We start from the raw sequence: 113501 nt of genomic DNA, 5'->3' as shown, positions 1-113501 counted from the left end.
ATGGAGGGTGACACCGCGGGACGGGGCTTCGCGCGGCACCGTCCAGGAAGAAGCGAATCTGGGCGACGTGGCGGACAGGGGCTGGGTCTTGATTGACAGCCTGTCTTACGTTTTAATAATCGAGTAAAAGCGGTAAATGTCGAAATGTTCGGGGCCGGGGAATGACGTCATGAAGCTGGCAACGGGAAAGCTGTTCTGCGCCATCGCTTCCAACGGGACCCAGACGTTGCTGTACCGGAACGACACGACCTTCACCGCGAGCTGAGTGAAGGCTGGCACGGCCCTTTTTCACGTGGGAAGGGCAGCGCCGGGGTGCCGTGACTTGCGGGCTGCCTCATCGCGGGGATGAGGCAGCCCGTGTTTTTTCGCGGCTCAGGCCCGTTCCACGCGGATGCGCGCGGGCAGGCCGTTGATGCTGGCTTCTTCTTCCTTGCCGGTGAGGCCCTCGGGGCCCACGAGGATGCTGGAGGCCAGCGTCTCCCGCGCGATCAGCTCCCGCGCTTCGTCCGTCACGCGCTTCACGCGCGCGTCGCCGTCCACCCAGAGCTGGATGCGGTCGGTGTAGCCCAGCTCCATGTCCTTGCGCGCGCCCTGCACGCGGGCGAGCAGCTCGCGCACCAGGCCCTCATCCACCAGGGACTCGGTCAGCTCGGTGTGGAGCACCACCACGCCCACGCCCATGCCCGCGGCGGCGTAGCCGGGGTTGGCCTCCACCAGCGTCTCCAACTCCTCGGCGGTGAAGACCAGGTCCTCGCCGGCCACCGTCATGGCCACGCGGCCCGTCTGGAGCAACTCGCGGTGCAGCGCGGCGCCGTCACCCGTGTCGAAGGCCTTGCGCACCGGGGCCAGCTTGGGGCCCAGCCGTCCGCCCACCGCGCGCAGGTTGGGCCGGACGCGGAAGCGCACCACGTCCGCCTCCGGGCTGCCCGGCTCCACGAAGCGCACCTCGTGGACGTTCAGCTCGTCCGCGATGAGGTCGCGGTACGCCGCCACGCGGTCCGTCAGCTCCTTGCGCGCCAGGATGACGTCCGCGCGCGACAGCGGCTGGCGCACCTTGAGGCGGTTGTCCGTGCGCACCTTGAGGCCCAGAGAGACCAAATCCCGCACAGCGCCCATCTCCGCCGCGAGCCCCTCGTCGATGAGGGACGCATCCACGGAGGGGAAGCGCGCCAGGTGGACGCTCTCCGGCTGCGTGGTGGGCCAGGGCTTGCGCACCAGGTTGCCCCACATCTCATCGGCGAAGAAGGGGATGAAGGGCGCGGACAGCGAGGCAATGGTGGTGAGCGCCTCGTAGAGCGTGAAGTACGCGTCCTGCTTGTCCTGTTCGAAGCCCGGCGCCCAGAAGCGCGACCGGCTGCGGCGCAGGTACCAGTTGGACAGCGCGTCCACCAGCGCCACCATTCGCTGGGCAGCGTCGTAGACCTGGTAGGTGTCCAGCGCGCGGGTGACGTCGCGCAGGGTGAGGTGGACCTCGGACAGAATCCAGCGGTCCAGCACCGGCCGCGCCTTCACCTCGCGCCAGCCCTGGCTGCGGCGGATGGCTTCCCACGGCGAGTCGGTCGCGTCCGTGTTGCCGGCCGCGGGGTTGAAGCCGTCGATGTTCGCGTAGATGGTGAAGAACGAGTAGACGTTGCGCAGCTTGACCTGGAAGTCCTTCTGCAACAGCCGCACGTTGCTCAGCGAGTGCCGCGTGTTCGACCAGGTGGGGCTCGCCGCGTAGAAGAACCAGCGGAACGCGTCCGCGCCCGGCGCCTTGGCGGCGGGGTCCTTCAGCACCACGCGCTCGGAAGGCGCCAACCGGGGCACCTCCACCGGCATGACACTGGCGCCCCGCGCGGAGGGCGCCACGTCCAGCGTCTGCAGGTCAGCGGGCGCCAGCAGCAGCACGCGGCGCTTGAGCTTCTTGTGCGCCTTCACCGTCGCCGTGATGACCACGTCCGGACGGTCTGGCCGGAAGAGCTGCACCTTGGCGCCCTCCTGGATGTCCAGGCCCTCCAGGTCCTCGCGAGCGATGAGCGCCACGCCCGGCTCACCCGGAACGCCGGCCTCCGCGGCCGTGAGGACGGCGAAGTCCATGCGCACTTCGTCCAGGATGATTTCCGGCGGCGTGTAGTTGCCCTTGGACTTGGACTCCTTGCGGCCCTCCTTGTCGGAGACGTGGCCCAGCACGATGCAGCTCTTGTACGGCTGCGGCCAGCCGCGCTGGGGGGACAGGCCCATGCGCGCCTGCGTCTCCTCGTCGAAGAGGAGCGTGCTCACCATCAGCAGCGAATAGAACCAGCCACGCGTCTGGTCGATGGCCTCGGAGATGAAGTCCGCGGGGAAGGCGCGGTTGAAGATCTCCCGCGAGCCCGGCGCGTGCGGGAAGCCCCACTGCGCGAAGGGCATGCAACCGGAGTCGAACCACACGTCGACGACCTCGGGCACGCGCTGGAAGCGCCCCGGGGTGCCGGGCTTCTCGAACGTCACCTTGTCGATCCACGGCTTGTGGACGATGAGGTGCCTGGCGTTGGCCTCGTGGGGCTTGCCCGCGAGGAAGGCATTCAGCTCCGCCTCCACCGCGGCCACGTTGTTGCCCGGCTTCTCGCGCAGCGCCTGGAGCGAGGGGATGGCCTCCACCTCACCCGTCTCCGAGTGTACCCAGAGCGGCAGCGGCGTGCCCCAGTAGCGCTCGCGCGACAGGGCCCAGTCCACGTTGTTGGCCAGGAAGTCGCCGAAGCGGCCTTCCTTGATGTGCTCGGGCACCCAGTTGACGGCGCGGTTGTTGGCAATCGCCTCGTCCTTCACGGACGTGGTCCGGATGTACCAGGCGGGCCGGGCGAACTGGATGAGCGGGTCGTCGTCCGCGCGCCAGCAGAAGGGGTACTCGTGCTTGTACTGCTCCGTGAAGAGGACCAGCCCGCGCTCCTTCAGGTGGCGCTGGATGTCCTTGTCCGCCTCCTTCACGAAGCGCCCCGCGACGAGCGTCACGTCGTCGGAGAAGGTGCCGTCCGGCTTCACCGCGCAGAACAGCTCCAGCGCTTCCGGCTGGGCGAAGCGGGCCTTGTCCTTGCGGAAGGCCTCGTAGTCGTCCTCGCCAAAAGCGGGGGCGATGTGGACGATGCCCGTGCCGCTGTCGAGCGTCACGAAGTCCGCGCCCAGCACGCGCCAGGCCTGCGCGTCCTCACCGCCGTCCTTCAGCGGCAGCCGCGTGTCGCCCGCGCGCTGGTGGTAGAGGTCGAAGGGCGGCTGGTAGCGCTGGCCCACCAGGTCGCTGCCCTTCTGCGTGGCGAGCACCGGCAAGTCCATCTTGAGCTTCTTCGCCAGCGCCTCGCGCAGCGCCGCGGCGACGATGAGCTTGCGCTCGCCCGCGTCCACGGTGACGTAGTCCACGCCCGGGTTGACGGCCGCGTACATGTTGGACGGCAGTGTCCAGGGCGTGGTCGTCCACACCACCAGCGCGGTGTCCGGCGTGTCGCGCAGCGGGAAGGTGACGTAGACGCTCGGGTCGTCCACCGTCTTGTAGCCCAGGCCCACCTCCGCGGCGCTCAGCGCGGTGCCGCCCTGCGGCCACCACCACACCACCTTGTGGCCCTGGTACAGCAGGCCCTTGCGGTGCAGCTCCGCCAGCGCCCACCACACGCTCTCCACGAACGGACGGTGGTAGGTGACGTAGGCCTGATTCAGGTCCACCCAGAAGCCGATGCGCTCGGTGAGCCGTTCCCACTCGGAGGTGTAGCGGAAGACGGATTCGATGCAGCGCTCGGTGAAGGGCTCCACGCCGTAGCGTTCAATCTCCGCCTTGCCGTGGATGCGCAGTTCCTTCTCGACCTCCACCTCCACGGGCAGGCCATGGGTGTCCCAGCCGGCCTTGCGGGGGACGTAGTGGCCCGTCATCGTCTTGTAGCGGGGGAACAGGTCCTTGATGACGCGCGTGAGGACGTGGCCGTTGTGCGGCAGGCCGTTGGCGGTCGGCGGGCCCTCGTAGAAGACGAAGCTGGGGGCATCCTCACGCGTTTCGAGCGAGCGCTCGAAGATGCGGCGGTCCTTCCAGAAGGCCTGGATGCGGCGCTCGTCGGAAGGAAAGTCCATCTCCGCGGGCACCGCATCGAACAGGGAAGGGGGCGTTTCAGGCATGGTGCGGTGCTTGATAGCACCGCCCGCGCCGGGGATGGATGCCCGTCCTGTGAATCAGTACAGCGGACAGATGAGCGGCCCGTTGCGGCCACAGACGTCGCGGTTGATGTAGTAGCCCCAGTCCGGGCTGTAGTAGGCGTACATCGTCGGACCGCTGCCGCAGGACACGTACTGGGACGAGACCAGGCAGTGGATGTCCGGGTCATACTCCGGGTAGAGCGCCTGGGACGCGGACTCCGTCGTGGAAGGCTCCGCCGTGGCTTCGTCCATGGCTCCGCCACAGCCAGCCATCAGCAGGGCGGCAATGCACATCAGGGTTGCGCGATTCTGGGGCATGGGACTCTCCTGAGACCGGCGTCCGTCGCCGGGGTGCCGAGCCTAAGCCGGGATGGTATTGATTTCAGGGTAAGCACGTTGACGACCATGTGCGCATGTTTCTAGATTCTCGGGTGCTGAGAATTTTCACGCCCTTGGAATCGAGAGAGACATGAAAAGGCTGCTGCTCTGTGCCGTGTCGCTGGCGGTCGTGGTGGGCTGTTCCGGCGCGCCGCCTGAACAGCCCATCGAGCAGGAGGGCTTCAAGGTCCTCCAGCACGACGCGACGACGCTGGAGGCCACGTACGGCTCCGGGGGCGCCGTGGTGCGGATGCTCGCGGTGGAGACGCAGGCCAACGTCGTCGAGGTGACGTACGACTTTGGCGACCCCGTCATCGGGTTCCACATCGACTTCAATCAGGGCGTAGGCCAGTTCATGCCGTCGGGCAGCCCGCTCGACGCGGCCCATTCGCACCTGCTTGCGTCGCTGATGGAGGGGCTTGCCCGCGAGCTCCCCGAAGAGGGCCGCACCCGCGTCGAGGACGCCGCCGAGCGCCAGACGAGCTTCATGCAGATTGTCCCGGTGGGAGAGGTCCTCACGGCGTACGAGTACGTGTCCGAGCGCGGCTGGACGCACATCTCCTGCTCCTGCGGCCGGCAGTACATCGGCTCCGGCTACTACCGCACGGCGGGCATGGGCTGCGGCTGCACCGGCGGCTCGGGCAACGGCTGCAAGGGCCGCTGCGGGCAGGGCTGCGGCGTCACCAGCCTGCCGCGTTGCGTGGGCAGCACGGCCTACACGCAGGACTGCGCCAAGCACGACTACGGCCTGGGCAGCTTCGCGGCGGCGTCGGATGACTATTCGTTCGCGCGCAACAACTGCAGTTGCAGCGGCGTGGGTTCGTGCAGTTGAAGGAGCGCGTGCTGACAGGTGCGGTGCTGGTGCTCGTCGCGGGGATGGCCCTGGGCTGCAACCGGGCTTCCTCGCCTTGTCCCGATGGCGCGCGGCTCCAGGGGCGCGCGCCGCCCGACGGCGTCCTCCAGTGGTGTGCCCGGCCCGAAGGGAAGAAGCACGGCCGTTGGGCGGAGTGGCACGCCACCGGGAAGCTGAAGACGGAGGGCACCTACGTCGACGGGAAGATGGAGGGCCGCTGGGTCAGCTACTTCGAGGACGGTGTGAAGCAGTACGAGGGGGAATACCGTGGCGGGCTCAAGCAGGGCCTGTGGACCCTCTATTACGAGGAGGGCCAGAAGAACCGCGAGGAGCTCCATTCACCCGGCTCCGGCCCGGTGAAGTGGACCGCCTGGCGCTCGGACGGCTCGAAGTGGGCGGAAGGGACGCTGGCGGGGCATCGCTCGCAGGGCGCTTATTCGGAGTGGCACCCCAGTGGCGCGCTGGCCGTGCAGGGCCAGTACGAGAAGGGGGAGAAGACGGGTGAGTGGAAGTACTGGGACGCCGCGGGCGCCGCCACGGACGTTCCGCAGGGCGACTTCGACAGCGAGTGACGTCACGTCCGCCGCCGTGGGACTCCTGCTGGCGGCGGGAGCGTGCGGTCCCTCTGTCGTCCCTGTCTCCCCGGAGGCGCTCACCCCGGCGCGGCGGGCCGTGGTGGGCGGAGCGCCCGAGCCGGGCTTCCCCGCGGTGGCCGCCATCGTCCCCGTCTCGCCCTTCTGTGGGGAGCCTGACGAGGCGGCTCGCGTGCTCTGCACGGGCACGCTGGTGGCGCCGCGGGTGGTGCTGACGGCGGCGCACTGCGTGGAGAACGCGGATGCTCCGCGGGTGTTCTCGGTGGTGTTCGCCGCGGAGACAGCCCGTGCCTCCGCCGCGCAGCGCATCCTCGTGGTGGAGGGCCGGCTCCATCCCGCGTGGCGTCCGGGCGTGAGTGACCTGGGCGTGTTGATTCTCGCCAGCGATGCGCCGGTCGCTCCGCTGGCCTGGGCGGCGAGGGCGTTTCCCGCTGACGGCGTGGGGCGGTTGGCGCGGGTGGTGGGCTTTGGCGTGGACGGGGAGGGCGGCTCGGGCCTGCGCCGTGGCGGCCTGTCCCGAATCACGTCGGTGGAAGCGGACGCGTTCTCCATCGAAGCGGCGCCAGCGATGTCGTGCGGCGGGGACAGCGGTGGCCCGGTGTTCATCGAACAGGACGGCCTCGAGCGCCTGGTCGGTGTGACTTCGTTTGGTGACCTCACCTGCACCACGGGGACGAACAGCCGCGTCGACGTGCACGCGGACTTCATCCAGAACGCCATCGAGGACGCCTCACGAGGCGCGCCCGTCCGGACGCCGGTGGACCCGGACGTGGACGCCTGCGCGCAGGGGTGCCGTGCGCATGCGGACTGCCCGGTGGGCATGGCGTGTGTCGCGCGGGCGGACGGCACTCGGAGTTGCGCGGTGGCGGGGCTCGAGGCGGGCCACTTCGGGCCTGCCTGCACCGGCGCGCAGGGGGCGCATCCGTGTGTGAAGGCGGGCTCGGCGTGCCGGCTGTGGCTGCCCTGCTCCGAGCCGCGGGATGCAGCAGCGCAGGGTGGGTGCGCGGCGGCAGGGGGCGGAAACCCCGGCCTGGTTCCGCTGGTGCTTCTGGCCTGGTCCTGGGGCCGCGGCTGTCGCGCGAAGGGCGGGTCGTCCGCGAGCGCCTTCTGCTGTCCGCCTGCCCACCCCTCTGGCATGTTGTTTAACTGGGTGGTTTAATTTGGGGCGGAGGTCGTTATGGTCACCCCCATGGTTCAGCAACGTTCCGAGCAGCTCGACGCGGTCTTCCACGCGCTTTCCGACCCGACGCGGCGGGAGATGCTGCGCAGCCTGTCCTCGGGACCGAGGAGCATTGGCGAACTGGCGGCGCCGTTCAGCATGTCCTTCGCGGGCGCTTCCAAGCACGTCAAGACGCTGGAGCGTGCGGGGTTGGTGAACAGGTCGGTGGAGGGGCGCACGCATCGGTGCAGTCTCGCGCCGGCGCCGCTGGCCGGAGCGGCCGACTGGCTGCGTTTCTACGAGCGCTTCTGGAATGACCGGCTGGATGCCCTGGAGCGGGAGCTTCGCAAGCCAGAGCGCGGCGGCGCCAGGAAGGGCGCTCGACATGAGTGAGGTCCGGATGCGTCCGGCCGTCCTGTCGCATGCGACGTCCACCCGCGAGGAGGTGGACGTCAGCGAGCAGCCATGGGGAGACTTCGGCTACTTCAAGGGCCTGGAGGGGCACCTCTGGGAGGTGCCGTGCCATCCGGAGCTCGCCGCCACCGATACATAGGTCCCCAGGGCTGCGGTTCCGCTCATTCGTAGGGCCAGAAGCGTGCCGCGAAGGGCGCCGAGGTGGACGTGCCTTGGTCGGCGCGGAGGCCCGCCACGCACATCGAGCCATCGGAATGGAGCGCGGCGGTGAGCGCGGCCTCGGTCCCCGGCAGGTTGGTGCGATGGGCGCGCAGGGCGGTCTTCCCGTCCGCGGACAGGTGGATGAGCCCAATGCCATCCGTGACACCGTCGATGGTGCTCGCCGCCGCCAGGACCAGCTCGCCCCCCGGAAGGATGCCGGCGCCGACCAGTCTCTCCACCGGGTTGTCCGGCGCCGACCACCGGCCGGTGCTGGTGCCCTCGATGCCGAACGCCACGTCACGCTTCCCGTCCGAATGGAGCCGGGTCACCGAGGCGGAGGTGTAGGCGGTGGTGCCCGAGGAGAACTGCGCGGTGCCACCGACCAGCAACGCGTCTTCGGCCAGCAGGTGCAAGGTCCGGGGCTTGATGGTGCGGATCCCCGGCGCCTGGCCGTCGTAGCTGAAGGTCCGGTCGACCGTCCCGTTGACGTTGTAGCGACGCAGGGTCATGCCACTGGTGCTGGCGAGCGTGGTTCCCACCACCACGATGCGGTCATCCGCCTGGGTGACGACGCCCAGCCCGTCCTCGTCCTCGCCCAGGTCTTCCCAGGCCAGACCATCCGAGCTGAAGCTCGTGTCCGCGGCGCCGGTGGGCGTCAAGCGCATGATGACAAAGTCCAGGTCATCGTGCTGCGCCGTGCCCGCCCCGACGATACGCCCCTGGGAGTCCACCGTGACGGCATGCAGCGTTGCATTGCCCTCGGAAAGCTGGAAGGTGCGCACGCCCGTGCCGCCTAACGTGGTGTCCAGGGTGCCCGCGGGGGTGTACCTGGCGAAGAGCAGGCTCTGATGCTGCCTCCCCGAGCAGTCCCCGGGGCCCGAGATGGCGCCTCCCGCGACCAGGATGCGCCCGTCGGACAGCACGGTGACGGCGTCCACGTAGTCATCGCCTCCGCAGACATCCAGCGTCACCGTGCCCTGGGTGCCGAAGTCAGGGTCCAGCGTCCCGTTCGCAAGCAGGCGCGCTACCAGGACGTCGCGCAGGCCCGTGGAGCCCGTGGCGCCCGCGAGAATCCACTTGCCGTCGGGCTGCGGTGCCACGGCATGGATGCGCACCGCCGGGTGGCCGAAGGCGGGCGCCGCCACGCCCCTGTTGCCGAAGGAGGTGTCCAGTGCCGCTGGGCCGGGCTGGATGTTGAGGAGCTGCGTCTGCTCGACGCGGACCTCGCCGGCGCGTGCGACCAACGTCACGGGCACGATGCCGTAGGAGGCGAACTCCGTGACGCTGAACTCGAGCGTGCCATAGATTTCTCCCTCGGCCACGACGGTGCCGGACGCGCTCACGTGCTCGGGGAGCCCTTCCACGGAGATGGAGACGGCGTCAGTGAACGTCGGCTCGCGGAGGACGACCACCGGCCAACTCTCGGTGGCGCGGTCCAGACGGAATCGGAGTGAGAGTTCGGGTGGTTGCTTGAGCGTGAAGGCCGGAGGCGGCTCTCCCGCGTCGGGGTCCTCCGTCCCGGCGTCGGTGCCCGCGTCGTTCGTCGATGCCCCCGCGTCCGGCCGCTGGGTGCCCGCATCGGGTCTGGGGGAGGGCGACGGCTCCGAACCACCACAGCCCCAGGTGACGGGGGCCAGGCACAGGAGCATCAACGCCAGGAGCGATTTCACGCGCGGCGATGGGAAGCCCATGACATTGGAGGAACCTCGACGGCGGAAATGCACACTGTCTGTGGAAATCATGTGAGCCGGCCTCTTAAGCGAGGACTCGGCGATTCGTAAAGACAGACGCCTCAGTGTTCGCCGTGTCCTCGCGGCGCGTCATCCGCCCCGGGTTGCGTGCCCCGGAGCCGCCTGAGCAGGTGGCGCGGCCAGAAGAACAGCGCCATTCCGGCCATGACGAGGAAGAGGATGACGAAGGGCAGCACGAGCACGCCGCCGACGAAGCCGGCTGCCATGCCGCCCAGTCCCCACAGCAGGCCATGGGGAAATCCCAGGACGGCGCCGGTGAGGGTGCCCACCACCGCGCCCGCCAGCACACAGGGCTCGATGAGGTTCACTATGCGCTCCCACGTTGATGCTCGTCACGAGCCTGGGCAGGAACACGCATGAGCAAGTCGCGACGCAAGGTGGTCCTCATCACTGGCGCATCCTCTGGCATCGGTCAGGCCTGCGCGGAGCTCCTGGGGGCACATGGCCACGCCGTCCATGGTACCAGCCGCCATCCCCGCGCGGATGGTGCCCACCACCGGATGGCCGTGTTGGACGTCACGGATGAGGATTCCGTTCAGCGCGCGGTGGCGTCGGTGCTCGCGGCCGAGGGCCGGCTCGACGTGGTGGTGAACTGCGCGGGCTTCGTGATGGCCGGCGCCGTGGAGGACGTGTCCGTCGAAGAAGCCCAGCGGCAGATGGACACCAACTTCTTCGGCGTGCTGCGCGTCTGCCGGGCGGTGCTCCCCACGATGCGCGCGCAGCGGTCGGGCCTCATCGTCAACATGAGCTCCATGGGCGGCGCCGCCGGGCTTCCCTTCCAGGGGCTCTACAGCGCCAGCAAGTTCGCCCTGGAGGGAATGACGGAGAGCCTCCGGCAGGAAGTCGCCGCCTTCGGCATCGAGGCCACGCTGCTGCAGCCCGGGGATGTCCTCACGCGCGTGCGCGAGTACCGGCAGCGCGCCCGGCAGTCTGGTCCTGGGTCCGCCTACCAGGAGGCCTTCGAGCGCGTCATGAACCTGGTGGAGTCAGGAGAAGGCGCGGGCGTTCCTCCCGAGCAGGTCGCCCGGAAGCTCCTGGCCCTGGTGGAGCGGCAGCGCGTGGACGTGCGCTACTCCGTGGGTCACTTGTCGCAGCGCGTCGGCCTGGTGTCGAAGCGCCTGCTGCCCGGGCGCACCTTCGAGCACCTCGTGATGGCGCTCCACGGCCTGTCGCGGCGCTGAGCCGGGCCCGGTGGGTTGTACATTCCTGACATAGGACTGTCAGGGGCGGGTCGCAGGATGGCGTCTACGAAGCCCCTTGGGTTCTCCCGACCCAGGGGCGTTCGCATCCCACCCCAGGTGCCACCCGACATGATTCCCTTCTTGATGATGTTGCCGATGCTCGTCCCCGCGGGTGTCAAACGTGGACGCTCCAGCAAGGCACGGAGGGGAGGGGGGCTGAGTCCAGTGCCTTCACCCACGAAGGAATCAGGAAGCGCGCCGCCTGTCCGTGCCTCCTCGCGGCGGCGGCTGCCGGCCCAGGTCCTGGGGCAGCGGGCCCTCAACCGGGCCCTGCTCCAGCGGCAGTGGCTGTTGCAGCGCTCCCGGGCGGGCGTGATGGAGGCGCTGGAGCATCTGGTGGGGCTTCAAGCCCAGGCCACCCATCCTCCCTACGGCGCATTGTGGACGCGGCTGAACGGCTTTCAGCAAGAGGCGCTGACCCGGCTCGTGATTGAGCGCCAGGTGGTGCGCGCCGGGATGATGCGCGGGACGTTGCACCTGGTGACCGCGCGCGACTGCCTCGCGCTGCGTCCCGTGCTGCAACCCGCGCTGGACAGGGGCTGAAGCACGCCTCCCATGGCAAGCAGCTGGCGGGTGTGGAGGCCCAGGCGCTGGTGGCGGAGGGACGGGCGCTGCTGGAGGCACGTCCCAGTCCCCGGGGCGAGCTGGGCCGGCGGCTCCAGGAGAAGTGGCCCGGCCATGATGCGAGCGCCCTGAGCCTGGGTTTTTCGAGCCTGGAACCGCTCGTTGTGGTGCCCCCTGTGGAACGTGGGGCCATGGCGAGCGGATGGTGTACGCCACCGCCGAGTCCTGGCTCGGCCAGCGCTTCGAGCCCGCCGCGCCGCCAGACGCGCTGGTGATGCGCTACCTCGCCGCGTTTGGCCCCGCGAGCGCCAGGGACCTGCAGGCCTGGTCGGGCCTGTCACGCATGGGCGCTGTCCTGGAGCGGTTGCGGCCTGAGCTGCGCGCCTATCGTGACGAGCACGGCGTCGAGCTGTTCGACATCCCGAATGCCCGGAGGCCCGACCCGGACACGCCCGCGCCCGTCCGCTTCCTGTCCGAATTCGACAGCGTGCTGCTGGCCCACGCGGACCGCACGCGCATCATCTCCGATGCCGCCCGCAAGCGAGTCTTCACCCTCAACGGCATCGTGCGCGCCACCATCCTCGTCGATGGCTTCGTTCGGGGAACCTGGCGCATCGAACGTGCGCGCGGCACCGCGACCTTGTGCATCACGCCCTTCGCGCGGCTGTCGCGTGAGGACCGCGCCGCGCTGAGCGACGAGGGAGGGCGGCTGCTCGCCTTCGCCGCCGCGGATGTCCAGCACGCCGACATCCGCTTCGAGCGGGTGGGGTGAGCCCGCGCCATGTCGAGCGGGGGCGGGGAGGCGGCGCTCCAACCGGGCCGGGCTGGAGCGCCGTCGTCTTCCCCAGGAAGGCGTGAGGCTCAGGCGTTGAGCGTGCTCTCGTCGACGCCGGCCTCGGCCATCAGCGTGGCCAGCGCGAGCTTGAGCTTGTCCTTCGCCCGAATCTCCAGCTGACGGGCGCGCTCGCGGGAGAAGCCGAAGTGCTCGCCCAGCTCGCTGAGCGTCATCTCCGCGTCACCCATGACGCGCTGCTCGATGATGAAGCGCTCGCGCGGGTCCAGGCGGCGCAGGGCGCGCTGCACGAGCTCGCGGGTGAGGTTGGCCTGCTGCCGGTCGGCGACCTCGTCCACCGCGGAGACGGACTCGGACTCCACGAAGTCCAGGTGCGTGGCGTCGCCGTCCTCGCCCATGGGCGCGTCCAGGGACAAATCACGGCCACCCATGCGCTGCTCCATCTCGCGCACCTCGGAGGCCTTCACGTTCAGCTTGCGCGCAATCTCCTCGGCGTTGACGACGTTCGCGTCGCCGGCGCCCATCTTCTCCAGCTCGCGGCGCGTGCGGGCCAGGCTGAAAAAGAGGCGGCGCTGCGCCTGCGTGGTGCCCAGCTTCACCAGGCTCCAGTTCTTCAGGATGCAGTTCTGGATGTACGCGCGAATCCACCAGACGGCGTAGGAGATGAGGCGGATGCCCTTGTCCGGATCGAACTTCTGCACGGCCTTCATCAGGCCGATGTTCGCCTCCTGGATGAGGTCCGACATCTTCAGGCCGTAGGAGCGGTACTCGTAGGCCACCTTCACCACGAAGCGGAGGTTCGCCGTCACCAACTGGTGGCCCGCGGAAAGGTCCCCCGCGCGGAAGCGCTTCGACAGCTCCTGCTCCTGCGGCTGGGTGAGCAGCGGGTACTGGTTGATCTCCGACAGGTAGGTGGAGAGCGAATCAGGGGAGGAGAAGGAGTTGGAAGCCTGCATGGTGTCTCTCGGGGAAAAAGAGATCTGGTTGGGGGATCGCGATGACGCTACGGGGGGTTGCCCATTGCGACCCACGTGCCAAGGGGTGGCACCATCGTTTCCAAGTGAATCCAGGGGTTTGCATCCAAGCCGGCCCATGCATAAGGGCGGTAATCGGTCGTTTTTACAGCCAGCCCCACGGAAGTCTCTTCCGAACGTCGACTGGCCAACGGCGCCGCTCGCGCCGGGGGCAGGCACGGCGAGCAGGCGGGCGGGGCCCTTCATGGAGGCCCGCTGTTTCTTGCCCGATGCGTCATCGCCACCTTGACGACATGGGGGACCTCTTTCAGCTCTTCGCCGTCTCCGCCGTGGTGATGGGCGTGTCGCAGACGCTGTCCCGGGAGCGCATCTTCGCGCCGCTGCGCGCGCGGCTGGGCGGCAAGGACACCTGGTGGGGTTACCTGGTGTCGTGCCCCTATTGCGTGTCGCACTACGTGGCCTTCGTCCTGGTGCCGCTCACGGGGACGAACGTCATTCGGGTGACCGTGGGAGGCTGGCCCGGCTACGTGCTCAGCTGGGTGCTGTCCACGCTGCTCATCACGGTCATCGCGGCTTTCTTCCGGGTGGTGTTCTGGTTCGTGGATGAGACGCAGGGCCTGGTGAAGCGGCGCCAGCGGACGGAAGAGGAGGAGACGGCCACGCGGCGCCTCCACCGCGAGCAGGCGGAGCAGACGCTGAACCACCACGACCCCGAAACGCGTGAGCCCTCACCGCCCGTGCCGCATTGACGCGGTATGTCGCGTGCCCTCCGTATGGATTGACACGCGCGAGGTGGGAGGACGCAACTTCCAGAACCCGTCGAAGACGATTCTCGACGTCAACGGCATCACGGTGGCCTGGCTTCAGCGAGCCCGCTTGCCCCGTGGCGCTCCCGGCACGGACGTGGCGACGACGAGCTGCCGGTACTGCCGCGGGCTCAACCCCGTCACCTGCTTGAACTGGCGAGACAGCGCGCTCTGGTCACAGAAACCCACCGCCAGGGCGATGGCGGAGATGGGCTGCGCATCCTTCACCAGCCGCTCCGCCGCCGCGTCGATGCGAGTCTTCATGATGAACTGCCCGGCAGACAGCTGGAAGATGCGCTGCATCCGCCGCTCGAACTGCGCCGCGGACATCCCCGCCCGTCGCGCCAGCGATTCGATGCGCAGCCGCTCCCCATAGTTCGCCTGGATGTAGTCGATGGTCCCCGCGAAGCGCTCGTCCACCAGCCCCGCGCGCCCCGGCTCGTGCACGTCCTTGGACAGACACGCCAGCCCCATCACCTCGCCCGTGGCATCGAACAGCGGCACCTTGCTCGTCAGACACCAGCCCGGCTTGCGGTTGTTGAACAACGTCAGGTCCAGGTTGTCCACGAGCGCGCGCCCCGTCCGGAACACCTGCTCGTCCTGTCGCACGTACCGGTCCGCCATGTGCTGGGGGAACAGCTCGTGCGCCGTGTGCCCCACCGCCGCCGCCTTGCTCTTCAGGCCACAGCGCTCCGCGCACGCCTCGCTGATGCACACGTAGCGCCCCCGGATGTCCTTCACCGAGAAGACGATGTCCGGCACCCGGTCGAACAGCTCCTCCGCGAACAGCGGATTCGCCACCCGCCCCATGAAGCCCATCCGCCAGTGCTCCAAGGTTTCACGCGTTTTGGTGGTTTCCATTCGTCCCCACATGGGAAAGACACAAGAATGTCACACGTTCTCACGAATACCTTGAACACCGCGTGAAACCCACGTCGGTGTCACTCGGAACGGACGACACCGTGCGGCAAGCCCCCCCATTCGAGGAGCACGAAGCCATGCGCAGTCCAATCCCGGATTGGTGTCGCTGTCACATCGTCCTCGCCATCTGTTGTCTCGCCCTGTTCGCACCCGGAGCGGACGCCCGCCCCGGAGGTCCTCTCCCGGCCGACCCTGCTCAGCGCGTCCATGGACTGGAGCACGCGCACCAGCGCATCCAGCCCGACGAACGGCAGCCGGATGTTTCCCCGGAGCAGCTGCGCCAGGCCCTCACCCCACCGGCACCGAAGCGCTTTCTGCTGGCGTGTGACACGGCGGCCTTCGGGTCCGCCACCGGCACGGCGCTCGTCACGCTGGTGAAGGGCTCCTCGACGGAGTGCATCAACACGCTGTTCAGCGTCACGGGCACGCTCGCCCGGCAGGTGTTCATCGAGAGCAAGATGGTCACCATCGCCAACGCGCTCACCACCAGCGCGCAAGGCTATGGGGGCAACAACAACGGCCAGACGCTCCAGCTCATTATGTTCCTGCGCGCGGGGTACTACGTGCAGTACTACGCCCCGGACGTCGTGGGCAGCTACGGCACGGCGCTGGCCAACGCCATCCGCCCGGCCCTGGCCGCCTTCGTGGCCAACAGCCACTTCCGGGACGTCAACGACGACCACGGCGCGGTGCTGCGGGAGTTCGTCACGCTCATCGACAGCGCGGGGGAGAACGCGCGGCACCTGGGCACCTTCAAGGGCCTGCTGGACCGCTTCAACAATACCGCCCTGGCCTCCTGGTACATGCGCAGCGCCACCAACAACGTCTTCGTCGGACTGTTCCGCGGCCACTACAACGACGCCTTCGTGGCGGCCGTGCAGCAGGACCCGTCCATCATCGACTCTCTGGACTCCTTCGGCCTGCGCACCGAGCACCTGCTGGGCACCGACAACCAGTACCTCTCCGTCAACGCGGCCCGCGAGCTGTCGCGCTTCCTCCAGTACCCGGGGACGTTGCAGACGAAGACGCGCCCCAAGGTGAAGGCGCTCATCACCAGCCACTCGATGACGGGCCCCACCGCGGGCGTCTGGGTGGGCGCCGCGGAGATGGCCGACTTCTACGACGGCGCCAACTGCGCGTACTACGGCATCTGCGACTTCCGGCGGGCGCTGGAGCAGGCGGTGCTCCGCGTGACGCACAACTGCGGCGCCACGCTGCGCATGCGCGCCCAGGAGATGACGGCCACGCAGCTCACGCAGAGCTGCGGCCAGCTCGCCACGCAGGAGTCCTACTTCCACGACAAGCTGAAGACGGGCCGCCTGCCCGTCGCCAGTGACAACAACACGTCGCTGGAGATGGTCATCTTCGACAGCAGCCTGGACTACCAGACGTATGCCGGCGCGCTGTTCGGCATCGACACGAACAACGGCGGCATGTACCTGGAGGGAGACCCGGCGGCGTCCGGCAATCAGGCCCGCTTCATCGCCTACGAGGCGGAGTGGGTTCGGCCCGCGTTCGAAATCTGGAACCTGCGCCACGAGTACGTCCACTACCTGGATGGCCGCTTCAACATGAAGGGCGACTTCGGCGACAGCATCAGCCAGCCCACCATCTGGTGGATTGAAGGGCTGGGTGAGTACATCTCCAAGCAGGACGACAACGCGTCCGCCGTGGAGCTGGGCACCAGCAAGAGCTTCCAGCTCAGCCAGATTCTGCGCAACGACTACAACAGTGGCACCGAGCGCGTGTACTACTGGGGCTACCTCGCGGTGCGCTTCATGTTCGAGCGTCACCCGGCGCAGGTGGACACCTTCGTCGGCCAGTTCCGCGCGGGGAACTACACCGGGTATCGCGCGTCGCTGGACAGCCTGGACTCGGCGAACGACGCGGAGTTCCACCAGTGGATTGACTGCGTCTCCACCGCGACCGACCCGAGCACCTGCGCGAATCCGGACCCCGAACCGGGGCCTGGCACCGGCACGCCGTGCACGGGCGCGGACACCCGGATGCTGGACAACGGCTGCTACCGGGGCCCGCTGGCTGGCGACAACATCCAGTACTTCTACCTCTGGGTGCCCGCCGGCGCGCGCAACCTGCGCTTCCAGATGAGCGGCGGCACGGGCAACGCGGACCTCTACGTCCGCGCCAACCAGTGGCCGTCGACGACGGCGTATGACTACCGGCCGTATCTGGCCGGCAACGACGAGGTGGTGGACATCCCCTCGCCGCTGACCGGCGTCTACTACTACGCCATGGTGAAGTCCCGCGCGGCGTTCGCGGGCGTGAAGCTGGAGGCCCGCTTCGACACGACGCCGTGAAGCCCGGGAGTGACTCCCGGGTGAACACGGGGCACCCGGGAGTCACTCCTGCTTCAGTACCCCCTCCACCGTTCGCCACAGGTTCAGGGGATTGGCCTCGCGCAGCTCCGGCGGGAGCAGCGCGTCCGGCACATCCTGGAAGCACACCGGCCGCACGAAGCGGCGGATGGCGCCCGTGCCCACGGCGGTGAAGCGGCCATCCGAGCTGGCCGGAAAGGGACCGCCATGCACCATGGCCGGGCAGACCTCCACGCCCGTGGGGACACCATTCATCAGCACGCGGCCTACGCGGTCCGACAGTGTGGGGAGCAGCTCGGCGGCCAGCGCCGTGTCTCCCGCATCCATCATCACCGTCGCGGTGAGCTGGCCTTCCAGCCTGGAGGCCACGCGCACCAGCTCCGCCGCGTCACGCGCCACCGTCAGCACCGCGCAGCTTCCGAACACCTCTTCCGTGAGCGCGCGCTCGGCGAGCACCACGCGGGCCTCCGCCTCGAACAGCGCGGCAGCACCCAGCGCGGCCTGCGACTCACCCCGCGCACAGGTCCGCGTGTCCGTGCGAGCGGCGAGACGGCTCACGCCCTCGCGAAAGCGCTCGGCGATGGCGGGCGTCAACATGGGGGCGGCCGAGGCGGCCCCCAGCTTCTCCGCGAGCCGCGCGCGGAAGACCTCGTACCCCGGGCCCTCCACGGCCACGAGCAGGCCAGGCGAGGTGCAGAACTGGCCCGCGCCCTGGAGGATGGACGTGGCCAGCGCGTCCGCCATCGCCTGGGGACGGGCGGCCAGCGCCTCCGGCAGGAGGAAGATGGGGTTGATGGAGCCCATCTCCGCGAAGACGGGAATGGGGACAGGCCGCGCGGCGGCCAGCGCCATCAGCGCGCGTCCTCCGCCACGCGAGCCCGTGAAGCCGACGGCGCGAATGGCGGGGTGACTCACGAGCGAGGCGCCCACCTCCGTGCCCGCGTCGAACAGGAGCGAGAACACGCCTTCGTGCAGCCCACACGCCACCACGGCCGCGCGGATGGCCAGGCCCGCGCGCTCCGACGTCGCGGGGTGCGCGGGATGGGCCTTGGCGACGACGGGACAGCCCGCGGCCAGCGCGGACGCGGTGTCACCTCCGGCGACGGAGAACGCGAGCGGGAAGTTGCTCGCGCCGAACACGGCCACCGGCCCCACGGGGCGCAGCACGGAGCGCAGGTCCGGACGCGGCAAGGGACGGCGCTCGGGGAGGGCCCGGTCGATGCGCGCATCCACCCAGCTGCCTTCCTCCAGCAGCCGAGCGAACTGACGGAACTGCCCGGCCGCGCGGCCCAGCTCTCCCTGGATGCGCGCGGGAGGAAGTCCGGTCTCCTTGGGCGTCACGGCGAGGAAGTCCGCCTCCGCCGCGAGGAGCGCCTCGGCGATGTGCTCCAGGAACACGGCGCGCTGACGCGAGGGCAGCGCCGCGAGCGTGGGGGCGGCCTGCTCCGCGAGCACGCAGGCCCGCTCCACCTCCTGGGGCCGCGCGCCGTGGAAGCGAGGCTCGAGCGCCACGCCCTCCGCGGGATTCCAGCCGGTGAACGTCGGCCCACCGGGCTCGCCGCGTTCGGCGCCAATCAATGACAGTCCCATCCAGCTCATGCGGCGACCTCACTCCGGGAGGGGCCCATCGCCCCTCCAGCTTCGATACAGGACACTTCGCGACGGGGCACTACAACGCGGGCCGGTTCGCCAGGGCCTCGCGCAGCACGCGCAGGCACTCCTCGCGCTCGGCACCCGTCAGCTCCAGCCGAGGCCCGCGCACCCGCTCGTGGCCCCAGCCGACTTCCTGCTGGACCAGCTTGATGAGCTGGATGAACTTGGTGACGGTGTCCAGGCGCAAGAGCGGCAGGAACCAGCGGTACAGCTCGAAAGCGGCCTGCTTCTTTCCGGCGAGGGCCAGCTCGAACAGTCGCACGGACTCGGCGGGGAACGCATTGACCAGCCCCGCCACCCAGAAGCGCGCGCCCGCGTCGACACCTTCGACGAGGCAGTCGTCCACGCCCACGCCCACGGCCAGCCGGTCTCCCAGGAGGGCGCGAATGGCGGTGACGCGACGGGCGTCGGTGGAGGACTCCTTCACGGCGACCGCGTTGTCATGCTCGGCGGCCAGCTCCGCGAGGTGGGCGGGGGTGAAGTCCGTCTTGTAGGCGACGGGGTTGTTGTAGAGCAGGCACGGCAGCTTCGTGGCGCGCAGGACGGCGGAGATGTGGGCCTTCATCTCGCGCCAGTCGCTGGAATAGACATAGGGGGGCAACACCATCAGTCCGGCGCAGCCCGCCTCCTCCGCGGCGCGGGCCAGCCGCACGGCCTCCTCCGTGGACAGGGCGGCGATGCCCGGGATGACGGGCACCTTCACCGCGTCCACGCACGTGCGCATCACCGCGGCCTTCTCCTCCAGGCTCAGCGTCGCGCCTTCGCCCAGTGAGCCGCAGGGGATGATGCCGGTGCAGCCCTGCGACACCAGCCAGCGCACGTGTGAGCGCACCGTGCCGTGGTCGACGGACAGGTCCGTGTTGAAGGGGGTGGTGATGGCGGGGAGGACACCAGTCCAGAGGTTCATGACTCTCTCGTGTGGGTAGAGGAAACGTCCGGGGGAAGGCGCAGGCTGCCGATGCGCGCGGGAAGACAGGGTGGGCGCACGTCCTCTCCCGGCCAGCCGAAGAGGGTTTGCGCCGCCGTGCCGCAGGTGCGGCCCTGACAGGCGCCCATGCCCAGCCGGGCGTACAGCCGGGCCTCGCGCAGGTTCTGACAGCCCTCCATCGCGGACAGGGGCACGTCCTCGCAGCGGCACAGCAGCGTGTCGGGCGTGGCCAGCCGTCGCAGCTCCGCGCGTGGCGCGTCATGCAGCGCGAGCTGGACGGAGAACGCGCGGACGCGATGCCGTGCGCTCCAGCTCGACAGGGATGGGTTGTTCCGCGGCGACGAGTCCGGCCAGCTCTCCGGTGACGAGCGCCTGGTCCACGCCGCCGATGCCGAGCAGCTCGCCCACGGCGTGGACCTTGGAGACTCGCGTCTCCAGGCGCTCGTTCACGACCACCGCGCCGGCAGAGGTCTCACAGCCCAGCAGCCGGGCCACTTCCAGATTGGGCACGAGCCCGTAGGCCGCGCCCAGGTAGTCGCACCGCAGGCGTTCCTCGCGACCGCGCACGGACAGGCGGACCGACTCCACCCGGCCCTCGCCTTCGGCGGCGATGACCCAGGCGTCCGTGGACGTAGGCACGCGGATGAGCGCCGCGGACATCAAGGCGCCTTGGAGCAGCTTGGCGGGGTGTCGCCAGAGCTGGAGGGCGAAGCCCCAGTGGCTCGCGGCGGCGGCCTGCTCGGCGATGTAGCGGACCTCGCCACCGTGGGCGTGAATCGTCGCGGCGGCGGCGAGCAACAGCGGGCCCGTGCCGGCGAGCACCACGCGCTTGCCGCGAATGGGGAGGCCATCCTTGACGAGCACCTGGAGGCCGCTGACGCCCAGCACGCCCGGCAGTGTCCAACCAGGGAACGGGAGGAAGCGCTCGCGTGCGCCGGTGGCGAGCACCGCGCGGCCGTAGCGCACCGCGAACGAGGAGGCGCCCTCTTCGATCAGGAGCACTCCCGGCTCGGGCGCGGCGACGACGCGAGCGCCTGGACGGAAGCGAGCGCCCGACGCGGCGAAGCGGGTGAGCCACCGGCGCGCGAGGCGATTCGCGCCCTTTCGGGCCTCGCCTCTCCAGACCTGCCCACCGGGCTCGGGCTGGGCGTCGAGGACGAGCACATCCAGCCCCGCCTCGGCCGCACGGCAAGCGGCGGCGAGTCCGCCAGGTCCGGCGCCGACGACCACGAGGTCACAGGCCTCACGCATCGGTCACCACCTCCTGGTCCTCACGGCACGGCGTCAGACACATGAGGACCTCGGGAACACCATTGATGGTGGCTCGGCACTCGAAGCAGACACCCATTCCGCAGAGGGGCCCGCGGGGGCGCCCGCTCAAGTCGGCGCGACTGACGAAGCGGTCCGTCATCGCCAGCGCAGCCGCGACCGACGTTCCCACTGGCACCGTGACCGCACGTCCGTTGATGCGCAGGGTGACGCGCGGGGTGGCCTTCGACGCGGGCTCATGCATGAGCAACCTCCTGAGCGGACACCGTCAGGAAGCGCGCGGGTGAATACGGACGCGCATCGATGGCGCTGGTGCGCCCGAGCAGTTGGTCCGCTACCAGACGCGCGCTGCCCGTGGCGGTGGTGATGCCGAGCCCCTCATGGCCACAAGCCAGCCAGAGCCACGGCTTCTCCGGATGAGGCCCCAGCAAGGGCAGACCATCGGGTGTCGCCGGACGCAGGCCCGTCCAGACGCGCAGTGCCTGCAAGCCATCGAGCCCCGGAAGGAACAGGGCCGCGCGCTTCAGCATGCGGTCCAGGAGCGCCGCGTCCACCTCGCGCGTCGCATCGCCCGGCTGGCGCGACGAGCCCAGCAGGAGCTGCCCCGTGACACGCGGCTGGGCATTGAACGCCACGGAAGCGCCGTCCGTTCCGTGCGCGCTCTTGAGGTAGCCCAGCTCCACCAGTTGGTGATGCACCACGGGCGCCCCGCGCCGGGTGATGAGCAGGTGTCCCTTGCGCGGAGAGATGGGCAGCCCAGGGCAGAGCGCGGGACTGGCCACGCCCGCCGCGAGCACGATGTGCCGTGCCGTCAGCACCTCCCCATGGGAGAGCACGGCGCTTCCCGGGCGCAGCTCCCGAACCGGACTCCCCGTCATCAGCCGCGCACCCCGAGCCTGGGCACGCAGCGCGAAGGTCCGCGCGGCGAGCGGCGGATACAGCACGGCATCATCCACGACACGCAGCGCTCCCACGAGTCCCGGAGCAAGCGCGGGCTCGGCCTCATGGAGCGCCGCGCTGTCGAGCACCTCGGCACGGATGCCCGCGGCGCGGTAGTTGGCCACCTTCGCGGAGACAGCGGCCATCTCCTCTTCATCGGCGGCGAGCCAGAGGGTGCCACACGCGTCGTACTCCACCGCGCGAGGCAGTCCATCCGCGAGCTCGCGCCACAGCGACACGGACCACGACGTCAGCGCGAGCTCCGCCGCGTTGTCATCCATGGCCACCAGGTGGCCCATGCCGCACGCCGTCGTCCCCGCACCGATGGACCGCGCCTCGACGAGCGCCACCGACACGCCGTCAGCACTGAGCACATCCGCGAGCGCCGCGCCGACGATGCCACCGCCGACGATGACGCAGTCGAAGGCGCTCATCCGATGCCCCAGGCAAAGGGGTCCGTCGGGTCCACCAGCAGCGTGGCCTCCGCGTTGACGGACGCGGTGCCGGTGATGGTGGGCAGGATGCGCGCACCGTCACGGACGTAGCGCGCCTCGAAGCGACTGCCGAGGATGCTCTCCTGCACCCACGTCGCGCCTTCCGCGAGCACACCCTCGGCGGCCAGACACGCGACCTTCGCGCTCGTCCCGGTGCCACACGGCGAGCGGTCATAGGCCAGCCCCGGGCAGAGCACGAAGTTGCGAGCATCCACCCCTGGTGTCGGAGAGGGAGCGTACAGCTCGACGTGGTCGATCTCCGCGCCGCCCTCCCCGGTGATGCCCTGGTCCGAGAGCGCCTGCTTGATGGCGGAGGTGTACGCCAGGAGCGCGGGAGTCCGCGACAACTCCAGCGGCAGGTGCGTGGCGCGGGAGAGGAAGAACCAGTTGCCACCCCAGGCGATGTCGCCGCGCACCTCGCCATGTCCCGGCACGGACACCGCCACGTCATGCGCCCACCGGTAGCTCGGCACATTGGCGATGCTGACGCGCCCATCCGGATGCAGCGTGGCCTTCACCACGCCAACGGGAGTCTCCAGTGAGTGGACGCCAGGGCCGATGCGTCCCAGGTACTCCAGCGTCTTCACCACGCCGATGGTCCCGTGGCCGCACATCCCGAGATAACCGACGTTGTTGAAGAAGATGATGCCGGCGACGCTCGACGCGCTGACAGGCGGACACAGCAGCGCGCCCACCATGACGTCGGACCCACGGGGCTCGCAGACGATGGCCTTGCGAAAGGCGTCGAACTCCTCGCGGAAGCGCTCGCGCAGGCTCGCCAGGTCGCCCGCTCCCAGCTCCGGGCCTCCGTCCGTCACCACGCGCGTGGGCTCTCCCCCGGTATGACTGTCGATGACACGAATGCGCCGCATGCGAGCCGCTCCCGCTACCCGGGCCTCCCATGCGCCACCCTAGGAGTCCCGAGGCGCTGTTTCTTGGGAGATTCGACCGCGCTCGCGAGGCAATCACGCAAATGCGCCAGCGAGCAGCCCCCTCAGGGACACCCGCCGGGGACACGCGCGCCCGTGGGGAGGTGCCGACGGTCGGGGCTCACCACAGGCCCTGCTGGCGCAGCAGCTCCGCCAGCGGGTGTGCGCCCAGCCCGTGCGCGTCGAAGAGCCGGCCCGCGATTTCGTGTGTGGGATTCTTCCACGCGATGCGCTCCGGCCCATCCTCTCGCGTGTTGCCACACAGCAGGAGCGACGCCCTCAGCGCCTCGGCGGACGGAAACAGCGTGTGCTCGAAGAGGAGCGGATTCTGGCTGGTGAGAAATACCTGCCGTGCCCCCAGCTCCCGCATGCTCGCTTCCACCCAGCGCGGATGCAGCCCATTGCCCAGCTCGTCCGCGATGGCGAAGTCCTCGTTCACGTCCAAGTAATAGAGCAGTGACAGCAGCCGCTTCTGCCCGAAGCCCAACGCCTCGTGCGTCAGCACCCGGCCATCGCGCCGCGTGAACTCGAAGCCAAAGCCCCCAAAGCCCACGCGCCCGCCGTTCTCGAACGACCGCTTCTCCAGCACCTCCACGCGGAAGCGGCCCGTCTCAAAGCCCCCCAGCCCCACGAACTTCGCCAGGAAGCTGCCTTCGCGCGCGTCGTGCGTCAGCTCCAGCACGTCCTTGACGGATGGCTGCTCCATCTGCTCACGCAGCCACCCCGGCATCCACGTGGGTAGCGCCATCAACCCCAGCGGGAACACTTCGCCGTCCCGCACCTCCATGGCATAGCGGATGGCGCCGATGCGTTCGAACATCCCCAGCGCTTCATCGAAGCGCTGCGGCGCCAGCAGGAACGTACGGCGCAGCAGCTCCTTGAGCCGCTCCTTCATCCCCGCGTCGATGTACTGCGCCGTCATGAACAGCAGGGTCCACACTGACCGGTCCAGCAGCGACCAGTGCATGCTCCGCGACCACACGGCCTCGCCGTCCACCTTGCAGTCCATGCCCGCCGCGTCCGCACGCATCACCAACCTGGCCGACGGCGAATGGAACTGCACGTCCACTTCGATGCGCGGATGCAGCGAGGAGTCCAGTGCGGGCGTGCGCAGCGGCATCAGCGCGGAGCCCTTTCTCGGCGGTGCTTCCGTGTCTGGCGCCGGCGCGTTCTCCTCGTTCCGGACGAAGACGTGCAGCTTCATGCCCGGAAACGCCAGGTCGTACTCCAGCGCGAACGGCTCGTGGATGAGGCCGGAGAAGTCCGAGCCGAGCACCGTGGAGATGAGCTCCAGTAGCGTCGTCCTGCCGGTGCCGTTCTCCCCCAGCACCAGATTGGACGACGGACTGAACACCAGCGAGGTGCCAGGGAGGACGTTCCGGTAGTGATGGACCTCGAGCCGCGTGAGCTTCATGGGTCTCCTCGGCGCGCAGCATGGCCAGTGTGGGCGCGCGGGGGAACCGCGCAATGTCACGGAATGTCCACCTCCTTTCGTGTGTAGAGGGCGCCCGAGCCCCTCCCTGGACGCTCGCCGCATGACGCGGTGCAGGCCAAGGTGGAACGTGAGGTGGAGCGAGACCTCGTCTATACACTCCGCCGGCTCTGCGACCCCTCCGGGTCGGAAAGGACGAAGTGAGGACGATGAAGAACCAGCTTCTCAGCGGTATGGCCTCCGCGCTCATGACCCTGTCGGCGATGCCCGCGCTGGCTCAACTCAAGCTGCCGGCCGCCAGCCCCGCGGCGAAGGTGACGCAGGAGGTGGGCGTCTCCGAGATTTCCGTCGAATATTCCAGCCCGGCGGTGAAGGGCCGGAAGGTCTGGGGCGACCTGGTCCCCAATGACAAGGCGTGGCGCAGCGGCGCCAACTCGGCGACGAAGATTACCTTCAGCCACCCCGTCACCTTCGGCGGCAAGGCCGTTCCGGCGGGCTCCTACGCCATCGTCAGCCTGCCCTCGCAGAAGGGTTGGAAGGTGATGCTGAACACGGACCTGGGCCTGTGGCGGGGCGGCGCGCCCTACGACACCTCCAAGGATGTGGCCTCGGTGAGCGCCACCACCACGGAGATTCCGTCGCGTGAGCGCCTGACGTACCTCTTCACCGACACCACGGACAACAGCACGCGGCTGGACCTGGAGTGGGAGAAGCTGCGCGTCTCCGTCCCCATCACGGTGGACACGGCGGCCATCGCGAAGGCCAACATCGCGGAGGCGCAGAAGGGCATTGCCGGCATGCACGTGAGCGCCGCCTCCTACGTGGCGGAGACCACCAAGGACTACGCCGCGGCGCTGAAGCACGCCGACGCGGCCGTGGCCGCCAACGGCACCTGGTACAACCACTGGGTTCGCGCGGGCGTCCTGTCGCAGATGGGCAAGTACAGCGAGGCCCGCAAGGCCGCGCAGACCGCGTGGGACCTGGGGCAGAAGGACAAGAACTTCTTCTACCGTGACCAGGTCTCCAAGGCGCTGGCGGAGTGGAAGAACAAGAAGTAGCCAGCCACTCCCGGGGCTCCTCAGCGACGGAGGGGCCCCGTCAGGAGCCGGCGGTAGAGCGCCTCGTAGCGGTCGATGGCGGGTTCCTTCTGGAAGCGTTCCAGGACCTGCGCCCGCGCGCGGTGTGAGAAGCCCTGCCAACGCTCCGCGTCCTCGACCAATGTGAGCACGTGCCGGGCCATGGCCGGGACGTCACCCAGCGGCGCCAGGAAGCCCGTCTCCCCGTGCGTGACGAGCTCCGGGATTCCGCCCAGGTCGCTGGCCACCACGGGAACGCCGCAGCTGAGCGCTTCCAGCGCGGCGAGCCCGAAGCTCTCCTGCTCGCTGGGGAGCAGGAAGACGTCGGAGGCGGCGACCAGCTCCTCGAAGCGGTCCTGCTTGCCGAGGAACGCGACGCGGCCCTCCAGGCCCATCTCCCGAAGCATCCGCTCCGCGGGCGAGCGCTCTGGACCGTCTCCCACCATCACCAGGCGGCAGGGACGGTGGCGGTGGACCTCGGTGAAGATGGCGACCACGTCGGTGATGCGCTTCACCGGCCGGAAGTTGGAGACGTGGATGAGCACCGGCTCGTGGTCACGCAGGGCGGGGAAGAGCGCGCGCAGGCAGGCGCGGTCTCGCACCGGGGCATAGCGGGCGGTGTCCACGAAGTTGGTGATGACGTCGATGGGGACGCTCTCGGGAATGTCGAAGCCCCGCCACGTCGCGCGGCGCAGGTAGGCCGACGGCACCGTCACCGCGTCGCTTCGCGTGATGGAGAAGCGCGTAATCGGCAGGTAGCTGGGGTCGATTCCCACCAGCGTGGTGTCCGTCCCGTGCAGCGTGGTGACGACTCGCGGCGCCTTGTGGCCCAGCACCTCGCGCGCCATCCACGCGGCGGTGGCGTGGGGCACCGCGTAGTGGACGTGCAGGATGTCCAGGCGCTCGTAGCTGGCGACCTCGATCATCTTGGAGGCCAGCGCGATGGGATAGGTGCCAGACTGCTGAAGCGCCGGGTAGTCGCTCTCCGTCACCTCGTGGAAGACGACCTTCCGATTCGCGCCATGGAGGCGGACCGGCAGGTCCCGAGCGATGAAGTGGACGCGGTGGCCCCGGTCCGCCATCGCGAGGCCAATCTCCGTGGCGACCATGCCGCTGCCACCGAAGGTTGGAAAGCAGGTGATGGCCACGTTGAGCGGGGCGTTCATGTGCGTGACGGGAAGAACAGGGGCTTGGCGAAGCTATTCCTGCGAAAATGGTCGAGCGGGTCGGCCAGCCCCAACGCCTCGCGGAGGATGTAGGGCTCGCCGTGGGTGACGCCAATCTGCGCGCCATGGAAGCGATCCCGGGCTTCCAGCGAGGACACTGACAGCGGTGAGCCCACCAGCGTGGGCGGGGCGTCCGGACGGGGCAGCACCTGGCTGGCATAGCAGTGCACCGCCGCCAGCTTGCGCTCGTAGACGGCGGAGACGTCGACGATGACGCTGGGCTCGGCCAGGTGCCGCATCGGGTAGTAGAGGACCTGCCGCGGCGTGAAGGGCTCCGCGGCGGGCTCCGCGTCGAACTTGCGCACGCCTGCGAAGAAGAGGGCGCGCGTCACCAGCGCACTGGCGGCCTCGTGGTCCGGGTGGCGCTCCTGCTCCCAGGGCACGACGACCAGCTCCGGGCGCAGGCGGCGCAGCGCTTCCACCACGCGGGCCACGGCGGCGGTGCGGGCGCGCTCGGGCTCGGGCGTGTCGAAGCCCGCCCACGGATTGAGCCAGCCGTCGGGCAGCTCCAGGTTCTCCCGGTGGGCCAGCCCCAGCGCGCGGGTGGCGGCTTCCGTCTCCTCCGCGCGGGACTGGAGCGTGCCGCGCGAACTCTTCTCGCCGCGCGTCAGGTCGACGATGCCGGTGCGGTAGCCACGGGCGGCCATGCTCGCCAGCAGCCCGCCGCAGAACAGCTCCACGTCATCCGGGTGTGGGCCAAAGGCGAGGACGTCGATGCCGTAGGCGGTGCCGGTCGCGCTCATGGCGTCAGGTCCTTCGAGTCACCGGAGAAGGGGACACACGCGTCCAGCACCGTCTTCGTGAAGGCGCGCGTCCCGATGCGGCAGGCGAAGTAGGGCAGCCCGAGGATCCGCTCCTGGGGCGCGTCCTCCGGGAAGAGGAAGGTGCGCAGGCGGTCCACCTGTTCGGCCGCGGTGGCATCACGCCGGGCGAGCGCGCGGCGGTAGCGGCCCGTCAGCCGGGACACCGCGACACGCACCGTGCCCTGGGTGCGGCGCAGCGCGTCCTGGAGGTTCGCGTCCACCGCGGACACCTGCCCGGCGACGCGCTCCAGCTCGGAGGAGAATGCGCCGAAGAGGCGGGCCTCCAGGGCCTCGGGTGTCTCCAGCGACTCCGGGGCATCACGCGTGGCCAGCCGCGTGAGCAGCGCGTCGCGCGGCACGTTCACCTCATCCGGCTGGAGCCCCACCTTGCCCAGCCACCGTCGCGTGCGGTCATCGAGCACGCGGAAGCGGGCCCGGGGAATGGCGAGCGGCATCGGACGGCCCGCGTGGGCGTAGAGCGGTGCCAGTTGCGCGAAGTAGGCCAGCTCGCCCGGGCCGCCGACATACGCGGCCGTGGGGAGCCACGTGTCCTGGAGGAGGGCGCAGCAGCGCGGACGTGGTGAAGCGCAGCGGCTCTCGCTCCAGGGCGGCATGCAGCGCGTCCTGGGGGATGGCGCTGCCTTCCGGGTGACCCACCAGGCTCCAGGCGCCCGCTTCCGCCGGGTCCAGCCGGTAGCGCGGGCCATCGAGCGCATCGGGTGAGAAGAAGCTGAGCGGCGAGCCCGGACGGACATGGACCTGCACCGTGTAGCCCGCGCGGGTGAGCGCCTCCGCTCGGGCCGCGAGCACCGAGGAGAGTGCCCCCGCTTCCTGGAGGGCGAAGCGGTGCACGGGAGCGGCGAGTGGCGCCAGTCGTGCGTCTCTCGGGTCGAGGAAGACGAGTCCCTCGTCGGCGAAGAGGGAGGACAGGACGTCGGTGAAGGCTCCCGCGAGCGTGGCTTCAGGGCGGTAGGCCCGCTCCAGCAGGGAGAGGAATTCCTCCGCATGGGGTTCTGCTTCCAGCTCGGCGCGGAGGGTGGCCAGGGCGGGGAGGACGCTCGGTCCAAGGTGGCGGTGGGCGATGGGCGCTCGAGACGTTGCTGCATCCGGAAGCTCGAGCGCCAGGCGACAGGGCCCTCCGCCCGGACGTGGGATGACACAGTGGTCAATCTCCGGGAGGTCGTGGTCCTCCGTCTGGAGCCAGAAGACGGGAACACAGGGCCGGCCGGTTTCTTCCTGAAGCGCGCGCGCCGTGACGATGGCGGACGCGGCTTTGTAGAGCGTGTACAGCGGCCCCAGGAAGAGGCCCATCTGCTGCCCCGTCACCACCGCGACGGTGCCAGGCTTCGCGAGCAGCGCGAGGTTGCGCTCCCGCGCGGGACTGGGCGCGAGGCGCGCGTTCTGCGCACCGAGGACGTCCAGCAGCGCGGGCGACACCGCGCGCGATGCGGCGGCGGCCACGGCCCGGGCGCGCGCTTCACGGTGTCGATAGTCGTCGGGAAGGAAGGAGAGCGCGGACGCATCTCCGCGAAGCCACGCGGTCGAGAACGGGGACGTCACGGCATGCCGTGATAACAGGTCGCGACGGGCGCGCCACCGGAAGTGCACGCTTGCACGTCATGTGCGGCCGTGACGGCGTGTGTCATCCCTGGGCGAACGCGAGCCGCGCGCAGGGGAGAGGCTTGTTATAGGGTCCGCCCGAATGCGGAACCTGCTCCTCGGAATGACGCTGGCCATGAGCCTTGGAATCGGGTCGAAGGCGGTGGCGCAGCCTCCTCGGCAGCTCCATGCGGGTGAAATCGCGGCGGGCCTGAAGCGGCTCGGTGTGACGGGCAGTGTCCTCTATGTCGCGGCCCACCCGGACGACGAGAACACGCGCTTGCTCGCCTGGCTGGTGGGAGAGCGCGGCCTGCGCGCGGGTTACTTGTCCGTGACGCGCGGCGATGGTGGGCAGAACCTCATCGGCACCGAGCAGGACGCCTTGTTGGGGCTCATCCGCACGCACGAGCTGCTCGCCGCGCGGCGCGTGGACGGCGCGGAGCAGTTCTTCACGCGGGCGCGGGACTTCGGTTACTCGAAGAGCGCGGAAGAGGCGCTGCGCATCTGGGGACATGAAGAGGTGCTGGCGGACGTGGTGCTCGCCATCCGCCGCTTCCAGCCAGACGTCATCATCACCCGCTTCACCACGGAGCCGCCGAACCACGGCCACCACACGGCCTCCGCGCTGCTCGCGGCGGAGGCCTTCATCGCCGCCGCCGACCCGAAGCGCTTCCCCGAGCAGCTCTCCGAGGTGAAGCCGTGGAAGGCGGACCGCCTGCTGCAGAACGCCTCCCAATGGTGGTTCAAGCCCGATGAGGACCTGTCCCGCTACGTGAAGCTGGAGGTGGGCGGCTACGACGCGTTGCTCGGGCGTTCGTGGGGCGAGGTGGCCGCGGAGAGCCGCAGCCAGCACAAGAGCCAGGGCTTCGGCCAGGCCGTGGACCGAGGCCCCAGCACGGAGTACTTCACCCCGCTGGCGGGGACGCTGCCGAAGCGCGACGTGTTCGAGGGGCTCGACTTCTCCTGGAGGCGTTGGAAGGGCTCCGAGGCCGTGTCCCGCGCGGTGGCCGCCGCGACGAAGGCGTTCGATGCGCGCGCCCCCACCGCTCCCTTCCCTCGCTCGTCCGTGTCCACGAGGCGCTGACCGCGCTGCCGGACACCCATCCGTGGAAGGCGCCCAAGCTGCGGGAGACGGAGGCGCTCATCGCCGCCTGCGCGGGTCTGTTCCTGGAGGTGCGTGCCGCCGCGCCCACGGGCATCCCGGGGCTGCCGGTGGCGTTGGACGTGGTGGCGCTGAACCGCTCGCCCGCCGCCGTCGAGTGGGTGGGGCTGACGCTGCCGGGCGAGAAGCCCGAGGCCGTGGGGAAGGCGCTGGGGGCGAACGTGCCCTTGAAGCTGTCGCGCACGGTGACGCTGCCGACGACGGCGCCCATCTCCACGCCCTACTGGCTCCGCGAGCCTGTCACGGGAGGGCTCTACACGCTCGAGGGCGAGGACCGCGCGCTCACCGGCCAGCCAGAGGGCGTTCCCGCGCTGTCGGTGGCGTTCGAATACAAGGTCGCGGGCCGGCGCTTCCGCGCGGTGCGTCCGGTGGTCTACGTCTGGACGGACCCGGTGCGCGGCGAGCTCTACCGTGACTTCGAGGTCGTCCCGCCCGTCACCGCCACGCTGGCGCAGGACGTGCTCATGTTCCCCAACGGGGCGTCCCGTGCCGTGCCGGTGGTGCTGGCCGCGGGGATGGACCAGGTGCCGGGCACGGTGCGGATGGTGGCGCCGCCCGGGTGGCGCGTGGAGCCCGCATCGGTGGAGTTCAAGCTCGCGGCGCGCGGAGACGAGCGCACCGTCACCTTCCAGGTGACGCCGCCCCAGGCTCGGCGCGGAAGGGTGACCTCTTCGTGGATGTCGACGTGGGGGACCGCGCCTGGTCCTGGCGTGCCCGCTCCGTGTCCTATCCCCACATCCCGCCGCTGACGGTGCGCCAGCCCTCCACGGCCACGGTGGTGCCGCTCTCGCTGGCCACGAAGGGCAAGCGCATCGGCTACATCCCGGGGCCGGGCGACCGCGTCGCGGAGAGCCTGAGCGCGGTGGGCTACGAGGTGACGCTGCTCCCCGAGGAGCGGCTGGCCCAGGAGAAGCTGGAGCGCTTCGACGCCATCCTCGTGGGCGTGCGCGCCTTCAACGCCAACACGCACCTGACCGTCCACCGGGAGCGGCTGCTCCAGTACGTGGAAGGCGGCGGCCGGCTGGTGGTGCAGTACAACACCAACAGCCGCGTGGGGCCGCTCACGTCCTTCGTCGGGCCCTATCCACTGGAGATTGGCCGCGACCGGGTGACGGATGAGACGGCGGTGATGACGCCGCTCCGCGCCGATGAGCCGCTGCTGCGCGCGCCCAATGCGCTGACGGCCGCGGACTTCGAGGGCTGGGTGCAGGAGCGCGGCCTCTACTTCGCGTCGTCGTGGGACGCTCGCTACCAGCCCGTGTTCGCCATGCACGATGCCGGCGAGGCGCCGCTCCAGGGCGCGCTGCTGGTCGCCCGCCATGGCAAGGGCACGTTCGTCTACACGGGCCTCGCTTTCTTCCGTCAGCTTCCCGCCGGCGTTCCCGGCGCCTACCGCCTGTTGGCCAACATCCTTTCTCAATGAGCACTGCCCCCCATCTGAATCCGAGTGAGCCTTCCGCCGAGGTCCCCGCGCCCCGGCCCGAGCTCGATGACGCGCCGCCGCTGCTGGGCTCGTGGCGGAACATCTACATCCTGGTGCTGGGCACCTTCGTCCTGTTCCTCGCCCTGGGTTGGGTGCTCACGGAGGTGTATTCGTGACGGGGCTCGACTGGTTGGTGCTCGGTGGCACCATCGCGTTCATCGTGGCGTGGGGCCTCTGGAAGTCCCGAGGGACGGCCACCAGCGACGAGTACCTGCGCGGTGGCCGTGAGCTGAAGTGGCCCACCATCGGCCTGGCGGTGATGGCCACGCAGGCCAGCGCCATCACGTTCCTCTCCGTCCCCGGGCAGGCCTACGAGGACGGGATGCGCTTCGTGCAGTTCTACTTCGGACTGCCGATCGCGATGATCATCATCAGCGCCGTCTTCGTGCCCATCTACTACCGGCTGAATGTCATCACGGCCTATGAGTACCTGGAGTCACGCTTCGACCTGAAGACGCGGCTCTTGGGCGCCTTTCTCTTCCTCATCCAGCGGGGACTCGCGGCCGGCATCACCATCTACGCGCCCGCCATCATCCTCTCCGCCATCCTCGGCTGGCCGCTGGAGCCCACCGTCATCGTCATGGGGGCGGTGGTCATCCTCTACACGGTGACGGGTGGGGCCAAGGCGGTGAGCCAGACGCAGAAGCAGCAGATGGTGGTGATGATGGGCGGCATGGTGGTGGCCGCCATCGTCATCATCTGGCGGCTGCCGGAGCACGTGTCGTTCGGCAAGGCGGTGGACGTCGCGGGTGCCTTCGGCCGGATGAACGTGGTCAGCTTCGACTTCGACATGCAGGACCGCTACAACTTCTGGTCCGGCATCACCGGAGGACTGTTCCTGTCCCTGTCGTACTTCGGCACGGACCAGTCGCAGGTGGGGCGCTATCTCTCCGGCCGCTCCATCTCCGAGAGCCGGCTGGGGCTGCTCTTCAACGGCGTGCTGAAAATCCCGATGCAGTTCCTCATCCTCTTCGTCGGGATTCTCGTCTTCGCCTTCTACCAGTTCAACACGCCGCCGCTGCTCTTCAACGAGGCGCTGCGCACCCGCGTGCAGGGCACGGCGCAGGCGGCCGAGTACGCCGCGCTGGAGTCGAAGTGGGAGCAGGTCCAGTCCGGCAAGCGCGCGGAAGTGGAGCGCTACCTGTCGGCCGTCGATTCAGGCGACGTGGCGGCCGGGGATGCGTCGCGGGCGCTGCTGCAGGGCCGCGCGCAGGAGGCGAGCGCCGTCCGCAAGGAGGCCAAGGACCTGGTGGCCCGCGCGCTGCCGGGCGCGGAGACGAAGGACTCCGACTACATCTTCATCTCCTTCGTGAAGCGCTGGCTGCCCAGCGGCCTGTTCGGCCTGCTCATCGCCGTCATCCTGTCCGCGGCCATGAGCTCCATCGCCAGCGAGCTGACGGCCCTGGGCACGACGACGACGGTGGACTTCTACCGGCGGGTCTTCCAGCGCAACGCTTCCGACCGGCACGTGCTGGTGGCGTCGAAGCTGTTCACCGTGTTCTGGGGCATCGTCGCGGTGGGCTTCGCGACCTTCGCGTCGCTCTTGGACAACCTCATCCAGGCGGTGAACATCCTGGGCTCCATCTTCTACGGCACGGTGCTGGGCATCTTCCTGGTGGCCTTCTTCGTGAAGCGCGTGCGCGGCCATGCCGTGTTCGCGGCGGCCGTCATCTCCCAGGCGGCGGTGATTGCCCTCTTCTTCCTCTCCGACGTGGGCTACCTCTGGTTCAACGTCATCGGCTGTGCGCTGGTGGTGGCGCTGAGCCTGGTGATGCAGGCCGTCCTGCCGAGCGGCGAGACGCCAGCCCCGGCGCCGGGGGCCTGAGTCCGCGGCGTCCAGGGCGGTGAAGGCCGGGAGGCGTCCGTGAAGGGGCGCCGGCCCGGCCTTGAAGTATGCTCGCCCGGGAGAGGGACGGACATGTCTGACGGGAAGAGGCGGCCCGGTCGCCCGGGGCGTTCCGAGGAGCCACGCATCGCCCCGGAAGAGGACGAGGACGCGACGCGGGACATTCCGCTCTTCACGCGCCCCGAGGAGACGCGCATGGGGCCCGTGGAGCCCCGCTTCGAGGAAACGCGCATGGGCCCCGTGGAGTCCTTCTCCCACGAGGAGGACCTGCTCCCCTTGGAGCCTCCCGCGCTGGAGACGCGGATGGGGCCCGTCCCGGACGCGAGGCCCGTCCGGGCGGGGCGCTCACGCAGCGCACCCAGAAGCGCGCGGACCGAGCCTCCAGCGCCGCCTGCCGAGGTCCACACGGAGGTCATGCCTCCGACACCTCCCAGGCCGCGCGGAGGCCCGGAGAAGCGCGCCAGCCCGCCCAAGGCCAGTGCGTCCCCCGCCAGCGTGGGCGTGGTGCGGCTGAGTCCGTTGGAGCCCCTGGGCGCGAAGGTGGTGGCCGCGGAAGAGGCTCCCGCGCTGCGGACGATGTTCGCGAACCACTCGGCGCTGCTGGCCGAGCAGCTCCGCGACGCGCTGTCGACGAAGATGTATGGCCGCGGTCCTCACCGGGTGCTGCGCATCGACGAGCCGGAAGGGCCCAGCACCGCGGGCGGGAAGCTGGCGCGGCAGGCCATCTCCCTGGTGCCTCGCAAGGGCGCGGGGACCTCGCTGACGTGTGGCTGGGTGGACGTGTCCAAGCGCGAGGCCCAGCTCCGCAACTTCGAAGCGGTGGCGAAGCGGTACGAGCTTCACCACGGCGAGCCGCTGGAGATGCAGGCCGAGGAGTACGAGCGCTTCCTCACCGACGTCGAGGCCGTGCTCACCCAGGCCGTCATCAAGGTCCGCGTCATCGTCCCCGAGGAAGCGGGCGCGGTGCGCGTCGCGAGCCCTTCCGCCTCCGCGAAGGGCGTCCCGCCCGTCTGGGCGGGACTGCTGGCCGTGCTGGCCTTCGTGCTGGGCCTGCTCGCGGGGCGGATGGGCTCAGGCGGCTGAGCTACGCGGGGGCGGGGCCTCACGCTCCCAGTGGCGGCGGGCGATGGACTCGGCGAAGAGCTGGCCGAGGCCCTTCGTCTCCACCTTCGCGCTGCGGACGATGCCTCGGGTGGCGTCCAGGCCCTTGCTCGGCGGTGCCTCCAGGTCGCGCACGCCCGCGGCGTCCAGCAGGGTGTTGGCGTCCGCGGAGAGCGCCAGCGCCTTGCAGTGCACGTAGGCCTCGCGCACGAAGTCCACCGCCAGCGGCGCGCGCCGCAGGGCCGCGACGCTCTTCTCTCCACCGGGCACGTAGACGGCGTCGTACATGACGGAGGACGCCGTGGAGAAGGTCCGCAGGGGCCGCTCCTCCCGGCCTTCCTGGCTCGTCACCGGGCTCAGCGTGGGGCCCACCAGCTCCAGCGTCGCGCCGCGCTCCTCCAGCACCTTGCGCACGCCGTCCAGCTCCTTGCCGGCGAACCCGTCCGATACCAGGGCCGCGATCTTCCGCGTCCGGATGGAGTCATGCGGCGAGTTCTCCATGCTCAGCGCCGGGGACGTCTCCACCGAGGGCGCCGCCTTCTTGCCCGCGGCCTTGGACGGCTTGGGGGCCTGGTCGCCTTCGGTGGCGTGACGCCCACGGCGCGCGCCACGCGCACGGCCAGCTCCGGGTCCACGTTCACCAGAATCTGGTTCACCACGCGCTCGCGAATCTCCACGCGCTCCACCTTGCCGACCTCGAACTCGAGCGCGGCCACGAGGTGCTCCTGCTCCGGCTTCGACAGGCTCTTGTAGAAGAGGGTTGCCTGGCTGAAGTGGTCGCTGAAGCTGCCGCTGCGCGCGCGAATCGTGTGGCCCTCCACGCGCTCCTGGGTGTGGCGGAAGGCGCTCGCGGGGTTCGCCAGCACCGGGCAGCCGCCGCCCAGGGAGTTGGGGTGGTAGTTGGCGCGCGACGTGGGAATGGTCTGTCGCCCGAAGCCGTCCTGCTGGTGGTTGGTGACGGGGCACACCGGCTTGTTGATGGACAGCTCCGCGAAGTTGGGCCCGCCCAGCCGCGTGAGCTGCGTGTCCAGGTACGAGAAGAGTCGCGCCTGCATCAGCGGGTCATTGGTGAAGTCGATGCCGGGGACGATGTTGGCCACGCAGAAGGCCACTTGCTCCGTCTCCGCGAAGAAGTTGTCCGGGTTGCGGTTGAGCGTCAGCTTGCCCACGCGCTGCACCGGCACCAGCTCCTCGGGGAGCAGCTTGGTGGCGTCCAGCAGGTCGAAGCCGTATTTGAGCTCGTCGCCTTCGGGGATGATTTGCAGCCCCAGCTCGTACTCGGGGAAGTCACCGCGCTCGATGGACTCCCAGAGGTCGCGGCGGTGGAAGTCCGGGTCCTTGCCGGACAGCTTCTGGGCCTCGTCCCACACGAGCGCGTGGTTGCCCAGCAGCGGCTTCCAGTGGAACTTGACCAGGTTCGCCTTGCCGGCCGCGTTGACCAGCCGGAAGGTGTGGACGCCGAAGCCCTCCATCATCCGGAAGCTGCGCGGAATGGCGCGGTCCGACATCAGCCACATGATCATGTGCGTCGTCTCGGGGACGAGCGAGACGAAGTCCCAGAGCGAGTCATGCGCCGAGGACGCCTGGGGGATTTCGTTGTGCGGCTCGGGTTTGACCGCGTGGACGAAGTCCGGGAACTTGATGCCGTCCTGGATGAAGAAGACGGGCATGTTGTTGCCCACCAGGTCGAAGTTGCCTTCCTCCGTATAGAACTTGGTGGCGAAGCCGCGCACGTCACGCACGGTGTCCGCCGAGCCACGTGAGCCGCCCACGGTGGAGAAGCGCACGAACACCGGTGTGCGCAGGGACGGGTCGGTGAGGAAGCGGGCCTGGGTGTACTTCTCCAGCGACTTGTAGACCTGGAAGTAACCGTGGGCGCCCGCGCCCCGCGCGTGGACGGCGCGCTCCGGGATGCGCTCGTGGTCGAAGCGCATCATCTTCTCCCGGAAGTGGAAGTCCTCCAGGAGCGTGGGGCCGCGGATGCCGGCCTTCAGCGAGTTGTCCGTGTCCGAGATGGGAATGCCCTGGTCCGTGGTGAGGACCTTCCCCACCGCATGCATCCGGTGGGGTTCGAGGCTTTCGCTCTTGAGCGTGGTGGGCCGGGTCTTCGCCGAGGGCTTGCGCAATTTCATGGGAGCCTGTCGCCAACGAGAGAGGTGAAGGCGCCGTCTACGCTGGCCGCGTCCACCCTGAGGCCATGAGGCTTGGGGGGACGTCGGCGAGTCGGCACTCGCGCGCGTGGCAGTGTCCACCACCGCGCGCTCGGACCTCGTGGCGTCAGGCGTGCATCACGGCACGGCGGGCGCGGCCTCCGCGCGCTTCTTCGCGTCGGCCACGGCGACGTCCTTCATGGTCGCCAGGCCCTTCTCGAAGTCCTTCCCAATCATGGCCTCCATGTCCATGAGCAGGCTCATCGCCTTGCTCACGAAGTTGTTCTCGCCGGACATGGCCCAGACGACCTGGGTGCCGCCCTCGGCGGCGCTGAAGGTGAAGGTGGTGGTGTTGGTGGCGGCGAAGGGCTTGATGAACTCGAGCTTGATGGTGACCTGCTCGTTGGCCTTGCTGTCGGTGATGGTCATCCGGCCCTCACCGACCTGGTCGTTACCCACCCAGGCGTAGCCCGCGCCCGTGCCTGACTCCGGGCCGGAGTAGGTGCGCTGCTGCTGCGGGTCCAGACCGTCCCAGGGGGACCAATCCGTCCAGCGGCGGAAGTCATTCACCAGCGCGAAGGCGATGTCCGCGGACACGGGGAGCACCGCGGTGCGCTGATAGGTGAACGTGTCGGGACGGGTGACGACGAAGCCGACGAACAGCAGGATGACGGCGGCGAGGCCGACGAGAATCTTCTTGAGCATGGGGAGTGGGTCCTCAGGAGGCGGCCTGGGATGGCCGCGCTCCTGGCGCGCGTCTTAAAGCGTGTCCGGCGCCCCACGCAACCCACGCACAGCACAACGACTACGACGGAGATTGGTTGCGGCTCAGCATTCCGGAAGGCCCACGCTCAGGTTGGCCACCTCCAGCACGTTGGCGGCCAGCCCCCCTCGCGCCGTCTCCTTGTACTTGTCCTTCATGTCGCGGCCGGTGTCGCGCATCGTCCGGATGACCTTGTCCAGGCTGACGAAGTGGCGCCCGTCGCCGTGGAGGGCCATGCGCGTGGCGTTGATGGCCTTCACGGAGGCCATGGCGTTGCGCTCGATGCACGGCACCTGCACCAGTCCGCCAATGGGGTCGCAGGTGAGGCCCAGGTTGTGCTCCATGGCGATCTCCGCCGCGTTCTCCACCTGGAGCGGCGTGCCCCCCATGACCTCCGTGAGCGCCCCCGCGGCCATGGAGCAGGCGCTGCCGACTTCACCCTGGCAGCCCACCTCCGCGCCGCTGATGGAGGCGTTCTCCTTGTAGAGCACGCCAATGGCGCCGGCGGTGAGCAGGAAGCGCACCACGCCGTCTTCGTTCGCGCCGGGCACGAAGCGCCAGTAGTAGTGCAGGACGGCGGGGATGATGCCCGCGGCGCCGTTGGTGGGCGCGGTGACGACGCGGCCTCCCGCCGCGTTCTCCTCGTTGACGGCCAGGGCGTAGAGGTTCACCCAGTCCAGCACGGTGAGCGGGTTGGTGAGGCCGGCCTCGGGACGGCTGATGAGCTTCTGGTACATGCCCGCGGCGCGGCGCTCCACCTTGAGGCCACCGGGGAGGATGCCGCCGCTGGTGCAGCCGCGGCGCACGCAGGCCTGCATCACATCCCAGACGCGCAGCAGCCCGGCGCGAATCTCCGCCTCGTCGCGCCAGGTCTTCTCGTTGGCGAGCATGAGCGAGCTGAAGCTCATGCGCTCGCGCTCGCAGTGGGCCAGCAGCTCGGCGGCGGACTGGAAGGGGAAGGGCAGCGGCGTGGTGTCCTTGCTCAGCGGGTCCTTGCCCGCCGCGGCGGCGGACTCGTCGACGATGAAGCCGCCACCCACGGAGTAGTAGGCGGCCGACGCCAGCTCCGCGCCGTCCGCGCCGGAGGCGGTGAAGCGCATGCCGTTGGGATGGAAGGGCAGCGAGCGGCGGCGGTGCATGACCAGGTGCTCGCCGTCTCGGAACGTCACCTCGCGCTGACCGAGCAGCGCCACGCGGCCTTCCGCGCGCCAGCGGGAAATGATGGCGGGCACGGCCTCCACGTCCACGGCCTCCGGTGTCTCGCCCATCAGGCCCAGCACCACGGCCTTGTCGCTGCCGTGGCCCTTGCCCGTCGCGCCCAGCGAGCCGAACAGCTCCACCTTGAGCCGGGTGAGCCGCTCCAGCACGCCCGTGTCCGCCAGCTTCCGGGCGAACATGCGCGCCGCTCGCATGGGCCCGACGGTGTGCGAGCTGGAGGGTCCGATTCCAATCTTGAAGAGGTCGAAGACGCTGACGGCCATGGCGAGCGCAACATGCCACGTTTCCAGTTCCGTCCCAGTGTCCCTCCGCCGAAGCGCATGTCACCGCGTGGACGGATGAACGTCATTGGAAGTCCAACGAGCGCGGGTGGGTCGCACTCCAGGCGAGCGTCCTCCGTGCCGTGCGCGTGTGATGCGCTAGACGCGGTGCGTTGTCTGGCCGGTCTCTGGCCCGCTGCGTCGCAGTGGCGGGCTCGAGCGACGGCGCGCCGCGGGAGCCGCTGACGCCAAAGACACGAAGGGCCGGGAAGACGTCCGTGGGACGCCGGCTCCCGGCCCTCGTGCTGACGGACGGCTACTGGTCGTCGCAGGGCGTGCCCAGGCGCGCACCTTCGTACACACCGAGCTCGTTGTAGATGAGCGGCAGGTTCTCCTCCACGGGCACCTGGCGCAGCTCCAGGCGGCGCTTGGTGTTTTCAATCCACAGGGCGGGCTTCGCCTTGTCGAGCAGCAGGCGGAGGTCACCGCGCTTGGTGGAGAAGATCTCGCCTTCGGAGTCGGAGATGACGTTGGTCATCTTCTGGGCCTTCAGGTTGCCGCGCGGCCCGATGAAGACGCGGTAGTTCTTCTTCTCCGCCTCGTGGAAGCCACGGTCCACGAAGTAGTAGGCGCCCTTGGTGTCACGCAGCAGCGCGTAGGGCACGAACTTCTGCGGGTTGGGCTGGAAGGTGGCCTTGCGCAGCAGCTCCGCGGCCGGCTCACCGTCCAGCATGGTGAGGGGAATCTTCTTCTCACCGCAGGTCAGGGAGCAGGTGCGCTCCTTGCGGTCAATCTCCACGCTCGACATCACCCGCCAGTCGATGCCGCGGAAGTTGGGGTTCGCGCCCTTGTTGAAGAAGCGCGGGTCCAGGAAGGACGTGGCCGACGTGTAGGGGCCGGGGCGGGGCACCTGGACGAACTGCTTCTCATCGCCGTAGTAGAGGACGGCGTTGGTGTCCTCGTCGTCGGGCGTGAGTGCCACGAAGTGGCCCTTGCCGTCGGTGCACACCGACGTGGCCTCCAACATCATCTTCTCGCCGAGGTTGGACTCCTTGCCCCAGGGGGGCTGGATGGGCTCGGCCGCCATGGCGGCGGTACACGCGAAAGACATCGCCGCGAAGGCGAAACGCTGGAATCGCATCGTGAAGGCTCCGACTACAGGTTCTGCTTGAAGTACTTGGTGGCGAACTTGTCCTGATTGGGGGCATCGCGGGAGGTCGTCCAGATGACGCGGTCCGCCTCAATCTTGGGCTCCAGCGCGGAGCCGAAGCGGCAGCTGACCTGCTTCACCTTCTCCTGGATGGTCTGCTTCGCGATGGCGGACGCCGTACACAGCTCCTTGAGGCTGGTCAGCGGGGTGCCACAGAAGCTGGAGATGCTCAGTTCCTTGAGGTGGTCCTCGTTGATGCTGCTCCAGTCGATGCGGGCGGCCACGGACGTGCCACACGCGTTGTTCATCTCCTGGAGGGTGGCGGCAAGTTCCTTGTTGTGGCCGGACTCCTCTCCCTTGCGGTCGAAGGCCATCAGCTTCGCCAGGGTGCCGTCCTTCATCTGCTTCTGGTGCTGCGCGTAGACCTCCTCCGGCTTCAGCGCGGCGGTCTTCTTCTCGTCATAGGCCAGGCGGATGGGGCGCTGGCGGCCGGGCACGTAGAGCTCGTACTTCGTGTCGCGTACGTGCAGGGCCGTGTACTTCCGGCCGTGCCACTGGGTGCTGTAGTTGAACTGCTCGGTGCTGCGGGTGCTCCAGTCGTTCTGCTCGTAGGGGAACACCAGGCCGTCGAACTCCGAGCCCGTGCCCTTCACGCGCAGGATGAACTTCTTGTCGGAACGGGGCGTGAGCGGCACCACGGCCACCTCTTCGCCCTCCGTACCGGAGTACACCTTGCCAGCTTCCACCGGCGCGGCGGCCAGGGCCTGCGACGCCCCCAGCGCGACTGCCGTGACAATCACTGCGACCATGTTTCTCAAGCGAATCACCTCGTGTTGCATGAGGGCCCCCCAACCCGGATGGCCCGCTGTTTCAGAGCTCGATGTCGTGCTTCTGGCAGAACTTCTTGACCTTGGCACGCTCCGCTGACGCGACCTTGGGCCACTCGCTGACCGCACCGCCCAGGTCCTTTTGCTGGCAGTAGGCGCGGGTGAGCAGCGAATACGCCGCCATGGAGCGCTTCGTGCGCTGGCTGCTGCGTGCCAGCGCGATGGCGCGGCTGGCGTCACCCGAGGCCAACGCGCTTTCTCCTTCCTTCAACAGCTTGCGGACCTGCTCGGGAAGTTCTTCCTTGGGCTCGGGACGCGTCACCGGGCGAGAGGTCGGCTTGTCGGGCGGGGTGACAGTGGCCACCACCACCTGCTGCGCGTTCTCTGTGTCCGGCGGAGTCTGCGTGCCGTTTGCCTGCTGCGTGCCGTTTGCCTGCTGCGTGCCGTTTGCCTGCTGCGTGCCGTTTGTCTGCTGCGTGCCGTTTGCCTGCTGGCCGTTGGGCTGCTGCGCATCGTTGGGCTGCTGCGCATCGTTGGGCTGCTGCGCATCGTTGGGCTGCTGCGTGCCGTTGGCCTGCTGCGCACCGTTGGCATGCTGCGCGTCCTGGGGCGCGCGGGCGTCCGCCACGGGCGTCGTGGGCGAGCCCGTGCCGGAGGCGCCACCCTTCATCCACCAGACGAGTCCCACGCTGGAGGCCAGGAGGACCGCCGCGGTGGCGCCGATGAATGCACCGCGCCCCTTTGCCGCGGGGGCGGTGAGACGGGCATGGGCGGGGCGGACAACTGCGCCGCGGCGGCATGGGCCTCGGCGGCGCCCGGGATGGGCACGGGAACGCTCACGGCCGTGTGGTGCTGAGCGGGGCGTTCCGGCACGGGAATGGCCGGAAGCTGCTTCGAGATGAGCGTGGGCTCCAGGCCAGGCGGGTCGATGAGCGATGCGGCGGACAACTGCGCCACGCCCATCTGCCCCGTCGCGGATGGACTGAAGCCCTGCGCCTGCACCACGCCCATCTGCCCCGTGGCGGATGCACTGAAGCCCTGCGAGCCGGTGCCGGGCGCCATCGTGGAATCGAAGCCCTCGCGGCCCGTGTCCGGTGCCACCTTCAGGCTTCCGGGTGGGGCGGTGGCGGAGAGTGAGGCCGGGCCCGTGGAGGGCAGCGCGATTCCGGACACCGGGGCCTGGGGACGTGGGGCGGGCTGGTTGCCCGCCGTGGTGGACAGCGAGTGTAGCGGCGTGCCCGTCAGGTCCTCGATGAAGGAGGAGACGTCCGGGTAGCGCTCGTCCACGCTCTTGGCGAGCGCGCGCATCACCGCGGAGATGGCCTCCGGCGTGGCCTCGGGACAGAGCGGGGCCAGGGGCTCGGGCGGCTCATAGACGACGCGGAAGATCATCTGGGCGAGGCTGCCTGAGCCGAACACGGGCTTGCCGGCCATCATCTCGTAGACGATGCACCCCAGCGCGAAGACGTCCGTGCGCGCGTCGATGTCCCGGTTCTTCCCCTGGGCCTGCTCCGGTGACATGTACTGAGGCGTCCCGATGATGGTCGCCTCCTGCGTCTGCACAGTCGTGGAGCTGAGGACCTTGGAGATGCCGAAGTCGAGCAGCTTCACGCGCTCGCCCACCACGCCACCGGAGTCGGTGGGCACCAGGAACACGTTGGCTGGCTTCAGGTCGCGGTGGATGACGCCCGCGCCGTGCGCCGCCTGGAGGGCCGAGCCCATCTGCCGGGTGAAGGAGACCACGTCCTCCATGGGCAGGCGCCCGCGCGCCAGACGCTCCTGGAGGCTCTCACCGCGCAGGTACTCCAGCACCAGGAAGGGGTTGCCGTTCTCCAGGGTGTCGTAGTCGAGCACCTCGACGATGTTGGGGTGGCCCAGCCGCGAGGCAATCTCCGCCTCCCGGCGGAAGCGCGCGAAGATTTCGGGCGTCAGGTGGTCGCCGCCACGCAGCACCTTGACCGCCACCTGCTTGCCGGGAAGCCGCAGGTGTTGGGCCAGGTACACCGAGCCCATTCCTCCCCGTCCCAGCAGGGAGACAATCCTGTACGTATTCCGCAGGACCTCATCAATTCGGAGGTCACCGTCAGCGGGTAGGGTCATGGGGCTGGGACTCTCAGGCAGGGCATTCCGGGGAAACTTCGCCCATTCCATCCTCCCACCCCCCCATGAGGCAACCCTCCTGATGTCGCAGTACACCCAGCCGGGTCGTGGCACGCGACGAGACTGTGCGTCCCACCGGCAGCCTGCTAAGGAGGCGGGCGTATGCCGAAGGCCAAGACTCCCAAACCCCCGGACTCACTCGAAGTCCGAGTGCGCCGCATCCACAGGCGGGACCTGAACCGGACCTGGGAGTTCCTCAAGCTCGTCTTCCGGGACGTGAACCGGGAGACGGTGGAGTACCAGCGGCCTCGCTCCAAGCGGCGATTCCTGGAGGTCTACACCTCGGAGTGGATCGAACAGCTCCTCTATGAGGTGGACGGTAGCATCGTCGGTTACTCGGAGTGCGCCTTCGAGGCCACCGGGGACGACAACTGGGTGAACCCCCGCTGGTTCGAGAAGCGGGGCATGCGGCCGCTCTTCGTGGAGGAGCTGGCGGTGCACCCGGACTACCAGGGGCGGGGCGTGGGCAGCTTCATGTTGGATCAGCTCCAGCACCTGGCCCGGACGCGGGGCTGCACGCACCTGGTCCTGGAGGTGGCGGAGAACAACGAGTCCGCCCTGACGTGGTACCGGACGCGGAGCTTCTACAAGCTGGATGCCGCCATCTTCATGGCGCAGAAGGTGCCCGGCGAACCGGACCTGCTGCCGCCGCGCCGGTTGAAGCGCCGGCAGAAGCCCACCGCGGAGACGGGGACTCCCTCGACGGGCCCCATGCCGGAAACCGCGCCCACCCGGGCGGCGGCACGCAAGGGCGCGCGCCCGCGGCGAGGAAGAAGAGCAGCTGAGGCTGCTCAGGCTTCGCACGAGGCCGCCGCCCGGGATTCCGAGCGGCGGCGCCCGACACAGCACTTCGGTGTCGTTCAGGCGGGCTGAGGCAGGCGGGAGGCGTCCGGCGCCGGCTCGGTGGCGACCGCCGTCGTCGCGGTGAGCGTAGGCTGCGGCGCGGGCGCGATGATGGACTCGCCCACCGTCTCGCCGTGCTGGCTCAGGTCCAGGCCTTCTTCCTCATGCTCGCGGGTGACGCGCAGCGGGACGATGCGGTCCACCAACTTGTAGAGCAGGAACGCGCCGGCGAAGGAGAACACCGACACCAGCACCAGCGCCAGCATGTGCATCATGAAGGTGCGCGTCTCGCCGTGGATGAGGCCCACGTCCTTGGCCAGCACGCCCGTCAGCACCATGCCCACCACGCCGCCCAGCCCGTGGCAGGGGAAGACGTCCAGCGTGTCGTCAACGGAGGTGCGGTTCTTGAAGTGCACCGCCGCGTTGCTCACGAAGCTGGCGACCAGACCCACGAAGATGCTCTGCCCCACGGTGATGAAGCCGGCCGCGGGCGTCACCGCCACCAGGCCCACCACCGCGCCGATGCACGCGCCCATGGCGCTGGGCTTGCGGCCGCGCAGCCAGTCGAAGGCAATCCACCCCAGCATCGCCGCCGCGGACGCCGTGTTGGTGGTGGCGAAGGCCAGCGTGGCCAGCGACGAGGCCGACATCGCCGAGCCCGCGTTGAAGCCGAACCAGCCGAACCACAGCATGCCCGTGCCCAGCATCACGAAGGGGATGTTGGCGGGCGCGTGCGTCGTGTTCTCCACGTGCACCTTGCGGCGGCCCAGCACCAGCGCTCCAGCCAGCGCCGCGAAGCCCGCGGACATGTGCACCACCGTGCCGCCCGCGAAGTCGAGCACGCCCCACTGACGGAGGAAGCCCTCCGGGTGCCACGTCCAGTGCGCCAGCGGCGCGTAGATGACGAGCGTGAAGAGCACCATGAAGAGCACGTATGCCTTGAAGCGCACGCGCTCCGCGAACGCGCCGGTGATGAGCGCCGGGGTGATGATGGCGAACTTGAGCTGGAACAGCGCGAACAGCATCAAGGGGATGGTGGGCGCCAGGTCCGGGTGCGTCTCACCGCCCACGCCGCTGAACATGAAGAAGGTTCGCGGGTCGCCGATGAGCCCATGGAAGCTGTCGCCGAAGCACAGGCTGAAGCCCACCACCACCCAGATCAGGCTGATGACCGCCATGGCGATGAAGCTCTGCAGCAGCGTGGACACCACGTTCTTCAGCCGCACCATGCCGCCGTAGAAGAAGGACAGGCCCGGCGTCATCAGCAGCACCAACGCAGTGGCTGTGAGGATCCACGCCGTGTCCGCGGTGTCGATGGGCCCCCCTTGCTTCAACTGCGCCGCCGGTTCGACCAGCAACCCCGCCACACCCACACCCACGAGAAGGGCCATCGCCATCCACTTCTTCATTGCGCCTCCACCCGGAAGACTGACGCAATGCAGGATGTGGCGAGTTCGCGCTAGATTCAATCCGACCTGGGCTTATTTAGCGCCCAGGTAGGTTAAAACGGTCCATATTTATTCTAAGTTGAGGCTACTTGGCGGGCGGGGGCTCACTTCATCTGGATGCGCCCGTCCTTGATTTCCAGGTCTTCACCGCCCTTGAGGACCACGGTTCCCGCGTCCGTCTTCACGGCGCAGGGCCCGGAGCCCTGGATGGTGACGGAGGCCGTCTGGCTCTTGCCGAACGTCACCGACGTCTTCACGCCGCTACACACCACGGACCACGAGTGGTCGCGCGAATCGCGGTTGTAGTAGCGCACCGTCACCGCGGCCCACGCGGCGGACGACGCGAGCAGGGATGCAACCAGTGTCACCGCGGCGAGCTTCGTCTTCATGCCTTCTTCCCTGAGTCAGGAGCGTTGGTGCCGCGCACACTGGAGCACGGAGTTGGTGCTTGTCCATGCCTCGCGCGTGACGGCAGGCGACGTCATACGACGCATCCCTGACAGTCGCGCGGACAGACAGGTGCTTTGCCTACGTACAAACCACCACGCCTCAGTGGGTGGGCGTGGGCAGGTCGGAAACGTCAGTGGAGTCCACGTCGGGCGCGCCGCGCTTCAACTCCCCGGAAGAGCGCCATCCGCCAACGATGGTGCGGCGCATGAAGGCAGCACCGCAGGACTCTCGTCATGCGTGGTCCGAAGAACGGGGGCAGGTCAATGGCGCAAGGCGTCCCGTCACCCAGGCGGCCTCCTGGCAGAGGGCCGGACCTTCCCTCCCTGGGCAGCTCGGTCGATTTCCTGCAACGGTGTCGCCCGGCCTGTCTCTCCCTGTCAGGCGGGGGTGTTCCTTGCCCCACCGCGACTGTTCGGGAGGACGACATGAAGGCGATGACGCGGTACCTGGTGCTTTTCTCCATGCTGGTGGTGGGTTGTGGTGACTCGAGCGAAGGTGATGGGGACTCCGCGCTCAAGTGCGACGCGATAGGGTGGTGTACCTCGTGGGAGTCGGACCAGGCGGCGGTGACGGACGCCCCCGCGCTGAAGGGAGGCTCGGTGCCTGATGGGCTGTACCGCCTGGAGCGCGGCTCGGAGGACGCGCGTGCCCTGCTCTTCAAGGGCAAGTCCGTCCTCAAGGTGGGCGGTAGCTGGGGGAACATCCTGGGGACCTGGAAGGTGGATGGGAACCACCTGGTCATCACCACGACGAGTTCCTGCTACGGGACCAGGGAGGATTCCTTCAACGAGACCTTCCGTTATGCGTTCGCCGTCAAGGGGGACACGCTGTACCTGCACGAGGATGAGTTCGAGGACATGCCCATCCTGGCCTGGCGCAAGGTGGACTCGCTCTGTCAGGAGAACGCCTCGTTCAACTGCAAGGTGAGCAACTGCACCTGCAAGTACGTGGCGAACTCGTCCTTCGATACCTCGGAAAGGTGCTTCTGAGCCAGGACGTCACGGGCCTCGGGCAAAGCCGGGGCCCGCGGGTCAGACGGATGCCCCTGGCCGCTCGCCCAACTCTTCCGGACGCCGCTCCGGGGGCGCCATGAACTCGGGGCCTACGGGCTCGGGCACGGACTCGGTCACCACCGAGTCCGTGTACGTCAGGGCCTCGTCGTCGAGTCTCCAGCCCATCACGTCCCGCAGCGGCTCCAGCTCGCCGGGGTGGCGGGCTCCCCACAGCGCCACTGTGACGCCGGGCTGGTCCAGCACCCAGCGGACCGCGAACGGGAGCACGCCCTTGTCGTAGCGCTCGCGCGCGAACTGCGCGAGCCGCTGGACGGCCTGCAGGTACTGTGCGTAGCGCGGAGGCAGGAACTTGGGGTCGGTCTTTCGCAGGTCGTCTCCTTCGAACCGGGTGTTCTCGTTCATCGTCCCGGTCAGGAGTCCCCGACAGAGTGCGCCGTAGGTGAGGGTGGCCACGCCATTTGTGCGGCACCAGGGGATGATGTCCTCCAGGGCCTCCCGCTCGAAGAGGTTGAGCGGGGGCTGCGCCGAGGCGAGCGGCGCCACACGCCGGAACCGCTCCATCGCCTCGATGGAGTAGTTGGAGACGCCGATCGCGCGGATTTTTCCGGCGCGCTGGAGGTCGAGCAGCGCCTGGGCGGTCTCCTCATATGGCGTGGAGAAATCCGGCCAATGGACCTGGTAGAGGTCGACGTAGTCGGTGCGCAGACGCCTCAGCGAGACCTCGAGCTCCTGGATGACCTGTTGTCGCGACGAGTTGCGGATGACGCCGTCCCCGCGCCGCTCCAGGCCCACCTTGGTTGCCACGACGACCTGCTCACGCCCGCCTCGTTCGGCGAGCGCCCTGCCCACGACTTCCTCTGAGTGCCCGAAGCCGTATGCCGGCGCGGTGTCGATGAGCGTGATGCCCAGGTCGAGCGCTGCGTGGATGGTCCGCACCGACTCGTCGTCGTCGGTGCCACCCCACTGCGACCCGCCCATGGCCCAGGTGCCCAGGCCCACGCGGCTGGCAGGGGCCGAAATGCCGAGAATCGATGCGTACTCCATGGCGCTCCTCCGTGTGCGTGTTGCTGCCCTCGGGCGGGGTCTCATCCGGGGGCGGCGCGGCTTCGGGGCTGGCGTTCAGGATGGATGGTGCATCGGCGGTGTCGCTCCGCCGCCCGTCGGATGAGCGCCCGGCCGGTAGGCGGGGGCCTCATCGGGCTTGCATCGTTGTTCCACCAAGCCTGGCTGCGAAACGCCCCCTTCGTGTCATTCGTCGCCCTGGCACATCGGTGTGCACCGCTCACCTGCGAATCAAGCTGTCGCCTGGCGGGGGCAGGGAGCCGACTCGCACTGCCCGGCTCACGAGGGCGTGGAACTGCCGCACGGTGCGGCTGTCCGGCCCAGGCTTTCCGTCGCGAGGGCGTGCCTATTTGAAAGACAGACCCGTCATTGAGCGAGGTGCGGCATGCATGCGGTGGCAGTGTTTCCAGGGACGCGCGAGGTTCGCCTCGTCGACTCGCCGGAGCCTCGGCCCGTGACGGGCTCTCAGGGGCTCCTGAAGGTCCTCGAAGTGGGCATCTGCGGCACGGACCGGGAGATCGGTGCCTTTGAATACGGGACGCCTCCTCCGGACTCCGACCACCTCATTCTCGGGCACGAGGCGCTCGCGAAAGTGGTGGCGACGGGCCCGGACGTCACCCTGGTCCGCGAGGGAGACCTCGTGGTCCCCACCGTTCGCCGGCCCTGTCCTCATGCGCGCTGTCATCCCTGTCGCGCGGAGCGTCAGGACTTCTGTGTCACAGGGGATTTCCGGGAGCGGGGCATCAAGGCGGCGCACGGCTTCCTCCAGGAGTGGGTGGTGGAAGAGGAGGGGCACCTGGTCGTGGTGCCCCGCAAGCTCTCCGACGTGGCGGTGCTGGTCGAGCCGCTCTCCGTGGCCGCCAAGGCCGCGGAGCAAGTACAGGCCATTCAGCGGAGGCTGCCCTGGGAGCGCGCACGCGTGCGAGCGCTGGCTCTCGGCGCCGGGCCGGTGGGGCTCCTGGGCGCCATGAGCATGGTGGTGAACCACTTTGACACCTTCGTCTACTCCCTGGAGCCCGCGGCCAGCGAGCGCGCGAACCTCATCCGCTCCTTCGGTGCCACCTACGTCTCCGGACAGGACGTGCCCCTCGGGGAGCTCGGAAAGAAGGTCGGGACGTTCGACATCATCTACGAGGCTGTGGGCGTGTCGAAGGTCGCGTTCGCGGCCATCGATGCGCTGGGGCCCAATGGGCTCTTCATCTTCACAGGCATCCCCGCGCACGGCGGCCCGAACCCCGTGGATACGGACACCCTGATGCGCAACATCGTGCTGAGGAACCAACTGCTCCTCGGGACCGTGAACGCGAGCCGGAGCGCTTACGAGCTGGCGCTCCGCGAGCTGGAGCAAGCGATGTTCTTGTTCCCGCAGAGCGTGCGCGCCCTCATGACCCATCGGGTTCCCATCCAGGAGACGCCCGCGCTTCTCAATGGGGCAGGTGGCATCAAGCAGGTGGTTCAGCTGGCTTCATGAGTGAGGCGTCCTGAGGCTCCGGCCTGGGGGCCTGCTTCGCCACCGGCCCGGAGCCATGTGATGGCGGGCCGACGTAGCTGAGGCTCACTCCGCTGCCCGGGTGCGCCGGAGCGGCGCGTTGCGCGAGCCCGTCTCACATCCCAATGTCCAGACATGTCATCCCCCCTCGAGCACTACGGCCTTATCGGCGACCTGACGACCGTTGCCCTGGTATCACGGAGCGGCTCCATCGACTGGATGTGCCTGCCGCGCATCGACTCCGATGCCTGCTTCGCCAAGTTGCTCGGCACAAACGAACATGGCTACTGGAGCCTCCGGCCCGCGGCGGAGGTCCGGGCCGTCCAGCAGCGCTACCGGCCGGAGACGTTGGTGTTGGAGACGGAGGTTACCTGTAACGGCGGCCGGGCGCGCATCATCGACTTCATGCCTCCGGGGGAGACTGAGCACGACATCATCCGCATCGTCGAGGGGCTCGAAGGTGAGGTCCCGATGCATTCCGACCTCAGGGTGCGCTTTGCCTATGGCAAGTTGACCCCCTGGATTCAGTGCAGCAGTCACCGCGCCACCCTGACCTCGGGGCCGGACGCGCTCGCATTCAGCAGCCCGGTTCCGCTCGTACCGGACTGGGATGAGGCCCGCCTGGAAGCGGACTTTGTCGTCCGCGCAGGGGAGCGGCTCCCCTGCTCGCTGACGTTCTATGCGTCGCACATGGCTGCGCCGGAGCACCCTGTCGATGCGGAGCGGGACCTGGTGCGGACTGAGCAGTACTGGCGTGAATGGGCGAGCCGGTGCCGATACGAGGGCTCTTTTCGTGACGCCGTGGTGCGCTCGCTCATCACCTTGAAGGCGCTCACCTATGCGCCGACCGGAGGCATCGTCGCGGCACCGACCACGTCGCTCCCCGAAGAACTCGGCGGAGTCCGAAACTGGGACTACCGCTACTGCTGGCTTCGAGACGCATCCCTCACGCTTGAGGCGTTGATGCGAGGAGGCTACCTCGATGAGGCGCGGGCCTGGCGCGACTGGCTGCTGCGTGCTGTCGCTGGCGCTCCGGCTGAGGCGCAGATCATGTACGGCGTCGCCGGCGAGCACCGTCTCCCCGAGGTCGAACTGCCATGGCTTCCCGGCTACGAGGAGTCCCGGCCGGTGCGCATCGGAAATGGCGCGTACGGCCAGTTCCAGCTGGACGTCTACGGTGAAACGCTGAACGCGATGTACGAGGCGCGCGTGTACGGGGTGCCGGAGGCCGGATCGCTCCCCTGGGACACGCTGAAGGTGCTCGTCGACTTCGTGGAGAAGAGCTGGCAGCGTCCGGACGAAGGCATCTGGGAGATCCGCAGCAAGCGCCAGCTCCACTTCACGCACTCGAAGCTCATGGCGTGGGTCGCGGTGGATCGAGGCGTCCGCTTCGTCGAGCAGTTCGGTGCCAACGCGTCGGAGAAGCTGAAGAAGCGCCTGCCCCGCTGGCGCGCGTTGCGCGAGGAGATTCGCGCTGACATCCTGGCGCGTGCCTACAACTCGCGCGTGGGGGCCTTCACGCAGTCCTATGGCTCGGACGCCCTCGACGCGAGCGTGCTCCTGATTCCGCACATGGGCTTCCTGCCTGCGGATGACCCGCGCATGTTGGGCACTGTCGCCGCCATCGAGAAGGGCCTCACCAAGGCTGGGTTTGTGGAGCGCTACTTGACCGAGACGGGCGTGGACGGACTGGCGGGCCATGAGGCCACGTTCCTCATCTGCAGCTTCTGGCTCGTCGACAACTACACCATGGTTGGCCGCCTCGACGAGGCAGGGGCGCTGTTCCAGCGCCTCGTCTCCATCCGGAACGACCTCGGGCTGCTGGCCGAGGAGTACCACCCTGGGCTGCACCGCCAGCTTGGCAACTTCCCACAGGCGTTCTCCCATGTCGGGCTCATCAACAGCGCCGTGTTGCTGGAGGCCAAGCGGGCAGGGCGGGACGTGTCGTTCACCGCCATGGCCGCCGCGAGCATGCACTAGGAGCGTGTCGCTGAAATCCTCACCAATGCCTCTTGCCAGAAGGCAGTCACGTCAGGAGGCGCATGGCCGGCCGTGTCTGTGCGCTGGAGCATCTCTTCCTGGAGACGCGTCGCTATTGGCCCGGCCTCTTCCATTGCTACGCCGTCCCCGGCGGGCCTCTCTTCGAAGACGGCAACACGCGCGAGTCTTGGGCCGTCGATGCCGGGCCAACCCGAACGCCTTTCTCAGACTCGCATTCTAGCCGAACGAGCCTGTCCGACGCTTCAGGAGGCTACACACCTCGAGTCGAGGTGCTGCCGGTCGCCAACTTGTGCCCCACGTGACATGCGGAGCTTGTCGATGCTGCGATCTGCATGGAGGCATCCGGGGTGTCCGGTGGTGGGTTCGGCTCATCGCCACACTCGCAACCCGGTATGACCCACAGGGCCATCAGCCTTCCACGAAGTGCTCATCGTATCACAGGGCTTGTTCGTGTCAGGGATTGTCGTGGTGGGCCTACCGGCCGAGCTTGACTTCCTTGGCGTGGATTTCGTCCGCCTCCAGCCAGTCCGCGTGGATTTCCTTGGCGTAGATGACATCCGCGGAGACGGTGCTGCTCTTGAGCTCGGAGCTGCCCCAGTGCTCACGCCGGGGGCCGCCGCGGATGACGCGGCCCACCCGCCCGTCCCGGGCCTTGACCTCCTTGGCGTAGATGACACGCGCCGATACCCGGCTGGCATGAATCTCCTTCACTTCGATGACGTCGCGCCGAGGCGGAGGTGGGCGTGGGGGACGTGGCCGTCCAGGTGGCGGGGAGCGCGGAGCCTCGCGGGGGTAGGTGGGGACGTCACGCGTATGGAAGTGACATCCTGTCAGTGTCCAGGCCAATCCCAGGAAGAGCCCAAGCCTCCGCATCAGGGAATCCCAGTGTTGTCCACCAGCACGGCGCTGGAGCTGGGCACGGTGGCCTGGCCCGTGGTGAAGCGGTTGCGCAGGAGCGTCACGCCGTTCCCGGTGATGGTGGCGCTGGTGACGTCGGAGAACGCGAGGGAGAAGCCGTTGGCATTGCTGGTGACGCGACCGTTGACCTTGACGCCCCGCATCCGGTTGGTGCCACCGAGCACCGTCACGTTGCCCTCGATGACCGACAGAGGCCCCTTGGTCGGGGACCATGCGCCGAAGATGAGCACGCCTTCCGCGCGAAGCTCGATGTTGCCTGGGTAGGTGCCTTCCTTCAGCAGGATGATGGTGTCGTCGGCCGCAGCGGCCTGGGCGATGCTTCCGCCCGGCTCCACCACCACCACCTCGCCCCCGATGGGGTAGCGCACCGGCGGAAAGAGCGGCTGCACCACGCCGTCACGGTATGACAGCACCACGTCATACAGCTCCTTCTCCTGCACCACCTGGAAGGAGAACGTGCCTGGGTCGAAGTCCAGCGTCACCGTGCCCGTGGGGAGCTTCTCCACCAGTGCCAGCCCGGTGGAGTCCGTCTTGGATGTGGGCAGGTCCTCGGCTTGAAACGCTACGCCAGAGCGGTCCCCGCCAGGGGACACCGAGGTGGTGGAGCCCTCGTTGATGACGGGGTTGACCAGTACCACCGCGCTCGTCACCCCGCCGAAGTGCCCCGGTGACCTGGGCGTATCTTCTCCACACCCCACCATTGCCAGACCCATCACCACTACGGCTGCCCACTGTCGAATCATGAATGGCATCTCCTCAGAGGGACTCTGATTGTGGGTAAACGGCCACGGCATTGGTTGAACGATCGCGCCGCTGGCTTAGGCGTTGTCGTGGGGTGGGAAAACTCCGCTTGGCGGCAGTTTGGCGACGGAGTGGCACATGCCGTGGGGCGGTGCTCACACCTGCCTGCGCGCCACGGACCAGATGAAGCCGTCGTACCAGAAGTGCATCAGGGAGACGACGAGGGTGAGCGCCCAGAGGCTCTCCACGCTGGAATCGAGAAGTTCGGCCCACACGCCATAGGTGAGCACGGTGCCGAGGAACAGCGCGAGCGCGAGCCCGCGCCACCTCAGCAGCAGCCGCTCACGGAGGCGTTCGCCCTCCATGGCCCACACCAGTGCCAGGTACTGGACGGCATGGAGCAGGTTCATGATGAAGAAGGCTTCTCCCCACGAGTTGAAGCCCCACGTGTAGATGGAGCAAGCACCCGTGGTGACCAGCAGGAACACCTTGTGGAAGGAGGGGCGGTGGCCTTGGCGCACCAGGCGCACGGCGGCCCCTACGTAGAAGAGAAGGAACATGCCGCCCACCGCCACGATGCCCAGCGTCCAGGCGCGGTGGGTGGCCGTCATGCGCGCGGGCACGGAGGCGAGCCACGGCATTCCCACCGCGTCGAAGGACTCGAAGCTGCTGAAGTGGTCCAGCATGGTGGCGCCCGCGAGGATGGGGCCCGCGTACAGCAGGTGGTTCAGCCAGAAGTCGAGCTGGCGCCCCGCCTCGGGCGGGTTGCCTTGGTTGCGGTCGTAGATGCGGGCCAGCCCGAACGTCTGCAGTCCCGAGTGCCACACGTCCCAGAACGTCGCGAGCACCGTGGCGCCAGCGGCCACCACCGCCGAGCCGCGAATAGCGGCCCACGCGAGCACGGGCACCAGGATGAAGCGCAGCGGGTAGAGCCGGAAGATGGCGGGGTTGCCGTGGCTGCGGAAGAACACCGCCACCAGATGGGCATGGATGAGGCTGCCCACCATCAACCCGGCCCACGTCTTCTCCTGACCGAGGAGCTGGACGGGGGTGTCACTGAAGGGCGTGCCCGAGATGGCGATGCCCAGCCCGAGCGCCAGTAGTGGAGGAAGCAGGAAGAAGGCCCAGTCGAAGAGGGGCCCGGCGATGTAGGGCGCGCGCGAGGAGGAGGGGGGCGACTCATGCACCGACTCTGCCGGGCGCTGCGTCTCAGCGGGGAGCGGCTGGGCCAGGCCCATGGGGCTCCTCCTTTCGTGCCGTGAGCACCACCCGCTCGCCCAGCTCCTCTGCCAGCGCCGCAAGGAACAGGCTGGCACCAATCAGCTCCAGGGCCTCTTCCACGTGGTCGATGAGTGCGTACAGGAGGTTGTCGTTGCCGTGTTGCTCCGTCCACCACCCCAGCGGAAGCTCCATCACCAGCGCCCCACCCACATAAAGCACCCCAGCGAGGATGAACTGTCGGCGTCGGCGCGGAGGGAGCCGGGCGAGGAAGGGGAGGAAGGCAAGCCCGCCGAGCAGCACGAGGAGCGCCCCGGGCACTACCCAGGTGAAAAAGAGCACGCCACCCAGGGAGAGCCGCCCCCCGAGGTGTTCGTGGAGGCCCACGCTCTCGTCGAGAGAGATGTACGCGAACGCGCCCGCCAGCGCCCGCCAATGACGCCATCCCTGCTCCCGGCCCTGTCCCGCCACATGGCTGATACCCGCGAGCACGAGCGCGCAGCTCAGCAGCAAGGCCGACGCGTACCAGGTCGGCAGGTTCCGCTCGTAGCTCAAGGAGAGGAACGCGACGAATGGCTCCAGCCCGCGGGCGTCGAGCGCGTAGTACGCGACCTCGACTCCCGCGCCCAGGAGCGTGAGGAGGCTCGCCACGACGAGGAGCCAGCGGCGGAGGGTGTGGGGAGCCGGGAGCATCGGAGGCTGGCGCTGAAGGTTACTCGGGAGCTCGCGTCCCGGTGCGAAATGTCATGCCGCGGAAATGTTTCGTGCTGGCTGTTTTCATGCTGCGCGCGGAGCACATGTGAAGACACCGCGAGTATGGCCGACCGTGAGCGTGCTCGACCTCGAGGGAGCGGGGTCCGGTATAACGTGCCGCTCCGAGGGAGAACCCCACTATGTCACGGATGAATCTGGCCGGCCTGGTTGCGATACTCATGCTCGCTTCCTCCGGTGTGGTCGAGGCGAAGCAGTGGCGGTACGCGGGCATGCACCCGCGCACCGGGCGGCCGGCGGATGGGCTGTGTCACATCGAGATGATGCATGTGCACACCGCCGCGCCGATGCACGCCGACACGCTCTACCGCACGCGCGACAACGTCTATGTCTTCATTGGAGACCCGACGCCCTTTGGCTACGAGGGGCCGCAGCATGCGTACTACGGGCACCACCCCGTGGTGCTCAACGTGCTCGTGCGCATCGACGTCGACGTGGACGTGGTGGAGTACTGCTACCACGACGGGCCGCACTACCACGCCTACCCGCCTCCGCCGCGCCAGGAGTTCGTGGACAAGGAGGACGTCCACTACTACGCGGGCGAGTACCCCCAGGAGTACCGGCGGGAAAGTCCGACGTTGGTGCGAGTCAACACGGTGTACCGCTCCTGGAGTGCCCCACGCCCCGTGGTGACGTTGGCCCCGCCGCCGGAGTACCACGGCCCCGTCATCCAGGTGGGCCTGAACATCCCATTGCCCTCTGTCGAGGTGCGGGTCGGGACACCGCGGCCGCCGCCTCCTCCCCCGCAGCCCGAGTGGGGGGGGCGGGTCGTCCGGGAGGAGCATGTGCACGTGCACCATGACCACTGCGAGCACCACGTCCACAAGAAGCACAAGAAGCACAAACACAAGAAGCACAAACACAAGAAGTTCAAGGGACGGGACTGAGCGTGCGGAGCGTGGCACTTGGAATGGTGACGCTGCTGGTGGCGGGCTGCTCCAGCGGCGTGGACGACGTGGTGGATGCGTGGAAGGCGGCGGGAGAGTCGCCCGCCGCGTTCACGGATGCTGGAGAGAAGCTCCCGGGCGGAAAATGTCAGGCGGGCAAGGTGAGTGGCCTGGACGCAACCGTGTGTGTGTTTGAGAGCACGGAGAAGGCGCGGCAGGCCGAGGAGGCTGGTTGGAAGCTCGTCGGCAATTCCGTTGGCGTTGCGGCGGCCTCAGGCAAGCTGGTGCTCGTCATCGCCGACCCGCGGAAGGAGGACCCCAGCGGGCGGCGCCTCAACGCGCTGGTGAAAGCCTACCAGGAGGAGACACGTTGAGGGGCGAGTCGGCGGAGTCCCGACTGCTGAGGCCTGCATAGGAAATAAGCCGTATGCCTCGTTTGGTCGTATCGCCCTCATCGAAAAATTGTGTCAGCGAGTACTCTGGCTGGTCGTGCCAGAGGGCCTCTGTGACCTCCTGTGGGGGCCCGCTCATGTGTTGGCGGTCGTGCGCAGCGCCGCGAGGAATTGCTGCACGACCGGCGAGTCCGCTTGGCCGTCGTACACGAATTCGACGTCGAAGCGGCCGTCGAGCTCGTCAATCGGGACCAGCCGCACCGTGCGCGGGCACGTCGGTGAAATGGTCTCCGGCACGAATGCGTAGCCCATTCCGGCTGCGACGAGTCCGATGAGCGTCGGGATGTCGCTGCCGACCTGCGCGATGCGCGGCGTGAAACCGGCCTGCCGGCACTGCTCGAGTAGGAACCGGTGATGCGCTGCGGACCGGAGTGGGTCGAACCAGACGAACGGTGCGCCTGCGAGTTCGGCCAGTTGACGAGGCGCGGAATCGCTGGCCCGGCGTGGATGGCATCGCGAGCACGAATCGGTCGCGTAGCAGCCGCATGCCTGACAGATGCGATGCCTCGCTCTGTCGCCACGCCATGATGCCGCCATCGAGATCGCCGCGTGATATCGCGGTTGCCTGCTCGGCTGATAGCATTGGCGAGATCGATAGCTTGACGTCCGGGCATGCGCTCCGGAAGGCCTTGAGGACGTTCGACACCATCGGCAACGGGTAGTAATTCGGTAGCACGCCGAGACGCAGTTCGCCGAGCTGACCGCCACAAAGTAGCGCAGATGGCGCAGTTCGACCTGTCGCATGAGATGCCTGTTCGTTCCGTCGATATACTCAATAGGCATGACGGGCTGCACTGAAGAGTATTGGAATGCATGAGTGGCGCGGCTTAGGTTGTCCAGGGTCACGACAACTGTCCGCATGTTGCGGACGTTTGTCGCACTTCGTCATATGCCACTCCATATCCAGACGCCCTACATCCGTTCGCAAGCTGCATCCCGCCGGCTCGGCAAAGACGTCCTGTTCAAGCTCGAGGCGATGCAGCCGTCCGGCTCGTTCAAGCTGCGCGGCGTCGGTGCGGTATGTGACGCGCGGCGCGCGGCAGGCTCCCGTCGCTTCGTGTCGTCTTCGGGTGGCAATGCGGGCATTGCGGTTGCCTATGCGGGTCGCGAACTCGGCGTGCCGGTGCTCGTCGTCGTTCCGGAGAGCACGTCCGCGCGCGCACGCGACCTGATCCGTCTCGAAGGCGCGGAGTTGATCGTCCACGGCGCGTCTTGGGCAGAGGCGAACATGTTTGCGCAATCCGTGCTCAACCCTCCTGACGCGTTCGTGCATCCATTCGACGAGCCAGAGTTGTGGCAGGGCCATTCAACGATGATCGACGAGATGGCGGAAGCCGGACCGAAGCCCGGCGCCGTCGTGCTGGCAGTTGGCGGCGGCGGGTTGCTGTGCGGTGTTCTCGAAGGGCTGGCTCGCAACGGCTGGGGCGATGTGCCGGTTGTCGCGGCCGAGACCCAAGGCGCAGACTGCTATGCGCGCTCGATTGCGCAGGGGCGGCCAGTCGAATTGCCTGCGATTACGAGTGTCGCCACGTCGCTCGGCGCGAAGCGGCCTTGCGATGCGGCGGTGGAGTGGGCGACACGCCATGTGGTCGAGAACATCGTTGTGTCCGATGCGGCAGCCGTGGCCGCCTCACTGCGGTTTCTCGACGAACACCGGATTCTGGTGGAGCCCGCGTGCGGGGCCGCGCTGGCCGCGCTCGACGCGGCATCGTCGGTGCTTGCCGCCGCGTCACGCATCGCGGTGATCGTCTGCGGTGGCGTCACGGTGACGGTTGAGCATCTGCAGGCATTGAGCAGCCGGGATCGATGAAAGCGGGTAGAGCGGAACTCATGGCTCTCCCTGAGCCTTCGAGGGCGATTCCGCCTCCGCTTCGCCAGCACGGGCCTTCGTTAGACCCGTGCGCGCTGTGACGGAGCAACCGGATTCAGGGGCGGAATCGCCACTCCGGCCATTCCTTCACTCAACGAGCCTCACATAGCCTTGCCGAGACAGGGACCACGTCCCTCCCTGTTGGACGGGGGACTCGTACTGATTGAAGAGATCCGCGTAGGCGCGGTCTGCACCGTTGTTCTTGGCCCACATCGAGAGCGATGCCAGTCCCGGAGGGAGTCGGGTCACAGGCGTCAGTTCCGCGGGTAGCTCGAACGGCGTGAACGATGTCACGTGGCTGGGAGCCGTCAATCTCCAGACGAGTTGGTGGTCTCTGCTCTGAGCGTTGAGATACGCATGCACCACCTGCGCGGTGGGGGCCACGTTCCACGTCAAGGTGAAGCCCTCGGTCCGAGCGACGGCCGGCGCCTCCATGGTGCCGAGTGGAATCGAGGTGAGTTGAAGGGGAGGGGGGATTGTCACGACAGGGGACGAGCCGCCCTCCGTGAGGACCGTTACGCTCGCGGAGGTGACTCCGGCCGCTCCATCTGAACCCACGGTCACCGTCGTGACCATCTGGAGGAGGTCGAAGGGCGGGGTGAGCGACATCGAGGGAAGCTGGAGCGGCGGAGCGCCGGTCGCCATGCTCCTGAAGAGGTACATGGTGCCGAGTTTGTAATCCATCGTGACGAAGGCCTCCGTGCCGTAGGGTTCGAAGTTCTCCACGCTGACCTGCTGAAACTGGTCCTCGGCGCGAACCAGGGCGATCTCCACGTCGTCAAGTGTCTGCCCGGCCTGGAGCGTGATGTTGCTCTTGAGTCCGAAGCGACGTGTCGAATGCACGTACTCCATGGCAAAGAGATGCACAGGCATGACTCCGCTCCCCGAAATGTCAATTTCGAATGAGCCATCTGTTGCTGCCCTCGTGGAGTTGCCATGGCCCTGCTGGTCGGCGCTCGCGACGAAGACATCCTGGACGACGCTGGTCCTCCCGGTGATGCGCCCCTTCAGGGTGGCTTGCCCCGTCTCTCCTCCGGTGTCCTCTTTCGTGTATTGCTGGAGCCAGACTTCTGGCTGCTCCAGGGCGAGGTAGGTGTCGGCGAAGGTCTTCTCCGTGGAGACCGCCAGCAGGGTGACATCCTGTGGACCCTGGATGTCGGGGTCCACGAAGCGCGCGACACCATCCTGGCCGAGCGGCTGCCGGAACCGGCTCCCATCTCCAAGCAGGACATAGATGCCGACGAGCTGGCTCGGGTCGCCGACGTCCTCCCAGAGCCGCGAGTGGACTGTCAGCGAGCCCTGGATGGGAGCGTTCGATGGCCCTGGCTCGGCAGGTGGCGGCTTGCCGGGTTTGTCGCCGCAGGCCACGAGGAACAGCACGATGAGCGGAAGTAGTCGGTGCATGTGTCGGCTCCGGGAGCGGGATGGTCTGGGTCGGACGAGGAGGACGTTGGAGTCGCCCCCGCCAAATCGGACACGGTCAAGCCTCGCGCGGTCATCGCCACCATTCAGGGCGAATGGGACATGAGTCACCTCCGCTCGCGAGTCTGGTCCTGAGGGTGTGACCCAACTGTGACGGTGCGAGAGCCGTGCGCCCATCGACGTGCTGAGATGGAGGGCGTGGTGCGATGGCCGTTCACTCTAGGGCATATTGCCGAAGGCGAGGTTGATGCGTGCATGAGTACGATTTGATCGCGGACTGGTATGCCTCCCAACGCGCAGGCCACATGGGCGTCCCGGAAGTGACTGCGCTCGCGGCCTCACTTCCAGCCGGTGCCTGGGTGCTGGACGTCGGCTGCGGCACTGGACTGCCGCTGACGCGGGTTCTGCTGGAGCACGGCTGCCACGTGATGGGCGTGGATAGTTCCCGCGAGCTGCTGGCGCGATTTCAAGTGAACTTCCCCCACGTGCCGGTGAGCTGTGCGCCCATCCAGTCGTGTGAGCTTCAGGAGCGGGCGTTCGACGCCGCGATCGCGTGGGGTGTCCTGTTCCACCTGCGCCACGAAGCGCAGGAACAGGCGATCGCCAATATCGCGAGGGCATTGAAACCTGGCGCCGCGTTCCTCTTCACCTCGGGCGACGCCCACGGCTCCATCGACGGCGAGCCGATGAATGGCGTGTCGTTCCGCTATCACTCGTACAGCGTCGACGGGTATCGCGACCTGCTGCGCGCGCACGGGCTCACGCTGGAGTCGACGCACACGGACCCAGGCGAGAACGTCTACTACCTGTCGCGCAAGGCGGGTCCGTAAATCGGAGAGCAGACCCTCACAGGCTCACAGCTCGACCATGACCCCGGCCGCGATGACAGCCAGGACGAACACCGAAATCGCGGTGTAGATGTAGTCGCGCTCGCGCAGGGACATGACCAGCATCAGCGCCACACGCGCGATGGGCAAAATGATGAACAAGGCCACACCGATTTTCATCACGTCGTGGCCGCTGAGGCTGGGGGCGAGAACACTCCAGAAGTCATGTGTCGCGCCCAAGGCCATCCCGGCGGCAACGAGCGCTGAAGCAAGCCAAGTGCCGTTCCAAAGCAGTCCGGCGATGCGCTGCTCGTTTCGATCAATGCGATGGGTCGTAGACTTCATGCCGACCCTCCGAGGAACTGAACACCCAGGGCGCTCAGGAGCATTTGAACCGCAAGCAGGGTGAGGAACACCACGAAGGAGATGCGAATTTTCTCAGCGGGCAGCCTCATCAGCAAACGCGCCCCGACGAGCGCCCCGACAACTGAGCCAAGTGCGACAGGCCCCGCAATGCCGATGTCGATATCGCCTCGCACGAAGTAGGCGCCAGCGCTCGCGGCGGCCGTCACGCCGATCATGAAGTTCGATGTGGCAGACGAGACCTTGATGGGCAGCCGCAAGGCGGTATCCATGGCAGGGATCTTGAGCACGCCGGAGCCGATACCGAGCAGCGCCGAGATCACGCCAGCCCCGTACATCAGAGCCAGGCTGACCGGCACGTGACCCACCTGATAAGGCACGTCGCGGCCTGATGCATGGTCGGGAAAGCTCGAATGCAGGCGTAGCACCGTGGCCAGACTCTTCACGTTTGGCCCGCTGGCATCGACCCCTTGCACTTCGCGCCGCCGCGCTAGCATCTGCTTTGCGGAGAGCGCCAAGATAAAGGCAAACAGGCCGTACAGAAACGAATTCGAGACGATGCCGATCAGGAACACGCCTGTCAGCGCGCCGAGTGTGGTGGCTGTCTCAAGGACGATCGCAAGCCGAATATTGGTCAGGCGCCTCTTCAGGAGCGGCGCAGCGCTGCCGCACGAACAGGCAATCACCGAGATGATGCTCGCGCCGATCGCCACGTGAATGTCGATGCGGAAGAACAGCGTGAGGATTGGCACGATGAAGATGCCGCTGGCCATGCCAAGCACACCGCCGAGGGCACTCGCGCCAAAGGCGGACGCGAACAGCCAGAAGACCATCGTGGGGTTCATTGATGTGTCTCCGGCTCATGACCGCACGCGTGGGCGCCGGGACAAGCGAGTGATGAACCTGATGAGGTCGCCGCGGTAGTGGAGCCTTTCGTAGTCGATGGGGTGAGACCCTTCGGTATAGGACGTGCGCTCGATCAGGAAGATCGGGTTGCCGGGCTCCACGGCGAGGGCCTGTGCAACGGTCGGCGTGGCTGTGATGGCTTCTAGCCGGTATTCGGCCTCAATCAATGGCAGGTGGTATCGCTCTTCGAGCAGTGCGAAGATTGGCTCGGTTTCTAGGTCGTGGGTGACGATCTTCTCCCCTAGCTCGCGCGGCAGGTAGGTTTCATCGAAGGACATGGCCAAGCCGTCGGCGAGCCGCACGCGTTGGATACGCATGACGAGGCTGCCGGGCGACACGGCGAGTTGCCGGGCAACGTCAGCATCGGCTGGGACGATCTGACTATCCAGGAGCCGAGCGGTCGGGGTGCGGCCGAGTGCCTGCATGTCCTCGACGAAGCCTGTCAGCTCGGTCAGTTCTTGGATGATCTTGGGCTGCGCGACGAAGGTGCCTACGCCGCGCCGGATCTCCACCAAGCCCCGGGCCACGAGGTTCTCGATCGCTTTTCGGACTGTCGTTCGGCTAACGCCGAACCGCTCAATCAAGCGGTCTTCCGTGGGAAGTTGGCTGCGAGGAGGGAGGACCCCGGCTGCGATTTCAGAAGCAAGCGTCAATTCGACTTTCGCATAGAGGGGGTTGGATTCACGCGTGGCACCCATTATGACATCACGACATCATGATGTCGTGATGTCAATGTCCCTCTCGAGCGAGAAGACGCCCTGCTGTGCATGGTCGCTTCCTGATTCAGGACTCGACGAGTCCTTCTCGGATTCACCCTGCGTGCGTTGGTTGGAGCTGAGCGGGGAGCAGAAAGACGAGCTCAGGGCGGCCCATGGCACTGGCACCCGGGGCCCCCGTGGCAGGCCGTTCACCGCGAGCTTGTCGTCATGGGGGCAGAGCGCCTGGCGTGCCGTCTGTCAGGATGCCAGCGAGCGCGGCGATGTGCCGCTCGTCGGTGCCACAACACCCGCCGAGCACGCGTGTGCCGAGTTCCACATGGACGCGAGCCATCTCCCGAGCAAAAGAGTCCGGGGGCGCGCAGTCGAGCTCCGTGCGCCCGTCGAGCTCCTCGGGCGAGAGCCGAGAGGTGTTGGCCTGCAGGCCCACCACCCGCGCGCCGAGGGAGGGCGAGGCGGCCAGTTGGTGCGACAGGCCCTCGCGGAAGACGGAGGGGTGGACGCAATTCACCATGTACGCGGTTGGGCGCGCGTCGGGCAGGGCGTCGATACGCGCGACGGCCTCGGCCAGCGGCGTCCCGTCGAGCAGCGTCCCGGTGGGGCGGAGGACGAAGCTCAGCAGGAACGGCGCCCCGGTGCGCGCCATCGCCAGGGCGAGGCCCTCTGCCTCCGAGAGGGCCGGCAGCGCCTGGGCCACGAGGAAGTCCACTCCAGCACGCGAGAGCGCCTCCACGTGCGGCGCATGGAAGGCTGCCGCCTCCCGGCGGGGCAGTGCTTCCGCGGGCTGGTAGGCATCCCCGCGGCACCCGACGAGCCCGCCGATGAAGATGCGCGTCTCCCGCTCGCCGAGCTCATCGCGCAGGCCCGCCAGCAGCCTCACCGCCTCGGTGAAGACGTCCCGGCCAGCGAGGCCCGCGCGCGCGAGTCGTTCCGCGTTCGCGCGCCAGGTGGGCGTGAGGAGGAGGGTGGGCAGGCCATGACGCAGGCCGATGTTGCGGTAGTCACGGTAGATGGCTGCGAGCGCCTCACGTCCCTCCGGGTCAACGAGGAGGCTCGCGTTGGCCACATGCGGGTCCAGCAGTCCCGCGGGGTGGCGGCGCAGGCGCTCGACCACGGAGCCCTCGGTGAGTATCCGCGGTGCGTTGTGCAGGGCATGAAGGAACGCCGCGTGGTTCGCCAGGCCACCCATCAGCGGGCCCCCTTCATCGTCAGCACCATCCGAAACCTCGCTTCGCCAGACCTCATTCGGGAATATGCCTCGCCTGCCTTCTCAGTGGCATCGTTTCGATGAGCGGCCGGACGTCGGCGAGGACGCTGACGTCCAGCGCCTTCTCGGCCTCGCGCGGCGAGCCGGTCAGGGTTCCTCGTACTCGACCTGGACGAAGGGCGACCCAACCCGGGGACGCTCCGGAGCCCGGTTCGCGCCGGACTGATTTCGAATCATTCCGATGCCTAGGAAGCCTTCAAGGGGGCAGCTGTACTTGTTGCGCCCTGCCATGACGCCGCCGTCGACATCCCAGATTGCGCCGGTGACCCAAGAAGTCTCGTTCGACAACAGATGGACGATGGTCTGCGCAACATCCTCTGCGCGGCCCACGCGGCCGAGTGGATGGAACCCGTTGAACCCCAGGAGCGCACCGTGAACCTGCTCCTTTGGGATGAAGCCTTCGTAGATGGGGGTCTCGACGACAGCGGGCGAGACAGCGTTGACGCGGATGCCATGTCCGGCCAGCTCCATCGCCAGGTGCTGCGTCAGCGAGTGGAGTCCTGCCTTGGCCATCGAATAGGCCGAGGAGGGAGTGGCCTGGATGGCCTGCCTGGCCCACATCGAGCCAATGTTGACAATCGCGCCCCCCTTGCGCAGCGCGACCATGGAGCGGGCGACGGCCTGCGTGATGAAGAAGATCGCCTTGTTGATGTCGAGGTACAGGTCGTAATCGCGCTCCTCGTGCTCCAAGAATGCCTTCGGCAGGAAGACCCCCGCTGCGTTGACCAGCAACGTTGCGTCGGCGTGGTCCTTCTGCAGTTGGGCCACCAGGGCCTGTCTCTCCGTGCCGGATGTGATGTCCGCGCGCAGGCCCTCCACAGGGCCGGACGAAGCCAGCTCCGCGATGGCGGCCTGGAGCTTGTCGTCTCGATGCCCGATGACGACGGCGCGACCGCCCTCCTCAAGGAGGATACGAGCCACGGCCTTCCCCATCCCGCTGGTACCGCCCACAACGATGAGCTTCTGATTGGCGAATCGCGCGCTCATTGGAAATGTGCTCCTTTGCTGGTCCTGGGTGAATGTCGGGCCGCCGCGGTCGGCGGCGGCCCGACACGGAAGGCATCAGGCGGCTTGGTAGATGCGGACTTCAGGGGCGGCGTCGAGGAGTGGCTTCAACGCGCTCACAACGTCGGCGGTGAACAAGTCGCTTTGGAGATAGGCGTTGGCCTGCTGCGCCGTGTCGAACCCATGGAGCACCTGCACGTCTTCGTCACGCACGAGCAACTCCTTCGACTTTGCGCCGACGACCTTCTCGAGGAATGGCGCCTTGTAGCGCTTGTACACGTCGGCGGCAGCGGGCCGGTTGGCGGGAGAAATTTGCAGGGTGATCTGCAGGTAGACCATCGGTTTCCTCCGTCTTGATGTCTGTGTTACGTGAAAGAACAACTATCCATTGTGGGGGTGCCTCGACGTCGGCACAGTGGGGCGACGAAGGATTCATTCTCCCGGGGCATCGTCGCGGCAACCGAGATGTTCTTGGCATCTAGCAAAGGAAACCTTTACCGCCCATGAATGCGCCCGAACACCTCAACGCCCTGCGCGCCTTCGAGGCGAGTGCCAGGCACGAGAGCTTCTCTGCCGCGGCCGCCGAGCTTCATGTGACTCCGGCGGCGGTCGGACAACTCGTGCGAAGCCTCGAGGAGGCGCTCGGCACGCCGCTCTTCCATCGGGGCACGAGTGGGCGCAAGCGGCTGGTCCTCACCGAAGCGGCCCAGCGGGCGCTGCCGGATATCCGCGCGGGGTTCGAGCGGCTGAGCATCGGAGTCGCGAGGCTGAAAGAAGGCTCACCGGTCGGGGTGCTGACGGTGACGGTGAGCCCCGCCTTCGCGGCCAAGTGGCTGCTACCGCGCCTGGAGCGTTTCCAATCCGCATGGCCAGAACTGGACGTTCGGCTCGATGCGTCCATCGACCTGCTCGACTTCGCCGCGCGCGGTGTGGATATCGGCGTGCGCTACGGAGCGGGGGACTGGCCCGGGTTGGTTTCGGAGAAGCTTTTCGACGAAGAGGTCTATCCCGTCTGTTCCCCTGCGCTCCTTCGGCAGGGCCGCCGTCTGCGTCGGCCTTCGGACCTGGGCGGCGTACGACTCATCCACGACCGCTCCGTGGATTCCCGCGCGGGATTCGCCACGTGGGATGCCTGGCTTGAGAAGGCGGGGGTCAAGGACGTCGAGACGAAGCGAGGCCTTCGTATCAACAACTCCGCTGCGGTCCTTCAGGCAGCAATCGATGGGCAGGGTGTGGCGCTGGCCCGCAGCATCATGGCGCATGACGACCTCGCGGCCGGACGGCTGGTGCACCTGTTCCCGGAGGTCGAGTTCCCCTCCAGACTCGCCTACTACGTCGTCTACCGACCCGAGTGCGCCACTCTTCCGAAGTTGGTGGAGTTTCGTGAATGGCTCGTTCGCGAAGCGTCCTAGCGCCAGGCGCTCTCGTGCAGATGCAGGTTGCGCGGGGAGGTGAGGCGGACAGCCACTTGACCCATGTCGAGGTCCTTGTGCGCGTGCCTGTCGTAGCGAGCGCCGACGGCCCGGCGTGATGTCCTGCTGGGGCCGATACTCGTCGACGCCCTGACCCGCCTGGCTCCTTGAAGGTGCGAGGCCGGGAACTTCCGAGGTTCGAGGCCGTGTCCTCGAGGACATGAGTCTTGGCCTCCCCGGCATCTTCCTCGCGGGCCTGCTGACATTCCTGTCGCCCTGCGTCCTTCCACTCGTCCCGCTCTATCTGTCCTTCCTCGCGGGTGTGTCCCTGTCGCAACTTCGGGAGGCGGGCAGTGACGTGCGGCGGCCATGGGGTGTGGCGCTGGCGTTCTCGCTGGGGCTCGGCTCCGTGTTCGTCGCGCTCGGCATGGCGGCCACCGCCATGGGCGGGCTGCTCGCGGAGCATCGGAGCGGGCTCCTCCAGTTCGGAGGGCTCGCGCTCTTCCTGTTGGGGCTCAAGCAGCTTGGGGTCATCCAGATTCCCTGGATGGACGGTGAGGCGCGGCCCCTGCTCGGGCGGGTGCGGCGGGGCGGCAGCCTGCTGGGCGCCTTCCTCTTCGGGGCCGCCTTCGCCCTGGGGTGGACGCCGTGCATCGGGCCGGTGCTCGGTGGGGTGCTCACCTATACCGCCTCCTCCACGTCGGAGCCCCTCATGGGGGCGCTCTACCTCGGCACCTATGCCGCGGGGCTCTCCGTTCCGCTGCTCCTTGTGGCCGCCGCCGCTCCGGTGGCGCTGCGGTGGATGGAGCGCGCGAAGCGGCACTTGCGCAAGTTCGAGGTCGCCACAGGGGTGCTGCTCGCCGGGTTGGGGGCGCTGCTCTTCACCGACTCGTTGGCGTTGCTCGTGCCCTCGGCGGAGGGAGGAGCGGCTTCCGCCCCCGTGATGGAGCGTCGCGCCTCGTCCTCGCCGGCCGCCTCGGAGACGGCGTGCACTTCCGAGGAAGGCGGCGATGGCACGTGCGCGCTCCCGGAGGAGGGGGGCGTCCCATCCTTCATCGGTCCGTCCGCGCTGGCCCGGGTTGACGGCCCGACGATGGTGGAGTTCGTGAGCCAGAGCTGCCCCGTCTGCCAGCGGATGGAGCCCACGGTGGCCCTGGCCGAGCAACACTGCTCGGGAAAGGGCGTTGAGGTCCTCCGCCTCGATGTGGGGACCGCGGAGGGCCGGCGGGCCGCGGTCCAATATGGCGTTCGCGGCGTTCCCACGTTCCTCTTCCTGGACGCCGCGGGCCAGGAGGTGGCGCGCCGCGTGGGTGAGCAATCCCTGACCTCCCTCTGGCAGGGACTGGAGGTCATCGCGGGCGGCCGCTGTGCTGGGCTCTTCCCGTAGACGCCAGTCGCTACGGCGCAGCGAGTAGCGCCTCCAGGCGCCGCGCGTAGAACGCACGCGAGCGCTCGCCGTTGACGGCTGCCACCACCACGCCCTCTCGGTTGATGAAGACGGTGGCGGGTACGGTGGAGATGCGCAGCGGGCCCAACACCTCCCCCTTCGCCGTGGCCACGGTCATGTGCACTCCCAGCGCGGCCGCCGTCTGGCGGTTTCGCGCCTCACTGGGATTGAGCGAGAGCGCGAGGAAGCCGACGCCGCGCGCCTCGTACTCACTCCTCAGGGCTTCGAGCTCGGGCAACTCCCGAGCACAGGCGTGTCAGCCTGGGGCCCACACGTTGATGACCCAGGGACGGCCCAGCAGCGCCGCCCGGTCGATGCGCTCTCCCGCCAGCGTCTCGGCCCGCAGGGTCTCCGGCACCGGCGTGCCGGGGCGGTCATAGCGGTCATTGCGGTCACACGCTCCCTGCATCAGGGCGAGCGCAATCAGGAGCGGGAAGCAAAGGAGACGGCGCATGGGTTTCCATATGCCCACGGAAGCACGCCCGCGCATCTTCTTTCCGAGCGGGCGTTCCGGCGGTCGGGGTGTTCCGGAAGGACACCGCGACTGCCCACAAAAGTTCCACGCGGGGACAGTGGTGTCCTTCCACGGACTCGGCTTCAACGCCGCGCGCGACTGGCCGCGCTACCTCCAGGAGCGCCGCGAGGGTGCCCTGCTGGCCGCCGAGTTTGGTGGCTCAACAACCTGGTTCGGTACACGCAGGTCTTCCGTTCCATCAGGAGCGCTGTTGGTGGAACGGGAGCCCTTCGGCTCACCGCTCGTGTATATGCCTCCGCTCCTCCTTCCTCTGGAGCCGATATGAGCGCCCTGCCCGCGTGCCCGAAGTGCAACTCCGCCTACACGTACGAAGACGGCAGCCTCTACGTCTGCCCGGAGTGCGCGCATGAGTGGTCGACCGTTGCTGCCGCAGCGCCAGGGGAAGAGAAGCGCGAGGTGCGCGACGCCTACGGCAACCTGCTTCAGGACGGCGATAGCGTCACCGTCATCAAGGATTTGAAGGTCAAGGGCTCGTCGACGGTGGTCAAGGTCGGCACCAAGGTCCGGAGCATCCGCCTCGTCGACGGCGACCACGACATCGACTGCAAGATCGACGGCATCGGTGCGATGGGGCTCAAGTCGGAGTTCGTGAAGAAGGCGTAAGTGGGCTCGAGCCGCTTCGCGAACCGCCCCGGGCTGCACTAGAAGAGGCTGCCAGGTTCACCACCCCCCGTCCCTGGAGCCGCCCCACGTGCAGCCCTCAGCCCCCCAACGTCATCGAGAGCCGCCCCGCTCCTGGTGGACGCGCTTCCTGGACTTCATGGAGCTGTCCTCTCCCGAAGGGCGCTGGGGGCTCGGGCTCGTGCTCGGCCTGCTCGTCATCGGCTTCTGGCCGCTGTTGCTGCTGGCGGTCCTCGACGTGAGCGGGACGCCGCGCAAGGTGCTGGTCGCGCTGGGGCCCGCGTCGATCTGCCTGGGGTTCGCCCTGCTCATCCTGGTGTGCGGCTACCGGTACGGTGAGTCGCTCCGGTGGTCGCGCGCCCAGACGTGGGGGCTCGCCGCGTTGTTCCTGGGCATGGGCCTCGCGGGTGGCGCGGGTCTGTGGTTCAGCGAGGGCTGAGCTCGCGCTCCCGGCGAGCGCGCCCTCAGCCCTCCTGCTCAGCGCCCTCGAAGGTGACCTTCGCCTTGTTCATGACGTGCTCCACCGCGAGCAGGTACCAGCCCATCTCGGCGAGTTGTTTCGTCGTCTCGGGCGACTCGCGCAGGGCGGCGTGCGCATCCGCGGCGGTGAGCCCGAAGGGCTCCAACTGGTCGCGCACCAACTGCTCGAGCTTCTCCGGGGTGAGCTGAAGCTTCTGCTCCTCGGTGATGGCCTTCAGCACGATGCCGATGTGCAGCCGACGCTCGACGTCCGCGCGCGTGGTGGGGTCCGTGAGCCAGCCCTCAAGCGCTTCCCGCTGCTCGTCGACGTCGAACTGGTGCTCGAGCATGCCCTGGCCCTCGGCCTGGACCCAGCGGCGGCGCAGCTCTTCGTCCACCAGCGCGCGAGGCAGCTCCACCGGAGCACGCCGGACCAGCTCGTCCAGCACCATGTCCCGCGCCTGGACCCAGAGCTGTGCCGCCGCCGCGTCCTCCAGCTCGTCGCGCAGGTGGGCCATCACCTCGCCCAGCGTGCTGCCCAGTCCGAGCTTCTCGAGGAACTCGGGGGCGCTCTCCGGGGGCAGCGTCACCTCGTGGGCGGCCAGGACGTCCACCAGGAAGCGCGCGGGCTTCCCCTGGAGCGCCTCCACGGGGTACGCCTCCGGCAGCTCCAGGGCAATCTGCAGGGACTCGCCCACCTTGGCACCCTCGGCCACGGCCTCGCTGAAGCCGGGGAGGGCCTCGATGGGGGCCAACTCCGTCGTCATGCCAAAGCGCGCGGAGAAGGGGATGAGCTTCCCGTCGCAGTAGCCCACGATGTTGAGCCGCACCTCGTCGCCCAGCTCCAGCGACTCGCCGGGTTGACGCTCGCGCGAGGTCGCCAGGGCGCGGCGCTTCTCGTGGAAGGCGCGCAGCAGGTCCTCCTCGGTCAGGTCGTCCGGGGTGGGGACCCGCACCGAGACTCCCTCCAGGGAGGGCGCCTGCACAGTGGGAAGCTCGAGGGCCTTGGCGGAGCCGAGGCTCACCACCGGGCTCATCTTCAGGAGGCGCTCGACTCCATGACCTGGTCCTTGCATCCCTTGCTTGCGGCTCACGAATGCTCCCGGGAGATAGGCTTGCCAGCGCCCGCGCCAATGGGGGGAAAAGCGACGGCTCGGCATGGACCAGGGCATAGTCCAGCCGAGCCGTTCTGACAAACCCCGAAGGGTGGGGCGCTGCTCTAGAAGAAGGCGCCCACGATGCTGGACACCGTGGAGACCGCGGCGCCCACCTGGCTGACAATCGGGATGTTGGTGGCCGCGGCGACCGAGCCCACCGCGGTGATGACGGACGTCACCTTCTTGCCCGTGCTCGCGTTCTTGTCCATCAGCGTCGCGCCAGCGTTAGCCACGTCGACCGCGGCGATGGCCACGTTGACGCCCGGGGCGAACCGGCCCAGCGCCTTGGCGGCGGTGCCGGCGGCGGCCTTCGCGCCCTGCTTGAGGGCCGCCTCACCGGCCTCCTTGCCCGCCGTCTTCAGCGCGGCCTTGGCGGCCTGGCGCGTGCCGCTGCCCGTCAGGCCCTGGGCCAGGGTGCTGGTCGCCTTCGCCGTCTCGGCCGCGGCGGACTTGACGGCCCGGCTCACGCCCCTGGCGGTGCCACCCTCGAAGATGCCCTTGGTGGCGGTGTCCTTGACGGCCTTGAGCACGTCGTCGCTGGCGTTGGGGAGCGCCTTCTTGAAGGCGTCGACGGCCTTCTTGCCGGCCTCCAGCTTCTCCTTGAAGACGGTACCGCCGAGCACGCCGCCCATCACCTTGCCGCCGACGATGCCGCCCGTCGCGGCGGACAGGCCCGCCTTGGTCGCGTCGAGCGTCGAGCGCGTGGCGGTGATGATGTCGTCCTTGCTACCGGTGCGGATGGCCTGGCGGATGTCCTTGACGGCCGTGGCGCCCGACATCACCGCGCCAGGGATGCCCGCGTAGCGCGCGGCGGCCTTCATGCCAGCGCCCAACTTGGTCAGGCCCTTGAACTCGCCCGCGGCGTAGGTGGGGTTGCTGACGAACGCCCGGTTGGCGCCGGTCAGCAGGCCCTCGGCGCCGTTCTTGATGTTCTTGATCTGCTGGAAGGCATCCTTGCCGTACCCGAAGGCCTTCGCGCTCTGGGTGGCAACCGCCGTGGCGCCCTTGATGAGCCCCTTGTTGTCCTCGACGGTCTTCTGGACGTCCTTGGCTACCTTCTGGACGTTGGCGCGGGCAGAGTTGAAGGTCTTGCGGATATCGAAACCCATGGTGGGCCTCTCGGAATTGGATGGGACGAACTTGCGGGGATTATCGCGTGCACCCCGCCGGAGTTGCGTCAGGATCGACAATCCCGCGATGCCTCAGGGGCAGCGCCCATGGCGGCGTTCAGAATCCCCGATACCTCCCTGTAAAAAAGGGGGTGGGCGTACTCCCGGCCGTCGAGACATGATGCGGTGCGTTACGTTTGGGGGGAGACGGTTTCCTGCCTGTCAGCAGGAGCCGCCGGTCTGTGGCTACCGAAAAGTAGGGTCCGGTGCCACATGTGCGTTGGCGAACGCGTCATCGCGTGCACGGTACTGCGAGTGGGGCCCCGAAGAACGGGGGCAGAGCAGGGCCATCGGCCCATGTTCTTACGGGGCGATCACTGCACCGTCAGCCCTCCGTCGACGGTGAGCGCCTCGCCGAGGACATAGCTCGCTGCGGAACTGCAAAGCCACAACACGGCCGCGGCGATTTCCTCGGGCCGGCCCGCGCGGCCGATGGGCGCGCCTTTTTCCAGTTCGGCAAAGGCTTGCTCGCTCCCGCCGACGACGTCCCGAGCAATCTGCGTGTCGATCGTGCCGGGGTTCACCGCGTTCACGCGGATGCCCCGCTTGGCATACTCCAGGCCGGCGGTCCGGGTCAGGCCGACGACGCCATGCTTGGAAGCGATGTAGGCGCCGATACCGGGATTGCCGGTCAATGCGCCGACCGAGGCGTTGTTGACGATGGCTCCGCTGCCCTGACGCTGCATCTGCTGCAGTTCGTACTTCATGCAGTTCCACACGCCGCGCAGGTTGATCCCGATCACGCGGTCAAACTCCTCGCTGGTGGCGTCGGCGGTCGGGGCGAGCCTGGCCATGACGCCTGCGTTGTTGAACGCCATGTCGAGCCGGCCGTACTCGGCGACCGTCCGCTCGATCAGGGCGGCGACCTGCGCCTCGTTGCTGACGTCGCAGGGCACGCCGATGGCGACGCCGCCTTCCTCGACAATCTTGGCGGCTTCCTTGGCGACGCGGTCGCCGTCGCGGTCGGCCAGGACCACGGACGCACCGCTCTGTGCGAAGGCACGAGCCGTGGCGAGGCCCATTCCCATTGCAGCGCCGGTCACCAGGGCCACCTGTCCCTTGAAGTCATACGTCGGATTCATGTCTCATCCTCCAGGTTGGTGATGAAATACAAACAATGACGACTCTCGCCGGCCGGGCGCCGCGCGGCTACCAAGCGTAGGCATTGGGCGCCTCGCCGCCCGGACCCGGCCAGAGCTCATCCAACTTCGCCAGCGTCTCGTTCGAGAGCGTCAGGGAGAGCGCCTTGAGGTTCTGGCGCAGTTGCTCGACGGTGCGCGGTCCGCTGATGGCGGCGGTAACGACCGGATTGTGGAGCAGCCACGCAAGCGCAACGTTGGAGGGCGTCTCGCCATCGGCTGGTACACCTTGGTTGCCAGCACGATCCGATCGCGCCGGCTGCCCTGCGAAAGCCAGCCCTCCTGGGAATCACGCGATGAGGCATTGCAAGGCAATGCACAGGGAGTCTGGAGCCCGACTGGCTGTTGAGCAGTCATTGACAACGGCCTGGGACGACAGGGGGTCGAGATTTTCGGACGCATCTCGAACGGGTGACGTTCAGCCGTTGATTTCGATGACGTAGCGATAGCGAGCCTTCTTGGCGACGACCTTGGACCACGCGTCGTCGATGCCCGTCATCGGGATTTTATGGATGTCTGGCTTGATGTTGTTGCGCGCGCAGAAGTCGACCATCTCCTGCGTCTCGCGAATGCCGCCCGTGTTCGAGCCGGCGATGGCGTTGCGGAGCAAGACCAGGTTCATCTGACCGACGTCGAGGGTGTCCACCGTCTTACCCACGCCGACCCGGCAGTATGTCGCGTCGCGCTTGAGGAGAGGGACGAAGCGATTGAGATCGTGCCGCTGGGGAACCGTGTCGAGCGCGAAGTCGAAGGAGTGCCTGAGCGCGGAGAAGTCTGCGCCGTCGCGATTGACGACCACGTTGGTGGCGCCGAAGCGCTTCGCATCGTCGATTTTTTCAGGCGACGTGGTGAACACGGTAATCTCCGCTCCCAGCGCCTTGGCGAGCTTCACTGCCAGGTGCCCGAGGCCGCCCAGGCCGATGATCGCGACCTTCTTGCCCGTCGAGACGCCCCATCGACGGAGGGGCGAGTACACGGTGATTCCGGCACACAACAGAGGTCCTGCCTCCGCGAGGTCGATGGCGTCCGGGATGTTGATGACAAAGTCCTCGTCCACCACGACGAACGTGGAATAGCCGCCTTGGGTCGTCGAGCCATCCCTGTCCTTCGAGCCGTAGGCCTGTGTGTTCCCGTTCAGACAATAGTTCTCGTGGCCGGCGTCGCATTCGACGCAGCGCCGGCACGAGTTGACCATGGTGCCGACGCCGACCCGTGCGCCGACGCGGAACTTGCTGACGCTCGAGCCCACGGCGACGACCTCGCCAGCGAGTTCGTGGCCTACGATGAGAGGGTATTGAATCGGTCCCCAATCGCCGCGGACCGTGTGGATGTCGGAGTGGCACACGCCGCAGTAGTGGAGCTTGATGGCGACGTCCTTGGGGCCGAGCGCGCGACGCTGGAACTGCATCGGCCTGAGCGGGCCAGTCGGCGCGTAGGCCGCCATGCCTTCGGTGGGGAAGGGCCCCAGCCCCACGGTGTCAGAGGTCGCCCTCGCGGGAGCCGACGCGCCCGCCGTCGTCTCCGCTCGCAGGTTGGCTCCCGTTCCAGTTGCGGCGCACGCCGCCACCGGTGCAGCGGCGAGCCCGAGGAGGAGTCGCCTTCGCTCAGGTGAATGCTGCTTGCTGCGGTCAGATGAGGTGGTCATGTCTTTCTCCTTGCCGTATGCGTTCCAGCCGGACTCGCGCCGACCCGCGTCATGAGCCGGCACCCGGGGTTGCGTCAGATTCCGACCGTCTGGCCGCCGTCGATGACCATCGCGTGTCCCACGACGAATGCTGCCTCGTCCGAGCACAACCAAAGGGCCGCAGCGGCGATCTCCTCAGGCTTGCCCATGCGCCCGATGGGCTCCTGAGCGATCACGCGCGCTCTCCCTTCCGCGGTGCCGCCACTGAAGCGCTCCATCATCGGTGTGTCGATGATGCCGGGGCAGAGCGCGTTGATGCGGATGTTCGACGGGGCGTAGTCCAGCGCCGCCGCCTTCGTCAGGCCGATGACGCCATGCTTCGCGGCGGTGTACGCGGCTTGCCCTCGAACCGCTGTGATGCCAGCCCCAGAGGACGTGTTGACGATGGTGCCGCCGCCCTGCCGGAGCATCAGGGCGATTTCGTACTTCATGCACAGGAACACACTGCGAAGGTTGACGTGAAGGATTCGGTCCCACGCGTCTTCGGTGAGGTCGGCCGCCTTGGCGAGCGCCTGCTCGGCGCCGGCGTTGTTGAACGCGGCGTCGATACGTCCGAACGCATCGACTGTCGTCTCCAGGGCGCGCTTCACGTCCTCCGCGCGTGTGACGTCGCACTTGACGGTCAGCGCTTCCGCGCCGAGGTCGCGGAGCAGCTGGGCCGTCTCCTCGTTCCCGCGCTCAGAGATGTCGGCGAGCGCCACCCTGGCTCCCTCTCGGGCGAAGGCCAGCGCCGTCGCTCGCCCGATTCCGTTCGCTGCTCCTGTCACGAATGCGACCCTGCCCGCGAACCGCTGTTGCCTCTCTGTCACCATCACGCTCTCCTTTCCTTTCCTTTCTGCTGCGCTGCCGCCAGTGCCTCGGCCAGCATCCTGGGTTCTTGAGCCGGTACCGCAGCCAGACGGCGCCTCCCTTGAGGCCCTGGACGGGGGCATGCAGCCCCTCCTCCTCGCGTGCCGCGTCGAAGAGGCTCGGCGCGCCGTCGACGAACGGGCAGACAAAGCGGCTCACCTCTTTGGGCATGCACTGCCGGGCGGCTTGGGGACTACATTGCAGCCGACGTTGACTGCGGACTAGGCACCCATGGATGGACGTGCCGTTAAGCAGCGCTGGACAGTGGCCGGGCTCGACACCAGGGGGCATCGTCGCCCCGCCTCATGGGCGCGCTATGCCTTCTCGGAGCTCGCCAAGGACAACTGCTCTGCTGCGAACTCGCGGATCGCTTCGACAAACAGTTTGAGCGCAGGAGAGCGCTGAGACCGACTCGGGTAGTACAGGTAGAAGCCGGGCACGCTCGCGGCATACGGTTCGAGCACGTGGATGAGCCGCCCCTCGCGCAGATGCGTCCTCACGAGAGGCTCGAACGCGTAGGCCAGCCCCAGTCCCTGGAGCGCCCACTCCACGCAGAGATGGCCATTGTTGGTGACCACGCCGCCACGGACCGGCACGCGCCAGGTCTTGCGACCTCGTTCGAACTCCCAGGCATAGAGCGCGCCTGTCGTCTCTGAGCGAAACGTCAGGCACTCATGGTGGAGGAGGTCCTCGGGCCGCGCTGGAGTCCCGTGCTTCTCGAAGTAGTTCGGGGCGCCGACGACGATGAAGCGGACGGAGCTCGTCAGCCGCAGACTGACCATGTCGCGCTCGACGTATTCGCTCAACCGGATGCCGGCGTCGAACCCCTCCCTGACGATGTCGACACGCCGGTCTTCGAACACGAGCTCGAGTTCGATGCTGGGATGGCGCTCACGGAACCTGGGGAGGAATGGCTTGAACACGAACTCAAACCCGGCACGCGGCGTGGTCAGTCGGAGGCGTCCGGCGACCTCCCCCGGTTTCGCGGTAGCCTCCGTGAGCGCCGCCCGTACTTGCGCCACGGCCGGGCCGGCGGACTCGACGAGGCGCTTTCCCGCTTCGGTGAGCGCCACACTCCGCGTCGTGCGGGCAACGAGCGTCACATGGAGCTCCTCCTCGAGTTGGCGCACGCTCTGACTCACCGCCGAGCGTGAGACCCCAAGTTCTCGGGCGGCACCGCTGAAGCTTCGTGCTCGGGCGACGGCAAGGAACGCCTGGAGTTGCGGAAACAGAGTCGTACTCATGGGTTGCTCCCGCAGCAAACTACATCGGCCGCAGGGGGCGCATTGTCAACGGCTGCTTAACGGCCTGTTCGCGAGGAGCGCCTTCTCTCGACGGTTATCGGTGGGCATCTTTTCAATAGGCACCGCGAGAAAGGACCTGCCATGCGAGCCACCGTCCTCCACAAGCCCGGCGACATCCGCTTCGAGGAGCGCGCCGACCCGAAGATTCTCACGCCGACCGACGCCGTCATCCGCCTGTCGGCCACGTGCGTCTGCGGTTCGGACCTCTGGCCTTACCGGGGCGTGCAGGCGGTGACCGAGCCGACGCCGATGGGGCACGAGTACTGCGGCATCGTCGAGGAGGTCGGCAGCGCCGTCACCTCGGTCAAGCCGGGGCAGTTCGTCATTGGCTCGTTCTTCGCCTCCGACAACACGTGCCCTCACTGCAAGGCGGGCTACCAGACGTCCTGCCAGCACCGTGAACTGGTGGGGGGCGCCCAGGCCCCTCGGCTCCGCGTGCCCCTGGCCGACGGGACGCTCGTCGCGACTCCCGAGGTGCCGCCTGCCGACCTCGTACCGAGCTTGCTCGCGGCGTCCGACGTGTTCGGGACCGGGTGGTTCGCGGCCGATGCCGCCAACGTGAAGCCCGGTATGACGGTCGCTGTCGTGGGCGATGGCGCTGTGGGCCTCCTGGCTGTCCTCTCCGCGAAGCAGATGGGCGCCGAGCGCATCATCGCGATGAGCCGGCACGCCTCGCGGCAGAAGCTCGCGCTCGAGTACGGTGCGACGGACATCGTGACCGAGCGCGGGGACGAGGGCGTCGCGCGCATCAAGGACCTCACCCGGGGCGTGGGCGCCGACGCGGTGCTCGAATGCGTGGGCACGCAGGAGTCGATGCTGCAGGCGATTGGCGCCACGCGGCCCGGGGGCTTCGTGAGCTACGTGGGCGTGCCGCACGGCGTGACACTCGAGGGCCAGAGCTTGTTCTTCTCGCATGTCCATCTGCATGGCGGTCCTGCTCCAGTACGCCGCTTCCTTCCGAAGCTGATTGAGCTCGTTTGGAGCCGGAAGGTCGACCCCGGCAAGGTCTTCGACCTCACGCTGCCTCTTGAGCAGGTCGCTGAGGGGTACCGTGCGATGGATGAAAGGCGCGCCATCAAGGCGCTCCTGCGGCCGTGAGCTTGGAGGCCCCATGTATCGGCAATTGCCCCGAGCGTTCCCGGTAGCAGTTCTCCTGCTGGCGAGTTGTGAGCGTGCTGGGACAGCCCACGCGGCGGCTGGCGAGACCACACAGTCGCCTTCCGCCGTCACTGGCGGCTCATCCCGAAGGATTGGCACCGTGAAGATTCGATTGGTTGCAGAAGGCACGGTCTTGACCGCCACCTTGGACGACAACGCGGCGACCCGGGACTTTGTCTCGCTGTTGCCGCTCAACCTTACGCTCAAGGACTATGCTGGCACGGAGAAGGTGAGCGACCTGCCGAAGCGGCTCTCCACCAGCGGCACACCGGCCGGTGTGGATCCAGATGTGGGCGACCTTGCCTACTATGCGCCGTGGGGGAACCTGGCGATCTTCTATCGCGACTTCGGGTACTCGAGCGGGCTCGTCCGGTTGGGCCGCATCGACTCGGGAATCGAGAAGTTGGCAGGCAAGAGCGGAAGCTTCGCGGTCCGCTTCGAGCTGGCCGAGGAGGGGCGTTGAGGCTCCGTGCGACTGGCTGCCCAATATGATTGCCAGCAGGTGCCGGTGCCCATCCTTGCCCTCACCAAAGGCCACCAGGGCCGAGCCGTTCTGCGTTGCGCGCCTCTCTCACTCGCTGTGACGCTCTATCCGAAGGGGGCTTGACGCGCCCAGGAGGCAGCGACCGAATTGTGGGGGCACAGGCCCGGAATCCCATGTGGTAGCGTTTGGCCATGGTGGGACTCATCGTCGTGGGCGTGCTCGCCGGTCTGCTCGTTGCCGTCGGAATCGTGGCCCTGCTGCGGTGGACAGTGGGAGCCGACGTTCGGCGTGCGAAGGTGCTCGCGCAGGGCGAGGCAGGGACGGCGCGTATCCTCGGCTGGGAGCAGACTGGGTTCAGCCACGGGGGCAACGATATCCTCCGCTTCGCGCTCACCATTCGTCTCCAATCCGAGGGGCCTGAGTTCCAGGCCACGGCGGACCGCCTCGTGCGGCCCATGGAGGCGCCGCTCTTCCAGGCCGGGATGCAGCGACCGGTGCGCGTCCTCCGGGACGGGGAGCGCCAACTGGTGGAGCTTGAGTAGCGCAGGGCTCACTGCAAGCGATGCCCTTGGTGGTCCAGCCCGAGCGCCCTCGATGGGCGCTCGGGAGGCCGACCGTCACGAATCGGAACTGCCGACCTGCACCAGTCCCGGCGCGATGTAGGACGTGTCCTCCGGGCCGTAGATGCGAAGCACGATGTAGAACGAGCCACTCGCGGGCGAGGGCAACCAATTCGGCATCTCAGCGGCCGATGGGGCGTTGGCCTGGATGTAGATCGTCACGGAGCCGTCGGCGGCGACGCTCAGGTCCGACTGAGTCCCGAGCGAGTAACGATTAATGCTGTTGGGGACCAGGAACTGATTCTCCCCGTACAGGGTCAACGACCAGAAGCATGCAGCAGGGGGAAGCTGGCCGGCGGGGAACGTCACCGTGTACTGGTTGGTGCCGGCGAGGGGCTTCGAGCTCACGTCCTGGTAGGCGCGGCAGTAGATCGCCTCCGAGGGCGAGACCGGGTAGATCCCCGCCTGTGCGGTCATCGACCGGAACTCGTAGTCGGCACTCCACTCCGTGCCGAAGTAGGGACGGTTCACCTCCGGGAGGTTCCAGCCGTTCTTGACCCTGCCATGGTGGGTCATCTCCTTGATGGCATTGCTGGCCTCGAGGATCCCGCGCTGGAGTGCACCGGCCAGTTCCGGCTCGAGTGTGGACGGATTGAAGGGCAGGCCGGGCCCCACGCCGATCTGTGCGAAGCTCTCGAGGAGCGGCGCCTCCCCGGCCGGCGGGGTCTGGAAGGTCAGCGCCAGGTTGAGGTACTGGAAGAACGCCAGCGTCGTGATGAGCGAGGGGGCAATCGGCAGGAAGGGAGTCGCGGGCGGGGGCTGGCCGAGGAACTGGGACAGCGGGACCAGCGCGTATTGGTCCATCAGCGCCTGGGTCGCTGGGATGTCGTTGGTACCCAGGAGCTGGGTGCGTCCGAGCAGGAAGATGTAGCGACTCGGGACGGGGATCACCGTCGCGTTCGGGACGCTGCCTGGCACCATACCGGGGGGCGCAAGCACCTAGTTGCCCGCAGCCGTGCCGGTTGTCAACGAGCCAACGAAGCCAACGTTGTTGGTGCACGCATCGATGATCGTGAAACTATAGTACCGCGGTGGATTTTGGGGCACCGCCGGCACTTGCAGGACGATCGGCTCGGCGCCCAGGTCGAGCCATCCTTGCGAGTACGCCGTGTCGTTGTTGGGAGTGATGACGGTGGTATCGTTAGGATTGGTGAGCTGCGCCTTGCCATAGAATGTATTGAATTGCTGTTGGATGGCGCGAGTGCTCTGCCACAGGATGGAGTAGTTCTCGACCAGCGGGTAACCGTACATGAAGGCGTCGTACGCGATCTTCTGTGCTTCGTCGGGAGGCAGAGGCGTCATCGTATCTTGGACTTGCAGTGGTGGGGTGGGGTGCTGTTAGGGATGCGTCGAGAGGACAATCGAGAATGGATACCGGTCCTCGTCTCGGAGGTCCGGGTCATAGGGGCCCGTGGGCAGGACGGTGACGATGAGCGTCCGCGTCGAGTCCGCAGTGAAGTGCAGGGGCTTCGGACCCGACGAGAGGTCCAGCGTCTCGCCATCAGAGTCGGGCGTCAATCCAGGCACTGCTTGAACGACAAAGCGACGGCGCGCGTCGGCTGGGGCCTCCAGGGACACGTAGAGGGCATTCGGAGTGCTGGCTCCGGTCCGCAGCGACACGTAGCTGGTGCCCAGCATCATCGGCGCATCCTCCGTGACATGAAGGGTGCCAGGGGATGCCTCCTGGTCCGCAGCCAGCGCGAGCTTCGCGGACTTCAGATTGTCCAAGCCCCCCTCGAAGTGGTGGAAGTGGCGATCATCGACGTGGTCTCCCGTGTACCAGCGCCAGCGTGAGAATTCGGGGACGGTCTCGACATAGCTGAAGCCCTTGTCGGCAAGCATTGCGTCGAGCGCATCGGCGAAATCTGGCTCGTTGAGCGTTGGATCGTTCTCTGCCCCTGGTGGATTGCGGGACGCGAGCCACATGCGCGACAAGAACCCGGGGTTGCCGTCGAAGAAGCGGTCCTTCAAGTAGAGCAGATACAGGGAGGCCCCGTACATGTACCAGGTCTCATACTTGTCATCGCGGTCAAGGGCCCAATCCGGATGGGCCTGGAAGTCATCGAAATAGGACTTGATGTAGCGGTTCGCATACACCTGGTCCGTGAACACGGCGGACATTTCGAAGGTGATGGGGGATTCGTACCAGTCATCCGCGGCCTGCGATGCATGCGCCATTTCATGGACGACGGTCTCTTCGAGCTCAGGGCCGCCGTAGGGGCCCCACGGGTCGACGACCATGAAGCCGCGCCGGTCGTCCCATGGGGTGGAGGTGTCACCCGAGAGGACGTTGACCAGACAGCTTCGGTGGCCCTTCCACACGAAGACGTCGAATGCTTCATCAGGGCCGCACTCGCCATGATCCGTGATGGCGGGACGCATGCCGAGTCGATTGACATGATAGTCCCAACCCTTCTCGACGTACGTCAGGACCTGCTGTGCCGTCTCGCGCTCCACCTCCCTGTAGTAGTGGACAAGGACTGGCAGCGTCTCCGAGCGGATGGAATAGGGGAACATCTCGTCGAAGTCCGCCCGCCCGCAGATGGGCGTGTCCTCGGCCAACGGATGGACGTAGTCCGTTGGTTTGTCAGGCGGGTTGGTCGAGCCGCAGCCGGCGATGGCGAGCGCCAGCGCGACGCAATTCAGCCAGAGCAGGGGCTGTCGAACAGGAGGCATCAGAAGGAGCGGGCCAGATGAGTAGGCGGTGGACGCGACGTGAGCGAGTGACATGGCCTGGTCCTCGAGAGGTGACGCGTCTGATGAGGCGTCGGCGGTGACGACCTCGAGTGATTCGCGCTCAATGCCGTGTTCGGGAGGAGTCCGGGCAGCGCGCCCAGCGCGAGCATCTCCTCACGCATTGGCGGGCGCCGAGTCCCCCTTGGGGGCGAATAGCGCATTGAAGAGGTTGCTGGCCAGCTCGAGGTGTTGCATCTCCTGTACGACAACTGGTTTGCCATAGGGAGCTCTGGGGTTGATACGAGGTGCCGTGGATGGATGCGCCGGCGACAAGAGCAATGTTCGCGCCAGGGCCTGCGGAAGAACGGCGCCAGTTATTTCAACTCCTTGCGGTGATGCCAGTCTTCGGATGCCAGGGGAATCCCGTGTCACTGACACGTCAGTGGCGGAGGCTGACGTGTCCGCCAACTTTGCCCCAGGGGGAAGAGACGGGGCACACCGAACGATTACTGCCTCGCGCGCCTCGCTCACTGCAGTGACGCCCTACCGAATGCGATGTCGGCGCACCCGTGACGCAGCGCCTGAACTTTGGGTAGGCACAGTCACACGAGTCAACGCCACCATGCCCGCATTTCTGGTGTGCCAATTGGCGTGGCTGACGTGTCAACGCACGCGACTGACATGTCACCGCGACGGGCCAGGCCACTTGCGTATCGCTTCTCCTCTGGAGTGCGCGCGGTGCGCGGCTTGCAGCGCTGGAGGGACCACCTCACCCAGGAACTCCATCATGAACATCCAGCACCACCGCGCTTTCGAGCACGTCCTCATCATCATGCTCGAAAATCAGTACCGCAGCTACGTGATGCAGAACCCCTACTTCAAGAAGCTGGCACGGCAGGGCATCTCCCTGCGCAATTCCTTTGGCGTCATGCATCCCTCGCAGACCAACTACATCACGTCGATTGCCGGGGAGCTCTGCAACGTCGCAGACGATGACCCGCCCGAGCCACTTCCTCAGCGGACCATCGTCGACCTCATCGAGGAGTCACCGCGGGGACTGACGTGGAAGGCGTACATGCAGAGCTACGACCCACAGAAAACGCCCTGGTCGCCCACGCTCAAGCCGAAGGATCAGCGCCCCTACGTCATCAGGCACAACCCGTTCTCATCCTTCAAGAACATCCAAGAGAGCAGCGCCCGCTGGGAGCGAATCCAGGATGAGGATGCATTCTGGATGGATATCCAGAACGGAACCCTGCCGAACTATGCCTGGTTCACTCCCAACATTTGGAATGACGGCCACTATCTCACCGGTAAGTACCATGAGCCGGAGGAGCGTGCGCCCACGCTCGTCGACCAGACCGCGGAGTGGCTCGAGTCGTTCCTGGGGAAGCTGGGCTTCCCGGGACCGGACTCACTTCTGCCGCCACGAACACTCGTGGTGATTACCTTCGACGAGGCGGACTTCAAGAAGTCCTACGTGGGGGGCTCGGCACTCATGACATATGACGGGCCCAACCAGATCTACACCGTGTTGCTGGGCGACATGATTCAACCCGGCGAGCAGGCCGAAGGCTACAACCACTACAGCCTGCTGCGTACCATTGAGGAGAACTTCCAGTTGGGCTCGCTGGGAAAGAATGACGCCTCTTCCAACTGGTTCCAGTTTCTCTGGGGCAGGCAGTTCCGGTGGGAGGATGTGCCGCCCACTCCGGTCTCCGAGGCGACGAACTTCGTGCTCGCGGAGTTCGCGGGGGCGCTCCATCTCGTGTACGCGACGAGGCAAGGTGAACTCCGCGTTCGCACGTCGGAGTCCTCGGTCTGGTCGGAGGAGCGCTCGCTCGGAGTTTCGGGGAGTGGGCCCATGGCCCTCGCGGCCACGACGGACCAATTGGTGCTCGTCTATGAGACGCGTGATGGCACGCTCAACGCTCTTTCGTATGCGGTTGGCAACGGGTGGTCCTCCGCGCCCACTCAGGTGGCCACCGGCGCGCGCGGTGCGCTGTCCCTCGTCGCCTTCGCGGACGGGCAGCGCCTCATGCTGGCCTATCGGACGGAGGAGGGCGCGATCCAGTCGCGCATCCACCAGCGTGGAGCGTGGGAAGGGGAGGTGCAGGTCCCAGGCGCCTTCACCGAGGGGCCCATGACGTTGGGCTCGCTGGGGGCCTCGCTCTACCTCATCTACAGGCCGACGGGCGGCACCCATATGTCCGTGGTCTCGTACAACACCGCTCCGTTCAACGTGGTCATCCCGACTTCCCACAGCAAACTTCCCGGGGGGGATGGAATCACGACGCGAGACATGTGGTCTCCCAGTCAGTTCCCGGTGGCCGCCTTCACCCGTCAACCCCTCGCGGACAGTGATGGAGAGCCAGAGCCCTGGAACAGGCCCTACACGGGGGGGAGTCCCCTCGCCACGGCGGAATTCGCGGGAGTGCTCCACCTGGTGCACCCGGTGGGCTCTCAACTTCCGCTCATGACTGAGACCTTTTCTCTCAGTGGCCTCATGACGCCTGCCAAGTCTGTGGCCTACGCCACGCAGGACCCTGCGTCCTTCAACGATGGTTTTGGCACCCTTGCACAGGCGGGTTGGAGTCCGCAGTCGCCCATCCTCGGGGCCCATGGCGCGCCTGGTGGAGGACTCGGCATGGCGCGGGTGGGCGATGCGCTCGTGCTCGCGTTCCAGCCCGAGGCAGGCGGGAGAATCCACCTACGCGAGGGCCGATACCTTTCGCTTCCGGATTGAGGCCAGCTGCCGAAGCGTCCATCGTGGCCTCCTGAAGCTTGAGACGCCATCGGGGCCGGTAGGAGCGCGGTTGATTGTTCCTCATGAAAAGGTGAAGGCGCTCCTGCAGGCGCATGCGCCGCTGAAACGCAGCGGCGCTGGGCTCACTGTCGTCGTCGCAGGTGCCAGTCCAGGAAGGAGCGGATTCTCACGGGGGGCTCCTCTTCGCTCTTCGTACTGACGAAGGAGTCGATGGGCACGCCGTTCTTCCGGACCGTCTCGACGAGCGCGTCCGTTCTGTCCTTGGGAACGCGCGGATCGTTGGCGCCTTGGATGACGAGCAGGGGCTTGCGAGTCTTCTCCGCTGGAACAGCGGGAAGATTCCTCGAAGCATCGCCTCCTGCATCTGTGGTGTAGCCCTCTGCAGCACCGCGAAGCAAAATCCCTCCATCTGGGGCTGGTCCCTGCCTGCAACCAGTCCATCCCTGACTGTCGTTAGGAGCTGTTAGGGGTGAGGTGTCGGTGAGCGAGCTTCGGGGGCCTGGAGAATCAGGTCTCCTGGTCGGGGCCCCGCGTTGGCGCGCCAGCCGGGGGCCAGCTCCAACACCCAGCCCTCACCTTCCCAGCGAGCATCTCGGGGCCCCGCGCGGGGGGCGTTCACCGTGGCCGTCTTCCAGTCCGAGGAGAGGAGCACGTCGGAGGTCACAGTGAGCGAGCCCCATGCATCGACGATGCGAGCGCCGGGATACACCGTGCCGTACTCGGCGAGCGGGATGAGCTCACCGGGGTTGAATTGGATGCGCATGCGGACCAGGGGGAGGTGTAGCACAGGGCCCTCCACCAACTTCTTGCGCAGCGCCTCGGCCCGGGCTTGGGCGAGGCGAGCCCGCTCGCGTTCGGTCTCTCGCAAAGCGGCGCCTCCGTAGCGTGTGTCGCGCTCGGGTGAGGGCTTGGGCGTGCCCAGCCGCAGTGCGTCCTGGAGCAGCGTTCCCAGGTCCGCCCCGGTGAGCGCTCGGGCACGCCACCCCTGGGCGCGAGGGCCCGCCTCGTCCAGCAGGAGGCCGTAGGCGGGGCCTGATGCATACGCGAAGGAGCGCACGAAGGAGCTTCGCTTGACGGCATCGTCGAGGTTCTCCAGCGCGAGGCTCGCCTGCCACGTGCGTCGGCCACCGCCAGCGCCACGCCCGTGTATTCGGCGAGGCCTTCGTGCTCCTCGAGGAGCCCTTCCGCGACCGCTGCTTCAGGAAAGAGCGCTCGGCGCTCGCGACGGAACACCAGTGCGTCCTCGACGGCGCGGGTGCGGACCGAGGGGGTCGTCGCGCGCAGGGCGGCCGCGAGGGCACGCCACTCGAGTTGCAGCAGCGTGCGGCCCTCGATGCTATCGAGGTGGGCATTGTCCTTCTCCCGCCCAGGGTGGCCCAAGGTGGTGCGGAGCCGATGAAAAGCCTCGTGGGTAAGCAGGGCACGGCGACGTGCGGGGGCGTCGGGCAACGGACCTTGGAGCTGGACCCAGGTGGTTCCCGCCCAGGTCAGGGCCGTGTTGGCGATGGTGAGGTCCGAGGGGAGCACTCCCACCCAGGGCCCTGTCCCCGCCCCCTTCGGCCAGGTGCTCGCGACGAAGATGCGCGTGACGGGATGGACGACGAGGAGAGGGGCACACAGCGACTGGCCCCATAGTCGTCGCCCCTCGGCGTCACACGTCCGTTGGAATTCCGCGAAGGTCGAGGTGAGTGCGCCCACCTCCAGAACCTCGGGCACTGTTTTCACCTCGGGCTCGGCCGCGGCCGAACCGACGCTTGAGAAGATAATCGACGCCACAGCCACCCGCGCGAGTCTCACCCGTCGAAGAAGTCTCATCGAGCCGCCCTCCATTGTTGGGTCGACAGTATACGACTGGCCTCTACAGCAACCCACGAGGAGCATCTGCCCCAGCACCGCGCGGACTTGCGCCACCGCAGTCGCGGCTACTGGGAAGGCCGCGCCGCTCGGCTGGGAGACGAGGTGTTCTCCTACGTGCGCGCCTCGACTCGCTCACGATGCAGCGGCCGAATCTGGGGTGGGTTCACGCCATCCTTCAGTCGGCCCCGTGTCTCGGACGACAACGCCTTCTCCGAGGCCCTCTTCCGCACGCTGAAGTATCGCCCCAGCTTCCCTCAGCGACCCTTCGCGTCCGCCAAGGACGCGCACGTCTGGGTGGCTCGATTCGTGGGCTGGTACAACACCGAACACCGTCACCCGGCCATTCGCTTCGTCACACCCGGCGACAGGCATTGCCGGCGTGAAGCCGCGCTGCTCGCCCGGCGCCACCAGGTGTACCAACGCGCTAAATCCCGTCACCCCGAGCGATGCAGCCTCGACACGCGCGACTGGACACCCGCAGGCCCCGACCGCCTCGGCCCCTCACTGAATCGCACCCCGGCAGTGCAGGAGTTGAAGCGCTTCGGTTGAATCCTTTCACGCGACATCTACCTTGACGCTCACCGGTCCTGGCACTCAGAGTAAGGGTTGCCGCGTTGACGTGACTCGGTACCTGCTCTGGTTGCTGGCCATCCGGGCCTTTCCCCACTCTGAACCAAGAGCCACTTCGCATGAAAAACCTACCCATCTCACTTCTTGCCTTCTGCTTGGCGCTGGCAGTCATTGGCTGCCATGATCATCCGCCTCCACTTCCTCGCGACGATTTCTCGCTCCGAGTCGCCCTCGCGGAGACCCGCATCTCCGCGGGGATGACGACCCTCGCGAAGGCCCAGCGGGTCTATGACGATGGCCGCGTCGTCGACCTCGACGCCTCCACTTCACGGCAATGGGAGACGTCCGCTCCTTAAGTGGCCTCCGTCGAACCGCAACCGGATGGCACTGTCAAAGTGACGGCGCTCAAGCCCGGTAGCGCCATCATCACCGTCAACGCGGGCGAAGCCTCGGGCGAGGCAACCCTCGAGGTCACCGCCGCTCACCTCCTCTCGCTGCAGGTGTCACCCTCCCTGGCCTCTGTGTCCGTAGGCATCACGCAGCAATTCACCGCCCAGGGCAGCTACAGCGACGGCACCACGGTCGATGTGACGAGCAGCGCGACGTGGACGACGAGCGACGCCGCCATTGCCACCGTGAGCAGCACGGGCCTGTGCACTGGCGTGGCCGCGGGTGGGCCCGTCACCATCACTGCCACCCTGGGTGGCGTGAGCGGCACGGCTCAACTCAGCGTCACCAGGTGGACGTCGGCAGGGGCGATGTCCACGAGCCGCTACAACCATACCGCCACGCGGCTCGACTCGGGCCGGGTGCTCATCGCTGGGGGGCGCGATGGGACGACCACCCTGAGCAGTGCGGAGTCGTACGATCCAGCGACCAACTCCTGGTCTCCCGTCAGTGCCATGTCAAGGGGCCGCTTCGCTCATGCCGCCGTACTGCTCTCCGGTGATTACGTGTTCGTCGCTGGGGGCGTCGGCGCCCTGACCAGCGCGGAGATGTATGATCCGCAGAACAACGCCTGGTATCCGGTGAGCCCCATGAGCGGGGGGCGCTCCGGTCACACAATGACGCTGCTTCCCTCGGACCGGGTTCTCGTCACCGGCGGCACCGATGGCAACAACGCCGTGGCCACCGCGGAAGTGTTCGAATCGCTCGCCAACATTTGGGTTAGGCCCAGCGTCATGAGCACCGCCCGCTTCAACCATACGGCCACATTGCTCTCCTCGGGCAAGGTCCTCGTCGCAGGGGGGACCAATGGCTCCGGGAGCTTGAGCAGCGCAGAGTTGTACGACCCGACCACCAATACGTGGGCTCCAGCTGGCGCCATGGTGACGCGACGTAGCCTTCACGCGGCCACGCTGCTTCCCTCCGGCAAGGTGCTCATCTCAGGGGGGCAATCGCCCGCCGAACCGGCTTCTTCTGAGCTGTATGATCCAGACACCAACAGCTGGTCCGCGGCTGGCTCCATGGTCGAAGGCCGCTCCCGCCACACCGCCACGCTGCTTTCTTCGGGCCAGGTGCTCGTCGCGGGGGGCGACGGCAGCAGCTATTACAACACCGCGGAGTTGTACGACCCGGCCACCTCTTCCTGGTCCGCAATCAGCTCCATGGCCGAGTCCCGCGGAGCTCACACCGCGACGGTGCTGACCTCAGGCAGGATTCTCGTCGTGGGTGGCGAAGATGGAACCCACCCACTTGCCACGGCGGAGGTGTACGTACCCTGAGCGCACAGCCTCTCCCCCTGTGCCAGGAAGGGTGCCGCCTCGGAGTACGCGCCGAGCAGACGATGCCCTTCGCGCGCCTCGCTCACTCGCCTTGACGCACTGCTGAGTGAGCGAGGTGCACCCATGACGCCGCGACCGGATTGGGGGAGGCACAGGTGGCGTGGCGGATTCGGAGCCACTCCCATGGGATGCGGCCCCGAGCATGCGGAGGCCCCTTTGGGGGGCGTTGATCAGAAGATACCTTGTCCCGGCGTGAGCATGCGGTCCGGGTCGTAGCGCCGCTTCGCGTGCTCGAACCGCTCCCAGCCGGGGTGGAAGTGGCGGCGCCAGTCGGCGGGGCTCAAGTGCACGGCATCCACCGGATAGATCTTCCCGCCGATGGCCGTGAGCCGGTCGAAGATGGCGCGGTTCTTCCGCAGGAGGGATGCGACGTTCTCCGGCGTCGGTGGAATGGCGGTGCGCAGCAGCGAGAAGAGGAAGACGTGTCTGTCGTTGGGGGTGCGTAGGAAGGGCGTGGTCAGCTCCGAGGAGCGGAAGGGATAGAGGAGGATGGGCCCCTGCCCCATGTCGGCCTCGGTGGTCTGCGAGAGGACCTCCTGGACGAAGGACTCGGCGGACCGGGCGGGGACGAACATGTCCAGCCACGGATGGGGGAAGCCCCAGACGCCGAGTTGCTTGAGCAGTTCGACCAGCGGCGCGAGCCGGTTGGCGAAGTCGAAGTAGCTGCCGTCGCTCACCTGGAGCGTTCCCGGCTGGAAGCCCAGGCCCGCGAGCAGTCTCGCATCGTTCGGCTCCGAGCCCGGCGTGAAGTACTTCACCACCTCGAGCTGATACGCCCGGCCCCCGTTGGAGGCGACGGCGGAGCCCTCGACGTAGTCGAAGCGACCGTCCTCAATGAGCCGCCGCTGGTCCTCCATGAAGCGGTGGAGGTCGTTGTACAGCGCGATGTACGTCCGAGCGCGAGGCGGCACTTCGACGAGCCGCACCCTTGCTCGCACGATGATGCCGAACTGGCCGAGGCCCGAGCGCACGGCGTCGAACAGGGGCCGCTCACGCCAGCGAGAGCACCGCACGAGCTCACCCCGACCCGTGACGACGTCCATCTCCAGGACGTTGTCCACCTGGAGGCCCCAGTGAAACGCCTGCCCGCCGATGCCCCCCGCAGACAGCGTCCCACCGACGCTCAGCTCGATGTAGTCGGTCAGCACCGGCGGGCTCTTGCCGTGGGGAAGCGAGGCCTGGAGCAGCTCGTGCCACCGGACGCCCGCATCCACCCAGGCGCTGTCCTCGCCAATCTCGTGGATGGTCGACAGCGTGGACATGTCGATGACGATGCCCGCTGCCACCTGGGACTGGCCGAAGGTGCTGTGGCTCTCACCGAGGCCCCGAGCGGCGGCGATCTTCAGGCCCTGGCGCCGCGCGAAGCGGACCATGGTCACGATGTCCTTCACCGAGCCGGGAACGAGCACCGCCCACGGCGTACGGTGGAGGATGTGACCGAAGTCCTCCGAGGCCGCGGTCCGCGACGCTGGGTCCAGCAGCAACTCGCCATCGAGTGGCGGCAGGGGGACCGCGCCAGCCTCCAGCGCGGAGGCCCAACTCCGGCTCATGGGATTGAATGCGACTGCCACCAACGTACCTTGGAGCAACGTCCTCCGGGAGACGGTTCGACTCGACATTCACTCCTCCTTCTGCGTCGGAGATTTCTATCCCGAGGCCGCCTCCCCAACAATTGTCCTCTCTCCTCGGGCTCGATCGCATGGTGTGCAATGCGTCAGTCCCGGGCATGGGACGAACGGGAGCCGCCCTGCGCCGTGCTTCCAGGGAAGATCCCCGACGGCGCGCAACTGGAGGTGGGCGGCAGCCTCTCAGGTAGGTGCCTTTGAAACAACCTGCTAGGGAGGAAAGGAGTCCTTGCGCAGCCCATTCCGCCATCGCAGACACTGCGGCAACCCGGACAGACAGTTGAACCCGCCGTTCGCGTGGGTGCTCGTCGCCATCCACGGGCACGCTCCCTTCAGCTCAGGGCTGACATGTCAATGGTGGGAATTGACACGTCAAACAAGAGGCCTGACACCTCGGGCTCCAGCGCAGGCTTGAGTTCTGGCCGGGCTCCACAGAGCAGCGCCCACCCAGAGGCCACCCAACCCCGGTAGAGGCACAGCGCATGCATTGCTGCCTCGTGGCGCCAGTTCTTGGCGTTTCTCGAGGGTTGGCTTTGACCCTCAACCCGTTTCTCATCTGGAGCCCGCATGTTCAATCCCACGTCTATTCAGAAGCAGGTTTTTGCTCTCTCATGGCTGGCGAGCCAAGCCACTGTGGGCAACCTGATTGGTCCCTGGAGCGCGAAGGACCTGGAAGGGCAGATCAACAGCCTGAATGCTCCCTACTCGAAGTGGAAGGTGGTCTGGGGCCCGAGCTATACCCTGGATGATCTGCTCCCCCCTCAGGTGAGCAACGGGATGTTCGTCGCGCAGCAACTGGACGGTAGCAACAACCCTCTCCCGGTCTATGTGGTGGCCGTGGCTGGGACCAACGCGCTGTCCTCCTTCGATATGACGACCGAGGACCTCGACATCGAGCCGACGGACTGGAAGCTCAAACAGGTGGGCAGCACTTCCTCGCCGATGCAGGTGACGACGGGGGATTGGGAGGGCCTCATGAGGCTCCTCTTCAAGATGCAGTGGCCTCTCAATGACATCCGGACGTTTCTGGGGAACATTCCGAACAAGCAGACCGTCACGCTCTGGTTCGCCGGGCACAGCCTCGGCGGAGCCCTCGCCCCGATGCTGATGCTCGCGCTCATGGATCCAGATTCGGCGCTGAATACGCAGGACACGAACCTGAGCCACTGGCAGCACGTGAACCTGCTGGCTACAGCGGGGCCGTCGATCGGCAACCAGGCGTTCCTCGACCACTTCAAGAGCGTGTTCGGTGCCGGCAAAGCCAATGCCACGTTCATCTGGAACGCCAAGGACGTGGTGCCACACGCCTGGAACGCGGGCACGATGAATGCGCTGACGAAACCGACGAACATCTACGGCCTCAACGTCCTGGCCAATGACCCTGTCGGGAAGATGATCGGCGCTCGGCAGGCGAGCGCCTCGAACCAACACTACGTGCAGTTCGAGCAGACAGCCGCGTTCGACGGCCCGCTGGCGCGCTACACCGACAGCAAGAACACCGGCGTGAAATGGACCGACGATTCGTCGTTCATGGCGCAGCTCGGCTACCAGCACCTCAATGCCTACGTCAGCGCGTTCAATGGCGACCAGGAATGGTTCCCGCAGGGCAAACCGCCGGCCGGGTGCAGGTGGTTCCCGCTGAGCAACTCCTGCGATGACCCCAAGTCGGCCCAGCAGATCGTCAATGCGCTGAGCGGGAATTGAAGCGGAGACGAGAGACAGAACTTCGGCTGGCTCCAATGCGATGGGTGGGGGAGGCTTCCTTGGTGGCCTCCCCCCGCCGTGGATGCTCCCGCGAGGAATGCCCTCGGGGCGGCCAAAGTCATTTCCAAAGTTGATGGCGGCTGCCGGCAGTAGCCTCCCGCGGAGAGCGTCACGGACGAGGTGCCCTGGGGCTCCTGCGTGGGGAGGTACTCCGGGCTCGCCATCCTCAGCTCGACAGATACCGCCTCGGCACATGAGCCCAGGTCCCACGCCGGCGCTCCAGGTTGCGAGATGACTTGGTGCGCTCCGCCACCCCGCGGTGTCGGCGCAGCGGGGCTGCTCGACAGCCTGTTGGTGATAGCAACCATCTCCGCCTGGAGCGTGGCGATTGACGCGTTGGCTTACCGGTGGCCGGCTCTCATTCCGCTGCTCAAGTCCCGGCCCGTGGCGCTGATTCGTGACGGGCAGATAAATCAGCATGCTCTGCGTCGTGAGTTCATGAATCGTGAGGAACTGATGGCGGAGCTGCGAATGCACGGGGTCACGGACGTGAAGGAAGTCGCCCGCGCCTACCTTGAGCCGAGCGGGATGAACAGCGTCATCCGTGTGGCGCGCAAGGAGCCCGTGCCACGCGTCCTCTGAAAGGCTCCACGCATTCTTCCGCTGCTCGCACCCCAGTAGCGCCCTCACGTACTCCACTGCGGCGGCATGTGCTTCGCGCCTGCGGAAGTGGGGCTGCAGCCAGGCCCCAATCTCTTCCATTTCCGCGCGACCAGGCGCACCTCGTGCGCTCGCGTCTCTACGTCGATTGTCGACGACATGGGAAGCCTCGCTCCCCCCTCCAGTTCTTTCAACAAGGAGGCGGTACCGGCTTTTTCCGAACTACAGCTGTAGGATCAAGCACGAAGGCCCCGCGATATTCATCGCGAGGCCCATGTAAAACAAAAGGACCCTACCGGTTGGCAGAGCCCTTCGTTCAGCGCTCCGAATGAAGCCCTGCGCGAACTCGTTCTCTGAGCTCTCTCGAGAAACTGCGAAGGAAAAGAACGAGAAACATCATGGGGTTAGGTGAAATCGGGAAAATTCGGGGTCCGATTGAGTGTCCGCGAACTTCGCCTTCGTCCGCCCCAGCTAGCGCGCCATGGTGCTGGTGTCCACCAGGGTGGCGGGTTGGGGCGAAGGCTCGGGGACGAGCCGCGTCTCCAGCCGCGAGCGCCACTTCAACGAGGGCCGTTCCACGCCGTGGTGCAGAGCGAGCGACGCGAGCAGCACCGCCACTGCGCCCCCCAACAGCGTGACGGGGTGGAATGCGTCCATGCCATAGGGCTCCAGTGAGACGCGGACTCCGTGCTGCACGGCTTTGTGGGTGAGGTAGACGGTGAAGCTCAGCACCGCGAAGGTTCTTGCGCCGGGGATGCGGGCGCACACGCGCGAGGCGGTGGGGCCCGCCATGGCCATGAGCAGCGCCGCGTAGCCTAACGACGTCATGGGGAACGCGAGCATCGTGTGGGCCAGGTTCCGAAAGTGTTCTTCGTTCATCCAAAACACTCCGCCCAGGCACACGAGTCCCACCAACGCGAGGCCTCCGGCGCGGGCCCCTCGTGTCCAGCGCTCCCAGGCCGCGGGTCGGAAGACGCGCAGCGCCGCGAGCAATACGCCGTACGTCAGCCCGTCGAGCCGCGCGTACGTCGGGTAGTACAGAAGCGTGTCGTAACCGCGCCACCCTGCGTCACCCGGCCCGAGCAGCGAGAAGTGGCGCTGCCACAGGCCGCCCCGCAGGAGCATGCCGGCCACCATCAACCCCACCGCGCCCGCGAGGAGGTGCGGTGCCCGGACGCGCCCGCGCAGCGCGAGCACGGTGAGGGGCAGCACCAGGTAGAAGTGTTCCTCCACGCACAACGACCACGCGTGGGAGAAGCCGTTCAGGCGCAGTCCGAAGTTCTGCGTGAAGGTGAGGAAGCGCCACGCGGGCGTCTCCACGGGGCGTTCACTCCACGCGGGAATGAAGAGGTACAGGGCCACCACGAAGAAATAGGGGGGCAGGATGCGCAACGAGCGCCGCAGGTAGAAGCGCTTTAGAGACGGTGCCTCGCCCCGGGACGCCGGCTCCAGGAGCTGCGAGCCGATGAGGAAGCCGCTCAGCACGAAGAACAGCTCCACGCCCGTCCATCCGAAGTTGGCGAGCATCCGATAGGCCTCGTGGCCGTCGGGGCGCGGGTAGTGGAAGAGGACGACGATGAGGATGGCCAGGCACCGGAGCAGGTCCAGGCCGGCGAGGTGGCGCGGTTCGGTGGCGTTCAGCGGAGTCGGCCTTCAGCGGTGGGGATGCGCTGGATGCTAGGCGACATCTCCAGAAGTGCGGCACCAAATCCCACGCCCCGATGTTCTTCGCCATGCCGCACTTTCGGGAAAGCGGGGTGGGCTGGAACGCCGTGCTTTTCGCGAACGCCAAGGCAGGATTCCCCGGCAGATTCTCCCGCCGCTGCTTCCACTTCAACCCCTGCCTGCCTTTGCTTTCGGGCAGGGCCTTCTTGCTTTCAGGTCCTCTGCGTACACAGCGCCGTCGATTCGACGCAGGAATGGACTGGCGGAGCGCTAGGCATTGCGAGCGGAGAGGTAGGCATGCACCCGGGGCATGAGCCTGGCCAGGGGACGGCAGCGGTGGTTACGGGTGACGTTGGCATGCAGGTCGAGCCACACCCGCTTGATGCGATTGCCCTGGGGCAGTACGGGGGAAGGAAGTGGAGGACGAGGCGTCCCCACTCGCTCAATAAGGGGATCCCTCAGGGTCAGGCCTGCACCGGTACAGGGCACTGCGAAGCATTACGGGTATATGCCTTCGTCGACACGGAGTCTGGCTTCAGCGTACTGTGCGAGATTGTCTGGAAGGAGTGTCGCCTGCGGGGCGCGGCAACCCCGCGAACGGATGTACTTCTGGTCGACCAAAGGAGTATCCATGTTTGCGAAAAGTCTCGTCCTTGCGGTGGGATGCAGTGCTTTGATGTTCGGATGTGCCGGACAGCCCGATGAGACGCAGGAGATTGTCGACAATCTGGCCGAGGCCGGGTTTCCGGCCGATGACATCATGGTCGTCGACGGGAAGGTGTACGTCGGGCGAGACGCCGAGGTCTCGCTGGCCGCATCGCGCGAGATGCTCGCGCGGGACCACAGCACCGAGGAGCAGTACCACACGACGAACCTCATCAGCTCGGCGGTGACGAAGATCTGCATCAACGGCTCGACGTTCACCGGCAGCTTCAGCACGGCACTCGACCTGGCCATCCAGAACTACGACGAGTTGCCGCTGTCCTTCGCCATGGCGCGCACGCCGAGCACCGGCTGCAGCTTCACCATCAACGCGGTCATCCAGCCGGGTGTCGTTGGAGGCTCGGCGGGATTCCCCTCGGGCGGGCTGCCGTACGGCACCATCAACATCGGCGGCGGGCTTTCCACTTACAGCGTCGACGTCATCGAGCACGTCATCACGCACGAGATTGGCCACACCATCGGCTTGCGCCACACGGACTACTACAACCGCAGCATCAGCTGCGGCAGTGGCGGCAACGAAGGTGACGCGGGCGTCGGCGCCATCCACATCCCGGGCACGCCGACGACGGCGACCGTCGGCGGCTCGCTCATGAACTCCTGCTTCCGCTCGGTCGAAACGGGGGAGTTCACCTCCGGCGACCTCAGCGCGCTGACCTACCTGTATGCGGCGCTCCCGCCCCGCCCGGACAAGGGCCCTTGGTACAACCCGGCGCGTTCTGGCAACGGCCTGGACATCCAGCACCTCGCCTCCGACCAGATCCACGTCACTTGGTACACGTACACGGCCGCGGGCGTGCCCATCTGGTACCAGGCCTACCTCGTCGCGGAGGCCGGCGAGTGGCGGGGCGATCTGCTGCAGACCTCCTGGACGGGCTCCTCCGCGACGTTTTCCGTGGTGGGCACCCTGCGCATCACCTATAGCAGCGGCCTGTGGCGCTTCTACTGGAAGCTGGGCTCGCTCTCCGGCAACGAGCCCATCCAATTCCTGGCCTTCGGTGGCGGCAGCACCGTGATGAACCTGAATGGCCTCTGGTACAACGGCGCGGAGCCCGGCTGGGGCGGCAGCTTCAATACACAGGGCAACACCCACGTTCTCAACCTGACCGTCTATCAGGGCAGCAATCCGGTGTGGCTGCAGGGCGTGGTGAACAGCGCCTCCACGTCGCTCGTGTTCCCAATGACGTACGTCACCGGGACGAATCTCTGTCCGGGTTGCACTGGACCAACGTCGACGTCGGGGACGGCCGCGGGCACCTTCACCGTCAATGGCTCGGCGGGCACTCCAGGTGGCATGGCTGCCTCCTCCGCAGTGAGCTTCCCCGGCGGGACGTGGAACCGGCCCTCCTTCACGCTTAACCGCCTGACGGGACCATAGGCACCATCCTCCGGGCGCCGTGTCTGCGTGAGCGTCGACACGGCGCCCCTCTTGCCCAGGGGCGTGACATCGCTCCACGAACTCAGCCGCCCATTGCCTGCAAGGCGAGGGGGGCCTGTTGGCTGAAAAACACCCTATCGGCCAACGAACTCAGCGGGCACATCACAGGGGCGCGAAGTCCCTCCTCAGGCTGGCGTCACGTGGTCGAAGGGGCGCACCACCTGCCTGCCGTCGGAGACACGCTCCAACGTCACCGTCTTCGCCTTCGCGTCGATGGCCTTCACCTTCGCCGAGAAGCTGGCCCGCCCCTGCTTGTAACGCACCTCCTGCCCCACCTCGTACGAGGTGGACGTCCTCGGGGCTGGGATTGGCGCTGGGGGCGGCGGCCGTCGCGGTGCGTCCCACCGCACGCGGGCGCCCGCGGCTCTTCTGGGGCGCTGGCGCGGCCCGCGTGGGCTTCGGCGCAGCCTCCGTCTTCACCCACTTTCGCACGGGCACCGTGGGCTTGCGCTTCAGCGCGGGCGGTGGCTGCGTGGGACGGCGGATCTCCACCGCCAGGACAGCAGCATGGCCATGATGCGGGGGCCAGCGCCGAGGCTGTACCGCGTGCGAAGTGTCGCGAGTGCCCGGCGTGCCCGGGACGCCTACGTCGAGGTGTCGGAGGTGGATGGCGCCCTCCATGCTGCCGTCCTCGGGGTGGACGACGAGGTGCCGCGCACGACGGGGCCAGTGCTCCAATCTTTGGAAGAGCGCTTTGGTATCACCTCCGCCCGAGCAGAACGCGCGGTCCAGCGGCGTGATGCGGCTGACGCGCTCGCGGACCAGCTCGAGGTGGGCTTGCGTGTACGTCGTCCTGCCGCACGTGGTCCTCACAGTAGAGGCGCTGGAGGAGCCGCCCCTCCAGGCCGTCAGCGACAAGCAACTGGCCTACGCGTGCGCTGTCCGCGCGAGTGCCGTCCATGGCTTCCTCAGTGCGGTGCTGGCGCGCGGCGCCAAGCTGCCACGCTCCAACGATGAGGAGCAGATGCCGATGCTCGCCGGCTGGGGCAGAGCCACCTGCGTGCGGAGATAGCAAGCCGCTCCTGGCTGGACGGCCAGGCGCGCGTGGCCCCGGACATCGGCGTGATGGGCGAGGCCTTCCGCGCAGCACGAACCGCGAAGGTGGAGATGCCCGAGGACCCCCTTCGCCACATCGAGCTGGCGTGGCTATGTGCGTGACGATGACTTCAGACTTCCTCGCAGAGCAGGGACGCGCGAAGCCCGGGCGCCTCGCTCACTCGAATTGACGCAAGGCCGGTGGTGGCCTTGATGCCCTCATGACGCAGTGACTGAATCATGGGTAGTAGGCGCAGCCTCCTATTTTCGCCCGCCCAGTCCGCTGCTTAGAGGGATGAATCGGTGAAAGGCCTGCCCGTTTGTGGCGGAGGGGAGGATTGGGAATGACGGTAATTCGCGGCGTCGGCGTCATCTCGCTCGGCAAGTGCTTGGGTACCTTCTATGCGTTGGTCGGCATCGTCCTAGGGGCGCTGACGAGCACGGCGATGCTTCTGCTCGGACCGCGTGGCGCCAATTCCATTCTCGGCAAGAGCATGCACCTCGGTGAGTTTGACATGGGAGGTATGCTCCTGCTGGTGGCGGGAGCCTGCATCTTGTACGGCATCGCCGGGTTTGCTGTTGGCATCGTCAGTGGAGTCCTCGCGAACCTCGCATTGCGTCTCGGGGGTGGTGTCGAGGTCAAGTTGGAGTAGCTGCTCGGCACGTCAGCCGATGCGACAACTTACCGTTACAGGAGCTCGACAGCCGCGCGCCTCGCTCACTCGCATTGACACACTGAGCGACTGGCCTTGGCGCGCTCATGACGCAGCGACCGAATTTTGGATAGGTACTGCCCCATCTGTGCGGCGTCGCGAACCGACCGCGGACGCGCCGAGCGTCGGCGCGGTTGAAACCGTCGGCGGGCCTGTGCTTTCAGTGCCTTCACGCAGCTCCGGAGTTGGCGACGCGCAGGGCCCGGCTCGCGGCAAGCCTTGTCGATGGCGCCGCGCTCGTGCTCCCGTCCCTGTTCCTGGGCGTCCTCCGGTGCCTGGCGCTGCCGGGCGAGCCGGCGATGAAGGCTCCAGTTGTCTACGTCCCGGCGCTCCTCGCGTTGCTCGTTCAGGTGAGCCTGATTCGCGGCACTGGGGCGAGCCTCGGCAAGAGGCTCTTGGGAATTCGAGTCGTCCGGAGCGCCGGTTGTCCGGCTGGGGTGTGGCGCATTGCCCTGCTGAGGAACGCGCTCCCGATTGCGCTCTGCAGCTACTGCGGCTGGTTCGGCCTCGTGGACGCCCTCTTCGTCGTTGGAGAGGACCGGCGGTGTCTTCACGACTGGATGGCCGGCACGCGTGCCGTGAAGGCCCCTCGAGCGCCGCGCTCACTCGCGTTGATGTCCGCATGACCCAGCGACCGCATTTTTTGGTAGGCCCAGGGCGTGTCATGAGGCCCGTTGACGTGTCAGCAACTGAGGCTGACGTGTCAAACGCGGAGCTTGGCTGTTTCATCCTCCTCAAATCACGTTTGATGCGGCTTGGCGCATCATGGCGCCGTCGTTGCATGGGCTCGACTCAGGTTTGCTGACCACACGCGGAGACGGACCTCGCGGGCCCTTTGGCTTGCACCTTGGCCGCCGTGCTTGCTCAGGAAACTTTGGCCATTCAGGCACTTACGCGCCTTCCACCCAGGGCAGACCGGATTTCAACGAGATGGGCGACGACATCACAGCCAGACGCAAGGATGCGCACCTCGACCTTTGCGCCGTGGGTGACGTCGAACCCACCGGTAACAGCACCCTGCTGGAGTGCGTCAAGCTGGTCCACTGCGCGATGCCGGAGATGGCCGTGGAGGACGTGGACCTGTCCACGGCGTTCCTGGGCAAGCGGCTGCGCTACCCACTGCTCGTCACCGGCATGACAGGTGGGACGGAGCGCGCGGGTGCGGTGAATCGCGACCTGGCGCTGCTCGCCGAGCGCCACGGCCTGGCCTTCGGTGTGGGCAGCCAGCGCGCCATGTCGGAGGACGCCTCGCGGGCCGCGTCCTTCCAGGTGCGGCAGGTGGCGCCCACGGTGGCGCTCCTGGGCAACATCGGCATGTTCCAGGCCATTGGGCTGGGCGTGGAGGGGACGCGCCGGCTGGTGGACGGCATTGGCGCGGACGGGCTGGCGCTGCACCTCAACGCGGGCCAGGAGCTGACGCAGCCCGAAGGCGACCGGGACTTCCAGGGCGGCTACCGCGTGGTGGAGCTGCTGGTGAAGGCCTTTGGCGACCGGCTGCTGGTGAAGGAGACGGGTTGCGGCATTGGCCCGGACGTCGCGCGGCGGCTGGTGGACCTGGGCGTGCGGAACATCGACGTGTCTGGCCTGGGCGGGACGTCCTGGGTGCGCGTGGAACAACTTCGCGCGTCGGGCGTACAGGCACAGCTGGGGGCGGAGTTCAGCGCGTGGGGCATTCCCACGGCGGCGTTGGCCTCCGTGCGTCGGGCCGTGGGCCCGGACGTCCACCTGGTGGCGAGCGGTGGCCTGCGCACGGGGCTGGACGCGGCCAAGGTGTTGGCGCTGGGGGCGAACCTGGCCGGCATGGCGCTGCCGTTGTTCCGCGCGCAGCAGGTGGGCGGGCTGGAGGCGGCGGAGGTGGCGCTGGAGGTCATCCTGGCGAGCCTGCGGCAGGCGCTCGTGCTGACGGGAAGCAGAAGCTGCGCTGAACTGAGACAGCGGCCCCGGGTGGTCACCGGAGAGTTGAAGGATTGGTTGGCGGCGCTGTAGCGGGTGGCCGCGCTGAAGTCTGGAAGGAAAAACATGTCTGACACCGTGACGTCCCGGCTTCCCGGGTTCCACAAGCTGCCAATGGAGGAGCGCCACGCGCACCTCTCCCGCATGTTCCGGCTCACGCCCGAGGACCTGCAGCAGCTGCTGGGCTCGGAGGCGCTCCAGCCTGTCCTGGCGAACCAGATGATTGAGAATGCGGTGGGGACCTTCTCACTCCCGCTGGGCCTGGGCCTCAACCTCCAGGTCAACGGACGTGACTACCTGGTGCCCATGGCGGTGGAGGAGCCGTCCGTCGTGGCGGCGGTGTCCTTCGCGGCGAAGATTGTCCGGGAGGCGGGCGGCTTCATCGGCGAGGCGGACCCGTCGCTGATGATTGGCCAGGTGCAGGTGTCGCGCTACGGCGACCCGACGGTGGCCACCGAGCGCATCCTGGAGCACAAGGAGCAGATTCTCGCGCTGGCCAACAGCTTCCACCCGGCCATGGTGGCGCGTGGCGGCGGAGCGAAGGACGTCGAGGTTCGCGTGCTGCCGGCCCCGGAAGGGCCGCGCGGCGAGCCGCTGCTCATCGTCCACCTCATCATCGACGCCCAGGAGGCGATGGGGGCCAACCTCATCAACACCATGGCGGAGGGCGTGGCGCCACTTATCGAGCAGGTGACGGGCGGCAAGGTGTACCTGCGCATCCTCTCCAACCTGGCGGACCGCCGGCTGGCGCGTGCCATGTGCCGCATCCCCATCCCGCTGCTGGCGGACTTCGAGATGCCGGCCGAGGAGATTGCCGAGGGCATCGCCCAGGCCAGCCGCTTCGCGGAGGCCGACCCGTACCGCGCGGCCACGCACAACAAGGGCGTGATGAATGGCATTGACTCGGTGGCCATCGCCACGGGGCAGGACTGGCGCGCCATTGAAGCGGGCGCGCACGCGTTCGCCTGCCGCAACGGGCAGTACCGGCCGCTGTCCACCTGGTACCTGGAAGAGGGCCACCTGGTGGGCCGCATCGAGCTGCCCATGGCGCTGGGGACGGTGGGCGGGCCCATCAAAATCCACCCGGGCGTGCAGATGGCGCTCAAGCTGATGCAGACGACGTCGGTGCGAGAGCTCGCCATGGTGTTCGCGGCGGTGGGGCTGGCGCAGAACTTCGCGGCGCTCCGGGCGCTGGGCAGCGTGGGCATCCAGAAGGGCCACATGGCGATGCACGCGCGCTGCGTGGCGGTGACGGCGGGCGCGCGGGGCGACTGGGTGGAGAAGATTGCCAACCTGCTGGTGAAGGCGGGCCACGTGAAGGTGGAGAAGGCCCGCGAGCTGCTGGCCAACCTCCCCGCCGAGGATGCCGCGGCCGCGACCGGCACCACGGTCTGACGCCGTGGCTCCTCGTCCTGAATCCTTGTCGGCCTTTGGCGCCGGCAAGGTCATCCTGTTGGGTGAGCACAGCGTCGTGTACGGGCACCCGGCCCTGGCCGGGCCGTTGTCGCAGGGCGTGACGGCGCGCGCCGTGCCGGCGAAGGCGTGTCAGCTCGCGTTGCCCTCCACGCTCAGCCGCCCGCAGCGGGCGCAGCTCACGGCGGCGTTTGCCCGTGCAGCGGAGGTGACGGGCGCGCCGCCGGTGAAGGTGTCGCTGGAGGCGGACCTGCCGCTGGCGGTGGGCCTGGGAAGCTCGGCGGCGCTGTCGGTGGCGTGCGCGCGGTTGCTGCTCCAGGCGGCGGGGAAGGTGCCCACGCCGAAGGACGCGGCGCGTGTGGCGTGGGCGATGGAGCAGGAGTTCCACGGCACGCCGTCCGGCGTGGACCACACCACCAGCGCGGCGGAGCAGTTGGTCCTCTACTGGCGCAAGCCGGGGCCGCCAAGGGGACGGGGCAGGTGGTGGAGAGCCCCAAGCCCTTGCACGTGGTGGTGACGCTCGCGGGTGAGCGCAGCCCCACGAAGAAGACGGTGGGCGCGCTGCGGGAGCGGCAGGCTCGCTGGCCGTCGCGCTACGAGCGCCTGTTCGCGGAGATTGGACGGGTGTCCTCGGAGGGCGCGAAGGCGGTGGCGGCGGGAGATTTGGAGGCACTGGGCGACGCGATGAACGTCAACCAGGGCCTGCTCGCGGCGCTGGGCCTGTCGTCGCCGCCGTTGGAAGAGATGGTCTACCGGTTGCGGGAGCTGGGGGCGCTGGGCGCCAAGCTGACCGGAGCTGGTGGAGATGGTGGGGCCGTCATTGGCCTGTTCCTGGAGCCCAAGCCCGTGGTGACGAAGCTCACCCGGATGGGCGTGCGCTGCTTCAGCAGCCAGCTCGCGGGTCCGCGGGCGTCGTGAGTCTTCCCATGAAAGCCACAGCTCTGGCGCATCCCAACATCGCCCTGGTGAGGCGGGGTTGCCGTCGGAGCCCCGCGCGGCCAGCATCCTGGCGCGCATGGGCAGCGGCTCGGCGTGCCGGAGCGTGCAGGGTGGGTTCTGCGAGTGGATGTGATTCGCTGCGCGCCCGGGTTGGTGCTGCGCATACGCTGGGGCAGGGCGGGAAGGGGCGTGGTGGGGACGTGGCGACGAGCTTCGCGGGCGGTGTGCTGCGCTACCCGTGGCCCGGCCCACGCGGAACTGCGCTGCCAACTCCTCGTACGTCTTGCCGCGCTCCTCTCGCGCATCGAGAACGCGTCGACGTAAGTTCTCGGAAATCGGTCGGGTCATCCCACGAGCAGCTATGCCCAGCGGCTCGGGTCAGCCGAACCCGGCTGTGAGTCAAGGCGCCGCAGACGGGCGTGTCATGAGGCCAGTTGACGCGTCAGCAAATGCGGCTGACGTGTCAAACACGGAGCCTGGCTGTTTCATCCTCCTCAAATCACGCTTGATGTGGCCTGGCGTATCATGGCACCCTCGTTGCAGGGGCTCGACTCAGGTTCGATGAATGGAGTCATTCGTGAAACAGGCGGTTGTGAAGTTGTGTGTCATTGCTTCGAACCGTGGTTTCTCGCCTGTGAGTGACGGGAGTCCTTTGGCGAAGTGAGGCTAGGCGCGCCGGAGGGGGATGAAATGACCCCCCCTGAAGCCAACTGCGTCCGTTTCGCGCGAGCAAGTGGGTGCTGGGGCGGCTCGCTCGACGGGTGGGTCTGCTCGCGCGGCACCCGCTGCGCTTCCTCGAGGCTTGGTTCGTCCCGGACTTCGCGCAGCGGAGATGGACGTCGCTGGACTCTTGTCTGTTCACCCATTGAGCCGGGTGGGCCGTCGCCAATCTCCGCGAATCCCTATTGAGGGATTGATATATCTTGACTCAGACTGTCATTCGTGGAGTTGACTGCTGGACGTCAGCGCAATTCCTTGGGACCAACGAGAGGTGTGCATGTCGAAGGGGAGACAGAAGCAACCATTCCAGCTGCCGGAGTTCTACGTGCCCTGGCCGGCGCGGCTGAACCCGAACCTGGAGTCGGCCCGCGCGCACACGAAGGCGTGGTCATACCAGATGGGCATCCTGGGGCCGCCGCGGGATGGGACGGACCGGGAGGTGTGGTCCGAGCGCCGCTTCGACGGCATGGACTACGCGCTGCTCTGTGCGTACACGCACCCGGAGGCGCCGGGGCCGGAGCTGGACCTCATCACGGACTGGTACGTCTGGGTCTTCTACTTCGACGACCACTTCCTGGAGGTCTTCAAGTACTCGCGCGACGTGAAGGGCGGCCAGGCCTACCTGGACCGGCTGCCGCTGTTCATGCCGCTGGACATGTCCCAGACGCCGCCGGAGCCCGTCAACCCGGTGGAGCGCGCCCTGTGGGACCTGTGGCAGCGCACGGTGCCGTCCATGTCCATGGACTGGCGCCGCCGCTTCTTCGAGAACACCAAGCACCTGCTCGATGAATCGATGTGGGAGATCGAGAACATCAGCGAGGCGCGCATCTCCAATCCCATCGAGTACATCGAGATGCGCCGCAAGGTGGGCGGCGCGCCCTGGTCGTCGGACCTGGTGGAGCACGCCGTCGCCGCGGAGATACCGGACCGCGTGGTGAAGAGCCGGCCGATGCGCGTCTTCAAGGACACGTTCTCGGACGCGGTGCACCTGCGCAACGACCTGTTCTCCTACGAGCGCGAAATCCTGGAGGAGGGCGAGCTCTCCAACGGCGTGCTGGTGGTGGAGACGTTCCTCGACTGCGACACCCAGCGCGCGGCGGACCTGGTCAACGACCTGCTGACGTCGCGGCTCCAGCAGTTCGAGACCACTTTCGCCACGGAGCTGCCGTGGCTGTTCGCGGAGTACGGGCTCAACCCGGTGGAGCAGGCGCAGGTGCTCACGTACCTGCGCGGACTCCAGGACTGGCAGTCCGGCGGCCACGAGTGGCACATGCGCTCCAACCGCTACATGAACCAGCACTCGGAGGAGCGCCCGGCGCTGTCCATTCCCGTTCCCTCAGGCCTGGGCACCTCCGCGCTGCGGCTGCCGCTGACGGCCGGCGGGCTGGGGCTGGGGCCCCGCGCCCGCTCGCTGAGCCACGTGCCCCGCCAGCACGTGGGCCCCACGAAGCTGCCGCCGTTCTACATGCCGTACAGCACGTACTTGAGCCCGCACCTGGATCGCGCGCGCAAGAACTCCAAGGCGTGGGCGCGGCGGGTGGGCATGCTGGAGGTGGTTCCCGTCGTGGGGTTCTACGTCTGGGACGACCACAAGTTCGACGCGGCGGACGTGGCTCTCTGCGGCGCGTACATCCACCCGGACGCGACCCCGGAGCAGCTGGACCTGACGGCGTGCTGGCTCGTCTGGGGCACCTACGCGGACGACTACTTCCCCATGCTCTACGCGAACACGCGGGACATTGCGGGCGCGAAGCTGTTCACCGCGCGGCTTGGCCAGTTCATGCCGGATGACGTGGAGGCCGCCAACGCCGCCGTTCCCACCAACCCGGTGGAGCTGGGCTTGGCGGACCTGTGGAAGCGCACCGCCGGCCCGCTGTCGCCGCGCAGCCGCAAGCTGTTCCGCAAGGCCATCCAGGACATGACGGACAGCTGGGTGTGGGAGCTGAACAACCAGCTGCTCAACCGCGTGCCGGACCCCGTGGACTACGTGGAGATGCGCCGCAAGACGTTCGGCTCGGACCTCACCATGAGCCTGTCGCGCCTCTCCAAGGGAGACGCGGTGCCGGAGGACGTCTTCAACACCCGCACGCTGCGCGGGCTGGAGAACTCCGCCGCGGACTACGCCTGCTTCGTCAACGACCTCTTCTCCTATCAGAAGGAGATTGAGTTCGAGGGCGAGCTCAACAACTGCGTGCTCGTGGTCCAGAAGTTCCTCGGCGTGGACAAGGACACGGCGGTGCTCACGGTCAATGAGCTGATGACCGCGCGCATGAAGCAGTTCGAGCACCTGGTGGCCAAGGAGCTGCCGGTGGTCATCCGCACCTTCGGCCTGGATGCGAAGGCGCAGGAGAAGCTGCACAAGTACGTGGAGCAGCTCCAGCAGTGGATGGCGGGCATCCCCCGGTGGCACGCGGAGGTGACCCGCTACACGGAGACCGAGCTCATCCACGACGCGTCGCCCAAGTTCAAGGCCGGGAAGGTCTCCGGCCTGGGCATGTCCGCGATGCGCATCGCCGAGCTGTTCCACGGCGGCAAGCCCTGAGTTCAACCGCAGTCCGAAGCCTTTTGATTCTTCAACCTGGAGAGGGGTGAACCATGTCCAACGACATCAAGAAGTTCGACGACAACAACCAGAGCCTCGGCACGCAGGCGGCGCGTCAGCTGGCGACGACGACCAAGTCCGAGCCGCAGATGCAGGGCATCTCCTCGCGGTGGCTGCTCAAGCTGCTGCCGTGGGTGCAGGTGTCCGGCGGTACGTTCCGCGTCAACCGCCGCATGACCTACGCGGTGGGGGACGGCCGCGTCACCTTCACCAGCACCGGCGCCAAGGTGCAGGTGATTCCGCAGGAGCTGGGCGAGCTGCCCCTGCTGCGCGGCTACGAGGACGTGGACGCGCTCACCGCGCTGGCCAACCGCTTCGAGCAGAAGGAGTTCAAGGCCGGTGAGGTCATCACCGAGGCCGGCAAGGAAGCGGACTCCATCGTCCTCATCGCGCACGGCAAGGTGAACCGCATCGGCCGCGGCAAGTACGGCGAGCCGGTGGTGCTGGAGACGCTGGCGGACGGCGACCACTACAGCTACCAGGCGCTGCTGGAGTCGCAGGACTACTGGCAGTTCACGGCCAAGGCCGTTACGCCGGTCATCGCGCTCATCCTCCAGCAGTCCGCCTTCGAGGCGGTGGTGGCGCAGGTGCCGTCGCTGCAGAAGCACATCGAGAAGTTCAAGGCCCGCTCCAAGAAGAAGCAGGACACCGCCGGCCAGAAGGCCATCGAGCTGGCCGCCGGCCACCACGGCGAGCCGGTGCTGCCCGGCACCTTCGTGGACTACGAGACGCACCCGCGCGAGTACGAGCTGGCCGTCGCGCAGACCGTCCTCCAGATCCACACGCGCGTCGCGGACCTCTTCAACGACCCCATGAACCAGACCCAGCAGCAGCTGCGGCTGACCGTGGAGGCGCTGAAGGAGCGCAAGGAGCACGAGCTCATCAACAACCGCGAGTTCGGCCTGCTGCACAACGCGGACCTCAAGCAGCGCATCCACACCCGCTCTGGCGCGCCGACGCCGGACGACATGGACGAGCTCCTGGCCACGGTGTGGAAGGAGCCGTCGTTCTTCCTGGCCCACCCGCGCGCCATCGCCGCGTTCGGGCAGGAGTGCAACAAGCGCGGCATCTACCCCACCAGCATCGACATGAACGGGAACATGGTGCCCGCGTGGCGCGGCATCCCCATCGTGTCCTGCAACAAGCTGCCCATCAGCGAGTCGCGCACCACGTCCATCATGCTGATGCGCGCGGGTGAGAAGAACCAGGGCGTCGTGGGCCTGCACCAGGCGGGCATCCCGGATGAGATCGAGCCCAGCCTCAACGTCCGGTTCATGGGCATCAACGAGAAGGCCATCATGAACTACCTGGTGACCGCGTACTTCTCCGCGGCGGTGCTCACGCCGGACGCGCTGGGCATCCTGGAGAGCGTGGAGCTGGGCCGCTCCTAGTCGTCGTCCCCCTGACTTCGCAACCGAACGGAAGGCATTCTCATGGCGAATCCAGACAAGGACCTGGCGGCGAACGAAGGCACCAGCCTGAGCACGGCCGGCGCCCGCCAGCTCGCGACGACCACCAAGACGCAGCCGGTGATGCAGGGCATATCGCCCCGCTACCTGCTGAGCATCCTGCCCTGGGTGCAGGTGTCCGGCGGCACGTACCGCGTGAACCGGCGGCTGACGTACACCGTGGGCGACGACCGGCTGAACTTCAGCAACATCGGCGTCAAGGTGGAGATCATCCCGCAGGAGCTGCTCAAGCTGCCGCTGATGCGGGGCTTCCAGGACGTGGATGACCTGCTCATCCGCACGCTGGCGGGCCGCTTCACCCAGCAGCAGTACAAGGCGGGGGACACCATCGTGGAGGCGGGCAGGTCCGCCGAGCACGTCATCCTCATCGCCCACGGCAAGGCGCAGAAGCTGACGGCCGGCAAGTACGGCGACCCCGTGGTGCTGGAGACGCTGGCGGACGGCGACCACTTCGGCGACCAGGCGGTGGTGGAGTCGAACGACGTGTGGCCCTTCACCGTCAAGGCCGTCACGGCCTGCACGGTGATGGCGCTGCCGCAGGATATTTTCGAGTCCCTCATCACCCAGTCCCCGGCGCTGAAGGCGCACGTGGAGCGCTACAAGGCGAACCTGAAGAAGCCCCAGGACAAGGCGGGCCAGGCGGCCATCCCGCTGACGGCGGGCCACCACGGCGAGCCGATCATCGCCGGCGGCTTCGTGGACTACGAGCTGAAGCCGCGCGAGTACGAGCTGAGCGTGGCGCAGACCATCCTGCGCGTGCACACCCGCGTGTCGGACATCTTCAACGACCCGATGAACCAGACGCAGGAGCAGTTGCGGCTGACCATCGAGGCGCTGAAGGAGCGCAAGGAGTGGGAGCTCATCAACAACCCCGAGTTCGGCCTGCTGCACAACGCCGACCTCAAGCAGCGCATCCACACCCGCTCGGGGCCCCCGACGCCGGACGACATGGACGAGCTGGTGTCGCGCCGTCGCAAGACGCGATACTTCCTGGCCCACCCGCGCGCCATCGCGGCGTTCGGCCGGGAGTGCAACAAGCGCGGTCTGTACCCGACGGTGGTGGACGTGGGCGGGGCGAAGTTCCAGGCGTGGCGCGGGGTGCCCATCCTCCCGTGCGACAAGCTGCCCATCACCCGGGAGAACACCACCTCCATCATCGCCATGCGCATCGGTCAGGAAGACCAGGGCGTGGTGGGCCTGCACAACGCGGGCATCCCCGACGAGGTGGAGCCGAGCCTCACCGTGAAGCGCATGGCCATCAACGACCAGGCCCTCACCCAGTACCTGGTGAGCACCTACTACTCCGCCGCCGTGCTCGTCCCCGACGCGCTGGGCGTACTGGAGAACGTGGCGCTCGGCGGCTGAGGCGCTTGTTCGCGTCGTGAATCAGGAGGACGGGCCCGGTGCGTCCATCGCGTCGGGCCCGTTTTCCTTGGTGGAACCGGGCGCAGGCCCTGTGGGTACCCGGCTGTCGAGCGGTGGAGGCTCCTGAATCTTCTCCCGCGCTGGTTCGCCATGCCATGTCGGTCGAGCCGCGTGACCTTCGCTTCCCGCACCATGCTGGCCGTCATCGTCGGGATTGCCATCGGAGTGGTGGTACGCCCTGGCGGCTTCACCTTTGCGTACCTTCACCCGCGTGCGGAAGCCCCGTGCCTGGAGACGTTGGTGAAGCTGGACGCTCGGCGCGCCGGCGCCGATGAGCAGTTGCAGCTACGTGTCGCAGCCCGTCCCCGTCTCTGGGACTTCACGCCCACCAGCAGTGCCAGTTGATTCGCCATGGGCGTGGCGGGCGCGGAGCATTCCTGCAGACAGTCGTATTCGCCCGCTGCGCCAGCTCTGGCTGGCCAGGGAAGGTGTGCGCGCGCCGCGCTGGAGAGGCTGTGTGTACCCGTCATTGACACGTCAGCGACGCATCATGTCTGCGCCCATGATACGGCTCAGGTCCGACGGCATTTCCTACCCCTCCCGCTCTCCGCCCTGGACAATCTCAGCAGCCTGAGCAAGTCCATGGATGACCTCTCCCTGACAGGGGCGCAGCCCGCGCGACCCGCCTGCTGGCGCGTGGAAACCCCTGGAGTTGCCCCGTCAAGTTCGGACAGGTTGGCGGCTCGACGATGCACTTCTGTCACACCAGTTCTGAAAAACGCTTCTTCCACTCCGCTGGCAACGTGGGCGGGCCTTTCAACTCAAGAAGCTGCCGCAAGTCGTGCTTGAAGCGCCGGAGTGCTGCGCCCAGGTCGTCCCAGGCAAACTCCGCGTTCTGCCACTCGGGATGCGGGGCGCCACCACCTATGCCGGCGACGATGGAGAGGTGGAGGGACGCGTCCGTGCGCTCGAAGAGGACGGCGGGGTCGCCCTGCTCGCACGAGTCGAGGGTGTAGGGCTGTCTGTCGGCAAGTGCCGCTACGGCCCCGGTGAGTTCGTCCCACCACTGCCCGAGGCACACATCTTCCGGCCCCCAGAAGCCCATGCACGGCACGCGTCGCTCGCCGATGGTCCACGCCAATTCACCATGAACGTGAGGCTCATCTTCACAATGCGCTGCCAGGGGCCGGACGCTTACCCGGATACTGCGGGTTGGGGATAGCTCCCCGCCATCCTTCAGAAGGGGAGGGTGTAGTTAGTCGTCGCACAGGCTTGAGGCGCCGGACCATGTAGGAACTTAGGCCACCCAATGAACGGGCAGCACCGGCTCCCGCGTGTCCGGCCCTGTCTGTAGACCGCCCTGGCTGAAGCAACCCCGACCGGGCATGCCTGCCGGGGGCATCCCTTCAGGCTACGCGCTGGTGGCCTTGTGCGGACCGCCGCGCCTGCAGCCAGCGCGCAGGGGCGCGCCAAACAGGCCGACCCGGTGGGATGTCGTCGAGTGGTCGCAGGCAATGGGCTGGAATCCGTAGGTCGTGTGCTATACAGCGCATGCGCTGGTCCGGCCGGCGCCATTATGGCCTAAGTCACCCGAACCCCATCCGCTTCGAGGACGCACGTCGTCCTCTCGAACGAACCGCGCACGGAAGCCGTGCGCCCTTGGGTTTGGAGTGATTCGTGTCCGTGCTGCGACTGCACGGGGGCAGCGCCGCTTGGGTGGCGTCCGCTCCCATTTTCGACTCGGTTTCCCTCACGCTTGGCAGCGGCTTCTCTGGGCTCGCTGGCGCCAACGGCGCCAGCAATGCCACGCTGCTCTCGAGCCTCGCTGGGCAGCGGGCCCCGCACGAAGGCACCGTCGTCTTCACACCGGAGCACGAAGGCATCGACGCTCTTGCTGCACGGGACGACGGCGTCGCGGCCGCGCTGCGCGGACGCCTCGCGCTCGACCCCAGCGATCTCGAACACGGGTCGATGCTCCCGTCCGGCGAGCGGAATCGCTGGCAGACCTCGCTGGGGCTCTTGCTGAGCAGGTCTGGGCGCTGGTGATGGTCGAACCGACGAACCATCTGGACCTACCGAGCGGCGAGCGACTGGAGGCGGCGCTCGAGGCATGTCCGGGGGCCGTGGTGTTGGTCACCCACGACGACATCTTCGCCGCTCACGTCACGACGCGGTCGCTGCGAGTGGAATACGGCACCGCCTTGTGAGCGCTTCCTCCCTCCAAAACCAACGTCCCTTCAGGAGTCATTGCCATGCGTCGCAGCACCGTAAACGAACTCCCACACCCTCCTCCGGGGATCCTCGCCGAGGTTCACTCCTTCCTTCGCGGGCTCGGTGCGCCTCTGTATCGTTACCACCAGTTGGTGACGGCATTTCAGCGCGGCGCCCAGAGTTTCCACGAGGTCCGCGACCTGCCGAGCGACCTCCGGCAACAGCTCGTCGCCCGCTTCGGGCTGACCGTCCTTCCCCTCGATGTCGAAGCAGTGCGTACGGGAGAGCAGGTTGAGAAGGTGCTCTTCCGCACGCGAACTGGTGCGCGTGTCGAGACAGTTCTCTCGCGCTACCGCGCTGGCTGGTCCTCGGTCTGCGTGTCCACTCAGGCAGGCTGCGGTCTCGCTTGTTCGTTCTGCGCCACGGGCGCCTTGGGGCTCGAGCGCAACCTGAGCGTCGACGAGATTTGCGCTCAAGTCGTGCACCAGCGCTGGAGTTCAGAGCCGGGCGGCGCTCCGAAAAGCGTCGCGTTCATGGGGATGGGCGAGGCTCTCGCCAACCCGAACGTGCTCACTGCGCTGAGCGTGCTCACGGCGCCGAGCTATGGTGGGCTGTCACCGCGTCGAATCACCGTCTCGACGGTTGGCCTCGCGCCGGCCCTCGCGACGCTCACCGAGGTGCACCCGCAGGTCACCCTTACGCTCTCGGTTCATTCTCCGTTCCCCGAGCAACGCGCACAGCTTATTCCGCTCGAGCGTCGGTTCCCCCTCGAGGAGAATCTCGCGATCCTGGATCGACACGTTCTGCGCGCACGGCGGAAGACCTACTTGGCGTATCTGCTGATCGAAGGTATCAACGATTCCGAGGCACATCTCGTTGCACTCGCGCGACTCGTGCAGCGGCGATCCAGGCCTGAGCTCTTTCACGTCAGTGTCATCCGCTACAATGCGGCCTTCGGGGCAGACCCGTCGTTCCGGGCCCCAGCGTCCTCGAAGGTCGACGACTTCGTGGCGCGGTTGCATCGCCTGGGTGTCGGGGCGACGCGACGACAGCAGTTCGGGGCAGACATAGACGCGGCGTGCGGTCAGTTGCGCGCTGAATCGCTGGTCCGCCTCGGTCGACGCCGCCCCTCCGGCGACCCGCGTGGATGACTACGGCTGGCTCAGTGCGGCTCCGTCGTCCCCCCGAGGTCGCTGAGGCCGGGTTCTCAGTGGTTCTCTCTAGAGACTGCGATGGAAAACACGAGAAACATCATGGGGGGAGCTGGCGCGGCTTGGAGCTCGGTCTGTCGACCTGAGGGGCAGGCGCCCTGCTCGGCGAGGCGCTCGCCTTCGCACTCCTCTCCCCGAAGCCTCGGGGGTTGGGCGAGCGGTAGAGGGCAGGCACCTGTCCCCCGAGGCTGTGCTGTGCCCTTGGTGATTCCACCCCGCTTCACCCGCACAGGAACTCGACGGCCTCGTGCGCGCCTCGCTCACTGGTATTGACGCACTGGCGGGCTGGCCTTGCCACGCGAGTGACGCGGCGACCCTGTTTGGGTGGGTGTAGCGGGCAACCGGAGTGTCCAGCCGGTGGAAGAGGTGCTCAATAGAGCCCCGTGGTGGAGAAAAACCACATCTGGCGTGTGAATCGCCTGATGTGGTTTCCGAACAGGGGGACGTGGCTGTGTCGGGAGGCGCGCCCAGAAATTACATGGTCAATTTTCGTGGGCGCATCTCATGAACAAACGAGCTGCGAGCAGTCTCTACGGGGCGGGTGGTGCTCCGTCTGGATGTTTAATCCTGCCAACGCATCTCCCTTCGATGCATGCGGCAGTACATGACCTGGGGCAGTAATAGTCCGCCACACCGCCGCATTGGATGTAGGCCGTATTGAGAAGAGCACGGCTTTCCCTGCGCTGGCGCCAAGTCCATGACGTTGAAAAGCAACATCCTTGGGGGAACACGCGGAGGTCTTCTGTGTGGCAGTCGTCGTCTTCTACGCAGTTGTTATGTCGCTCGGCATCGATTTTGAAGATGGTACGAGCCCTCTGGCATTCGCTGCTGACCTCCTCGTTCTGAATGTCGTTGGGGATAGGGGCTCTCACAGAGGGAACCGTGCATCCGTATATGCAGGTGAGTGCAAGAGCTGCGGCACGTTGGCGAGGAGTGTTGCCGATAGCTCTCAACCAGTGTCGCGACATGGTCAGCAAAGGCCTCACCTCCATATTTGACATTATCGGTTACCCAGTCAATTTTGCGGGTGCAATTCATGTGCCAATGAGAGTAGGTCGCTATCCGGCTTCACGCCACGCCTCTCTGCAATTCGCGTCGCCCAGTCCTGATT

The 113501-nt window shown here is 67.5% G+C and carries 103 protein-coding genes and 7 pseudogenes (1 of these 110 only partly in view); 53 read left to right on the top strand and 57 right to left on the bottom strand.

Annotated elements, in window-relative coordinates; translation table 11 throughout:
- On the top strand, position 1 holds a 1-nt sliver of the coding sequence (locus tag QEG98_RS34330) for an SDR family oxidoreductase (protein ID WP_316564308.1). Its footprint begins 734 nt before the window's first position; just 1 of its 735 coding nucleotides falls inside the window; its start codon lies beyond the left edge, outside the window; its stop codon straddles the left edge of the window (only 1 of its three bases is visible, at position 1).
- A gap of 371 nt (positions 2-372) precedes the next feature.
- Here QEG98_RS34330 and ileS read toward each other — a convergent pair whose 3' ends face one another.
- Both ileS and QEG98_RS34320 read right to left on the bottom strand, forming a co-directional pair.
- Positions 373-4116 carry an isoleucine--tRNA ligase gene (gene ileS / locus QEG98_RS34325; RefSeq protein WP_316564307.1) on the bottom strand — a complete coding sequence of 1248 codons (3744 nt, stop codon included), beginning with the start codon at positions 4114-4116 and terminating at the stop codon, positions 373-375.
- Between the two features lie 54 nt (positions 4117-4170).
- On the bottom strand, positions 4171-4452 hold the full coding sequence (locus QEG98_RS34320) for a hypothetical protein (protein ID WP_201422328.1): 282 nt from the start codon (positions 4450-4452) through the stop codon (positions 4171-4173).
- Between the two features lie 151 nt (positions 4453-4603).
- Between QEG98_RS34320 and QEG98_RS34315 the strand changes: the two genes are divergently transcribed.
- The 5 genes from QEG98_RS34315 to QEG98_RS34295 are packed head-to-tail and all read left to right on the top strand — an operon-like array spanning position 4604 to position 7670.
- On the top strand, positions 4604-5344 hold the full coding sequence (locus QEG98_RS34315; RefSeq protein ID WP_316564306.1) for a hypothetical protein: 741 nt from the start codon (positions 4604-4606) through the stop codon (positions 5342-5344).
- An 8-nt stretch (positions 5345-5352) separates the two neighbouring features.
- On the top strand, positions 5353-5937 hold the full coding sequence (locus tag QEG98_RS34310; protein ID WP_316564305.1) for a toxin-antitoxin system YwqK family antitoxin: 585 nt from the start codon (positions 5353-5355) through the stop codon (positions 5935-5937).
- 16 nt (positions 5938-5953) lie between these two features.
- Entirely contained in the window at positions 5954-7117 is a 1164-nt protein-coding gene (locus tag QEG98_RS34305; RefSeq protein ID WP_316564304.1) for a S1 family peptidase, read from the top strand.
- Between the two features lie 18 nt (positions 7118-7135).
- On the top strand, positions 7136-7510 hold the full coding sequence (locus QEG98_RS34300; RefSeq protein WP_090493473.1) for an ArsR/SmtB family transcription factor: 375 nt from the start codon (positions 7136-7138) through the stop codon (positions 7508-7510).
- Positions 7503-7670: a hypothetical protein gene (locus tag QEG98_RS34295; RefSeq protein ID WP_316564303.1), complete on the top strand. Its 168-nt coding sequence runs from the start codon at positions 7503-7505 to the stop codon at positions 7668-7670. The genes QEG98_RS34300 and QEG98_RS34295 overlap by 8 nt, the downstream gene beginning before the upstream one ends.
- A gap of 22 nt (positions 7671-7692) precedes the next feature.
- Here QEG98_RS34295 and QEG98_RS34290 read toward each other — a convergent pair whose 3' ends face one another.
- A complete protein-coding gene (locus tag QEG98_RS34290; RefSeq protein WP_316564302.1) occupies positions 7693-9402 on the bottom strand; it encodes a hypothetical protein in 1710 nt (569 codons plus the stop codon).
- Positions 9403-9524: 122 nt separating this feature from the next.
- Complete coding sequence (locus QEG98_RS34285; RefSeq protein ID WP_316564301.1) at positions 9525-9791, bottom strand: hypothetical protein; 267 nt, start codon at positions 9789-9791, stop codon at positions 9525-9527.
- Positions 9792-9839: 48 nt separating this feature from the next.
- On the opposite strand from QEG98_RS34285, the gene QEG98_RS34280 reads away from it, so the two are divergent.
- The 3 genes from QEG98_RS34280 (at position 9840) to QEG98_RS34270 (ending at position 12060) form a co-directional block, all read left to right on the top strand.
- Positions 9840-10664, top strand: a complete 825-nt coding sequence (locus QEG98_RS34280) for an SDR family oxidoreductase (protein ID WP_316564300.1) — start codon at positions 9840-9842, stop codon at positions 10662-10664.
- 129 nt (positions 10665-10793) lie between these two features.
- Positions 10794-11267, top strand: a complete 474-nt coding sequence (locus QEG98_RS34275; RefSeq protein ID WP_316564299.1) for a DNA glycosylase AlkZ-like family protein — start codon at positions 10794-10796, stop codon at positions 11265-11267.
- 223 nt (positions 11268-11490) lie between these two features.
- A complete protein-coding gene (locus QEG98_RS34270) occupies positions 11491-12060 on the top strand; it encodes a winged helix DNA-binding domain-containing protein (RefSeq protein ID WP_316564298.1) in 570 nt (189 codons plus the stop codon).
- 89 nt (positions 12061-12149) lie between these two features.
- On the opposite strand, the gene QEG98_RS34265 is transcribed toward QEG98_RS34270, so the two are convergent.
- On the bottom strand, positions 12150-13037 hold the full coding sequence (locus tag QEG98_RS34265) for an RNA polymerase factor sigma-32 (RefSeq protein WP_316564297.1): 888 nt from the start codon (positions 13035-13037) through the stop codon (positions 12150-12152).
- A gap of 311 nt (positions 13038-13348) precedes the next feature.
- On the opposite strand from QEG98_RS34265, the gene QEG98_RS34260 reads away from it, so the two are divergent.
- Positions 13349-13804 carry a hypothetical protein gene (locus QEG98_RS34260; RefSeq protein ID WP_090493604.1) on the top strand — a complete coding sequence of 152 codons (456 nt, stop codon included), beginning with the start codon at positions 13349-13351 and terminating at the stop codon, positions 13802-13804.
- A gap of 114 nt (positions 13805-13918) precedes the next feature.
- Here QEG98_RS34260 and QEG98_RS34255 read toward each other — a convergent pair whose 3' ends face one another.
- Positions 13919-14722 (bottom strand): AraC family transcriptional regulator, encoded by an 804-nt coding sequence (locus tag QEG98_RS34255; RefSeq protein WP_316564296.1) that lies wholly within the window; start codon positions 14720-14722, stop codon positions 13919-13921.
- 137 nt (positions 14723-14859) lie between these two features.
- Between QEG98_RS34255 and QEG98_RS34250 the strand changes: the two genes are divergently transcribed.
- Complete coding sequence (locus tag QEG98_RS34250; RefSeq protein WP_316564295.1) at positions 14860-17100, top strand: M9 family metallopeptidase; 2241 nt, start codon at positions 14860-14862, stop codon at positions 17098-17100.
- A 42-nt stretch (positions 17101-17142) separates the two neighbouring features.
- On the opposite strand, the gene QEG98_RS34245 is transcribed toward QEG98_RS34250, so the two are convergent.
- From QEG98_RS34245 to QEG98_RS34210, 8 genes are all read right to left on the bottom strand, one after another.
- Positions 17143-18717: an aldehyde dehydrogenase (NADP(+)) gene (locus tag QEG98_RS34245; protein ID WP_316564294.1), complete on the bottom strand. Its 1575-nt coding sequence runs from the start codon at positions 18715-18717 to the stop codon at positions 17143-17145.
- A gap of 70 nt (positions 18718-18787) precedes the next feature.
- Entirely contained in the window at positions 18788-19678 is an 891-nt protein-coding gene (locus tag QEG98_RS34240; protein WP_316564293.1) for a dihydrodipicolinate synthase family protein, read from the bottom strand.
- Positions 19675-19893: a hypothetical protein gene (locus QEG98_RS34235; protein ID WP_316564292.1), complete on the bottom strand. Its 219-nt coding sequence runs from the start codon at positions 19891-19893 to the stop codon at positions 19675-19677. Before QEG98_RS34235 ends, QEG98_RS34240 begins: the two co-directional genes overlap by 4 nt.
- Before the next feature lie 64 nt (positions 19894-19957).
- A complete protein-coding gene (locus QEG98_RS34230; RefSeq protein ID WP_316564291.1) occupies positions 19958-20950 on the bottom strand; it encodes an FAD/NAD(P)-binding oxidoreductase in 993 nt (330 codons plus the stop codon).
- Positions 20943-21212, bottom strand: coding sequence for a (2Fe-2S)-binding protein (locus tag QEG98_RS34225; RefSeq protein ID WP_316564290.1), 270 nt, complete (start codon positions 21210-21212; stop codon positions 20943-20945). The genes QEG98_RS34230 and QEG98_RS34225 overlap by 8 nt, the downstream gene beginning before the upstream one ends.
- On the bottom strand, positions 21205-22341 hold the full coding sequence (locus QEG98_RS34220; protein WP_316564289.1) for an FAD-dependent oxidoreductase: 1137 nt from the start codon (positions 22339-22341) through the stop codon (positions 21205-21207). Before QEG98_RS34220 ends, QEG98_RS34225 begins: the two co-directional genes overlap by 8 nt.
- On the bottom strand, positions 22338-23273 hold the full coding sequence (locus QEG98_RS34215) for a proline racemase family protein (RefSeq protein WP_316564288.1): 936 nt from the start codon (positions 23271-23273) through the stop codon (positions 22338-22340). Before QEG98_RS34215 ends, QEG98_RS34220 begins: the two co-directional genes overlap by 4 nt.
- A gap of 178 nt (positions 23274-23451) precedes the next feature.
- Positions 23452-24744, bottom strand: coding sequence for an AAA family ATPase (locus tag QEG98_RS34210; RefSeq protein ID WP_316564287.1), 1293 nt, complete (start codon positions 24742-24744; stop codon positions 23452-23454).
- A gap of 227 nt (positions 24745-24971) precedes the next feature.
- Between QEG98_RS34210 and QEG98_RS34205 the strand changes: the two genes are divergently transcribed.
- A complete protein-coding gene (locus QEG98_RS34205; protein WP_316564286.1) occupies positions 24972-25820 on the top strand; it encodes a DUF2911 domain-containing protein in 849 nt (282 codons plus the stop codon).
- A 20-nt stretch (positions 25821-25840) separates the two neighbouring features.
- On the opposite strand, the gene bshA is transcribed toward QEG98_RS34205, so the two are convergent.
- From bshA to bshC, 3 genes and pseudogenes are all read right to left on the bottom strand, one after another.
- Positions 25841-27004 carry an N-acetyl-alpha-D-glucosaminyl L-malate synthase BshA gene (bshA, locus tag QEG98_RS34200; protein ID WP_090493441.1) on the bottom strand — a complete coding sequence of 388 codons (1164 nt, stop codon included), beginning with the start codon at positions 27002-27004 and terminating at the stop codon, positions 25841-25843.
- Entirely contained in the window at positions 27001-27807 is an 807-nt protein-coding gene (gene bshB1 / locus QEG98_RS34195) for a bacillithiol biosynthesis deacetylase BshB1 (RefSeq protein WP_316564285.1), read from the bottom strand. Before bshB1 ends, bshA begins: the two co-directional genes overlap by 4 nt.
- A pseudogene (bshC, locus tag QEG98_RS34190) lies at positions 27804-29475 on the bottom strand (bacillithiol biosynthesis cysteine-adding enzyme BshC). The gene bshB1 and the pseudogene bshC overlap by 4 nt, the downstream one beginning before the upstream one ends.
- A 154-nt stretch (positions 29476-29629) precedes the next feature.
- On the opposite strand from bshC, the gene QEG98_RS34185 reads away from it, so the two are divergent.
- From QEG98_RS34185 to QEG98_RS34160, 6 genes are all read left to right on the top strand, one after another.
- The gene (locus tag QEG98_RS34185; protein WP_316564284.1) at positions 29630-30550 is read left to right on the top strand and encodes a PIG-L family deacetylase; all 921 of its coding nucleotides are present in this window, start codon (positions 29630-29632) and stop codon (positions 30548-30550) included.
- A complete protein-coding gene (locus QEG98_RS34180) occupies positions 30439-31377 on the top strand; it encodes a hypothetical protein (protein ID WP_316564283.1) in 939 nt (312 codons plus the stop codon). Before QEG98_RS34185 ends, QEG98_RS34180 begins: the two co-directional genes overlap by 112 nt.
- Positions 31350-32051, top strand: a complete 702-nt coding sequence (locus tag QEG98_RS34175; RefSeq protein WP_316564282.1) for a hypothetical protein — start codon at positions 31350-31352, stop codon at positions 32049-32051. The genes QEG98_RS34180 and QEG98_RS34175 overlap by 28 nt, the downstream gene beginning before the upstream one ends.
- Positions 32048-32227: a hypothetical protein gene (locus QEG98_RS34170; RefSeq protein WP_011556135.1), complete on the top strand. Its 180-nt coding sequence runs from the start codon at positions 32048-32050 to the stop codon at positions 32225-32227. The genes QEG98_RS34175 and QEG98_RS34170 overlap by 4 nt, the downstream gene beginning before the upstream one ends.
- The gene (locus QEG98_RS34165) at positions 32224-33936 is read left to right on the top strand and encodes a sodium:solute symporter (RefSeq protein WP_316564281.1); all 1713 of its coding nucleotides are present in this window, start codon (positions 32224-32226) and stop codon (positions 33934-33936) included. Before QEG98_RS34170 ends, QEG98_RS34165 begins: the two co-directional genes overlap by 4 nt.
- Before the next feature lie 93 nt (positions 33937-34029).
- Complete coding sequence (locus QEG98_RS34160; RefSeq protein ID WP_316564280.1) at positions 34030-35040, top strand: hypothetical protein; 1011 nt, start codon at positions 34030-34032, stop codon at positions 35038-35040.
- On the opposite strand, the gene QEG98_RS34155 is transcribed toward QEG98_RS34160, so the two are convergent.
- The 8 genes from QEG98_RS34155 to QEG98_RS34120 all read right to left on the bottom strand — a co-directional run bounded on the left by QEG98_RS34155 (position 35029) and on the right by QEG98_RS34120 (position 43439).
- A complete protein-coding gene (locus QEG98_RS34155; RefSeq protein ID WP_316564279.1) occupies positions 35029-35583 on the bottom strand; it encodes a DJ-1/PfpI family protein in 555 nt (184 codons plus the stop codon). The two genes, QEG98_RS34160 and QEG98_RS34155, sit on opposite strands and share 12 nt — an antisense overlap.
- Positions 35562-37190, bottom strand: a complete 1629-nt coding sequence (locus tag QEG98_RS34150; protein ID WP_316564278.1) for a catalase — start codon at positions 37188-37190, stop codon at positions 35562-35564. The genes QEG98_RS34155 and QEG98_RS34150 overlap by 22 nt, the downstream gene beginning before the upstream one ends.
- A gap of 156 nt (positions 37191-37346) precedes the next feature.
- Positions 37347-37913, bottom strand: a complete 567-nt coding sequence (locus tag QEG98_RS34145; protein WP_316564277.1) for an SRPBCC family protein — start codon at positions 37911-37913, stop codon at positions 37347-37349.
- Positions 37914-38036: 123 nt separating this feature from the next.
- Positions 38037-39452, bottom strand: a complete 1416-nt coding sequence (locus tag QEG98_RS34140) for an L-serine ammonia-lyase (RefSeq protein WP_090493423.1) — start codon at positions 39450-39452, stop codon at positions 38037-38039.
- 313 nt (positions 39453-39765) lie between these two features.
- On the bottom strand, positions 39766-40590 hold the full coding sequence (locus QEG98_RS34135; RefSeq protein WP_316564276.1) for a hypothetical protein: 825 nt from the start codon (positions 40588-40590) through the stop codon (positions 39766-39768).
- 14 nt (positions 40591-40604) lie between these two features.
- On the bottom strand, positions 40605-41408 hold the full coding sequence (locus tag QEG98_RS34130; RefSeq protein ID WP_316564275.1) for a hypothetical protein: 804 nt from the start codon (positions 41406-41408) through the stop codon (positions 40605-40607).
- A gap of 61 nt (positions 41409-41469) precedes the next feature.
- Complete coding sequence (locus QEG98_RS34125; RefSeq protein ID WP_316564274.1) at positions 41470-42054, bottom strand: hypothetical protein; 585 nt, start codon at positions 42052-42054, stop codon at positions 41470-41472.
- A gap of 38 nt (positions 42055-42092) precedes the next feature.
- Complete coding sequence (locus QEG98_RS34120; RefSeq protein ID WP_316564273.1) at positions 42093-43439, bottom strand: serine/threonine-protein kinase; 1347 nt, start codon at positions 43437-43439, stop codon at positions 42093-42095.
- A 249-nt stretch (positions 43440-43688) separates the two neighbouring features.
- Between QEG98_RS34120 and QEG98_RS34115 the strand changes: the two genes are divergently transcribed.
- Positions 43689-44459 (top strand): N-acetyltransferase, encoded by a 771-nt coding sequence (locus QEG98_RS34115; RefSeq protein ID WP_316564272.1) that lies wholly within the window; start codon positions 43689-43691, stop codon positions 44457-44459.
- On the opposite strand, the gene QEG98_RS34110 is transcribed toward QEG98_RS34115, so the two are convergent.
- Both QEG98_RS34110 and QEG98_RS34105 read right to left on the bottom strand, forming a co-directional pair.
- Entirely contained in the window at positions 44447-45838 is a 1392-nt protein-coding gene (locus QEG98_RS34110) for an ammonium transporter (protein ID WP_316564271.1), read from the bottom strand. The two genes, QEG98_RS34115 and QEG98_RS34110, sit on opposite strands and share 13 nt — an antisense overlap.
- A 143-nt stretch (positions 45839-45981) precedes the next feature.
- Entirely contained in the window at positions 45982-46266 is a 285-nt protein-coding gene (locus QEG98_RS34105) for a hypothetical protein (RefSeq protein ID WP_316564270.1), read from the bottom strand.
- 486 nt (positions 46267-46752) lie between these two features.
- Between QEG98_RS34105 and QEG98_RS34100 the strand changes: the two genes are divergently transcribed.
- Positions 46753-47316, top strand: coding sequence for a hypothetical protein (locus tag QEG98_RS34100; protein WP_316564269.1), 564 nt, complete (start codon positions 46753-46755; stop codon positions 47314-47316).
- Between the two features lie 42 nt (positions 47317-47358).
- On the opposite strand, the gene QEG98_RS34095 is transcribed toward QEG98_RS34100, so the two are convergent.
- Positions 47359-48384 carry an aldo/keto reductase gene (locus tag QEG98_RS34095; RefSeq protein WP_316564268.1) on the bottom strand — a complete coding sequence of 342 codons (1026 nt, stop codon included), beginning with the start codon at positions 48382-48384 and terminating at the stop codon, positions 47359-47361.
- A 472-nt stretch (positions 48385-48856) separates the two neighbouring features.
- Here QEG98_RS34095 and QEG98_RS34090 point away from each other — a divergent pair, with 472 nt between their 5' ends.
- Together QEG98_RS34090 and QEG98_RS34085 are read left to right on the top strand one after the other, a co-directional pair.
- Positions 48857-49873: a glucose 1-dehydrogenase gene (locus QEG98_RS34090; RefSeq protein WP_316564267.1), complete on the top strand. Its 1017-nt coding sequence runs from the start codon at positions 48857-48859 to the stop codon at positions 49871-49873.
- 153 nt (positions 49874-50026) lie between these two features.
- The gene (locus tag QEG98_RS34085; RefSeq protein WP_316564266.1) at positions 50027-51871 is read left to right on the top strand and encodes a glycoside hydrolase family 15 protein; all 1845 of its coding nucleotides are present in this window, start codon (positions 50027-50029) and stop codon (positions 51869-51871) included.
- A 495-nt stretch (positions 51872-52366) separates the two neighbouring features.
- Here the strand turns inward: QEG98_RS34085 and QEG98_RS34080 are convergent, their stop codons facing one another.
- The 4 genes from QEG98_RS34080 to QEG98_RS34065 all read right to left on the bottom strand — a co-directional run bounded on the left by QEG98_RS34080 (position 52367) and on the right by QEG98_RS34065 (position 55420).
- A complete protein-coding gene (locus tag QEG98_RS34080) occupies positions 52367-52603 on the bottom strand; it encodes a hypothetical protein (protein ID WP_316564265.1) in 237 nt (78 codons plus the stop codon).
- A 161-nt stretch (positions 52604-52764) separates the two neighbouring features.
- The gene (locus tag QEG98_RS34075; RefSeq protein ID WP_316564264.1) at positions 52765-53553 is read right to left on the bottom strand and encodes a hypothetical protein; all 789 of its coding nucleotides are present in this window, start codon (positions 53551-53553) and stop codon (positions 52765-52767) included.
- 153 nt (positions 53554-53706) lie between these two features.
- Entirely contained in the window at positions 53707-54789 is a 1083-nt protein-coding gene (locus QEG98_RS34070; RefSeq protein WP_316564263.1) for a hypothetical protein, read from the bottom strand.
- A complete protein-coding gene (locus tag QEG98_RS34065) occupies positions 54761-55420 on the bottom strand; it encodes a hypothetical protein (protein ID WP_316564262.1) in 660 nt (219 codons plus the stop codon). The genes QEG98_RS34070 and QEG98_RS34065 overlap by 29 nt, the downstream gene beginning before the upstream one ends.
- 281 nt (positions 55421-55701) lie before the next feature.
- On the opposite strand from QEG98_RS34065, the gene QEG98_RS34060 reads away from it, so the two are divergent.
- Both QEG98_RS34060 and QEG98_RS34055 read left to right on the top strand, forming a co-directional pair.
- Positions 55702-56427, top strand: coding sequence for a hypothetical protein (locus QEG98_RS34060; RefSeq protein ID WP_316564261.1), 726 nt, complete (start codon positions 55702-55704; stop codon positions 56425-56427).
- 23 nt (positions 56428-56450) lie between these two features.
- On the top strand, positions 56451-56801 hold the full coding sequence (locus QEG98_RS34055) for a hypothetical protein (RefSeq protein WP_316564260.1): 351 nt from the start codon (positions 56451-56453) through the stop codon (positions 56799-56801).
- A 153-nt stretch (positions 56802-56954) separates the two neighbouring features.
- Here the strand turns inward: QEG98_RS34055 and QEG98_RS34050 are convergent.
- Positions 56955-57528, bottom strand: a pseudogene (locus QEG98_RS34050) (LysR family substrate-binding domain-containing protein).
- 210 nt (positions 57529-57738) lie between these two features.
- Between QEG98_RS34050 and QEG98_RS34045 the strand changes: the two are divergent.
- Positions 57739-58689, top strand: coding sequence for a pyridoxal-phosphate dependent enzyme (locus tag QEG98_RS34045; protein WP_316564258.1), 951 nt, complete (start codon positions 57739-57741; stop codon positions 58687-58689).
- Between the two features lie 147 nt (positions 58690-58836).
- On the opposite strand, the gene QEG98_RS34040 is transcribed toward QEG98_RS34045, so the two are convergent.
- Positions 58837-60129 carry a hypothetical protein gene (locus QEG98_RS34040; protein WP_316564257.1) on the bottom strand — a complete coding sequence of 431 codons (1293 nt, stop codon included), beginning with the start codon at positions 60127-60129 and terminating at the stop codon, positions 58837-58839.
- A gap of 347 nt (positions 60130-60476) precedes the next feature.
- On the opposite strand from QEG98_RS34040, the gene QEG98_RS34035 reads away from it, so the two are divergent.
- Complete coding sequence (locus QEG98_RS34035) at positions 60477-61001, top strand: class I SAM-dependent methyltransferase (RefSeq protein WP_316564256.1); 525 nt, start codon at positions 60477-60479, stop codon at positions 60999-61001.
- A 24-nt stretch (positions 61002-61025) separates the two neighbouring features.
- Here the strand turns inward: QEG98_RS34035 and QEG98_RS34030 are convergent, their stop codons facing one another.
- The 6 genes and pseudogenes from QEG98_RS34030 to QEG98_RS34005 form a co-directional block, all read right to left on the bottom strand.
- Positions 61026-61343 (bottom strand): DUF1634 domain-containing protein, encoded by a 318-nt coding sequence (locus QEG98_RS34030; protein WP_316564255.1) that lies wholly within the window; start codon positions 61341-61343, stop codon positions 61026-61028.
- On the bottom strand, positions 61340-62206 hold the full coding sequence (locus QEG98_RS34025) for a sulfite exporter TauE/SafE family protein (protein WP_316564254.1): 867 nt from the start codon (positions 62204-62206) through the stop codon (positions 61340-61342). Before QEG98_RS34025 ends, QEG98_RS34030 begins: the two co-directional genes overlap by 4 nt.
- Before the next feature lie 15 nt (positions 62207-62221).
- Positions 62222-62965, bottom strand: a complete 744-nt coding sequence (locus QEG98_RS34020) for a GntR family transcriptional regulator (protein ID WP_316564253.1) — start codon at positions 62963-62965, stop codon at positions 62222-62224.
- A 226-nt stretch (positions 62966-63191) separates the two neighbouring features.
- On the bottom strand, positions 63192-64172 hold the full coding sequence (locus tag QEG98_RS34015; RefSeq protein ID WP_316564252.1) for a homocysteine S-methyltransferase family protein: 981 nt from the start codon (positions 64170-64172) through the stop codon (positions 63192-63194).
- A 294-nt stretch (positions 64173-64466) separates the two neighbouring features.
- Positions 64467-65237, bottom strand: a pseudogene (locus QEG98_RS34010) (SDR family NAD(P)-dependent oxidoreductase); the annotation flags it as partial.
- A gap of 75 nt (positions 65238-65312) precedes the next feature.
- The gene (locus tag QEG98_RS34005) at positions 65313-65594 is read right to left on the bottom strand and encodes a hypothetical protein (RefSeq protein WP_167371186.1); all 282 of its coding nucleotides are present in this window, start codon (positions 65592-65594) and stop codon (positions 65313-65315) included.
- A 164-nt stretch (positions 65595-65758) separates the two neighbouring features.
- On the opposite strand from QEG98_RS34005, the gene gcvA reads away from it, so the two are divergent.
- Together gcvA and QEG98_RS33995 are read left to right on the top strand one after the other, a co-directional pair.
- Entirely contained in the window at positions 65759-66667 is a 909-nt protein-coding gene (gcvA, locus tag QEG98_RS34000) for a transcriptional regulator GcvA (protein WP_316564250.1), read from the top strand.
- Positions 66668-66887: 220 nt separating this feature from the next.
- A complete protein-coding gene (locus tag QEG98_RS33995; protein WP_316564249.1) occupies positions 66888-68054 on the top strand; it encodes a cytochrome c biogenesis protein CcdA in 1167 nt (388 codons plus the stop codon).
- A gap of 10 nt (positions 68055-68064) precedes the next feature.
- On the opposite strand, the gene QEG98_RS33990 is transcribed toward QEG98_RS33995, so the two are convergent.
- A complete protein-coding gene (locus QEG98_RS33990; RefSeq protein ID WP_090493371.1) occupies positions 68065-68568 on the bottom strand; it encodes a TlpA family protein disulfide reductase in 504 nt (167 codons plus the stop codon).
- Between the two features lie 342 nt (positions 68569-68910).
- On the opposite strand from QEG98_RS33990, the gene QEG98_RS33985 reads away from it, so the two are divergent.
- Together QEG98_RS33985 and QEG98_RS33980 are read left to right on the top strand one after the other, a co-directional pair.
- Positions 68911-69252, top strand: coding sequence for a zinc ribbon domain-containing protein YjdM (locus QEG98_RS33985; protein WP_090493369.1), 342 nt, complete (start codon positions 68911-68913; stop codon positions 69250-69252).
- Positions 69253-69340: 88 nt separating this feature from the next.
- Positions 69341-69709 carry a hypothetical protein gene (locus tag QEG98_RS33980; protein ID WP_225888145.1) on the top strand — a complete coding sequence of 123 codons (369 nt, stop codon included), beginning with the start codon at positions 69341-69343 and terminating at the stop codon, positions 69707-69709.
- A 25-nt stretch (positions 69710-69734) separates the two neighbouring features.
- On the opposite strand, the gene QEG98_RS33975 is transcribed toward QEG98_RS33980, so the two are convergent.
- From QEG98_RS33975 to QEG98_RS33950, 7 genes are all read right to left on the bottom strand, one after another.
- Positions 69735-70685 (bottom strand): peptidylprolyl isomerase, encoded by a 951-nt coding sequence (locus QEG98_RS33975; protein ID WP_316564248.1) that lies wholly within the window; start codon positions 70683-70685, stop codon positions 69735-69737.
- A gap of 263 nt (positions 70686-70948) precedes the next feature.
- Positions 70949-71995: a hypothetical protein gene (locus tag QEG98_RS33970; protein ID WP_141589957.1), complete on the bottom strand. Its 1047-nt coding sequence runs from the start codon at positions 71993-71995 to the stop codon at positions 70949-70951.
- A 374-nt stretch (positions 71996-72369) separates the two neighbouring features.
- The gene (locus tag QEG98_RS33965) at positions 72370-73137 is read right to left on the bottom strand and encodes a glucose 1-dehydrogenase (RefSeq protein ID WP_316564247.1); all 768 of its coding nucleotides are present in this window, start codon (positions 73135-73137) and stop codon (positions 72370-72372) included.
- A gap of 67 nt (positions 73138-73204) precedes the next feature.
- Positions 73205-73471, bottom strand: coding sequence for an aldo/keto reductase (locus tag QEG98_RS42415; protein WP_410478092.1), 267 nt, complete (start codon positions 73469-73471; stop codon positions 73205-73207).
- 141 nt (positions 73472-73612) lie between these two features.
- The gene (locus QEG98_RS33960; RefSeq protein WP_316564246.1) at positions 73613-74668 is read right to left on the bottom strand and encodes an NAD(P)-dependent alcohol dehydrogenase; all 1056 of its coding nucleotides are present in this window, start codon (positions 74666-74668) and stop codon (positions 73613-73615) included.
- Between the two features lie 245 nt (positions 74669-74913).
- On the bottom strand, positions 74914-75690 hold the full coding sequence (locus tag QEG98_RS33955; protein WP_316568010.1) for an SDR family oxidoreductase: 777 nt from the start codon (positions 75688-75690) through the stop codon (positions 74914-74916).
- 351 nt (positions 75691-76041) lie between these two features.
- Positions 76042-76971 (bottom strand): LysR family transcriptional regulator, encoded by a 930-nt coding sequence (locus QEG98_RS33950; protein WP_316564245.1) that lies wholly within the window; start codon positions 76969-76971, stop codon positions 76042-76044.
- Positions 76972-77112: 141 nt separating this feature from the next.
- On the opposite strand from QEG98_RS33950, the gene QEG98_RS33945 reads away from it, so the two are divergent.
- The 3 genes from QEG98_RS33945 (at position 77113) to QEG98_RS33935 (ending at position 79215) form a co-directional block, all read left to right on the top strand.
- The gene (locus tag QEG98_RS33945; RefSeq protein WP_316564244.1) at positions 77113-78129 is read left to right on the top strand and encodes a zinc-dependent alcohol dehydrogenase family protein; all 1017 of its coding nucleotides are present in this window, start codon (positions 77113-77115) and stop codon (positions 78127-78129) included.
- Between the two features lie 160 nt (positions 78130-78289).
- Positions 78290-78652 (top strand): cyclophilin-like fold protein, encoded by a 363-nt coding sequence (locus QEG98_RS33940; RefSeq protein WP_316564243.1) that lies wholly within the window; start codon positions 78290-78292, stop codon positions 78650-78652.
- Between the two features lie 212 nt (positions 78653-78864).
- On the top strand, positions 78865-79215 hold the full coding sequence (locus QEG98_RS33935) for a hypothetical protein (protein WP_316564242.1): 351 nt from the start codon (positions 78865-78867) through the stop codon (positions 79213-79215).
- 75 nt (positions 79216-79290) lie between these two features.
- Here the strand turns inward: QEG98_RS33935 and QEG98_RS33930 are convergent, their stop codons facing one another.
- The 3 genes and pseudogenes from QEG98_RS33930 to QEG98_RS33920 form a co-directional block, all read right to left on the bottom strand.
- On the bottom strand, positions 79291-79710 hold the full coding sequence (locus QEG98_RS33930) for a DUF1214 domain-containing protein (RefSeq protein ID WP_316568009.1): 420 nt from the start codon (positions 79708-79710) through the stop codon (positions 79291-79293).
- 423 nt (positions 79711-80133) lie between these two features.
- Positions 80134-80544, bottom strand: a pseudogene (locus QEG98_RS33925) (DUF1254 domain-containing protein); the annotation flags it as partial.
- Between the two features lie 87 nt (positions 80545-80631).
- Positions 80632-81969 (bottom strand): hypothetical protein, encoded by a 1338-nt coding sequence (locus QEG98_RS33920; RefSeq protein WP_316564241.1) that lies wholly within the window; start codon positions 81967-81969, stop codon positions 80632-80634.
- Between the two features lie 787 nt (positions 81970-82756).
- On the opposite strand from QEG98_RS33920, the gene QEG98_RS33915 reads away from it, so the two are divergent.
- Positions 82757-84715, top strand: a complete 1959-nt coding sequence (locus QEG98_RS33915) for an alkaline phosphatase family protein (protein WP_316564240.1) — start codon at positions 82757-82759, stop codon at positions 84713-84715.
- Between the two features lie 143 nt (positions 84716-84858).
- Here the strand turns inward: QEG98_RS33915 and QEG98_RS33910 are convergent, their stop codons facing one another.
- Together QEG98_RS33910 and QEG98_RS33905 are read right to left on the bottom strand one after the other, a co-directional pair.
- Positions 84859-85134, bottom strand: a complete 276-nt coding sequence (locus QEG98_RS33910) for a hypothetical protein (protein ID WP_316564239.1) — start codon at positions 85132-85134, stop codon at positions 84859-84861.
- A 65-nt stretch (positions 85135-85199) separates the two neighbouring features.
- Complete coding sequence (locus QEG98_RS33905; protein WP_316564238.1) at positions 85200-85793, bottom strand: hypothetical protein; 594 nt, start codon at positions 85791-85793, stop codon at positions 85200-85202.
- Positions 85794-86638: 845 nt separating this feature from the next.
- On the opposite strand from QEG98_RS33905, the gene QEG98_RS33900 reads away from it, so the two are divergent.
- Together QEG98_RS33900 and QEG98_RS33895 are read left to right on the top strand one after the other, a co-directional pair.
- Positions 86639-87142: an integrase core domain-containing protein gene (locus tag QEG98_RS33900; RefSeq protein ID WP_410477879.1), complete on the top strand. Its 504-nt coding sequence runs from the start codon at positions 86639-86641 to the stop codon at positions 87140-87142.
- A 377-nt stretch (positions 87143-87519) separates the two neighbouring features.
- Positions 87520-88887: a kelch repeat-containing protein gene (locus QEG98_RS33895; protein ID WP_316564237.1), complete on the top strand. Its 1368-nt coding sequence runs from the start codon at positions 87520-87522 to the stop codon at positions 88885-88887.
- A gap of 230 nt (positions 88888-89117) precedes the next feature.
- Here QEG98_RS33895 and QEG98_RS33890 read toward each other — a convergent pair whose 3' ends face one another.
- Positions 89118-90497 carry an FAD-binding protein gene (locus QEG98_RS33890; RefSeq protein ID WP_316564236.1) on the bottom strand — a complete coding sequence of 460 codons (1380 nt, stop codon included), beginning with the start codon at positions 90495-90497 and terminating at the stop codon, positions 89118-89120.
- Positions 90498-91139: 642 nt separating this feature from the next.
- Here QEG98_RS33890 and QEG98_RS33885 point away from each other — a divergent pair.
- A complete protein-coding gene (locus QEG98_RS33885; RefSeq protein ID WP_316564235.1) occupies positions 91140-92276 on the top strand; it encodes a lipase family protein in 1137 nt (378 codons plus the stop codon).
- 381 nt (positions 92277-92657) lie between these two features.
- Entirely contained in the window at positions 92658-92918 is a 261-nt protein-coding gene (locus QEG98_RS33880; RefSeq protein WP_316564234.1) for a DUF421 domain-containing protein, read from the top strand.
- A 489-nt stretch (positions 92919-93407) separates the two neighbouring features.
- On the opposite strand, the gene QEG98_RS33875 is transcribed toward QEG98_RS33880, so the two are convergent.
- Positions 93408-94514 (bottom strand): acyltransferase, encoded by a 1107-nt coding sequence (locus QEG98_RS33875; RefSeq protein WP_316568008.1) that lies wholly within the window; start codon positions 94512-94514, stop codon positions 93408-93410.
- A gap of 718 nt (positions 94515-95232) precedes the next feature.
- Here QEG98_RS33875 and QEG98_RS33870 point away from each other — a divergent pair.
- Positions 95233-96699: a zinc-dependent metalloprotease gene (locus QEG98_RS33870; protein ID WP_316564233.1), complete on the top strand. Its 1467-nt coding sequence runs from the start codon at positions 95233-95235 to the stop codon at positions 96697-96699.
- 185 nt (positions 96700-96884) lie between these two features.
- Here QEG98_RS33870 and QEG98_RS33865 read toward each other — a convergent pair.
- Positions 96885-97212 (bottom strand): annotated as a pseudogene (locus tag QEG98_RS33865) (PspA); the annotation flags it as partial.
- 328 nt (positions 97213-97540) lie between these two features.
- On the opposite strand from QEG98_RS33865, the gene QEG98_RS33860 reads away from it, so the two are divergent.
- From QEG98_RS33860 to QEG98_RS33810, 11 genes and pseudogenes are all read left to right on the top strand, one after another.
- Positions 97541-97771 (top strand): hypothetical protein, encoded by a 231-nt coding sequence (locus QEG98_RS33860; protein ID WP_316564232.1) that lies wholly within the window; start codon positions 97541-97543, stop codon positions 97769-97771.
- Between the two features lie 367 nt (positions 97772-98138).
- Complete coding sequence (locus QEG98_RS33855; protein WP_316564231.1) at positions 98139-98447, top strand: hypothetical protein; 309 nt, start codon at positions 98139-98141, stop codon at positions 98445-98447.
- Positions 98448-98746: 299 nt separating this feature from the next.
- Complete coding sequence (locus QEG98_RS33850; protein WP_316564230.1) at positions 98747-99133, top strand: RDD family protein; 387 nt, start codon at positions 98747-98749, stop codon at positions 99131-99133.
- 304 nt (positions 99134-99437) lie between these two features.
- Entirely contained in the window at positions 99438-100493 is a 1056-nt protein-coding gene (fni, locus tag QEG98_RS33845) for a type 2 isopentenyl-diphosphate Delta-isomerase (RefSeq protein ID WP_316564229.1), read from the top strand.
- A 33-nt stretch (positions 100494-100526) separates the two neighbouring features.
- The gene (locus tag QEG98_RS33840; protein WP_316564228.1) at positions 100527-101855 is read left to right on the top strand and encodes a hydroxymethylglutaryl-CoA reductase, degradative; all 1329 of its coding nucleotides are present in this window, start codon (positions 100527-100529) and stop codon (positions 101853-101855) included.
- Positions 101856-101859: 4 nt separating this feature from the next.
- Positions 101860-102791 (top strand): annotated as a pseudogene (mvk, locus tag QEG98_RS42410) (mevalonate kinase).
- 52 nt (positions 102792-102843) lie between these two features.
- Positions 102844-102942 (top strand): annotated as a pseudogene (locus QEG98_RS42405) (diphosphomevalonate decarboxylase); the annotation flags it as partial.
- A gap of 867 nt (positions 102943-103809) precedes the next feature.
- Positions 103810-106074: a family 2 encapsulin nanocompartment cargo protein terpene cyclase gene (locus QEG98_RS33825; protein WP_316564225.1), complete on the top strand. Its 2265-nt coding sequence runs from the start codon at positions 103810-103812 to the stop codon at positions 106072-106074.
- Between the two features lie 53 nt (positions 106075-106127).
- Entirely contained in the window at positions 106128-107525 is a 1398-nt protein-coding gene (locus QEG98_RS33820) for a family 2B encapsulin nanocompartment shell protein (RefSeq protein WP_141594373.1), read from the top strand.
- Between the two features lie 42 nt (positions 107526-107567).
- Positions 107568-108968: a family 2B encapsulin nanocompartment shell protein gene (locus tag QEG98_RS33815; RefSeq protein WP_316564224.1), complete on the top strand. Its 1401-nt coding sequence runs from the start codon at positions 107568-107570 to the stop codon at positions 108966-108968.
- Positions 108969-109139: 171 nt separating this feature from the next.
- The gene (locus QEG98_RS33810; RefSeq protein ID WP_316564223.1) at positions 109140-109373 is read left to right on the top strand and encodes a hypothetical protein; all 234 of its coding nucleotides are present in this window, start codon (positions 109140-109142) and stop codon (positions 109371-109373) included.
- 355 nt (positions 109374-109728) lie between these two features.
- On the opposite strand, the gene QEG98_RS33805 is transcribed toward QEG98_RS33810, so the two are convergent.
- On the bottom strand, positions 109729-110109 hold the full coding sequence (locus QEG98_RS33805; RefSeq protein ID WP_316564222.1) for a hypothetical protein: 381 nt from the start codon (positions 110107-110109) through the stop codon (positions 109729-109731).
- 536 nt (positions 110110-110645) lie between these two features.
- On the opposite strand from QEG98_RS33805, the gene QEG98_RS33800 reads away from it, so the two are divergent.
- The 3 genes from QEG98_RS33800 to rlmN are packed head-to-tail and all read left to right on the top strand — an operon-like array spanning position 110646 to position 112330.
- Positions 110646-111014, top strand: coding sequence for a hypothetical protein (locus tag QEG98_RS33800; protein ID WP_316564221.1), 369 nt, complete (start codon positions 110646-110648; stop codon positions 111012-111014).
- Positions 111011-111175, top strand: a complete 165-nt coding sequence (locus QEG98_RS33795) for a hypothetical protein (RefSeq protein ID WP_316564220.1) — start codon at positions 111011-111013, stop codon at positions 111173-111175. Before QEG98_RS33800 ends, QEG98_RS33795 begins: the two co-directional genes overlap by 4 nt.
- Before the next feature lie 45 nt (positions 111176-111220).
- Complete coding sequence (gene rlmN, locus QEG98_RS33790) at positions 111221-112330, top strand: 23S rRNA (adenine(2503)-C(2))-methyltransferase RlmN (RefSeq protein ID WP_316564219.1); 1110 nt, start codon at positions 111221-111223, stop codon at positions 112328-112330.
- The last annotated feature ends 1171 nt before the right edge of the window (positions 112331-113501 follow it).

It is taken from the genome of Myxococcus sp. MxC21-1 (assembly GCF_032612255.1).
Taxonomy (GTDB): Bacteria; Myxococcota; Myxococcia; order Myxococcales; family Myxococcaceae; genus Myxococcus; species Myxococcus virescens.
Note: the sequence above shows the minus strand (reverse complement) of the source record. Positions and strands in the feature narration are given on the sequence as shown.

Excerpts from the sequence above, each read along its gene's own strand:
- QEG98_RS34215 (WP_316564288.1), bottom strand. The coding sequence starts at position 23,273 with ATGCGGCGCATTCGTGTCATCGACAGTCATACCGGGGGAGAGCCCACG.
- QEG98_RS34100 (WP_316564269.1), top strand. The coding sequence starts at position 46,753 with ATGAAGGCGATGACGCGGTACCTGGTGCTTTTCTCCATGCTGGTGGTG.
- QEG98_RS34265 (WP_316564297.1), bottom strand. The coding sequence starts at position 13,037 with ATGCAGGCTTCCAACTCCTTCTCCTCCCCTGATTCGCTCTCCACCTAC.
- QEG98_RS34150 (WP_316564278.1), bottom strand. The coding sequence starts at position 37,190 with ATGAAATTGCGCAAGCCCTCGGCGAAGACCCGGCCCACCACGCTCAAG.
- QEG98_RS33820 (WP_141594373.1), top strand. The coding sequence starts at position 106,128 with ATGTCCAACGACATCAAGAAGTTCGACGACAACAACCAGAGCCTCGGC.
- QEG98_RS34300 (WP_090493473.1), top strand. The coding sequence starts at position 7,136 with ATGGTCACCCCCATGGTTCAGCAACGTTCCGAGCAGCTCGACGCGGTC.
- QEG98_RS34140 (WP_090493423.1), bottom strand. The coding sequence starts at position 39,452 with ATGGCCGTCAGCGTCTTCGACCTCTTCAAGATTGGAATCGGACCCTCC.
- QEG98_RS33950 (WP_316564245.1), bottom strand. The coding sequence starts at position 76,971 with ATGAGTACGACTCTGTTTCCGCAACTCCAGGCGTTCCTTGCCGTCGCC.
- QEG98_RS34085 (WP_316564266.1), top strand. The coding sequence starts at position 50,027 with ATGTCATCCCCCCTCGAGCACTACGGCCTTATCGGCGACCTGACGACC.
- ileS (WP_316564307.1), bottom strand. The coding sequence starts at position 4,116 with ATGCCTGAAACGCCCCCTTCCCTGTTCGATGCGGTGCCCGCGGAGATG.
- QEG98_RS34280 (WP_316564300.1), top strand. The coding sequence starts at position 9,840 with ATGAGCAAGTCGCGACGCAAGGTGGTCCTCATCACTGGCGCATCCTCT.
- QEG98_RS34240 (WP_316564293.1), bottom strand. The coding sequence starts at position 19,678 with ATGAACCTCTGGACTGGTGTCCTCCCCGCCATCACCACCCCCTTCAAC.
- QEG98_RS34160 (WP_316564280.1), top strand. The coding sequence starts at position 34,030 with ATGTCTGACGGGAAGAGGCGGCCCGGTCGCCCGGGGCGTTCCGAGGAG.
- QEG98_RS34320 (WP_201422328.1), bottom strand. The coding sequence starts at position 4,452 with ATGCCCCAGAATCGCGCAACCCTGATGTGCATTGCCGCCCTGCTGATG.
- QEG98_RS34230 (WP_316564291.1), bottom strand. The coding sequence starts at position 20,950 with ATGCGTGAGGCCTGTGACCTCGTGGTCGTCGGCGCCGGACCTGGCGGA.
- QEG98_RS34030 (WP_316564255.1), bottom strand. The coding sequence starts at position 61,343 with ATGAAGTCTACGACCCATCGCATTGATCGAAACGAGCAGCGCATCGCC.
- QEG98_RS34225 (WP_316564290.1), bottom strand. The coding sequence starts at position 21,212 with ATGCATGAGCCCGCGTCGAAGGCCACCCCGCGCGTCACCCTGCGCATC.
- QEG98_RS34110 (WP_316564271.1), bottom strand. The coding sequence starts at position 45,838 with ATGAAGAAGTGGATGGCGATGGCCCTTCTCGTGGGTGTGGGTGTGGCG.
- QEG98_RS34025 (WP_316564254.1), bottom strand. The coding sequence starts at position 62,206 with ATGAACCCCACGATGGTCTTCTGGCTGTTCGCGTCCGCCTTTGGCGCG.
- QEG98_RS34120 (WP_316564273.1), bottom strand. The coding sequence starts at position 43,439 with ATGGGCTCGGTGTACCTGGCCCAACACCTGCGGCTTCCCGGCAAGCAG.
- QEG98_RS33935 (WP_316564242.1), top strand. The coding sequence starts at position 78,865 with ATGGTGGGACTCATCGTCGTGGGCGTGCTCGCCGGTCTGCTCGTTGCC.
- gcvA (WP_316564250.1), top strand. The coding sequence starts at position 65,759 with ATGAATGCGCCCGAACACCTCAACGCCCTGCGCGCCTTCGAGGCGAGT.
- QEG98_RS34035 (WP_316564256.1), top strand. The coding sequence starts at position 60,477 with ATGGGCGTCCCGGAAGTGACTGCGCTCGCGGCCTCACTTCCAGCCGGT.
- QEG98_RS34105 (WP_316564270.1), bottom strand. The coding sequence starts at position 46,266 with ATGAAGACGAAGCTCGCCGCGGTGACACTGGTTGCATCCCTGCTCGCG.
- QEG98_RS34130 (WP_316564275.1), bottom strand. The coding sequence starts at position 41,408 with ATGGTCGCAGTGATTGTCACGGCAGTCGCGCTGGGGGCGTCGCAGGCC.
- QEG98_RS34045 (WP_316564258.1), top strand. The coding sequence starts at position 57,739 with ATGTTGCGGACGTTTGTCGCACTTCGTCATATGCCACTCCATATCCAG.
- QEG98_RS33890 (WP_316564236.1), bottom strand. The coding sequence starts at position 90,497 with ATGAGCCGGAGTTGGGCCTCCGCGCTGGAGGCTGGCGCGGTCCCCCTG.
- QEG98_RS33985 (WP_090493369.1), top strand. The coding sequence starts at position 68,911 with ATGAGCGCCCTGCCCGCGTGCCCGAAGTGCAACTCCGCCTACACGTAC.
- QEG98_RS34005 (WP_167371186.1), bottom strand. The coding sequence starts at position 65,594 with ATGGTCTACCTGCAGATCACCCTGCAAATTTCTCCCGCCAACCGGCCC.
- QEG98_RS34275 (WP_316564299.1), top strand. The coding sequence starts at position 10,794 with ATGATTCCCTTCTTGATGATGTTGCCGATGCTCGTCCCCGCGGGTGTC.
- QEG98_RS34095 (WP_316564268.1), bottom strand. The coding sequence starts at position 48,384 with ATGGAGTACGCATCGATTCTCGGCATTTCGGCCCCTGCCAGCCGCGTG.
- bshB1 (WP_316564285.1), bottom strand. The coding sequence starts at position 27,807 with ATGAGCGCGACCGGCACCGCCTACGGCATCGACGTCCTCGCCTTTGGC.
- QEG98_RS34295 (WP_316564303.1), top strand. The coding sequence starts at position 7,503 with ATGAGTGAGGTCCGGATGCGTCCGGCCGTCCTGTCGCATGCGACGTCC.
- QEG98_RS33995 (WP_316564249.1), top strand. The coding sequence starts at position 66,888 with ATGAGTCTTGGCCTCCCCGGCATCTTCCTCGCGGGCCTGCTGACATTC.
- QEG98_RS34060 (WP_316564261.1), top strand. The coding sequence starts at position 55,702 with ATGCTCGCTTCCTCCGGTGTGGTCGAGGCGAAGCAGTGGCGGTACGCG.
- QEG98_RS34315 (WP_316564306.1), top strand. The coding sequence starts at position 4,604 with ATGAAAAGGCTGCTGCTCTGTGCCGTGTCGCTGGCGGTCGTGGTGGGC.
- QEG98_RS34245 (WP_316564294.1), bottom strand. The coding sequence starts at position 18,717 with ATGAGCTGGATGGGACTGTCATTGATTGGCGCCGAACGCGGCGAGCCC.
- QEG98_RS34055 (WP_316564260.1), top strand. The coding sequence starts at position 56,451 with ATGGTGACGCTGCTGGTGGCGGGCTGCTCCAGCGGCGTGGACGACGTG.
- QEG98_RS33855 (WP_316564231.1), top strand. The coding sequence starts at position 98,139 with ATGACGGTAATTCGCGGCGTCGGCGTCATCTCGCTCGGCAAGTGCTTG.
- QEG98_RS34115 (WP_316564272.1), top strand. The coding sequence starts at position 43,689 with ATGCCGAAGGCCAAGACTCCCAAACCCCCGGACTCACTCGAAGTCCGA.
- QEG98_RS34075 (WP_316564264.1), bottom strand. The coding sequence starts at position 53,553 with ATGATTCGACAGTGGGCAGCCGTAGTGGTGATGGGTCTGGCAATGGTG.
- QEG98_RS34210 (WP_316564287.1), bottom strand. The coding sequence starts at position 24,744 with ATGAAGCTCACGCGGCTCGAGGTCCATCACTACCGGAACGTCCTCCCT.
- QEG98_RS33945 (WP_316564244.1), top strand. The coding sequence starts at position 77,113 with ATGCGAGCCACCGTCCTCCACAAGCCCGGCGACATCCGCTTCGAGGAG.
- QEG98_RS34255 (WP_316564296.1), bottom strand. The coding sequence starts at position 14,722 with ATGGAAACCACCAAAACGCGTGAAACCTTGGAGCACTGGCGGATGGGC.
- QEG98_RS33840 (WP_316564228.1), top strand. The coding sequence starts at position 100,527 with ATGTCTGACACCGTGACGTCCCGGCTTCCCGGGTTCCACAAGCTGCCA.
- QEG98_RS33920 (WP_316564241.1), bottom strand. The coding sequence starts at position 81,969 with ATGCCTCCTGTTCGACAGCCCCTGCTCTGGCTGAATTGCGTCGCGCTG.
- QEG98_RS33930 (WP_316568009.1), bottom strand. The coding sequence starts at position 79,710 with ATGACCGCACAGGCGGGGATCTACCCGGTCTCGCCCTCGGAGGCGATC.
- QEG98_RS33965 (WP_316564247.1), bottom strand. The coding sequence starts at position 73,137 with ATGAATCCGACGTATGACTTCAAGGGACAGGTGGCCCTGGTGACCGGC.
- QEG98_RS33885 (WP_316564235.1), top strand. The coding sequence starts at position 91,140 with ATGTTCAATCCCACGTCTATTCAGAAGCAGGTTTTTGCTCTCTCATGG.
- rlmN (WP_316564219.1), top strand. The coding sequence starts at position 111,221 with ATGCGTCGCAGCACCGTAAACGAACTCCCACACCCTCCTCCGGGGATC.
- QEG98_RS33870 (WP_316564233.1), top strand. The coding sequence starts at position 95,233 with ATGTTTGCGAAAAGTCTCGTCCTTGCGGTGGGATGCAGTGCTTTGATG.
- QEG98_RS33955 (WP_316568010.1), bottom strand. The coding sequence starts at position 75,690 with ATGGTGACAGAGAGGCAACAGCGGTTCGCGGGCAGGGTCGCATTCGTG.
- QEG98_RS34205 (WP_316564286.1), top strand. The coding sequence starts at position 24,972 with ATGAAGAACCAGCTTCTCAGCGGTATGGCCTCCGCGCTCATGACCCTG.
- QEG98_RS34170 (WP_011556135.1), top strand. The coding sequence starts at position 32,048 with ATGAGCACTGCCCCCCATCTGAATCCGAGTGAGCCTTCCGCCGAGGTC.
- QEG98_RS34270 (WP_316564298.1), top strand. The coding sequence starts at position 11,491 with ATGGTGTACGCCACCGCCGAGTCCTGGCTCGGCCAGCGCTTCGAGCCC.
- QEG98_RS34220 (WP_316564289.1), bottom strand. The coding sequence starts at position 22,341 with ATGAGCGCCTTCGACTGCGTCATCGTCGGCGGTGGCATCGTCGGCGCG.
- QEG98_RS33915 (WP_316564240.1), top strand. The coding sequence starts at position 82,757 with ATGAACATCCAGCACCACCGCGCTTTCGAGCACGTCCTCATCATCATG.
- fni (WP_316564229.1), top strand. The coding sequence starts at position 99,438 with ATGGGCGACGACATCACAGCCAGACGCAAGGATGCGCACCTCGACCTT.
- bshA (WP_090493441.1), bottom strand. The coding sequence starts at position 27,004 with ATGAACGCCCCGCTCAACGTGGCCATCACCTGCTTTCCAACCTTCGGT.
- QEG98_RS34135 (WP_316564276.1), bottom strand. The coding sequence starts at position 40,590 with ATGCGATTCCAGCGTTTCGCCTTCGCGGCGATGTCTTTCGCGTGTACC.
- QEG98_RS34260 (WP_090493604.1), top strand. The coding sequence starts at position 13,349 with ATGGGGGACCTCTTTCAGCTCTTCGCCGTCTCCGCCGTGGTGATGGGC.
- QEG98_RS33815 (WP_316564224.1), top strand. The coding sequence starts at position 107,568 with ATGGCGAATCCAGACAAGGACCTGGCGGCGAACGAAGGCACCAGCCTG.
- QEG98_RS33825 (WP_316564225.1), top strand. The coding sequence starts at position 103,810 with ATGTCGAAGGGGAGACAGAAGCAACCATTCCAGCTGCCGGAGTTCTAC.
- QEG98_RS34020 (WP_316564253.1), bottom strand. The coding sequence starts at position 62,965 with ATGGGTGCCACGCGTGAATCCAACCCCCTCTATGCGAAAGTCGAATTG.
- QEG98_RS34250 (WP_316564295.1), top strand. The coding sequence starts at position 14,860 with ATGCGCAGTCCAATCCCGGATTGGTGTCGCTGTCACATCGTCCTCGCC.
- QEG98_RS34015 (WP_316564252.1), bottom strand. The coding sequence starts at position 64,172 with ATGGGTGGCCTGGCGAACCACGCGGCGTTCCTTCATGCCCTGCACAAC.
- QEG98_RS33970 (WP_141589957.1), bottom strand. The coding sequence starts at position 71,995 with ATGGGTTTCGATATCCGCAAGACCTTCAACTCTGCCCGCGCCAACGTC.
- QEG98_RS34070 (WP_316564263.1), bottom strand. The coding sequence starts at position 54,789 with ATGGGCCTGGCCCAGCCGCTCCCCGCTGAGACGCAGCGCCCGGCAGAG.
- QEG98_RS34145 (WP_316564277.1), bottom strand. The coding sequence starts at position 37,913 with ATGCTCAAGAAGATTCTCGTCGGCCTCGCCGCCGTCATCCTGCTGTTC.